Source organism: Streptomyces sp. NPDC059788, from assembly GCF_042732265.1.
Classification (GTDB): domain Bacteria; phylum Actinomycetota; class Actinomycetes; order Streptomycetales; family Streptomycetaceae; genus Streptomyces.
In genome coordinates this window covers 57,441-170,766 of record NZ_JBHWHY010000008.1, presented here as the reverse complement: position 1 = coordinate 170,766, position 113,326 = coordinate 57,441, and the positions used below count along the sequence as shown (strand labels likewise).

At 71.9% G+C, this 113,326-nt stretch carries 105 protein-coding genes and 1 tRNA gene (1 of these 106 running past the window's edge); 72 read left to right on the top strand and 34 right to left on the bottom strand.

Annotated elements, in window-relative coordinates; translation table 11 throughout:
• Positions 1 to 890 carry the 3' portion of an agmatine deiminase family protein gene (locus ACFV57_RS09855; RefSeq protein WP_385227966.1) on the top strand. The gene continues 163 nt to the left of window position 1, outside the view, so the window shows 890 of its 1,053 coding nt (coding positions 164-1,053); the start codon falls outside the window, past its left edge; the stop codon is at positions 888 to 890.
• Positions 891 to 1,028: 138 nt separating this feature from the next.
• Here ACFV57_RS09855 and ACFV57_RS09850 read toward each other — a convergent pair whose 3' ends face one another.
• Positions 1,029 to 1,703 carry a Crp/Fnr family transcriptional regulator gene (locus tag ACFV57_RS09850; protein ID WP_003981529.1) on the bottom strand — a complete coding sequence of 225 codons (675 nt, stop codon included), beginning with the start codon at positions 1,701 to 1,703 and terminating at the stop codon, positions 1,029 to 1,031.
• 287 nt (positions 1,704 to 1,990) lie between these two features.
• Between ACFV57_RS09850 and nth the strand changes: the two genes are divergently transcribed.
• The 3 genes from nth (at position 1,991) to ACFV57_RS09835 (ending at position 5,161) form a co-directional block, all read left to right on the top strand.
• Positions 1,991 to 3,019, top strand: a complete 1,029-nt coding sequence (gene nth / locus ACFV57_RS09845) for an endonuclease III (protein WP_385228066.1) — start codon at positions 1,991 to 1,993, stop codon at positions 3,017 to 3,019.
• A 221-nt stretch (positions 3,020 to 3,240) separates the two neighbouring features.
• Positions 3,241 to 3,948, top strand: coding sequence for an NUDIX hydrolase (locus ACFV57_RS09840; protein ID WP_385227962.1), 708 nt, complete (start codon positions 3,241 to 3,243; stop codon positions 3,946 to 3,948).
• A 13-nt stretch (positions 3,949 to 3,961) separates the two neighbouring features.
• Positions 3,962 to 5,161, top strand: coding sequence for a MarP family serine protease (locus ACFV57_RS09835; RefSeq protein ID WP_385228063.1), 1,200 nt, complete (start codon positions 3,962 to 3,964; stop codon positions 5,159 to 5,161).
• 510 nt (positions 5,162 to 5,671) lie between these two features.
• Here the strand turns inward: ACFV57_RS09835 and ACFV57_RS09830 are convergent.
• The 4 genes from ACFV57_RS09830 to acs all read right to left on the bottom strand — a co-directional run bounded on the left by ACFV57_RS09830 (position 5,672) and on the right by acs (position 10,761).
• Positions 5,672 to 6,598: an alpha/beta fold hydrolase gene (locus ACFV57_RS09830; RefSeq protein WP_385227959.1), complete on the bottom strand. Its 927-nt coding sequence runs from the start codon at positions 6,596 to 6,598 to the stop codon at positions 5,672 to 5,674.
• Positions 6,595 to 7,053, bottom strand: coding sequence for a phage holin family protein (locus ACFV57_RS09825; RefSeq protein WP_385227956.1), 459 nt, complete (start codon positions 7,051 to 7,053; stop codon positions 6,595 to 6,597). The genes ACFV57_RS09830 and ACFV57_RS09825 overlap by 4 nt, the downstream gene beginning before the upstream one ends.
• A gap of 44 nt (positions 7,054 to 7,097) precedes the next feature.
• Positions 7,098 to 8,450 (bottom strand): Na+/H+ antiporter NhaA, encoded by a 1,353-nt coding sequence (nhaA, locus tag ACFV57_RS09820; RefSeq protein ID WP_385227953.1) that lies wholly within the window; start codon positions 8,448 to 8,450, stop codon positions 7,098 to 7,100.
• A gap of 346 nt (positions 8,451 to 8,796) precedes the next feature.
• Positions 8,797 to 10,761, bottom strand: a complete 1,965-nt coding sequence (gene acs, locus ACFV57_RS09815; RefSeq protein WP_385227950.1) for an acetate--CoA ligase — start codon at positions 10,759 to 10,761, stop codon at positions 8,797 to 8,799.
• A gap of 303 nt (positions 10,762 to 11,064) precedes the next feature.
• On the opposite strand from acs, the gene ACFV57_RS09810 reads away from it, so the two are divergent.
• A complete protein-coding gene (locus tag ACFV57_RS09810; RefSeq protein ID WP_385227947.1) occupies positions 11,065 to 11,688 on the top strand; it encodes a LysE family translocator in 624 nt (207 codons plus the stop codon).
• 30 nt (positions 11,689 to 11,718) lie between these two features.
• Here ACFV57_RS09810 and ACFV57_RS09805 read toward each other — a convergent pair whose 3' ends face one another.
• The 3 genes from ACFV57_RS09805 to ACFV57_RS09795 form a co-directional block, all read right to left on the bottom strand.
• Positions 11,719 to 12,597, bottom strand: a complete 879-nt coding sequence (locus ACFV57_RS09805) for an SDR family NAD(P)-dependent oxidoreductase (protein ID WP_385227944.1) — start codon at positions 12,595 to 12,597, stop codon at positions 11,719 to 11,721.
• Complete coding sequence (locus tag ACFV57_RS09800; protein WP_385227941.1) at positions 12,594 to 13,064, bottom strand: MarR family winged helix-turn-helix transcriptional regulator; 471 nt, start codon at positions 13,062 to 13,064, stop codon at positions 12,594 to 12,596. The genes ACFV57_RS09805 and ACFV57_RS09800 overlap by 4 nt, the downstream gene beginning before the upstream one ends.
• A gap of 71 nt (positions 13,065 to 13,135) precedes the next feature.
• On the bottom strand, positions 13,136 to 15,442 hold the full coding sequence (locus ACFV57_RS09795) for a bifunctional SulP family inorganic anion transporter/carbonic anhydrase (protein WP_385227938.1): 2,307 nt from the start codon (positions 15,440 to 15,442) through the stop codon (positions 13,136 to 13,138).
• Positions 15,443 to 15,770: 328 nt separating this feature from the next.
• Between ACFV57_RS09795 and ACFV57_RS09790 the strand changes: the two genes are divergently transcribed.
• Positions 15,771 to 17,060 (top strand): hypothetical protein, encoded by a 1,290-nt coding sequence (locus ACFV57_RS09790; protein ID WP_385227935.1) that lies wholly within the window; start codon positions 15,771 to 15,773, stop codon positions 17,058 to 17,060.
• A 124-nt stretch (positions 17,061 to 17,184) separates the two neighbouring features.
• On the opposite strand, the gene ACFV57_RS09785 is transcribed toward ACFV57_RS09790, so the two are convergent.
• Entirely contained in the window at positions 17,185 to 18,171 is a 987-nt protein-coding gene (locus ACFV57_RS09785; RefSeq protein ID WP_385227932.1) for an ATP-binding protein, read from the bottom strand.
• 110 nt (positions 18,172 to 18,281) lie between these two features.
• On the opposite strand from ACFV57_RS09785, the gene ACFV57_RS09780 reads away from it, so the two are divergent.
• Positions 18,282 to 19,103 (top strand): oxidoreductase, encoded by an 822-nt coding sequence (locus ACFV57_RS09780; protein ID WP_385227929.1) that lies wholly within the window; start codon positions 18,282 to 18,284, stop codon positions 19,101 to 19,103.
• A 371-nt stretch (positions 19,104 to 19,474) separates the two neighbouring features.
• On the opposite strand, the gene ACFV57_RS09775 is transcribed toward ACFV57_RS09780, so the two are convergent.
• Positions 19,475 to 20,359, bottom strand: coding sequence for an HAD family hydrolase (locus tag ACFV57_RS09775; protein ID WP_385227926.1), 885 nt, complete (start codon positions 20,357 to 20,359; stop codon positions 19,475 to 19,477).
• Positions 20,360 to 20,807: 448 nt separating this feature from the next.
• On the opposite strand from ACFV57_RS09775, the gene ssd reads away from it, so the two are divergent.
• From ssd to ACFV57_RS09735, 8 genes are all read left to right on the top strand, one after another.
• Positions 20,808 to 21,968 carry a septum site-determining protein Ssd gene (gene ssd, locus ACFV57_RS09770; RefSeq protein WP_385227923.1) on the top strand — a complete coding sequence of 387 codons (1,161 nt, stop codon included), beginning with the start codon at positions 20,808 to 20,810 and terminating at the stop codon, positions 21,966 to 21,968.
• Between the two features lie 167 nt (positions 21,969 to 22,135).
• Positions 22,136 to 23,296, top strand: a complete 1,161-nt coding sequence (locus tag ACFV57_RS09765) for a TadA family conjugal transfer-associated ATPase (RefSeq protein ID WP_385228060.1) — start codon at positions 22,136 to 22,138, stop codon at positions 23,294 to 23,296.
• A complete protein-coding gene (locus ACFV57_RS09760) occupies positions 23,289 to 24,404 on the top strand; it encodes a type II secretion system F family protein (RefSeq protein WP_385227920.1) in 1,116 nt (371 codons plus the stop codon). Before ACFV57_RS09765 ends, ACFV57_RS09760 begins: the two co-directional genes overlap by 8 nt.
• 382 nt (positions 24,405 to 24,786) lie before the next feature.
• Positions 24,787 to 25,350 carry a type II secretion system F family protein gene (locus ACFV57_RS09755; protein WP_385227917.1) on the top strand — a complete coding sequence of 188 codons (564 nt, stop codon included), beginning with the start codon at positions 24,787 to 24,789 and terminating at the stop codon, positions 25,348 to 25,350.
• A gap of 43 nt (positions 25,351 to 25,393) precedes the next feature.
• Positions 25,394 to 25,735: a DUF4244 domain-containing protein gene (locus tag ACFV57_RS09750; protein WP_385227914.1), complete on the top strand. Its 342-nt coding sequence runs from the start codon at positions 25,394 to 25,396 to the stop codon at positions 25,733 to 25,735.
• Complete coding sequence (locus ACFV57_RS09745; protein WP_385227911.1) at positions 25,728 to 26,084, top strand: TadE family type IV pilus minor pilin; 357 nt, start codon at positions 25,728 to 25,730, stop codon at positions 26,082 to 26,084. Before ACFV57_RS09750 ends, ACFV57_RS09745 begins: the two co-directional genes overlap by 8 nt.
• Positions 26,056 to 26,451, top strand: a complete 396-nt coding sequence (locus ACFV57_RS09740) for an Rv3654c family TadE-like protein (protein WP_385227908.1) — start codon at positions 26,056 to 26,058, stop codon at positions 26,449 to 26,451. The genes ACFV57_RS09745 and ACFV57_RS09740 overlap by 29 nt, the downstream gene beginning before the upstream one ends.
• Before the next feature lie 143 nt (positions 26,452 to 26,594).
• Positions 26,595 to 26,900, top strand: a complete 306-nt coding sequence (locus tag ACFV57_RS09735; protein ID WP_385227905.1) for a cupin domain-containing protein — start codon at positions 26,595 to 26,597, stop codon at positions 26,898 to 26,900.
• A 273-nt stretch (positions 26,901 to 27,173) separates the two neighbouring features.
• Here ACFV57_RS09735 and ACFV57_RS09730 read toward each other — a convergent pair whose 3' ends face one another.
• Both ACFV57_RS09730 and ACFV57_RS09725 read right to left on the bottom strand, forming a co-directional pair.
• Positions 27,174 to 27,728, bottom strand: a complete 555-nt coding sequence (locus ACFV57_RS09730; protein WP_385227902.1) for a hypothetical protein — start codon at positions 27,726 to 27,728, stop codon at positions 27,174 to 27,176.
• A 20-nt stretch (positions 27,729 to 27,748) separates the two neighbouring features.
• Positions 27,749 to 30,196, bottom strand: coding sequence for a DEAD/DEAH box helicase (locus ACFV57_RS09725; RefSeq protein ID WP_385227900.1), 2,448 nt, complete (start codon positions 30,194 to 30,196; stop codon positions 27,749 to 27,751).
• A 55-nt stretch (positions 30,197 to 30,251) separates the two neighbouring features.
• Here ACFV57_RS09725 and bldG point away from each other — a divergent pair, with 55 nt between their 5' ends.
• The 7 genes from bldG to ACFV57_RS09690 all read left to right on the top strand — a co-directional run bounded on the left by bldG (position 30,252) and on the right by ACFV57_RS09690 (position 38,534).
• Positions 30,252 to 30,593, top strand: coding sequence for an anti-sigma factor antagonist BldG (gene bldG, locus ACFV57_RS09720; protein ID WP_004571875.1), 342 nt, complete (start codon positions 30,252 to 30,254; stop codon positions 30,591 to 30,593).
• A gap of 108 nt (positions 30,594 to 30,701) precedes the next feature.
• Positions 30,702 to 31,175, top strand: a complete 474-nt coding sequence (locus ACFV57_RS09715; RefSeq protein WP_385227897.1) for an ATP-binding protein — start codon at positions 30,702 to 30,704, stop codon at positions 31,173 to 31,175.
• Between the two features lie 1,094 nt (positions 31,176 to 32,269).
• Positions 32,270 to 34,666 carry a sodium-translocating pyrophosphatase gene (locus tag ACFV57_RS09710; RefSeq protein ID WP_385227894.1) on the top strand — a complete coding sequence of 799 codons (2,397 nt, stop codon included), beginning with the start codon at positions 32,270 to 32,272 and terminating at the stop codon, positions 34,664 to 34,666.
• A 214-nt stretch (positions 34,667 to 34,880) separates the two neighbouring features.
• Positions 34,881 to 35,462: a small secreted protein gene (locus tag ACFV57_RS09705; RefSeq protein ID WP_385227891.1), complete on the top strand. Its 582-nt coding sequence runs from the start codon at positions 34,881 to 34,883 to the stop codon at positions 35,460 to 35,462.
• 451 nt (positions 35,463 to 35,913) lie between these two features.
• Entirely contained in the window at positions 35,914 to 37,458 is a 1,545-nt protein-coding gene (locus ACFV57_RS09700; protein WP_385227888.1) for a methyltransferase, read from the top strand.
• Between the two features lie 164 nt (positions 37,459 to 37,622).
• A complete protein-coding gene (locus tag ACFV57_RS09695) occupies positions 37,623 to 37,814 on the top strand; it encodes a hypothetical protein (RefSeq protein WP_385227885.1) in 192 nt (63 codons plus the stop codon).
• 318 nt (positions 37,815 to 38,132) lie between these two features.
• On the top strand, positions 38,133 to 38,534 hold the full coding sequence (locus ACFV57_RS09690) for a hypothetical protein (RefSeq protein ID WP_385227882.1): 402 nt from the start codon (positions 38,133 to 38,135) through the stop codon (positions 38,532 to 38,534).
• A 205-nt stretch (positions 38,535 to 38,739) separates the two neighbouring features.
• On the opposite strand, the gene ACFV57_RS09685 is transcribed toward ACFV57_RS09690, so the two are convergent.
• Entirely contained in the window at positions 38,740 to 39,165 is a 426-nt protein-coding gene (locus ACFV57_RS09685; RefSeq protein WP_385227879.1) for a DUF2752 domain-containing protein, read from the bottom strand.
• Positions 39,166 to 39,645: 480 nt separating this feature from the next.
• On the opposite strand from ACFV57_RS09685, the gene topA reads away from it, so the two are divergent.
• From topA to ACFV57_RS09655, 6 genes are all read left to right on the top strand, one after another.
• Positions 39,646 to 42,504 (top strand): type I DNA topoisomerase, encoded by a 2,859-nt coding sequence (gene topA, locus ACFV57_RS09680; RefSeq protein ID WP_385227876.1) that lies wholly within the window; start codon positions 39,646 to 39,648, stop codon positions 42,502 to 42,504.
• A gap of 17 nt (positions 42,505 to 42,521) precedes the next feature.
• The gene (locus ACFV57_RS09675) at positions 42,522 to 42,791 is read left to right on the top strand and encodes a hypothetical protein (protein ID WP_385227873.1); all 270 of its coding nucleotides are present in this window, start codon (positions 42,522 to 42,524) and stop codon (positions 42,789 to 42,791) included.
• A 167-nt stretch (positions 42,792 to 42,958) separates the two neighbouring features.
• Positions 42,959 to 46,204 (top strand): dTMP kinase, encoded by a 3,246-nt coding sequence (gene tmk, locus ACFV57_RS09670; protein ID WP_385227871.1) that lies wholly within the window; start codon positions 42,959 to 42,961, stop codon positions 46,202 to 46,204.
• Positions 46,205 to 46,601: 397 nt separating this feature from the next.
• The gene (locus ACFV57_RS09665; RefSeq protein WP_385227868.1) at positions 46,602 to 47,831 is read left to right on the top strand and encodes a DNA polymerase III subunit delta'; all 1,230 of its coding nucleotides are present in this window, start codon (positions 46,602 to 46,604) and stop codon (positions 47,829 to 47,831) included.
• Positions 47,832 to 48,040: 209 nt separating this feature from the next.
• Positions 48,041 to 49,642, top strand: a complete 1,602-nt coding sequence (locus ACFV57_RS09660) for an alpha/beta hydrolase (protein ID WP_385227865.1) — start codon at positions 48,041 to 48,043, stop codon at positions 49,640 to 49,642.
• 59 nt (positions 49,643 to 49,701) lie between these two features.
• A tRNA-Thr gene (locus ACFV57_RS09655) sits at positions 49,702 to 49,775 on the top strand.
• A gap of 73 nt (positions 49,776 to 49,848) precedes the next feature.
• Here the strand turns inward: ACFV57_RS09655 and ACFV57_RS09650 are convergent.
• Both ACFV57_RS09650 and ACFV57_RS09645 read right to left on the bottom strand, forming a co-directional pair.
• Positions 49,849 to 50,829 carry a hypothetical protein gene (locus ACFV57_RS09650; RefSeq protein ID WP_385227862.1) on the bottom strand — a complete coding sequence of 327 codons (981 nt, stop codon included), beginning with the start codon at positions 50,827 to 50,829 and terminating at the stop codon, positions 49,849 to 49,851.
• On the bottom strand, positions 50,826 to 51,197 hold the full coding sequence (locus ACFV57_RS09645) for a hypothetical protein (protein ID WP_385227859.1): 372 nt from the start codon (positions 51,195 to 51,197) through the stop codon (positions 50,826 to 50,828). Before ACFV57_RS09645 ends, ACFV57_RS09650 begins: the two co-directional genes overlap by 4 nt.
• Before the next feature lie 174 nt (positions 51,198 to 51,371).
• On the opposite strand from ACFV57_RS09645, the gene ACFV57_RS09640 reads away from it, so the two are divergent.
• On the top strand, positions 51,372 to 51,932 hold the full coding sequence (locus ACFV57_RS09640; protein WP_385227856.1) for a TetR/AcrR family transcriptional regulator: 561 nt from the start codon (positions 51,372 to 51,374) through the stop codon (positions 51,930 to 51,932).
• Between the two features lie 58 nt (positions 51,933 to 51,990).
• Here ACFV57_RS09640 and ACFV57_RS09635 read toward each other — a convergent pair whose 3' ends face one another.
• Entirely contained in the window at positions 51,991 to 53,481 is a 1,491-nt protein-coding gene (locus tag ACFV57_RS09635) for an amidase (RefSeq protein ID WP_385227854.1), read from the bottom strand.
• Positions 53,478 to 53,753 (bottom strand): hypothetical protein, encoded by a 276-nt coding sequence (locus ACFV57_RS09630; RefSeq protein ID WP_385227851.1) that lies wholly within the window; start codon positions 53,751 to 53,753, stop codon positions 53,478 to 53,480. The genes ACFV57_RS09635 and ACFV57_RS09630 overlap by 4 nt, the downstream gene beginning before the upstream one ends.
• 256 nt (positions 53,754 to 54,009) lie before the next feature.
• Between ACFV57_RS09630 and ACFV57_RS09625 the strand changes: the two genes are divergently transcribed.
• The 8 genes from ACFV57_RS09625 (at position 54,010) to ACFV57_RS09590 (ending at position 62,815) form a co-directional block, all read left to right on the top strand.
• Positions 54,010 to 54,966 (top strand): MBL fold metallo-hydrolase, encoded by a 957-nt coding sequence (locus tag ACFV57_RS09625; RefSeq protein WP_385227848.1) that lies wholly within the window; start codon positions 54,010 to 54,012, stop codon positions 54,964 to 54,966.
• Between the two features lie 150 nt (positions 54,967 to 55,116).
• Entirely contained in the window at positions 55,117 to 56,013 is an 897-nt protein-coding gene (locus ACFV57_RS09620; protein ID WP_385227845.1) for a glycerophosphodiester phosphodiesterase, read from the top strand.
• Between the two features lie 84 nt (positions 56,014 to 56,097).
• Complete coding sequence (locus ACFV57_RS09615; RefSeq protein ID WP_385227842.1) at positions 56,098 to 56,796, top strand: response regulator; 699 nt, start codon at positions 56,098 to 56,100, stop codon at positions 56,794 to 56,796.
• A 258-nt stretch (positions 56,797 to 57,054) separates the two neighbouring features.
• Positions 57,055 to 58,419 (top strand): sensor histidine kinase, encoded by a 1,365-nt coding sequence (locus ACFV57_RS09610; RefSeq protein ID WP_385227839.1) that lies wholly within the window; start codon positions 57,055 to 57,057, stop codon positions 58,417 to 58,419.
• Positions 58,420 to 58,636: 217 nt separating this feature from the next.
• Complete coding sequence (locus ACFV57_RS09605; protein WP_385227838.1) at positions 58,637 to 59,158, top strand: hypothetical protein; 522 nt, start codon at positions 58,637 to 58,639, stop codon at positions 59,156 to 59,158.
• Positions 59,155 to 60,033, top strand: a complete 879-nt coding sequence (locus ACFV57_RS09600; RefSeq protein WP_385227835.1) for an ATP-binding cassette domain-containing protein — start codon at positions 59,155 to 59,157, stop codon at positions 60,031 to 60,033. The genes ACFV57_RS09605 and ACFV57_RS09600 overlap by 4 nt, the downstream gene beginning before the upstream one ends.
• Positions 60,030 to 61,865 carry a hypothetical protein gene (locus ACFV57_RS09595; protein ID WP_385227833.1) on the top strand — a complete coding sequence of 612 codons (1,836 nt, stop codon included), beginning with the start codon at positions 60,030 to 60,032 and terminating at the stop codon, positions 61,863 to 61,865. Before ACFV57_RS09600 ends, ACFV57_RS09595 begins: the two co-directional genes overlap by 4 nt.
• Before the next feature lie 110 nt (positions 61,866 to 61,975).
• On the top strand, positions 61,976 to 62,815 hold the full coding sequence (locus tag ACFV57_RS09590) for an arylamine N-acetyltransferase (protein WP_385227831.1): 840 nt from the start codon (positions 61,976 to 61,978) through the stop codon (positions 62,813 to 62,815).
• 29 nt (positions 62,816 to 62,844) lie between these two features.
• Here ACFV57_RS09590 and ACFV57_RS09585 read toward each other — a convergent pair whose 3' ends face one another.
• The 3 genes from ACFV57_RS09585 to ACFV57_RS09575 are packed head-to-tail and all read right to left on the bottom strand — an operon-like array spanning position 62,845 to position 65,021.
• A complete protein-coding gene (locus ACFV57_RS09585; RefSeq protein ID WP_385227828.1) occupies positions 62,845 to 63,291 on the bottom strand; it encodes a RidA family protein in 447 nt (148 codons plus the stop codon).
• Complete coding sequence (locus ACFV57_RS09580; protein ID WP_385227825.1) at positions 63,288 to 64,283, bottom strand: DeoR/GlpR family DNA-binding transcription regulator; 996 nt, start codon at positions 64,281 to 64,283, stop codon at positions 63,288 to 63,290. The genes ACFV57_RS09585 and ACFV57_RS09580 overlap by 4 nt, the downstream gene beginning before the upstream one ends.
• 51 nt (positions 64,284 to 64,334) lie before the next feature.
• Entirely contained in the window at positions 64,335 to 65,021 is a 687-nt protein-coding gene (locus tag ACFV57_RS09575; protein WP_385227822.1) for a spheroidene monooxygenase, read from the bottom strand.
• A gap of 123 nt (positions 65,022 to 65,144) precedes the next feature.
• On the opposite strand from ACFV57_RS09575, the gene ACFV57_RS09570 reads away from it, so the two are divergent.
• A complete protein-coding gene (locus ACFV57_RS09570; protein WP_385227819.1) occupies positions 65,145 to 65,744 on the top strand; it encodes a TetR/AcrR family transcriptional regulator in 600 nt (199 codons plus the stop codon).
• A gap of 113 nt (positions 65,745 to 65,857) precedes the next feature.
• Here ACFV57_RS09570 and ACFV57_RS09565 read toward each other — a convergent pair whose 3' ends face one another.
• Complete coding sequence (locus ACFV57_RS09565) at positions 65,858 to 66,871, bottom strand: alpha/beta hydrolase fold domain-containing protein (RefSeq protein ID WP_385227816.1); 1,014 nt, start codon at positions 66,869 to 66,871, stop codon at positions 65,858 to 65,860.
• A 162-nt stretch (positions 66,872 to 67,033) separates the two neighbouring features.
• Positions 67,034 to 68,701 (bottom strand): bifunctional 3'-5' exonuclease/DNA polymerase, encoded by a 1,668-nt coding sequence (locus ACFV57_RS09560; protein ID WP_385227813.1) that lies wholly within the window; start codon positions 68,699 to 68,701, stop codon positions 67,034 to 67,036.
• A 305-nt stretch (positions 68,702 to 69,006) separates the two neighbouring features.
• Here ACFV57_RS09560 and ACFV57_RS09555 point away from each other — a divergent pair, with 305 nt between their 5' ends.
• The 3 genes from ACFV57_RS09555 (at position 69,007) to ACFV57_RS09545 (ending at position 71,449) form a co-directional block, all read left to right on the top strand.
• Complete coding sequence (locus tag ACFV57_RS09555; RefSeq protein WP_385227810.1) at positions 69,007 to 69,774, top strand: alpha/beta fold hydrolase; 768 nt, start codon at positions 69,007 to 69,009, stop codon at positions 69,772 to 69,774.
• A 144-nt stretch (positions 69,775 to 69,918) separates the two neighbouring features.
• Entirely contained in the window at positions 69,919 to 70,764 is an 846-nt protein-coding gene (locus ACFV57_RS09550) for a nitrilase-related carbon-nitrogen hydrolase (protein WP_385227807.1), read from the top strand.
• A 94-nt stretch (positions 70,765 to 70,858) separates the two neighbouring features.
• On the top strand, positions 70,859 to 71,449 hold the full coding sequence (locus ACFV57_RS09545) for a Uma2 family endonuclease (RefSeq protein ID WP_385227804.1): 591 nt from the start codon (positions 70,859 to 70,861) through the stop codon (positions 71,447 to 71,449).
• Between the two features lie 56 nt (positions 71,450 to 71,505).
• Here the strand turns inward: ACFV57_RS09545 and rpsN are convergent, their stop codons facing one another.
• Positions 71,506 to 71,811: a 30S ribosomal protein S14 gene (rpsN, locus tag ACFV57_RS09540; RefSeq protein ID WP_385227801.1), complete on the bottom strand. Its 306-nt coding sequence runs from the start codon at positions 71,809 to 71,811 to the stop codon at positions 71,506 to 71,508.
• On the bottom strand, positions 71,811 to 72,047 hold the full coding sequence (rpmB, locus tag ACFV57_RS09535) for a 50S ribosomal protein L28 (protein WP_385227798.1): 237 nt from the start codon (positions 72,045 to 72,047) through the stop codon (positions 71,811 to 71,813). Before rpmB ends, rpsN begins: the two co-directional genes overlap by 1 nt.
• 50 nt (positions 72,048 to 72,097) lie before the next feature.
• Between rpmB and rpmG the strand changes: the two genes are divergently transcribed.
• The 5 genes from rpmG to ACFV57_RS09510 all read left to right on the top strand — a co-directional run bounded on the left by rpmG (position 72,098) and on the right by ACFV57_RS09510 (position 74,674).
• A complete protein-coding gene (gene rpmG, locus ACFV57_RS09530) occupies positions 72,098 to 72,262 on the top strand; it encodes a 50S ribosomal protein L33 (protein ID WP_030019254.1) in 165 nt (54 codons plus the stop codon).
• 8 nt (positions 72,263 to 72,270) lie between these two features.
• Complete coding sequence (locus ACFV57_RS09525) at positions 72,271 to 72,525, top strand: type B 50S ribosomal protein L31 (RefSeq protein WP_385227794.1); 255 nt, start codon at positions 72,271 to 72,273, stop codon at positions 72,523 to 72,525.
• Positions 72,525 to 73,736 (top strand): GTP-binding protein, encoded by a 1,212-nt coding sequence (locus ACFV57_RS09520; RefSeq protein WP_385227791.1) that lies wholly within the window; start codon positions 72,525 to 72,527, stop codon positions 73,734 to 73,736. Before ACFV57_RS09525 ends, ACFV57_RS09520 begins: the two co-directional genes overlap by 1 nt.
• A 102-nt stretch (positions 73,737 to 73,838) precedes the next feature.
• On the top strand, positions 73,839 to 74,075 hold the full coding sequence (rpsR, locus tag ACFV57_RS09515; RefSeq protein ID WP_385227788.1) for a 30S ribosomal protein S18: 237 nt from the start codon (positions 73,839 to 73,841) through the stop codon (positions 74,073 to 74,075).
• Between the two features lie 359 nt (positions 74,076 to 74,434).
• A complete protein-coding gene (locus ACFV57_RS09510; RefSeq protein ID WP_385227785.1) occupies positions 74,435 to 74,674 on the top strand; it encodes a DUF397 domain-containing protein in 240 nt (79 codons plus the stop codon).
• Positions 74,675 to 74,826: 152 nt separating this feature from the next.
• Here ACFV57_RS09510 and ACFV57_RS09505 read toward each other — a convergent pair whose 3' ends face one another.
• Positions 74,827 to 75,327 (bottom strand): ATP-binding protein, encoded by a 501-nt coding sequence (locus ACFV57_RS09505; RefSeq protein ID WP_385227782.1) that lies wholly within the window; start codon positions 75,325 to 75,327, stop codon positions 74,827 to 74,829.
• A 320-nt stretch (positions 75,328 to 75,647) separates the two neighbouring features.
• Here ACFV57_RS09505 and ACFV57_RS09500 point away from each other — a divergent pair, with 320 nt between their 5' ends.
• The 3 genes from ACFV57_RS09500 (at position 75,648) to ACFV57_RS09490 (ending at position 78,847) form a co-directional block, all read left to right on the top strand.
• Complete coding sequence (locus ACFV57_RS09500) at positions 75,648 to 76,511, top strand: helix-turn-helix domain-containing protein (protein WP_385227779.1); 864 nt, start codon at positions 75,648 to 75,650, stop codon at positions 76,509 to 76,511.
• A gap of 90 nt (positions 76,512 to 76,601) precedes the next feature.
• Positions 76,602 to 78,059 (top strand): aldehyde dehydrogenase family protein, encoded by a 1,458-nt coding sequence (locus ACFV57_RS09495; protein ID WP_385227777.1) that lies wholly within the window; start codon positions 76,602 to 76,604, stop codon positions 78,057 to 78,059.
• A gap of 242 nt (positions 78,060 to 78,301) precedes the next feature.
• The gene (locus ACFV57_RS09490; protein ID WP_385227774.1) at positions 78,302 to 78,847 is read left to right on the top strand and encodes a DinB family protein; all 546 of its coding nucleotides are present in this window, start codon (positions 78,302 to 78,304) and stop codon (positions 78,845 to 78,847) included.
• Between the two features lie 21 nt (positions 78,848 to 78,868).
• Here the strand turns inward: ACFV57_RS09490 and ACFV57_RS09485 are convergent, their stop codons facing one another.
• The gene (locus tag ACFV57_RS09485) at positions 78,869 to 79,615 is read right to left on the bottom strand and encodes a bleomycin resistance protein (RefSeq protein WP_385227771.1); all 747 of its coding nucleotides are present in this window, start codon (positions 79,613 to 79,615) and stop codon (positions 78,869 to 78,871) included.
• A gap of 96 nt (positions 79,616 to 79,711) precedes the next feature.
• Here ACFV57_RS09485 and ACFV57_RS09480 point away from each other — a divergent pair, with 96 nt between their 5' ends.
• Positions 79,712 to 80,374 (top strand): PadR family transcriptional regulator, encoded by a 663-nt coding sequence (locus ACFV57_RS09480; protein WP_385227768.1) that lies wholly within the window; start codon positions 79,712 to 79,714, stop codon positions 80,372 to 80,374.
• Between the two features lie 29 nt (positions 80,375 to 80,403).
• On the opposite strand, the gene ACFV57_RS09475 is transcribed toward ACFV57_RS09480, so the two are convergent.
• The 3 genes from ACFV57_RS09475 to wrbA all read right to left on the bottom strand — a co-directional run bounded on the left by ACFV57_RS09475 (position 80,404) and on the right by wrbA (position 83,185).
• Positions 80,404 to 81,030, bottom strand: coding sequence for a Uma2 family endonuclease (locus ACFV57_RS09475; RefSeq protein WP_385227766.1), 627 nt, complete (start codon positions 81,028 to 81,030; stop codon positions 80,404 to 80,406).
• 93 nt (positions 81,031 to 81,123) lie between these two features.
• The gene (locus ACFV57_RS09470; RefSeq protein ID WP_385227763.1) at positions 81,124 to 82,536 is read right to left on the bottom strand and encodes a glutamate decarboxylase; all 1,413 of its coding nucleotides are present in this window, start codon (positions 82,534 to 82,536) and stop codon (positions 81,124 to 81,126) included.
• A gap of 16 nt (positions 82,537 to 82,552) precedes the next feature.
• The gene (gene wrbA / locus ACFV57_RS09465; RefSeq protein WP_385227760.1) at positions 82,553 to 83,185 is read right to left on the bottom strand and encodes an NAD(P)H:quinone oxidoreductase; all 633 of its coding nucleotides are present in this window, start codon (positions 83,183 to 83,185) and stop codon (positions 82,553 to 82,555) included.
• Positions 83,186 to 83,529: 344 nt separating this feature from the next.
• Here wrbA and ACFV57_RS09460 point away from each other — a divergent pair, with 344 nt between their 5' ends.
• On the top strand, positions 83,530 to 84,579 hold the full coding sequence (locus ACFV57_RS09460) for a methyltransferase (RefSeq protein ID WP_385227757.1): 1,050 nt from the start codon (positions 83,530 to 83,532) through the stop codon (positions 84,577 to 84,579).
• A gap of 304 nt (positions 84,580 to 84,883) precedes the next feature.
• On the top strand, positions 84,884 to 85,360 hold the full coding sequence (locus ACFV57_RS09455; RefSeq protein WP_385227755.1) for a hypothetical protein: 477 nt from the start codon (positions 84,884 to 84,886) through the stop codon (positions 85,358 to 85,360).
• A 63-nt stretch (positions 85,361 to 85,423) separates the two neighbouring features.
• Here the strand turns inward: ACFV57_RS09455 and leuE are convergent, their stop codons facing one another.
• A complete protein-coding gene (gene leuE, locus ACFV57_RS09450; RefSeq protein ID WP_385227752.1) occupies positions 85,424 to 86,095 on the bottom strand; it encodes a leucine efflux protein LeuE in 672 nt (223 codons plus the stop codon).
• A 117-nt stretch (positions 86,096 to 86,212) separates the two neighbouring features.
• Here leuE and ACFV57_RS09445 point away from each other — a divergent pair, with 117 nt between their 5' ends.
• Positions 86,213 to 86,971 (top strand): MerR family transcriptional regulator, encoded by a 759-nt coding sequence (locus tag ACFV57_RS09445; protein WP_385227749.1) that lies wholly within the window; start codon positions 86,213 to 86,215, stop codon positions 86,969 to 86,971.
• A 106-nt stretch (positions 86,972 to 87,077) separates the two neighbouring features.
• Here the strand turns inward: ACFV57_RS09445 and ACFV57_RS09440 are convergent, their stop codons facing one another.
• Positions 87,078 to 87,449, bottom strand: a complete 372-nt coding sequence (locus ACFV57_RS09440; RefSeq protein ID WP_385227746.1) for a YbjQ family protein — start codon at positions 87,447 to 87,449, stop codon at positions 87,078 to 87,080.
• A 358-nt stretch (positions 87,450 to 87,807) separates the two neighbouring features.
• On the opposite strand from ACFV57_RS09440, the gene ACFV57_RS09435 reads away from it, so the two are divergent.
• Both ACFV57_RS09435 and ACFV57_RS09430 read left to right on the top strand, forming a co-directional pair.
• Positions 87,808 to 88,527, top strand: a complete 720-nt coding sequence (locus ACFV57_RS09435; RefSeq protein ID WP_385227743.1) for a DedA family protein — start codon at positions 87,808 to 87,810, stop codon at positions 88,525 to 88,527.
• Positions 88,528 to 88,822: 295 nt separating this feature from the next.
• Positions 88,823 to 90,619 (top strand): threonine/serine exporter ThrE family protein, encoded by a 1,797-nt coding sequence (locus tag ACFV57_RS09430; protein ID WP_385227740.1) that lies wholly within the window; start codon positions 88,823 to 88,825, stop codon positions 90,617 to 90,619.
• Positions 90,620 to 90,820: 201 nt separating this feature from the next.
• On the opposite strand, the gene ACFV57_RS09425 is transcribed toward ACFV57_RS09430, so the two are convergent.
• Positions 90,821 to 91,318: an inorganic diphosphatase gene (locus ACFV57_RS09425; protein ID WP_385228058.1), complete on the bottom strand. Its 498-nt coding sequence runs from the start codon at positions 91,316 to 91,318 to the stop codon at positions 90,821 to 90,823.
• Positions 91,319 to 91,518: 200 nt separating this feature from the next.
• On the opposite strand from ACFV57_RS09425, the gene dacB reads away from it, so the two are divergent.
• The 6 genes from dacB (at position 91,519) to folE (ending at position 99,507) form a co-directional block, all read left to right on the top strand.
• Complete coding sequence (gene dacB, locus ACFV57_RS09420; protein WP_385227737.1) at positions 91,519 to 93,048, top strand: D-alanyl-D-alanine carboxypeptidase/D-alanyl-D-alanine-endopeptidase; 1,530 nt, start codon at positions 91,519 to 91,521, stop codon at positions 93,046 to 93,048.
• Positions 93,049 to 93,305: 257 nt separating this feature from the next.
• Positions 93,306 to 94,454 carry a zinc-dependent metalloprotease gene (locus tag ACFV57_RS09415; RefSeq protein WP_385227734.1) on the top strand — a complete coding sequence of 383 codons (1,149 nt, stop codon included), beginning with the start codon at positions 93,306 to 93,308 and terminating at the stop codon, positions 94,452 to 94,454.
• A gap of 207 nt (positions 94,455 to 94,661) precedes the next feature.
• Positions 94,662 to 95,750: a tRNA lysidine(34) synthetase TilS gene (tilS, locus tag ACFV57_RS09410; RefSeq protein ID WP_385227731.1), complete on the top strand. Its 1,089-nt coding sequence runs from the start codon at positions 94,662 to 94,664 to the stop codon at positions 95,748 to 95,750.
• Between the two features lie 87 nt (positions 95,751 to 95,837).
• Positions 95,838 to 96,377, top strand: a complete 540-nt coding sequence (hpt, locus tag ACFV57_RS09405) for a hypoxanthine phosphoribosyltransferase (RefSeq protein WP_385228055.1) — start codon at positions 95,838 to 95,840, stop codon at positions 96,375 to 96,377.
• Positions 96,378 to 96,661: 284 nt separating this feature from the next.
• Complete coding sequence (ftsH, locus tag ACFV57_RS09400) at positions 96,662 to 98,677, top strand: ATP-dependent zinc metalloprotease FtsH (RefSeq protein WP_385227728.1); 2,016 nt, start codon at positions 96,662 to 96,664, stop codon at positions 98,675 to 98,677.
• Positions 98,678 to 98,901: 224 nt separating this feature from the next.
• Entirely contained in the window at positions 98,902 to 99,507 is a 606-nt protein-coding gene (gene folE / locus ACFV57_RS09395; protein WP_385227725.1) for a GTP cyclohydrolase I FolE, read from the top strand.
• A gap of 183 nt (positions 99,508 to 99,690) precedes the next feature.
• On the opposite strand, the gene ACFV57_RS09390 is transcribed toward folE, so the two are convergent.
• Positions 99,691 to 100,806 carry an alpha/beta hydrolase-fold protein gene (locus ACFV57_RS09390; RefSeq protein ID WP_385227722.1) on the bottom strand — a complete coding sequence of 372 codons (1,116 nt, stop codon included), beginning with the start codon at positions 100,804 to 100,806 and terminating at the stop codon, positions 99,691 to 99,693.
• 140 nt (positions 100,807 to 100,946) lie between these two features.
• Here ACFV57_RS09390 and ACFV57_RS09385 point away from each other — a divergent pair, with 140 nt between their 5' ends.
• From ACFV57_RS09385 to ACFV57_RS09360, 6 genes are all read left to right on the top strand, one after another.
• The gene (locus ACFV57_RS09385; protein ID WP_385227718.1) at positions 100,947 to 102,791 is read left to right on the top strand and encodes a phosphatidylglycerol lysyltransferase domain-containing protein; all 1,845 of its coding nucleotides are present in this window, start codon (positions 100,947 to 100,949) and stop codon (positions 102,789 to 102,791) included.
• A gap of 79 nt (positions 102,792 to 102,870) precedes the next feature.
• Positions 102,871 to 103,749 carry a dihydropteroate synthase gene (gene folP, locus ACFV57_RS09380; protein WP_385227715.1) on the top strand — a complete coding sequence of 293 codons (879 nt, stop codon included), beginning with the start codon at positions 102,871 to 102,873 and terminating at the stop codon, positions 103,747 to 103,749.
• An 82-nt stretch (positions 103,750 to 103,831) separates the two neighbouring features.
• A complete protein-coding gene (locus ACFV57_RS09375; RefSeq protein WP_385227712.1) occupies positions 103,832 to 104,323 on the top strand; it encodes a nuclear transport factor 2 family protein in 492 nt (163 codons plus the stop codon).
• A gap of 414 nt (positions 104,324 to 104,737) precedes the next feature.
• Positions 104,738 to 105,097, top strand: coding sequence for a dihydroneopterin aldolase (folB, locus tag ACFV57_RS09370; RefSeq protein WP_030019216.1), 360 nt, complete (start codon positions 104,738 to 104,740; stop codon positions 105,095 to 105,097).
• Positions 105,094 to 105,687, top strand: a complete 594-nt coding sequence (gene folK, locus ACFV57_RS09365) for a 2-amino-4-hydroxy-6-hydroxymethyldihydropteridine diphosphokinase (protein WP_385227709.1) — start codon at positions 105,094 to 105,096, stop codon at positions 105,685 to 105,687. The genes folB and folK overlap by 4 nt, the downstream gene beginning before the upstream one ends.
• A gap of 211 nt (positions 105,688 to 105,898) precedes the next feature.
• A complete protein-coding gene (locus ACFV57_RS09360; RefSeq protein WP_385227706.1) occupies positions 105,899 to 106,381 on the top strand; it encodes a DUF3180 domain-containing protein in 483 nt (160 codons plus the stop codon).
• Between the two features lie 133 nt (positions 106,382 to 106,514).
• Here ACFV57_RS09360 and ACFV57_RS09355 read toward each other — a convergent pair whose 3' ends face one another.
• Positions 106,515 to 107,714, bottom strand: a complete 1,200-nt coding sequence (locus tag ACFV57_RS09355) for an ABC transporter ATP-binding protein (RefSeq protein ID WP_385227703.1) — start codon at positions 107,712 to 107,714, stop codon at positions 106,515 to 106,517.
• Positions 107,715 to 107,908: 194 nt separating this feature from the next.
• Here ACFV57_RS09355 and ACFV57_RS09350 point away from each other — a divergent pair, with 194 nt between their 5' ends.
• From ACFV57_RS09350 to ACFV57_RS09330, 5 genes are all read left to right on the top strand, one after another.
• Entirely contained in the window at positions 107,909 to 108,643 is a 735-nt protein-coding gene (locus tag ACFV57_RS09350; RefSeq protein ID WP_385227700.1) for an ABC transporter permease, read from the top strand.
• Between the two features lie 4 nt (positions 108,644 to 108,647).
• Positions 108,648 to 109,388, top strand: coding sequence for an ABC transporter permease (locus ACFV57_RS09345; RefSeq protein WP_385227697.1), 741 nt, complete (start codon positions 108,648 to 108,650; stop codon positions 109,386 to 109,388).
• Between the two features lie 199 nt (positions 109,389 to 109,587).
• Positions 109,588 to 110,640, top strand: a complete 1,053-nt coding sequence (locus ACFV57_RS09340) for an ABC transporter substrate-binding protein (RefSeq protein WP_385227694.1) — start codon at positions 109,588 to 109,590, stop codon at positions 110,638 to 110,640.
• 118 nt (positions 110,641 to 110,758) lie between these two features.
• Entirely contained in the window at positions 110,759 to 112,348 is a 1,590-nt protein-coding gene (locus tag ACFV57_RS09335; protein ID WP_385227691.1) for a hypothetical protein, read from the top strand.
• 346 nt (positions 112,349 to 112,694) lie between these two features.
• A complete protein-coding gene (locus ACFV57_RS09330) occupies positions 112,695 to 113,288 on the top strand; it encodes a DUF4232 domain-containing protein (RefSeq protein ID WP_385227689.1) in 594 nt (197 codons plus the stop codon).
• Positions 113,289 to 113,326: the final 38 nt, after the last annotated feature.

Below are 113,326 nucleotides of genomic sequence, written 5' to 3'. Positions count from 1 at the left end.
CCGAATACGAGCCGGTCGCGCTGCTCGCGGGGCCGGCGGAGGAGGAGCGGGCCCGCCGCGCGTGCGGTACGGCGGTGCAGATCGTGCCGGTGCCGGTCGACGACCTGTGGATACGGGACACCGGGCCGGTCTTCGTCACGTGCGCCGACGCGCCGGACGGCCCCGCCCGCGCGGGCGTCGACTTCCACTTCAACGGCTGGGGCGGCAAACAGCGCCACCCGAACGACGGCGAGGCCGCCCGCAACCTGCTGCGCCACGAAGGCATCGCCCGTATCGGTGCCGGGATCACGGCCGAGGGCGGTTCCTTCGAGGTGGACGGCGGCGGCACGCTGCTCGTCGCGGAGAGTTCGCTGGTCAACGCCAACCGCAACCCCGGCAGGACGCGGGCGGACATCGAGCGGGAGCTGCGGCGCGTCCTGGGCGTGTCCCGGGTGATCTGGGTCGACGGCGTACGCGGGGAGGACATCACCGACTGCCACATCGACGGCCTCGCGCGCTTCGTGGCACCCGGTGTCGTCGCCCTGAACCGGCCGTGGGACGGGGACGGCCCGGACGTGTGGACGCAGGCGTACGAGCAGGCGCGCGGCGTCCTCGCGGAGGTCACGGACGCCCGCGGCGGGCGGCTGGAGATCGTCGAGATCCCGGAGCCCGACCCGTACGCGATCGGGGACCGGGGGCCGGAGTTCCTCACCTCGTACCTGAACTACTGCGTGGCCAACGGGGTGGTGGTCCTGCCGCGCTTCGGCGACCGCCGGGCCGACGACCGGGCGGCCTCGGTGCTGCGCGAACTGCACCCCGGCCGCGAGATCCGGCAGATCACGATCGACGCGGTCGGTGCGGGCGGGGGCGGCATCCACTGCGCCACGCAGCAGCTGCCGGGAGGGGCGTAGGGCCCTGCCGCCCGGCCGGTAGGGCAAGCCCGGGCGACGGGGCCGGAGCGCCCGTAGGGCCGGTCGGCCGGGTTCACGCGAAAGGGTCCCGCCTCCGGGGGAAGCAGGACCCTTTCGGTGCCGTGACGGCGGGGTACGTCAGCGCGAACGCTTCGCCAGGCGCTCCACGTCCAGCAGGATCACCGCGCGCGCCTCCAGGCGCAGCCAGCCGCGGCCCGCGAAGTCCGCGAGGGCCTTGTTGACCGTCTCGCGCGAGGCGCCGACGAGCTGGGCCAGCTCCTCCTGGGTGAGGTCGTGCACGACGTGGATGCCCTCCTCGGACTGCACGCCGAAGCGGCGCGACAGGTCCAGGAGAGCGCGGGCGACACGGCCCGGCACATCGGAGAAGACCAGGTCGGACATCTGGTCGTTGGTCTTGCGCAGGCGGCGGGCGACGGCGCGCAGCAGCGCCGTGGCGACCTCCGGGCGGGCGTTCAGCCAGGGCTGCAGGTCGCCGTGGCCGAGGCCGAGCAGCTTGACCTCGGTGAGCGCGGTGGCGGTGGCGGTGCGCGGGCCCGGGTCGAAGAGGGAGAGCTCGCCGATCAGCTCGCCGGGGCCGAGGACGGCGAGCATGTTCTCCCGCCCGTCCGGGGAGGTGCGGTGCAGCTTCACCTTGCCCTCGGTGACCACGTACAGGCGGTCGCCCGGGTCCCCTTCGTGGAACAGGGCGTCGCCGCGGGCGAGCGTGACCTCTCCCATCGAGGCGCGCAGCTCGGCCGCCTGCTCGTCATCGAGCGCCGCGAAGAGCGGTGCGCGCCGCAGAACGTCGTCCACGAGATCTCTCCTTGTCGACATGCTCAAAGGGACCTTGGTCCCCATCATGCCGGAATGCAAAACAGTGCGATCAATCACAAGGATGCCGGACCCGTGGCGCAAGCCATACGGCAGGGGGCCGATTGGACCCACGGGCACTGACGATCGGACCGGATGTCGGTGGGTGGCCTTAGTCTGGCCGAGTGTCCAATACGCCGGTGAGAGCACAGGACAAGGGGGCTGAGCGAGTGAGCGCGGGCCGTGATTCCGCTGTGGGCGAACAGGCGCCCGCCGACGCCGCGAAAGCGGTGAAATCCGAGGAAAAGCCGCGGAAGGCGACGGCGCGGAAGAAGTCCGCCACCGCGGCCGCAACCGGGACCTCTGTGGCGAAGACCGCCACGGCGAAGAAGACGGCCACGGCCAAGAAGACCGCGACGGCCAAGAAGGCCCCCGCCAAGAAGACCGCCGCCGCGAAGGCCCCCGCCAAGGCCACGGCGACCAAGAAGACCGCCACCAAGCCCGCCGCGAAGAAGGCCGCCGCCCCGTCGGCGTCCGCCGCGCGTCCCGCCAAGGCCGAATCCCGTACGGCCATGGTGCGCCGCGCCCGCCGGATGAACCGCGAGCTGGCCGAGGTGTATCCGTACGCCCACCCCGAGCTGGACTTCCGCGACTCCTTCGAGCTGCTCGTCGCCACGGTCCTGTCCGCGCAGACCACCGACCTGCGGGTCAACCAGACCACCCCGGCCCTGTTCGCCGCCTATCCCACCCCGGAGGACATGGCCGCCGCCGAGCCCGAGCGGCTGGAGGAGCTGATCCGGCCGACCGGCTTCTTCCGGGCCAAGGCGAAGTCGCTGCTGGGCCTCTCGACGGCGCTGCGGGACCGTTTCGACGGCGAGGTGCCCGGCCGCCTGGAGGACCTGGTCACCCTCCCCGGCGTCGGGCGCAAGACCGCCAACGTCGTCCTGGGCAACGCCTACGGCGTACCGGGCATCACGGTCGACACCCACTTCGGCCGGCTGGTCCGGCGCTTCGGCTGGACCGAGCAGCAGGACCCGGAGAAGGTCGAGGCGGAGATCGCCGAGATCTTCCCCAAGAGCGAGTGGACGATGCTCTCGCACCGCGTCGTTTTTCATGGCCGCCGGATCTGCCACTCCCGCAAGCCCGCCTGCGGCGCCTGCCCCATCGCGCACGACTGCCCTTCGTACGGCGAGGGCGAGCTGGACCCGGAGAAGGCGAAGAAGCTGCTCAAGTACGAGATGGGCGGCCAGCCGGGCCAGCGGCTGCGGCCCCCGGCCGACTACCCGGGACAGCCCGCGCCCCCGCTGGCGGGCCGTTGAGCGCGCCCCGTGCCCGGCCCGCGGGCGCGCCCCGCACCTGTGTCCGGCCCGTCCGGTACCGGCCTTCCGGCGTCCGTTCCGCCACCGCCGCCCCGACTGGGACAAAACCGTCACACCCCGAAGCGGAACCGCACCGGCCGGAATCGGACTCAGCCCGAATAGGACCGGACACCGTCGCATGACCATCGATCGCACCGATTCAAGGGCCTGAGGGGGCGCGTATGACGAGCGCACGGGAGCAGTACGGGAAGACGACCGTGGCGTACGAGGCGGCCGTCCGCACCGACGGCCTGCCGCGGTGGCTGGCGCCGGTCTCCCGCGCCGCCGCCACGATCGAGCCCCACCAGCTCAGCCGGTTCCTGCCGCCCGAGAGCGGCGGCCGGCAGTCCGCCGTACTGATCCTCTTCGGGCACGGCGACCGCGGCCCGGAGCTGCTGCTCATGGAGCGCGCGGGCACCCTGCGCTCGCACGCCGGGCAGCCCTCGTTCCCCGGCGGCGCCCTCGACCCCGAGGACGGCGACCCGGAGGGGGAGGGCCCGGTGCGCGCCGCGCTGCGCGAGGCGTGGGAGGAGACCGGCCTGGACCCGTCCGGTGTCCAGGTGTTCGGCGTGCTGCCGCGGCTGTACATCCCCGTGAGCGGCTTCGTCGTCACGCCCGTCCTGGGCTGGTGGCGCGAGCCGAGCCCGGTGGGCGCGGTGGACGAGGCGGAGACCGCGCGGGTCTTCACGGTTGCCGTGGCGGATCTCACGGACCCCGCCCACCGGGTGACCGCCCGCCACCCCAGCGGCCACGTGGGCCCCGCCTTCCTCGTCGAGGACGCCCTGGTCTGGGGTTTCACCGCCGGGGTGATTGACCGAATCCTGCATTACGCGGGGTGGGAGCTGCCGTGGGACCGTGCCAAGCAGGTCCCGCTCGACCGGCGCGCGTGAGACGGTGGCGGGCGTGAACGTGCTGGACATCGTGTTGCTGCTCGCGGCCGTGTGGTTCGCCGTCGTCGGCTACCGCCAGGGTTTCGTCGTCGGCATCCTGTCCGTGATCGGCTTCCTCGGAGGCGGCCTGGTCGCGGTCTACCTGCTGCCCGTGATCTGGAACGAGATCACCGACGACGCCACACCGGGCACCTTCGCCACGATCGCGGCGGTCGCCATCGTGATCGTGTGCGCCTCGGTGGGGCAGGCGCTGACCACCCATCTGGGCAACAAGCTGCGCCGCTACATCACCTGGTCGCCGGCGCGCGCCCTGGACGCCACCGGCGGCGCGCTGGTCAACGTCCTGGCGATGCTGTTGGTCGCCTGGCTCATCGGCTCCATGCTGGCCCGCACCTCGCTGCCGACGCTCGGCAAGGAGGTCCGCAACTCCAAGGTGCTGCTCGGCGTCTCCCAGGTGATGCCGCAGGAGGCGAGCAACTGGTTCAAGGACTTCTCCTCGGTCCTCGCGCAGAACGGCTTCCCGCAGGTCTTCACGCCGTTCTCGAACGAGCCGATCCACGCGGTGCCGGCCCCCGACCCCGAGCTGGCCAGGAGCCCGGTCGCGGCCCAGGCGCGCAAGAGCATCGTGAAGATAGTCGGTACGGCCCCGAGCTGCGGCAAGGTCCTCGAAGGCAGCGGCTTCGTCTTCGCGCCGCACCGGGTCATGACCAACGCGCACGTGGTCGGCGGCGTCAGGGAACCGACCGTCCAGGTGGGCGGCGAAGGCCGCACGTACGACGCGAACGTCGTCCTGTACGACTGGGAGCGCGACATCGCGGTGCTCGACGTGCCGTCACTGTCCGCGCCCGCGCTGCGCTTCGCACCGGACGACGCGGACAGCGGCAAGGGCGCCATCGTCGCCGGCTTCCCGGAGAACGGCGGCTACGACGTCCGCGCGGCCCGCATCCGCAGCCGTATCCAGCCCTCGGGGCCGGACATCTACCACCGCGGCACGGTCCGCCGTGATGTCTACTCCCTGTACGCCACGGTCCGGCAGGGCAACTCCGGCGGCCCGCTGCTCACGCCGAACGGCGAGGTGTACGGAGTGATCTTCGCCAAGTCCCTGGACGACACCAACACCGGCTACGCGCTGACCGCCGCCGAGATCCGCGAGGACGTCACCAAGGGGCGGACGGCCCAGCGGCCGGTGGACAGCCAGGGGTGCGCGATGTGACGGGTCACCGGGCCGGACGGGGCCGGGCGGGGAGCCGGACGCCCGCGCCCCGGCCCGGGGCTCCGGCGGGGGTCAGGTCCGTGGATGCTTCAGGCGCGCGGTCATCCAGCGCGCCCGGCGGCGCAGGATGCGCGGAATGCCCAGCGGGTGGGCGAGGTCGGGGGACCCACCGGACACAAGGTCCGAGGAACCCCTCTCCTGAGTGCCCACTGCAGCGGCGCTGCTGCGGCGGTTGCGTGCCACGTCACGGTAGTCGTGCGTCCAGCCCATACCCACGACTCTGCCCGTGCCCCGGCTTCCGTAACCGCCCGGCGGGCCGTCAATTGGCCTATGCGGGCGGCAATTGGCTGTTCGTCATACGTGCGTTCGGATCAGTTCGGCGTGTCGCCCCGCCGGGCGCTCCCGCCCCATGGCCACCGACCTGGAACGATGGCTTCCGCCCTGCGTCCGGCGGCCTGGAACGGTGGCTTCCGCCCCGCGATCACCGGCCCCGAACCACCGCCTTCGGCCCTACCGGTCCGGCTCCGGGTCCTTCAGCCAGTTGATCAGCTCGGCGGAGAACGCCACCGGGTCCTCCTCGTGCGGGAAGTGCCCGAGCCCGTCGAAGAGCCGCCAGCGGTACGGGGCCTCCACGTACTCGCCGGAGCCGGCCGCGCTGCGGGTGCGCATCACCGGGTCGAGCGAGCCGTGCAGATGCAGCGTCGGCACTCGTACGGGCCACTTCATGCGCCGGTTGAACTGGATGCCGTCCGGCCGGGCCATCGACCGCACCATCCAGCGGTACGGCTCGATCGCGCAGTGCGCGGTCGAGGGGATGCTCATCGCCCGCCGGTAGACCTCGACGTCCTCGTCCTCGGGCAGCCGCGGCCCGGACCAGTCCCGGATCAGCCGCCCCACCAGGGCGGCGTCGTCCGCCACCAGCCGGCGTTCGGGCAGCCACGGCCGCTGGAAGTTCCAGACGTAGGAGCTCTGCCGGCTCTGCTTGAAGTCGGCGAGCATGGCCGCGCGCCAGCGCCGCGGGTGCGGCATGGAGGACACCGCCAGCCGCCGTACGAGCTTGGGCCGCATCACCGCGGCGGTCCACGCCAGGTAGCCGCCGAGGTCGTGCCCGACGATGGCGGCGTCCGGCTCGCCGAGGGACCGTACGACGCCCGTGATGTCCAGGGCGAGGTTGGCCGGGTCGTAGCCGCGGGGCGTGCGGTCGCTGCCGCCCACGCCCCGCAGGTCCATCGCCACCGCCCGGAACCCCGCGCCGGCGAGCGCCGGGAGCTGATGGCGCCACGTCCACCAGAACTGCGGGAAGCCGTGCAGCAACAGCACCAGCGGCCCGTCACCCATCTCGGTGATGTGGAAACGGGCGCCGTTGGCCGCCACGTCCCGATGGGTCCAGGGCCCGTCGGGACGTACGACCGAGTCGGAACTGTCGGGAGCCGTCATACGGAGGAGCGTGTCACAGACTCCAGGACCGGGTGGTCCTCGGGAACCGCGCGCGGATGCGGCTTGACGTTCTGCAGTACGGCGGCCGTCTCCTTGGCCGAAGTGATGGTCTTCTCCGGCTTCTTGATCTTCTTGATCTTGCTGACCGCCACCAGGACCAGCAGCAGGGCGACGACCAGGAAGGCACCGCCGACGATCAGGAAGGACCAGGCGAGGCCGAGGCCGAGGTTGTGGATGCCGTAGGCGGCCGCGAAGCTCAGTACGGGCAGCGCGAAGAGCGCCAGCGCGCCGGCCACGAGGAACGCGGCACTGCCGATGCCGGCCCGCTTGGCGTCCTGCCGCAGCTCGGCCTTGGCCAGTGCGATTTCGTCGTGCACCAGCGCGGACATCTCGGCGGTGGCCGTGGCCACCAGCTGCCCGAGGCTGCGGTCCGCGCCGTCGTCGGCTGTGCTCATCGACGTCTCCCTCTTGTCTTCTCCCGGATGCAAAGCCTCTCAGATCATGCCGGACCATCGTCCCCGGCGTCGGCGCCGGAGGCCACTTCGGCAAGGCGGCGGTGTTCCGCGGCCTTCGCTTCGAGGATCTTCGCCATCCGCAGGTGGTACTCCGGATTGCCCAGTTCGTACACGTCCGGGATGCCGTCCTGGTCCTCGTCGCGGTCCTCGTCCTCGCAGAGTCCGCGGTACTTGGCGTTACGTATCTTCAGCAGGATTCCGGACAGCACCGCGGCGATCAGCGAGCCCATCAGCACGGCGGCCTTGATCTCGTCGGTCAGCAGCGGGTCGTCGGTGAAGGCCAGTTCGCCGATGAGCAGGGAGACCGTGAAGCCGATGCCGGCGAGCGAGGCGACGGCGAAGAGGTCCGGCCACTTCAGGTCGGGGTTCAGCTCCGCCTTGGTGAAGCGGGCCGCGCACCACGTACCGCCGAAGATGCCGACGGCCTTGCCGACGACCAGGCCGAGCACGACGCCCAGCGTCTCCGGCTTGGTGAAGACGTCGTGCAGCGCGCTGCCGGAGACCGACACCCCCGCCGAGAAGAGGGCGAACAGCGGCACCGCGAGACCGGCCGAGACGGGCCGCACCAAGTGCTCGATGTGCTCACCGGGCGACTGCTCCTCGCCGTCGCGGCGGTGGCAGCGCAGCATCAGGCCCATGGCGACGCCCGCGATCGTGGCGTGCACGCCGCTGTTGTACATCAGGCCCCAGATGACCAGGGCGAGCGGTACGTAGATGTACCAGCCGCGTACGCCCTTGCGCAGCAGCAGGTAGAAGACGACGAGGCCGGCGACGGCGAAGCCGAGTGCCAGGAAGTTGAGCTGCGAGGTGAAGAAGACCGCGATGATCAGGATCGCGAAGAGGTCGTCGACGACGGCGAGGGTGAGCAGGAAGGCGCGCAGCGCGGACGGCAGCGAGGTGCCGATGACGGCGAGGACGGCCAGCGCGAAGGCGATGTCGGTGGCGGTCGGCACCGCCCAGCCGTCGGTCGAGCCGCCGCCGACGGTGTTGACCACGAAGTAGACCAGCGCGGGCATCACCATGCCGCAGAGCGCGGCGATCACCGGGAGCGCGGCCTTCTTGGGCTCGCGCAGGTCGCCCGCGACCAGCTCACGCTTGAGTTCGATGCCGGCGACGAAGAAGAAGACGGCGAGCAGGCCGTCGGCCGCCCAGTGCTGGACGGACAGGTCCAGGCCGATGGAGCCGATGCCGAGGTGGAAGCCCCGTACGGACTCGTAGCTTGCACCCAGGGTGTTGGCCCAGACGAGGGCCACGACTGCGGCGATCAGCAGGAGGACGCCGCCGACGGTCTCGGCGCGCAGGGCATCCGCGATGAAGTTCCGCTCGGGAAGGGACATCCGCCCGAGGAATATGGATCGGCGGTTGTGGGGCGCGCTCACGCGAAGACCTCCGGTGTTTCGGCAGCTGGATACGGCTGTTGCAGTTGCCGACCAGACTTCCCGGCGCACCTTTGGTATTTGTCGCGTTCTTGACGCGATCCCTACTGTACCTGGGCTACGAAGGGAACATTCCGGCGATCTTCACCTTACGGGCATATGGTGCGATCGGCCGCCCGGCGAGGAGTGCGGGGCGCCCGGAACAGGCGAAGGGCACCCGGCCGGTCTGCGGACGGGTGCCCCTCGCGGTGCTGGTCACTCATCGGCACGTGCGTTCGAACGCGCGGTGCCGACCGCGACCGCCCGGTCAGTCCTCGCTGGCCGCGGCGGGCAGCTTGGCCTGGATGAGGTCCATGACGCCGGAGTCCGTCAGCGTCGAGACGTCGCCCAGGTCGCGGTTCTCGGCGACATCGCGCAGCAGCCGGCGCATGATCTTGCCGGAACGGGTCTTCGGCAGCTCGGCCACCGGCAGCACACGCTTGGGCTTGGCGATCGGGCCCAGCTGCTTGCCGACGTGCGCCCGCAGCTCCTCCACCAGGCCCTCGTCCTCCGCCGCGGTGCCGCGCAGGATGACGAAGGCGCAGATCGACTGGGTCGTCTGCGGGTCGGTCGCGCCGACGACCGCGGCCTCGGCGACCTTCGGGTGCGAGACCAGCGCGGACTCGACCTCGGTGGTGGAGATGTTGTGGCCGGACACCAGCATCACGTCGTCCACCCGGCCGAGCAGCCAGATGTCGCCGTCCTCGTCCTTCTTCGCGCCGTCGCCCGCGAAGTACTTGTCCTGGAAGCGGGACCAGTACGTGTCCAGGTAGCGCTGGTCGTCGCCCCAGATCGTCCGCAGCATGGACGGCCACGGCTCGGTCAGGACCAGATAGCCGCCGCCACCGTTCGGCACCTCGTGGGCCTCGTCGTCCACGACGGTGGCCGCGATGCCGGGCAGCGGGCGCTGCGCCGAGCCGGGCTTGGTCTCCGTGACACCGGGCAGCGGGCTGAGCATCATGCCGCCGGTCTCCGTCTGCCACCAGGTGTCGACGATCGGGGCCAGGTCGGCGCCGATGTGCTTGCGGTACCACATCCACGCCTCCGGGTTGATGGGCTCGCCCACCGAACCGAGGACCCGCAGCGAGGACAGGTCGAACTTCGCGGGGATGTCGTCGCCCCACTTCATGCAGGCGCGGATCGCGGTGGGCGCGGTGTAGAGGATCGTCACGCCGTACTTCTGCACGATCTCCCACCAGCGGCCCTGGTGCGGCGTGTCCGGCGTGCCCTCGTAGAGGACCTCGGTCGCGCCGTTGGCCAGCGGGCCGTAGGTGATGTACGAGTGGCCGGTCACCCAGCCGACGTCGGCGGTGCACCAGTAGACGTCGGTCTCCGGCTTGAGGTCGAAGACGGCGTGGTGGGTGTACGCCACCTGGGTGAGGTAGCCGCCGGTGGTGTGCAGGATGCCCTTGGGCTTACCGGTGGTGCCGGAGGTGTAGAGGATGAACAGCGGGTGCTCGGCGTCGAACGCCTGCGGGATGTGGGTCTCGCTCTGCCGCCCGACGACCTCGTGCCACCACACGTCGCGGCCCTCGGTCCAGGCCACGTCCTCCTGGCCCGTACGGCGTACGACCAGGACGCTGCGCACGTTCTCCGTACCGGGCCTGGTCAGCGCCTCGTCGACGGCGGGCTTGAGGGCGGAGGGCTTGCCGCGGCGGTAGCCGCCGTCCGCGGTGATCACCACGCGGGCGTCGGCGTCGTTGATACGGGTCGCCAGCGCGTCGGCGGAGAAGCCGCCGAAGACGACCGAGTGCGGCGCGCCCAGGCGGGCGCAGGCCAGCATGGCGATGACGGCCTCGGGAATCATCGGCAGGTAGATCGCGACCCGGTCGCCGGCCTCGACACCCAGCTCGGTCAGCGCGTTGGCGGCCTGGGAGACCTCGCGCTGCAGCTCGGCGTAGGTGATGGAGCGGGCGTCGCCCGGCTCGCCCTCGAAGTGGATGGCGACGCGGTCGCCGAGTCCGTTCTCCACGTGGCGGTCCACGCAGTTGTACGCGACGTTGAGCTTGCCGTCGGCGAACCACTTGGCGAACGGCGGGTTGGACCAGTCGAGTGTCTCGGTGGGCTCGGTCGCCCAGGTCAGACGCTTGGCCTGGGTGGCCCAGAAGCCCAGCCGGTCCGCCGTGGCCTGTTCGTACGCCGCTGCGGTGACGTTGGCGTTCGCGGCCAGATCGGCGGGCGGCGCGAACCGCCGCTCCTCCTTCAAAAGGTTGGCCAGGCTTTCGTTGCTCACGTCATCTCCCAATCCCAGGGCGTGCGATGTGTCCCGGGCCATAGCTCATCAGCCCACCACCCGCCCTGACAAGGGTTGCCGTCAAAAATTGGTGTAGACCTTTATTGATGTGCAGGTCAAGTGCTATTTACGGGCGGGTTTACGGGGGCTTGGAGGGGGGTGAAGAAGGGGCCTCGGGCTGACGGCGGGGCACGGTCCCGTCAGGGGTCCGAGGCGGGACCCATGGACGCGCCACGGAAAGCGGCACGTCCGGCGAAGGCCGTCCACGCGGCATCGCGCGGTCCTGTTGCCTAGGCTTGTCGTGTGCAGTGGCAGCAGATACTCGGCTTCGCGGCCGCGGTCATCCCCCTCACCTTGATTCCCGGCACCAGCTTCACCCTTGTCACGCAGCGAGTCATCGCCGGCTCGCGCACCGACGGCATACTCGTCACCTTCGGCTCGGCGTTCGGGCTCCTGTGCCACGCGATGTTCGCGGCGGTGGGCCTGTCGGCACTGGTCATGTCGTCGGCGCAGGCGCTGACGGCGGTGAAGCTCCTGGGCGGCGTCTATCTCGTCTGGCTGGGCGTCACCACGTGGCGCTCGGCGCGTCGCGGCGCCGATGCCGAGGTACGGACGCGAGCGCGCCTGCCGTGGGCCAGGCTCGGCGGTTTCGGGCAGGGCCTGTGGTCCAACGTCCTCAATCCGAAGGCGGCCTCGGTCTACCTCACCCTCGTACCGCAGTTCCTCACGTCCGACCGCCCCGTCGCGCTACAGATCGGGGCGCTCGCGGTCGTGCATGTGGCCGTCGTCGTCGTGTGGCTGCTGTTCTGGACGTCTGTGATCGCCGCCGCGCGCACGGCGATCGACACGCCCCGGTTCCGGCGCGGGATGAGCCGTCTGGCGGGGGCCGGGCTGGTTGCCTTCGGGGTCCGGAGCAGTGCGACTTGAGGGGATTTGAACGGGCTTGAGAGGGGAGGCCTACTGCCGCAGCGGCTCGATCCCCAGTAGGCGGGCGGTCTTCTCGTAGACCGTGTGGGCGAGTTCGTCGTCCTGGGCCAGGCGGGAGGGGGTGTCCGGCTCGGACTTGCTGAAGAAGCCGCCGCTGGGCCGCGGTGCGGGGGAGGCCGTGGCCAGCCGGACAGGAGTCTGCACGCCGGCGTCCGGGGAGATGGCGAACGGCTTGAACAGCGGGGCGGTCAGCCGCATCAGCCCGCCGGCGTTGCGGTTGATGGCGGTGCCCTTCACCATCCCGGGATCGGCGTTGTAGGCGCTCATGCCGTCGGGCAGGCGCCGCGCGAGTTCCCGGGTGGCCAGGAGGCTGACGAGTTTGCTGGTCGCGTAGACGTTGATCTGGTGGTAGAAGCGGCTGTTCCACGACCTGCCGGCGACGTCGGGATCGCTGGTGTCGAGTTTGCCGCGCTTCTCCACGTACGTCGACAAGTTGATGATCCTGGCGTTGGGGGCGAGCGCTCCGTCGGCCAGGAGGGCGTGCGTGAGCAGGAACGGCGCGTGGTGGTTGAGGGCGTAGGTCCGCTCGGCGCCGTCCGCGGTCTGCTCGTAGCGAGGGAACGCGGCCCCGGCGTTGTTGATGAGTACGTCTACGGAGACGGCGTCCGAAGCGAGCCTCTCCGCCAGGTCGCGGACCTGCGACCACTGCTCCAGGTCGGCGGCGTATGTCCTGGGGGCATCCCGGCTGTCGGGGGCGAGGCCGCGCAGGCTGTCGGCCGCTGCGGCGGTGCGCGCGGCGTCCCGGCCGACGAGGACGACTCTCTGCCCGGCCTCGACGAGGTGACGTGCCGTCACCAGGCCCAGCCCCGAGCTGCCGCCGGTGATCACGGTGGTTGCCGCGGTACTCATCGCCGGCCCTCGCCGTGGTCGTCCTCGCCGGCGGGGGCCTCGGTCGTCTCGGTCCCGTCGGTCACCTCGCGCAGCAGTGCGTGCAGGCGCAGCCTGCTTGCGCGGTCGAGGCGGGCGAAGGGCGAGTGGCCGGCGCTGTGCCGGATGACGCGGTCGCGCAGCGCGCACCCCTCGTCGGTGAGCTGGATGACCTTCGCCCGGCGGTCGGTGGGGTGCGGCACTCGGCGTACCAGGCCGCGTTTCTCCAGCCGGTCGATCATCGACGTGGCCGTCGACGCGTCGCACTGCAGCCGGTCGGCCAGCCGGCGTGCGGTCATCTCCTGCTCCCGGCTCAGCCGCCACAGCACGTCGGTCTGCGTGTCCGTCAGCCCGACCTCGCGCGCCAGGTCCCGCAACTCGGCGTGCACCTGGGTGCGGATGGCGAACAGGGAGTCGATCAGCTCTTCGTTGAGGCGTGCGTCGTCCATGGCCGCACAGTACTTGGAATGTCCAATTATTGGAAGTTCCAAATATGTGCGCGCTCCGGCCATCGGTCCCGCTACGACGTGACCGCCGCCTCGGGGCGCACCGCGCCGAATCGTCCCGTCGTCCGGTCGAGTACATACGCCTGCGCCTCGGCCACGTGGAAGTACATGCCGTGCAGGGTGAGGGCGCCCTCGGCGACGCGGTGGGCCACGCAGGGGTACGACATCAGGTGGTCGAGCTGCTGGACGACGTTGACGAGGGCGAGCCGTTCCACGTCGTCGGCCACCGGGCGGTCGGCGAGTGCCACCTCGCCCCGGCCCAGACGGCCGATCCGCTGCATACGGGCCAGGCTCGGACGGCCGTGCCGCAGCCAGCGCGCGAGCGGGGTCTGCGCGCCCGGCTCGTGGTCCGAGCCGAGCAGCGCCTGCATCGCGCCGCACCCCGAATGCCCGCAGACGGTCAGCGAGCCGACCTTCAGCACCTCGACCGCGTACTCGATGGCCGCGCCCACCGAGTCGCAGGTGTGGTCGGTGCCGGGCGGCGGCATCAGATTGCCGACGTTGCGGACGGTGAACAGGTCGCCCGGCCCGCTTGCGGTGATCATGCTGGTGACCAGGCGGGAGTCGGCGCACGTCAGAAAGAGCTGGGTGGGCCGCTGGCCTTCGAGGGCCAGCCGCGCCAGCTCGTCCCGTACGAGCGGTGCCGTGTGACGCTGGAACGCGGTCACCCCGCCCAGCAGTTGGCTGCCGCTGGACCGCGGCGCCGCCGCGGCCCCCTGGGGCGGGCGGGTGCAGTGGTGGTTGCGCCACGGGGTCCACGGCCGGCAGTGGTGGGCGCTCGCGGGCTCCGCGATCGGGCGTCCGGCGCGCCCGCCGAGGCTCACCCAGCCGCCGCCCGCACGGTGCGCGTCGGACCAGACCCGCAGGGCCTCGTACGCGGCGTGGTCCATGAACGAGCCGCCCAGCTCGACGACCGTGTCGGCACCGGCGGGCACCTGGGCGAGGGCCCGGGTCAGCCGCGGCACCGCGAGGAAGGTCAACTGGCCGTTGACACGCACCCGGTGGCGGCCGTTCTCGGCGGCGACCGTGACCCGGGTGTGGGTCAGCCGGCGCAGCGACAGGAAGACCGTGACCCCGATGCCGAGGGCCACGCCCTGGAGGACGCCGAAGAGGACCACGCCGCCCAAGGTGGCCGCGTAGACCGGGAACTCGCGGTGCCGCTGCACGTGCCGGATGTGCGCGAAGCTCACCATCCGTACGCCGACGACCATGACCAGCGCGGCGAGTGCGGCCAGCGGGATCAGCTCCAGGGTGCTGGCGAGCAGGCCGGCGCAGAGCACCACCCATGCGCCGTGCAGCACGGTGGCGCGCCGGGTGGCGGCGCCCGCCCGTACGTTCGCCGAGCCGCGCATCGCGCCGCCGGCCACTGGGAGGCCGCCCAGGAGGCCGGACACCACGTTGGCGACGCCCTGGCCCGCCAGCTCGCGGTTCAGGTTCGTACGGGGCGCGGGTGCGGGCGCCAGGTGGTCGGCGGCGAGGCGGTCGACGGCGACCGCCGACAGCAGCGACTCCATGCCGGCGACGAGGGTGACGGTCAGGACGGCCGCGGCGAGCGCCAGAACCGGCCCGTCCGGGAGGGCGGGCAGGGCCGGTGGCGCCCAGTCGGGCAGCGATACGCGGGGCACCGGGACGGCCGCGCTCACGGCCGTGGCGGCGGCCACGGCGGCCAGCGGCGCCGGTACCGTCCGCAGCAGCCGGCCGACCCGGCCGGGCAGCCGCCGCCAGCCGACGAGCACCGCGACCGTGACGGCGCCGATGAGCAGGGCGGCGACGTGCGGGTGCGCCAACTGGCCGGGCAGTGCGGCGACGTTGTCGACCGCCGAGCTGTCGGGGCTGCCGCCGAGCGCCACGTGCAGCTGCCCGACGGCGATCGTGACGCCGATGCCCGCGAGCATGGCGTGCACGATCGCGGGGCTGATCGCGAGCGCGCCCCGGGCCACCCGTACGGCCCCGAGGACCAGTTGGGCGACGCCTGCGAGGACCGTGACGGCGCAGGTGGCCCGCCATCCGTACCGCTGCACCAGCTCCGCCGTGACCACGAGCAGACTCGTCGCCGCTCCGCTGACCTGGAGGGGCGCGCCGCCGAGCAGCCCGGCCACGATGCCGCCGACGGCCGCGGCGACCAGGCCCGCCTGGAGGGGCGCGCCGGTGGCCAGGGCGAGGCCGAGCGAGAGCGGTACGGCGATCAGGAAGACGACGAGCGAGGCGGACAGGTCGCCGCGCCAGGCGGCGGCCTGTCCGCCGCTGCCGTTGGACGGCAGGGGCTGCTGCGGGGGGCCTGGCGATACCGGCGGGCCCGGCGGTTTCTCCAGCTGCGACATTCCCGTCTCCTCCGGGGCGGCGCGGTCGCGCGGGGCGCGATCGTGGGCGGCGGTGTACTGCGGCGGGACGCGAGCCGGCCGACCGGGGTCACGTTTGGTGACTGATCGGTGACTCTCAAGCATCGGTAAACGAAGCGTAATAACGCGTAAAGGTACAGAGGAGCCTTTTCGGGCATTCGGCTCAATCATTCCGTCTTTTGAGTGAATGTGGCGACGAGTCGCTTGTCCTTTTCACCCCACTTCATGGCTTATGCGAGCTTAAAAACGGTTAATCAGTTTTTTCGAATTCTCCGTTCCGCAGTTCGCAGCTCAGGGAGTGAGGTGGCTGATGGCAGCCGCATCGAGGGTCTCGGCCGGATTGGTCACGACGATGGCGCTGGCGGCGGTCGCCGGCTGCGCCGGGGACGACGGGGCCGGACCGAACGGCGCCCAAGGGGGGCAGGCGGCGCCGCAGCGCACCGCCCGGCAGGTCAAGCTCATCGGCGACGGCTCGACCGCGTACACCGGGGCCCAGCCGATGCAGCCGAGGGCCGAGCGCCTCCGGCCGGGCGAGCGGCCGCCGCAGTTCGTGGTGTTCTCCTGGGACGGCGCCGGCGAGGACAGCCAGAAGCTGTTCTCCCACTTCCGGGCGGTCGGCAAGAAGTACGACGCCCGGATGACGTACTTCCTCAGCGGCGTCTATCTGCTCCCGGGCAACAGGAAAGAGGCCTACCATCCGCCCAAGCACACCCCCGGCGCCTCCGACATCGGCTTCAACGACGTCAAGGGCGTACGGGACACCGTGGAGCAGATCCGCGGCGCCTGGATGGACGGCAACGAGATCGGCACGCACTTCAACGGCCACTTCTGCGGTGCCGACGGCGGCGTGGGCACCTGGTCGCCGGAGGAGTGGAAGAGCGAGATCCAGCAGGCCGAGACGTTCGTCAAGACCTGGAAGACGCACACCGGCCTGAAGACCGAGAAGCCGCTGCCGTTCGACTACAGCAAGGAACTCGTCGGCGGCCGCGCCCCCTGCCTCGAAGGGCAGCGCAACCTGATCCCTGCCGCCAAGGCGATGGGCTTCCGCTACGACTCCAGCTCCGTCGGCGGCCGGCAGCTGTGGCCCCGGCAGATCGACGGCGTCTGGGACTTCCCCCTCCAGCAGATCCCGGTCCCCGGCCGGGCCTTCGAGACGCTCTCGATGGACTACAACTTCCTCGCCAACCAGTCCGGTACGACCAAGGGCGACCCGGCGATGCACGCCACCTGGGGCAAGCAGATGCGGGATGGTCTCGTCGCCGCGTTCGACCGTGCGGAGAAGGGCAACCGGGCGCCGCTCTTCGTCGGCAACCACTTCGAGTCCTGGAACGGCGGCACGTACATGCGCGCCGTCGAGGACTCCATCAAGACCATCTGCCCCCGTAAGGGCGTGCGCTGCGTGAGCTTCAAGCAGCTGGCCGACTGGCTCGACGCGCAGGACCCGCAGGTGGTGGAGAAGCTGCGCGGGCTGCCGGTGGGCGGGGCACCGAAGGGCGGCTGGGGGAACTACCTGACCGCGCCCTCCGCGAAGCCCGGCGCACCGGACGGGCCCGCCGGCTCGGCCAGCCCGGCCAAGCCGGTACGGAGGGACGCGGAGTAGCGGGGAGGCGCGCCTGAGGGCCGCACGCCGGGGCTCCGGGGCCGGGTTGCCGGGGCGGCGGCCCTCAGGGCCTCTGGCCGTGCTCCAGCCCGGTGCCGCCGGGCCCTTGCCGCCCGGTCGCGCGTCAGGCGGGCTGCGGGGCCCCCGCGGGCTCGGCGAGGACGAAGGCGGGGTCGACCTGGGCCGCCAGGTCGGCGCCCGTCTTCGCGTTCGCCCAGCTCTCCGCGTTCTTCAGGTGGAAGTGCACCATCTGGCGGGTGTAGCGCTCCCAGTCGCGCTGCTCGTACGTTTCGTCGGCCGCGGCGTGCAGCTCCTTCAGGGCCTGCCGGTTGTCGGCCTCCAGCAGGTCGAAGCGGCGCGGGCGGCCCTTCTCCATGGCCCGTACCCACGCGGAGTCCCCCACCGTCAGCAGCAGGTCCTCGCCCACCTCGTCGGCCAGGAAGGCGACGTCGTCCGGGCCCTGCACCTTGTTGCCGACGACCTTGAGGGCGATGCCGTAGTCGCGCGCGTAGTCCTTGTACTGGCGGTAGACCGCGATGCCCTTACGGGTCGGCTCGGCGACCAGGAAGGTCAGGTCGAAGCGGGTGAACATCCCGGAGGCGAAGGAGTCAGAACCGGCCGTCATGTCGACGACGACGTACTCCTCGCGGCCGTCCACGAGGTGGTTCAGACACAGCTCGACCGCGCCGACCTTGGAGTGGTAGCAGGCCACCCCCAGGTCGGACTCGGCGAACGGGCCGGTCGTCATCAGGCGCACCGTTTCGCCCTCCAGGGGCACGGGCCGGGCGCACGCCGCGTACACCGGATTGTCCTCGACGACCCGCAGCAGCCGGGAGCCGTCGCCGGGCGGCGTCGTCTTGATCATCGTCTCGGCGGAGGCGATACGCGGATTGGTGCCGCGCAGATAGTCCTTGACCAGCGGCAGCCGGGCGCCGAGCGCCGGCAGGGCGGCGGCCTCCGTCTCGTCCATACCGAGAGCGGTGGCCAGGTGCTGGTTGATGTCGGCGTCCACCGCGATCACGGGGACGCGGGCGGCGGCGAGGTGGCGGATGAACAGGGAGGACAGCGTGGTCTTTCCACTACCGCCCTTCCCCACGAACGCGATCTTCATGTTCACGAAGGGTAATCGCGGAGTTGCCTTGGGTGAGAGGTTCGGGTGAAGAAGACCACTCCTTCGAGGGGCAGGGCCTTGCGGTGGGCGGGGTGCGTAGGGTCGTACCCATGAGTACGACAGCCGATCCGCTCGCGACCCTGGCCTCGCTCCCGGGGGTCGCCGACTCCGTGGACTCCGTACGCAAGAGCGTGGACCGGGTCTACGGGCACCGGATCATGCGGCGGCGCAGCAACGAGGTCACCTCCGAGGCGGCGCTGCGCGGGGCGCGTGCCTCCGCCGCGCTGGCCGGTGCCGAATGGGCGCTGGAGGAGGTGCGGCGGCGTTCCGACTTCGGCGTCGAGGGCGAGCCGCGGACGGTCGGCGCGGCACTGCGGCTGACCGCCGAGGCCGGGCAACTGCTCAGTGTGTGGCGGCAGTCGCCGCTGCGGGTGCTGGCGCGGCTGCACCTGGTGGCGGCGGGCGGCGGCGCCCAGCAGGAGTCGGTCGGCAGGCCGCGGCTGGCGGGCGAGCCGGTCGACGAGCCCCTGGTGGAGCTGGCGCTGCCGGACGCCGACGAGGTGGCCGGGCGGCTGGACGGGCTGGCGCGGCTGCTGCTGGCGGGCAGCGAGGCGCCGGCTCCGGTCGTGGCCGCCGTGGTGCACGGCGAGCTGCTGGCGCTGCGGCCCTTCGGGTCGTACAACGGGCTGGTGGCGCGGGCTGCCGAGCGCATCGTGCTGGTCGGCGGCGGGCTGGACCCGAAGTCGGTCTGCCCGGCGGAGGTCGGCCACGCGGAACAGGACCGGGCCGCGTACGTGGCGGCGCTGGAGGGCTATGTGTCCGGCACCCCGGCGGGCATGGCGGCGTGGATCGCGCACTGCGGCCGGTCCGTGGAGCTGGGGGCGCGGGAGAGCACGGCGGTGTGCGAGGCGATGCAGCGCGGAGCGGCGTGAGGGGCTGAGACGGCTTCCCGGGCGCCGTTTCGCGCCTGCGGGCCCGAGCGCGCCTTGCGGACGCCCCGAACAAAGGGTTGCGGCGGTACCCAGTCCTTCCGGTACCGCCGCTGGCACGTCGACCGGGTTACCAAAGCGCGCTCCGTATGTGCCGATCAGGTCGGAGAACTTGGTCCGTTACCTGGTGCGGCTGGCCCGTAATCGACGGGTCGGCGTCGCGTGGGTGCCCGGTTTCCGTGCTTCGGTCCGTGGGGCCTTGCTGCGTAGAAGGTCTTCCTCTCGGATGTCCTCGGTCTCGCGGGCCGTTACGTCCTTTGTACTCCTGGCGCGAGGGAAGCGGAACCCCTCACCACAGTTCTTTACTTTTCGCTTCAAACTCGGGTGATACGGGCAAAAACCGGGCGCCGCCGGCTCGCGTACCAGACCAGGCCCGCGGTCGCGGCGGCCGCGCCCACGGCGGCCAGCGCGCCGAGCACCGGACGCGACGGCATCGCCAGGGACGGCAGCCGCTGCTTGAGCTGGACGGGCCGGGTGAAGGACAGGACCGGCCAGCCCCGGCTCGTGGCCTCGCGCCGCAGCGCGCGGTCCGGATTGACGGCGTACGGGTGGCCGACCGCTTCGAGCATCGGCACGTCGGTCGCCGAGTCGCTGTAGGCGTAGCAGCGCGCCAGGTCGTAGCCCTCGGAGGCGGCGAGGTCCCGTACCGCCTGCGCCTTGGTCGGGCCGTAGGCGTAGTACTCCACCTCGCCGGTGAAGCGGCCGTCCGCGCCGACGACCATACGGGTGGCCACCACGCGGTCGGCGCCGAGCAGCCGGCCGATCGGCTCGACGACCTCGGCGCCCGAGGTGGAGACGATCACGACGTCGCGGCCCGCGGTGTGGTGCTCCTCGATGAGCGAGGCGGCCTCGTCGTAGATGAGCGGGTCGATCAGCTCGTGCAGGGTCTCCGCGATGATCTCCCGGACCTGGGCCACGTCCCAGCCCCGGCAGAGCGCCGACAGGTAGGCGCGCATCCGCTCCATCTGGTCGTGGTCGGCGCCGCCGGCGAGAAAGACGAACTGGGCGTAGGCGGTGCGCAGTACGGCCCGGCGATTGATCAGGCCGCCTTGGTAGAACGACTTGCTGAAGGTCAGCGTGCTCGACTTAGCAATGACTGTCTTGTCCAGGTCGAAGAACGCCGCTGTGCGGGGTGTCGAGTGAGTCGCCGAGTGGGGCACGGAGTGGTTTTCCACGAGGCGAGCATAGGCGCCCACCATTCGGCGTAAGGTGTGGCGCGTGGGTTTGCCTGAGAAGGCTCTCGGGTACACCATGGAAGTCACGGATCGTTCGCGACCGTGCTAACCCGGCCCGACTCCTCCCCCCCCGAGTCGGCCGTGGGGACGACCCCCGCTCTCCCCCCCGGCGGGGGTCGTCGCATGTCCGGACGCGTTTTTGGCCGTCCGAGGCGGATCGGCCGCTTCCCCTTCGCTGCTCGCGCGCGGCTTGCTGACATCCGCCCTACGTCACGCAGGGTAGCCGTAGCGCTGCGCTAAGGGAGCCCCCAAGGTCGCCGGTATAGGTGACTGGGATATTCACAGGCATTGAGTTGTCCACAGTTTTGGACCAAGATCCACGGGATTTTCCGGATCGCTGCACGGTGAAACTCCGCGAGTTCGCGGATGTGTGAGTTGTGTAGCGATAGGGGGACGGAACGTGGCCGGACGTATGGCTTCCGATCAATCGCCGAGGCCCGCCGAAGGGCGCGGCGGACCACTGATCATCACCGAGGACGACGACCTCCTCGACGACCTTCTGAGACTGTGCGCGGCGGCCGGGGCGACGCCCGAAGTGGCCCACGGCGCCGCCCGGGGCCGGGGCCCGGGCTGGGCGTCGGCGCCCCTGGTGATCGTCGGTGCCGACAGCGCGCCCTGGCTGTGCGGCGCGGGCCGCAGGGACGGGGTGGTGCTCGTCGCCCGGGGCGCGGACGACCGGCAGCTGTGGCGGCTGGCCGTCGCCGTCGGGGCGGAACGGGTGCTGGTGCTCCCCGGCGGCGAGAGCTGGCTCGCCGACCGGATCGCGGACGCGGTGGAGGGCGTCGGGCCGGCGGCCGTGACGGTGGGGGTGATCGGTGGCAGCGGCGGCGCCGGCGCGAGCACTCTCGCGTGCGCCCTGGCCGTGACGGCGGCCCGCGACCGCAGACGAACCATTTTGGTCGACGCGGACCCGCTGGGCGGCGGCCTGGACGTACTGCTGGGCGGCGAGAAGGAGGAGGGGCTGCGCTGGCCCGCCTTCGCCGAGTCGCGCGGCCGGGTGGGCGGCGGTGCCCTGGAGGAGTCGCTGCCCCGGCTGCACTCCCTGCGCGTACTGAGCTGGGACCGCGGTGACGCGGTGGCGATCCCGCCGCAGGCGATGCGCGCGGTCATGGCGGCGGCGCGCAGACGGGGCGGCGCCGTGGTGGTGGACCTGCCCCGGCGGCTGGACGAGGCGGTCGTGGAAGCCCTCGCGCAGATCGACGTCGGGCTGCTGGTCGTCCCCGCCGAGCTGAGGGCGGTCGCGGCGGCCCGCCGCGTGGCGGGACTCGTCCGTACGGTCCTGCCGGACGTACGGGTGGTGACGCGCACCGGCCCCGGCGCGGGTACCGGCCGGGCCGCGGAGCTGGCACCCGAAGAGATCGCCCGTTTGCTGGGCCTCCCGCTGGCCGGAGAGCTGGCCTGGGAGCCCGGCCTCCCGGACGCCCTGGCCCGGGGCGCGCCTCCCGGGGCGAACGCCCGAGGCCCGCTGCGGCACTTCGGCGCGGCTTTCTGGGAGCGGGTGCTGCCGCGGGGCGGGGAGGCGGACGGCGGGCTTGTGGGGCGCGGTGAGGGTGCGGGAGGTGGGCTCGGATGAGGGGAGATGTGCGGGCTGGGGGGCGAGGTGGGGTTGGGGTCGGGCCCTGGGGCGGGCCTGGGGCTGGGCTTGGGTCCGGTTCTGGGGCTGGGGCTGAGGTTGGGGGCTCGTTGGGGCAGGGACCGCGTCCGGGTGGCGGGCAGGCTGTGTGGGGCAGCGGTACGGGCATCGGGGACGGGCTGCTGGAGGCGGTGCGCGGGCGGCTGGCGCGTACGGGCGCGGAACCGACGCCCGCCGGGGTGGCGATGGCGCTGCGCGCCGAGGGCCGCCTGCTCGGTGACGCGGAGGTGCTGGGCGTCGTGTCCGCCCTGCGGTCGGAGCTGGTCGGCAGCGGCCCCCTCGAACCGCTCATCGCCGAGCCGGAGGTGACCGACGTCCTGGTCACCGCACCGGACGAGGTGTGGGTGGACCGTGGCGGCGGCCTGGAGCGCACGGCCGTACGGTTCGCCGACGAGGCCGCGGTGCGCCGGCTCGCCCAGCGGCTGGCATCGGTGGCCGGGCGGCGGCTGGACGACGCCCGGCCCTGGGTGGATGCCCGACTGCCGGACGGGACGCGCTTGCACGCCGTACTGCCCCCGGTGGCGGTCGCGGGCACCTGCCTGTCGCTGCGCGTCCTGCGCCCCCGGGCCTTCGCCCTGGCGGAGCTGGTCGCGGCGGGGACGGTGCCACCGGACGGCGACCGCCTGCTGCGGGCCGTGCTGGACGCCCGGCTGTCCTTCCTGATCAGTGGTGGTACGGGTTCCGGGAAGACGACCTTGCTCAGCTCGCTGCTGGGCCTGGTCGGCCCGGCCGAACGGCTCGTACTGGCCGAGGACTCCGCCGAGCTGAGACCGGATCACCCCCATGTCGTTCGGCTGGAGGCCCGGCCCGCGAATCAGGAGGGTGTCGGCCGCGTCACCCTGCGGGATCTGGTGCGGCAGGCGCTGCGGATGCGACCGGACCGGCTGGTGGTCGGGGAGGTGCGCGGCGCCGAGGTCACGGACCTGCTGGCGGCGCTCAACACGGGGCATGAGGGCGGCTGCGGGACCGTCCATGCGAACGCCGCGTGCGACGTTCCGGCGCGGCTGGAGGCTCTCGGTTCGACGGCGGGGCTCGACCGGGCGGCGCTGCACAGCCAGTTGGCGGCCGCGCTGTCGGTGGTGCTGCATCTCGTGCGGGACCGGAGCGGGCGGCGGCGACTGACGCAGGTGGACGTGCTGGAGCGGGATCGGCACGGCTTCGTGGTGACCGTACCGGCCGCGGTGTGGGCGCCGGACGGCTTCCAAGAGGCAGCCGGGTGGCCGCGGTTGATGGGGCTGTGCGAGCGGGGGAGGGCGCGGGATGAGTGACGTCGGCGCGACAGCGGTGGCGACGGTGCCGGTGTGCGCGGCAGTGCTGTGCGCGGGGGCTGCGGTGTGGCTCTCCGGCGGGCGGGGCGGCAACGCGCGCCGGGCGCGGCTGTTGTTCGTGGAGGGCGAGCAGGCGGGGCCGGAGATTCGGGACCGGGGGCGGGAGCCTGCCCGGCCGGACGGTGAAGCCGGAGAGCTGCGCCTTCGGCGGATGCCGCAACAGGCGGCCCATTGGGCCACGTGGGCCGCTTGGACCGTGTACCGGGCTGTGTGCCGGGCCGGCCGAGGCAGCGGCGGCAGCAGAAGGGGCAAAGGGGGTGGGGATGCGCGCTTCCCGCAAGAGCTGTGGTGTCTGCCGGGCGGCATCGCCCTCGGTGTGATGGGTGGATCGGTGGTGCCCGTGGTGGCCGCCGTGGTGGCGCTGTTCCTGGTGCGGCGATGGCTCCGGGCCCGTGAGCGGGTACGGGAGCGGGAGCGCCGGGGCGCGGCCGTGATCGAGCTCTGCGAGGCGGTGGCGGGTGAGCTGCGGGCGGGTCGGCAGCCCGGCCAGGCGCTCGTGGCGGCCGGAGCCCCGGGCTTCGGCGAGGCGGGCGCGGCAGTGGTGGCGGCGGCCCGGTTCGGCGGGGAGGTGCCACCGGCCCTGCGGGCGGCGGCGCGGCTGCCGGGGGCGGAGGGGCTGGCCGGTGTGGCGGCGTGCTGGCAGGCCGCCGTCGACGGCGGAGCCGGTCTGGCCGCCGGGCTGGAACGGATCGCGACCGGCCTTCGAGCCCGGCGAGATCAACGGAACGATCTGCGGGCGGAGTTGGCGGGCCCGCGGGCGACGGCCGTGATGCTCGCGCTGCTTCCGGCCGGAGGGCTCGCGATAGGCAGCGCCCTCGGCGCCGACCCGCTCCGGGTGTTGCTGCACACCCCCGCCGGATGGGCGTGCCTGCTGGTCGGCGGCCTGCTGGAGTGGGGCGGCGTCGCGTGGACGGCTCGCATCATCGCAGCCGCGGAGGGAGAGGTCGCGAAAGGGGGCGCAGTGAAAGGGGACGTAGCGGAAGGGGACGTAGCGGCAGGGGACGTTGCCGAGGGAGACGTCAGGGAGGGAGGCCGTTATGTCCGTTGATGCCGCCCAGGTTGCCGCACGAGAAGTTATCCACACCCTGGGGATTGTTTTCTTGGTTCTGGCCACCGGGCTGTGCGCGATGGCCGCCGTCCGGGAAGCCCGCGGCGTACGGACCGCGCGGCGGCGGGCACGGGCGGTCCTGGCGGACGGGACCGGACACTCGGGGCCTGACGGCGCACGCCAGTGCTCGGCATCGGCGCTGACACCGGCATCGGCACGGACACCGGCAACGACACCGGGACCGGCACTGGCGCCGGGGCCGGTGTCGGCTCCGGGTTCGAAGCGGGAGGAGAGGCGGAAACGGGCGGGGCGACGGGGGCGGGGGCAACGATGGGCCGGGTTGGTCCGGGAACGGTCGGGGGCCGCCGTGGTGGCGGTGTGCGTGGCCATTCTCGTCGGCGGGGTGACCGGGGGCGTACTGGGACTCGCCGTGGCGTACGGCGCCGGTCGGTGGCAGCGCCGCGCGAGAACCCGGGCGGCGCGGCAGGCGGCCGAGCACGAGCTGCGTGCGGCGCTGGCACCGGCCGCGGACCTGCTGGCCGCTTGTCTGGCGGCGGGGGCCGGCCCGCGGGAGTCCGCCGAAGCGGTCGGACGCTCGCTCGGCGGAACGGTCGGCGAACGCCTGCGGCGCGTGGCCGCCGAACTCCGCCTGGGTGGTGACCCGGCGGCGTCATGGACGCGATTCGGCTCGCTCCCGGGCGCTCGGGGGCTGGCCCGCTGCCTGGAGCGGGCGGGCATATCGGGGGTCCCGGCCGTGGAGGGCGTGTCCCGGATCGCGGAGGAGCTGCGTGCGCAGGCGCAGCGCTCGTCGGCGGAACGGGCCCGCCGGGCAGGGGTGTTGGTCACGCTCCCGCTGGCGGCGTGCTTCCTCCCCGCCTTCCTGGCGCTCGGCGTCGTACCGGTCCTGATCGGACTGGCGGAGGGGCTTCTGGCGTCACGCAACTGACTCAAGATCCACACCAACACCTGTGAGGTATGAGGGGGAAGTGATGTTCGTACGACGGTGGTTGAGGCGATGCGGCGCGGTCTGGCGGGCCGGGGCGAAGTGCGGGGCCGGGGCGAAGCACAGGGCCAGGGTGAAGACGGTGGCGATCCGGCAGCGGGCCGGGGCGCTCCGCGGCGGGCCCGCAGCGGACCGGGGTAGGGGTCGGGGCACAGGCCGGGTCGCGGACCGGGCGCCGGGCGACCGGGGCATGACCACGGCGGAGTACGCGCTGGGGACGCTGGCGGCGTGCGCGGCCGCGGCGATGCTCTACAAGGTGATGTCGGGCGACGCGATGGAGGCGGCGGTGCGCTCGCTGATCGGGAAGGCCCTCGGCGTCCATGTCTGACGACGACCGCGACCGGGGGTACGTGACGGCGGAAGCGGCCCTGGTGATTCCGGCGCTGGTCCTGTTCACCGGGCTGCTCTTGTGGGGCCTGATGGCCGCCTGCGCGCAGATCCAGTGCGTGGACGCGGCCCGGGCCGGGGCCCGCGCGGCGGCCCGGTCGGAGCCGTCGGCGGCCGTCGACGCCGTGGCACGCGGCGCCGCGCCCCGCGGCGCGCGGGTGGCGCTGACGAGGGAGGGCGACCTGATGCGCGTACGGGTCGAGGCGCCGTCACCCGGCCTCGGCCCGCTGACGCTGACTCTCCGAGGGGAGGCGACGGCTCTTGCGGAGGAAACGGTGGGGCGGCGATGAGGGCTCGGCCACGGTGTGGGCGGTGTTCGCGGCGATGGCGCTCTGCACGGTGTTCGCGGTGGTGATCGCCATGGCCCAGGTGGTCGTGGCGCGCCACCGGGCGGGAGGCGCGGCTGACTTGGCGGCACTGGCGGCGGCGGACCACGCGCTCCGGGGCGCGACGGCCGCCTGCGGGTCCGCCCGACGGGTGGCGGCCGCCCAGGACGCGCAGTTGGTGCGCTGCGCCGTACGGGGCGACATCGCCGACGTCACGGCTCGTGCCCGTACCGGCCCGTTCGCCTCGGACATCCGCGCCCGCGCGGGCCCGTCGGCGGAGGAGGGCCGGAGCGTCGAGCCGATACCCGAACCGGGCGGCACGGCCCGGTGACCGACACCGACGCACCCGCCCGGGAGGTTTTGCCGAACGGTCGACCAGCCGACGTCCCAGCTCGGATAGCGTCCCGACATCCACTGATCGCGATGTGCGGGTTCCTTCGGGCAAGACCGGAGGGGTCCGCCGGGAGGCGTGCCATGAGTCTGATCGACGTACGGGCAACGGCGGCTGGTCTGCTGGCGGCTTGGAGCTCCCGTTCCCTGGGGCGGGTGGGCGCTGCCTGCGTGAAGGTGCTGCGCATGGACGAGTTGGCGGGGGAGGAGGAGGCCCACGGGGCGGTCGAGGCGCTGTTCGTGCTCGACGGCAGATTGGAACTGGCGGTGGGCGGTGTTGCCGTGTCGGTGCGGCAGGGCGAAATGTACCTGGTCCCGGCTGGTGTGACCCACGCGGTCCGCGCGGGGAGTCACGGCACCTTGATGATCTTCGAGGAGGGAGGGTGGTGAGGAGGAAGGAGGCCGGGCGGAGGCCGAAGGAAGCCGAGCGGAGGCCGAAGAGAGCCGAGCGGAGGCCGAAGAGAGCCGGATGAGGCTGGGCGAGCTGGGCGACGACCTGTGCGAGCAGGGCGAGCTGAGCGGGAGGAGGTGACGCGGCTGCGGGGGAGAGGGGAGCGGCGAACGCGTCTCACGAGTCACTAGCTGACGCAGCGTCAGCACTGGCCGAAGCCTGCCCGTTCACGACGAAACCCCCTCGTAGGCCTACACGACCCCCTCGTAGGCCTACACGCCCTCCTCGTAGGCGTACACGCCCTCCTCGTAGGCGTACACGCCCTCCTCGTAGGCGTACACGCCCTCCTCGTAGGCGTACACGCGCAGCGGATCGAGGTGCAGCTCGTGCGGGCCCATGCAGTCGGCGGCGAGGGTGGCGACGAGTGTCCCGCAGGTGCCGCACGCCATGTTGCTGCCGCCCGTACCCAACGGGCCGCAGCAGCCACGGTGCACGCCGAGGCCGGTGGTCTCGCGGAGGCCGGCTGTGTCGTCGGGGTGGACGATCACCGTGTTCCGGGGGCCGGCGGAGACCATGCCGTCCATGCCGGGAGGCATGAGGAGATCACGGTCGTCCGGCACGCGCCCGCGCCCCGGCCCGGCGGGCTCGAAGGGAGCGCCCCACGGCTCGGGATCGACGGCGTAGTGGCCCGACGGCACGGTGGAGGCGGCCAGCCCGGTCCGCCTGTCGCGGTCCTTGTCGTGCGCCGACACGTCCGGGACGGCGGGCAGCCGCCGCAGGTCCGGCGTGAGCGCGCTGCCGCACTTGGCGCAGAGGAAGACGGTCACAGTGACGATTCTGCACGACCTCAGGAAGCCGGTCGCGGAGCGTGCTTGAGGAGCTCGGTAAGGAGCCGTACGGCGCCTCGCTTGTGCAGCGGGTCGTTGCCGTTGCCGCACTTGGGGGACTGGATGCAGGACGGGCAGCCGGCCTCGCACTCGCAGGAGGCGATGGCCTTGCGGGTGGCGGCGAGCCACGCGGGGGCGGTGTGGAAGGCGCGTTCGGCGAAGCCCGCGCCGCCCGGGTGGCCGTCGTAGACGAAGACGGTGGGAAGGAGGGTGTCGGGATGCAGCGGGAGGGACACGCCGCCGATGTCCCAGCGGTCGCAGGTGGCGAACAGCGGCAGCAGCCCGATCGAGGCGTGCTCGGCGGCGTGCAGGGCACCGCCGAGCTGCTCCGGGTTGACGCGGGCCGCGTCGAGCTGGTCCTCGGTGACCGTCCACCACACGGCCCGGGTCCGCAGCGTACGGGGCGGCAGATCGAGCTTGGTCTCGCCCAGCACCTCGCCCGTGATGAGGCGCCGGCGCAAGTAGGAGACGACCTGGTTGGTCACCTCCACCGAGCCGAAGCACAGCCGCGAGTCGCCCCAGGGGATCTCCGTCTCGGTCTCCAGGATGGCGATGGCGGTCGTGTCGCGCGCGGTCGTCGAATACGGCGGGTTCGCCTCCGCGACGAGGGCCACGCCGTCCTCCAGGTCCAGGTGCTCGACCAGGTAGGTACGGCCCTGGTGGAGGTGTACGGCGCCGTCGTGGACGGTGGTGTGCGCGGCGGCGGCGTCCACCGTGCCCAGCAGGCGGCCGGTGCCCGTCTCCACGACCTGTACGGGCGAGCCGCCCCGCCCGCGGATGTCGGCGAGGTCGGCGGCCCGTTCGCGGCGGGTCCAGTGCCACGCCCTGGCGCGGCGGCGCAGCAGCTTGCGGGCCTCCAGGGACGGCAGGAGCCCCGGGGCCGCCGGACCGAAGAGCGGGAAATCGGCTTCGGTGAGCGGAAGTTCCGCGGCTGCCGCGCACAGGTGCGGGGCGAGGACGTACGGATTGTCCGGGTCCAGGACCGTGGACTCGACAGGCTGGTCGAAGAGCGCCTCGGGGTGGTGGACGAGATAGGTGTCCAGCGGGTCGTCGCGGGCGACGAGCACCGCGAGCGCCCCCTGCCCGGCGCGCCCCGCGCGCCCGGCCTGCTGCCACAGGGAGGCGCGGGTGCCCGGGTAGCCGGCGATCAGGACCGCGTCCAGGCCGGAGACGTCCACGCCCAGCTCCAGGGCCGTGGTGGCGGCCAGCCCGAGCAGGTCGCCGGTGTGCAGGGCACGCTCCAGGGCGCGCCGCTCCTCGGGCAGATAGCCGCCCCGGTACGCGGCCACCCGGTGGACCAGCGACCGGTCGACGGCCCCCAGCCGCTCCTGCGCGATGAGGGCGATCAGTTCGGCGCCGCGCCGGGACCGTACGAAGGCGACGGTGCGTACGTCCTGGAGGGCGAGGTCGGTCAGCAGGTCGGCGGTCTCGGCGGTGGCGGTACGGCGTACGGGGGCGCCCTGCTCGCCGTGCAGCTCCGTCAGCGGTGGCTCCCACAGGGCGAAGACCACCTCACCACGCGGCGAGGCGTCCTCCGTGACTTCGGCCACGGGCAGCCCGGTCAGGCGCTCGGCGGCCCGCGCCGGGTCGGCGGCGGTGGCCGAGGCCAGCAGGAAGACCGGTTCGGAGCCGTACCGGGCGCAGACGCGCCGGAGGCGGCGTATGACCTGCGACACGTGGGAGCCGAAGACGCCGCGGTAGGTGTGGCACTCGTCGATGACGACGTAGCGCAGGGCGCGCAGGAAGGAGGACCAGCGGGGGTGGGCCGGGAGGATGCCCAGGTGCAGCATGTCGGGGTTGGTGAGCACGTAGTTGCCGTACTGGCGCACCCATTCGCGTTCCTCGACCGGCGTGTCGCCGTCGTACACGGCGGGCCGTACCGCGGTACCGAGCGGCGCGGCGAGTTCGCCCACGGCGCGCCGCTGGTCGGCCGCGAGCGCCTTGGTGGGCGCGAGGTACAGGGCCGTGGCGCCGCGCCCGTTCGGGGCCTCCGAGCCGTCCAGCAGCCCGGACAGCACCGGGACCAGGTAGGCGAGGGACTTTCCGGAGGCCGTGCCGGTGGCGATGACGACCGACTCGCCCCGCAGGGCGTGTTCGGCCGTACGGGCCTGATGGGTCCACGGGCGCTCGATCCCGGCGGCGCGGACGGCCTCCGCAACCTCCGGACGGATCCGTGCGGGCCATTCCGCATGGCTGCCGATGCGCGGGGGCAAGTGCTCCGTATGAGTGATGCGCGTAGCGCGGGACGCCCCCTGGGTGAGACGGTCCAGGACCGTGCGCGGGGAGGGGCTGGTGCCCCCGTCCGGGGGCAGCTGATTGGAGGCCATCGGCACCGAGTGTGTCACCGGTGTGACGGACAATGCGCACAAGGCGTCGTGCACGCCTGCTGGTAAGTGATTGAATGCCATCGCGGCTGCCGATCCATGGGGGGCGACCGCTCGATAGCAAGGTGCTGGAGGATCCGTGGACCTGTCCCTGTCGACCCGGACCGTTGGCGACCGTACGGTCGTCGAGGTCGGTGGCGAGATTGATGTATACACCGCGCCCAAGCTGCGGGAGCAGCTGGTCGAGCTTGTGAACGACGGAAGCTACCACCTCGTGGTGGACATGGAGCGTGTCGACTTCCTGGACTCCACGGGGCTCGGCGTGCTGGTTGGCGGGCTCAAGCGGGTGCGTGCCCACGAGGGCTCGCTGCGCCTGGTCTGCAACCAGGAGCGTATTTTGAAGATCTTCCGTATCACCGGACTGACCAAGGTGTTCCCGATTCACACCTCGGTCGACGAAGCCGTCGCAGCCACCGACTGACGGCCTGCCGGTCCCCGCGCCGAGGCGCGGGGGTTGGAAGCAGTGGGGGGAACCGGGCTTGGCGGTCCGGCCCCCTGCGTTGCACGCCCGCATACCGAGGGGGATGGCATGGCCACCGTCGAACTCCGCTTCAGCGCCCTTCCCGAGCACGTCCGCACCGCGCGGCTGGTCGCGGCCGCCGTGGCGAGGCGCGCCGGCGTGGACGAGGCCGTGCTGGACGAGGTTCGGCTCGCCGTCGGCGAGGCGTGCACCCGTGCGGTGGGGCTGCACCGCACCAACAACATCGCGGCGCCGGTACGTGTCGCCCTGGTGGAGGACGAGAAGAAGTTCTCCATCGAGGTGGGCGACGAGGTGCCGGGCAGCCCGGCGGGTGCCGGGGCGGTGCCCGGCGTCCGCGGCATCGACGGTGAACCGCTGCCCGGCGGCCCCGCCTCCGACAACGGCGACGGGTCGGAGAGCGACGACGAGATGGGGCTCGCGGTCATCAGCGGGCTCGTCGACGACGTCGAGGTGACCTCCGGCGAGAGCGGCGGCGTCATCCGCATGAGCTGGCCGACGGCGACGGCGCCGGTGCTTCCGTAGGGGCCGACGTTCTCGAAGGGCTGCCCATGGAGCGGGGCGGCGGCGAGAGCCGACCGTAGTACGCAAGTACGTACGGGCACGGAACGGTGCGGCACGCGCAGCGTGCACCCCATAGCGCGTCACATCCCCGGCCCCGGCAGGCGGCCGGACCCAGTGCGAGGCCCGGTCCCGGTACGAGGCTGATCCCGGTACGAGACCGACCCCGGCACGCGGGCGGACTCGGTACACGGCCGGCCCGGTACGCGGCCGCTCAGGCACGCGGGCAGCCCCGGCACGCGGCCGCCCCCGGCAAGAAACCGCCCCCGCCCCCTCCCTCGCACGCCCACGCCCCTGCGTGCCCCCATTCAGCCGTACGCGGCCCTACTCTTTCGTGCGCCCTGCCCTGGCCGAGGGCACCCCAACCGGCCACTCGGGGGCCGGCCATCCCCACCCCTCTCTTCAGGCCACATCCGCACGCTCGTACCCAGAGGGCTCCCCGGGCCCACCGGCCCCGCCCTGCGCGCCCCCGCGCCTCCCCACCCGGCCGTACCGGGCGTACGGTCCGCCGTCGCCCAGGGGCCGCGTGGCCCCTACCGGAGTGCGTACTTCCATGGCGGTGCGCAGGGCCCAGAGCCGTCCGGCGCCCGCCGGCCCCCGTACCGCCGTCCGCGCCCGTTCGCACCGCCCCCGGCACCCCGCGGGACGTCCGGGCGCATCGGCGCGTCCGTACGGGGCTCCGCGCCGCCCGGCGCCCGCCGGCCCGGCAGCGGCCCGCCCCGGACTGTCCGGCACCGTTCCGCGACCCCCGTGAGCAGCGGCGTTAGGTAGGACCCTGAGATCATCATTCAGTTGTCAGCGAATTATTCGCATTCATTCGTCCAGGCGAATTGCGGCGACCCGTCTTCGGTCGCGCTATTTTCGATCTTCGCCGCTTCTTCGCCTGATCCCTGTCCGATCTCCGTCCGTTCTTCGAACGATCTCGGCCGCCACCGGCGAATTCCCTTTGAGGCGCACTGTTTTGATCTGGTGCCGCTACCTACAATCCGTCCACACCTTTGCTCAGTACGCCTGAGCGTGCTTCCGCGCGCCCATGTGCCAAACGTCAAGGAGGACGAATGGCGGGGCCTTACACCCCTCAGTTGCTGGAACACCCCTCTTACCTGGCCGAGCCATCGCTGACGTCGGGCAACCGCGGCATGGTGCTGGTGATCGCCGTCGTGGCGCTCGCGGCACTGGCCGTCGCGGCGGTGCTGGTGCGGCAAGTGCTCGCCGCCGGTGAGGGCACCGACAGCATGAAGAAGATCGCGGCCGCCGTGCAGGAAGGCGCGAATGCCTATCTCGCCCGGCAGTTGCGCACGCTCGGCGTTTTCGCCGTGGTGGTGTTCTTCCTGCTCATGCTGCTCCCCGCGGACAACTGGACGCAGCGCGCCGGGCGCAGCGTCTTCTTCTTGATCGGCGCCGGTTTCTCGGCCGCCACCGGCTATATCGGGATGTGGCTGGCGGTGCGCAGCAATGTGCGCGTCGCCGCCGCGGCCCGGGAAGCCACACCGGGCGAGGGCGAGGCGAAAAAGGATCTCACCGCCGTCTCGCACCGGGCCATGAAGATCGCTTTCCGTACGGGTGGCGTCGTCGGCATGTTCACCGTGGGGCTCGGCCTGCTGGGCGCGTCCTGTGTGGTGCTCGTCTACGCGGTCGACGCCCCCAAGGTCCTGGAGGGCTTCGGCCTCGGCGCCGCGCTGATCGCGATGTTCATGCGTGTCGGCGGCGGCATCTTCACCAAGGCCGCGGACGTCGGCGCCGACCTCGTCGGCAAGGTCGAGCAGGGCATCCCCGAGGACGACCCGCGCAACGCCGCGACCATCGCGGACAACGTGGGCGACAACGTCGGCGACTGCGCGGGCATGGCCGCCGACCTCTTCGAGTCGTACGCCGTGACGCTGGTCGCCGCCCTCATCCTGGGCATGGCCGCCTTCGGCGACTCGGGCCTGGCCTTCCCGCTGCTGGTCCCGGCCATCGGTGTGGTCACGGCGATGATCGGCATCTTCGTCGTGGCGCCCCGGCGCGCCGACCGCAGCGGCATGACCGCCATCAACCGCGGCTTCTTCATCTCCGCGGCCATCTCGCTGGTGCTGGTGGCGGTCGCCGTCTTCACGTACCTGCCGTCCTCCTACGCGGACCTGTCCGGCGTCACGGACCCCGCGATCCTCGCCCGCAGCGGCGACCCGCGGATGCTGGCGCTGGTCGCGGTCGCCATCGGCATCGTGCTGGCGGCGCTCATCCAGCAGCTCACCGGCTACTTCACCGAGACCAGCCGGCGGCCCGTACGGGACATCGGCAAGACCTCGCTGACCGGCCCGGCGACGGTGGTGCTCTCCGGGATCTCGATCGGCCTGGAGTCCGCGGTGTACTCCGCGGTGCTGATCGGCCTGTCCGTGTACGGCGCGTTCCTGCTGGGGGGCACGTCCATCATGCTGGCGCTGTTCGCGGTGGCGCTGGCCGGCACCGGCCTGCTGACCACCGTCGGCGTCATCGTCGCGATGGACACCTTCGGCCCGGTCTCCGACAACGCGCAGGGCATCGCCGAGATGTCCGGTGACGTCACCGGGGACGGCGCGCAGGTCCTCACCGACCTCGACGCCGTCGGCAACACCACCAAGGCCATCACCAAGGGCATCGCCATCGCCACGGCGGTGCTGGCCGCGGCGGCGCTGTTCGGCTCGTACCGCGACGCGATCGCCACGGCCGTACGGGACGTCGGCGACGCCGCCCGGGGCATGGGCCTGAGCCTGGACATCTCGCAGCCGAACAACCTGGTCGGCCTGGTGCTGGGCGCCTCCGTCGTCTTCCTCTTCTCGGGGCTGGCGATCAACGCGGTGTCCCGGTCGGCCGGCGCGGTCGTCTTCGAGGTGCGACGGCAGTTCCGCGAGAAGCCCGGGATCATGGACTACACCGAGCAGCCCGAGTACGGGCGTGTCGTGGACATCTGCACCAAGGACGCGCTGCGCGAGCTGGCCACGCCCGGCCTGCTGGCGGTGCTCACGCCGATCGCCGTCGGCTTCTCGCTCGGCGTCGGCGCGCTCGGCTCGTTCCTCGCCGGCGCGATCGGCACCGGCACCCTGATGGCGGTCTTCCTCGCGAACTCCGGCGGTGCCTGGGACAACGCGAAGAAGCTGGTCGAGGACGGCCACCACGGCGGCAAGGGCAGCGAGGCGCACGCCGCGACCGTCATCGGCGACACGGTCGGCGACCCGTTCAAGGACACCGCGGGCCCCGCGATCAACCCGCTGCTGAAGGTCATGAACCTGGTGGCGCTGCTGATCGCGCCGGCCGTCGTGAAGTTCAGCTACGGCGCGGACAAGAGCATCGGCGTACGGATCGTGGTCGCGGTGCTGGCCATCGCGGTCATCGTCGGCGCGGTGTACGTCTCCAAGCGCCGCGGCATCGCGGTGGGTGACGAAGACAACAACTCGGGGAAGGTGGCGCAGACCGCCGATCCGGCGGTGGTCTCCTAGCGGGCGGGGCGTTCGGGCCGCTCAACGGGCGGGCGGAGGGCGTGCTTTGGGCGCGCCGTCCGCCCGCCTTGCTGTGCGCACGGCCGCGGCACGGGGCTTCGCAGGCCTTGGTGCAAATGGCTGCAATGCGGGTCGTACGGCCCGACCGGCTCATGGCCGGAGGGCTTCGGACGTGTATGTTCCGGGGCCGAGAGCCATGGAAGGGACCGATCCGGTGAAGAAGACGCTTGTGGCCGCGCTGTCCGGCGGCGCGGCACTGATGCTCGCGCTGACCGGCTGCAGCGACGACGGCAACAAAAAGCTCGACGACTGGGCCAAGAAGTTCTGCGACCCCGCCCAGGCCCAGTTCAAGAAGATCCAGGACGCCAACACGTCCATGCAGACGGCCGACAGCGGCGGCACCGACTCCAAGAAGGTCCAGCAGGCCGACTCCAAGGCCTTCGAACAGATCTCCGGCGCCTACGCGTCGCTGGCCAAGTCGCTGGACCAGGCGGGCGCGCCGCCCGCCGACGGCGGCGAGGATTCCCAGAAGAACGCGGTCAAGGAACTCAACGACCTGTCCAAGGGCTACGCCGACCTCAAGAAGCAGGTCGACGGCCTGGACACCGGCGACAAGGGCAAGTTCGCCGACGGCCTGCGGACGCTGTCCGACGGCATCAACAAGCTCAACAAGAAGAGCGAGCAGGCGTTCAAGAAGCTGGAGTCCGGCGACGTCGGCAAGGCGATGGCCGGGCAGTCCGGCTGCCAGAACCAGAAGGCCACCGAGGGCGGCGGGTCGGCCCAGCCGAAGAAGTAGCGGCGGGCGGGCGACACGCCGTCAGGTGAGGCGTGGGCGGGTCCGGCAGGCAGTCAGGGCAGGGCTTGGGGGCACCGACACGCCGTCAGTCGTGGTGCGGATGGTGCCCGACACGCCGTCAGGCGCATCACGGGTGGTGCCCGACATGCCGTCAGGTGCCGCGCGGGCGGTGCCCGGCTGCCGTCGGCTGCCATGTGGGCGGTGTCCGGCCTGCCGCCGGACGCCGTCCGCGGCGCACGGGGCCTTGCCGTCGGGCCGGGGCCGGTGCAACCCCGCATCCCCGGCCTCCTGACGCCCGGCCTCCCGCGCGCCCGCCCCCGTCCGGCGACCCCGCCACGCGCCCCCACCGGCCCGTCCCCACGGCCCGCCCCCACACCCCGGCGCCGCGCCCGTGCGGGCCGTCGGTGCGGGGGCGTGGCCGTTTGTCAGTGGTTGGCCTGACAATGGGAGCGTGAGTACGCACCTCCCCACCGCAGACCTTCGAGACCCCGATTCCGCCGCCCGCACGGCCCGGCTGCGCGACGCGCTGCGCGCCGCCGCGTTCACCGCCGACGGCCTGCTGGAGCTGCTCGGCGCGCCCGCCTACGCTGCGCTGGCCCGCAGCGAGACCGTCCCGGCGCTCCGCGCGACCCGGGGCGACGGCCCGCTGGCCACCCTGGCGCGGCTGTTCCTGTTGCAGCGCCCGGTGTCGTACGGCCGCGCCGACGCCGCGCTGCCGGTGGCCGACTGCCTCACCGACGGCTGGCTGGTGCGCGACGGCGACGAGGTCCGGGCGAGCGTGGACGTGCGCCCGTACGGCGGCCCCGAGGGCCAGGACTGGTGGATCGTCTCCGACCTGGGGTGCGCGGTCGGCGGCGCGGGCGGCATCCGGGCCGCCGAGGAGGCCGCGGGCGTGGACCGCGCGCAGCTGGTGCTGGGCGTCGGCGGCGCGTCGACGACGCTCGCCGGCATCACGGTCCGCACCCCCGTCGCCAAGGTCCTCGACCTCGGCACCGGCTCCGGCATCCAGGCGCTGCACGCCTCCGCGTACGCGACCGACGTCACGGCCACGGACCTGAACCCGCGCGCCCTGCGGATCGCCGGCCTGACGCTGGCGCTGTCCGGCGCGCCCGCCGCGGACCTGCGCGAGGGCTCGCTGTTCGAGCCGGTGGGCGGGGAGACGTACGACCTGATCGTGTCCAACCCGCCTTTCGTGATCTCGCCGGGCGCCCGGCTGACCTACCGGGACGGCGGCATGGGCGGCGACGACCTGTGCCGCACCCTCGTCCAGCAGGCGGCCGCCCATCTGAACGACGGCGGGTACTGCCAGCTCCTGGCCAACTGGCAGCACGTCGAGGGCGAGGACTGGCGCGACCGGCTGCGCTCCTGGGTGCCGCGCGGCTGCGACGCGTGGATCGTGCAGCGCGAGGTCCAGGACGTCACGCAGTACGCCGAGCTGTGGCTGCGGGACGCCGGCGACCACCGTACGGGCCCCGAGGAGTACGCGGCGCGCTACGAAGCCTGGCTGGAGGAGTTCGAGGCCCGTAAGACCAAGGCCGTCGGCTTCGGGTGGATCACGCTGCGCAAGTCCGGCGCCGAGGACCCGTCGATCACGATCGAGGAGTGGCCCCACCCGGTCGAACAGCCGCTCGGCACCGCGGTCGTCGGCCACTTCGAGCGCCAGGACTATCTGCGCGCGACGGACGACGCGGCGCTGCTGGCCGGGCACTTCCGCCTCGCCGACGAGGTCGTGCAGGAACAGGTCGGGCTGCCCGGCGCGGAGGACCCGGAGCACGTGGTGCTGCGGCAGAACCGCGGAATGCGGCGCGCGACGAAGGTGGACACGGTCGGCGCGGGCTTCGCCGGGGTCTGCGACGGATCGCTGCCCGCCGGGCGCATCCTCGACGCGATCGCGCAACTGGTCGGCGAGGACCCGGTGTTGCTGCGCGACCGCACGCCGGAGGCGATCCGGACGCTGGTCGAGCAGGGCTTCCTGGAGCCGGTCGGCAAGGGCTGAGACGAGCGGGGCGGGGGTGGTGCGAAGGCCGTAGCCGGAGAGCTCCGTAGACGGGTGAACGGCGAGCGGGCGAACGGACGCACAGGCGAGGCCTCCGCAGGCCGTACGGGCGGTGTTCACCCGCGGTTCCCCGTCGAGCCGTCCGGGCGTGCCACCCTGCGCGCATGGAGAGTGGTCCCGAGGCGTTCGCCGGAGTGACCTTCGCGCTGTTCGGCGCCGGTCTGCTGGTGTGGACGGGCGTGTGTGCACGGACCGGGGAGCCGGTCGCCGACGGCGTGAGCCGCTCGACCGGTACGGCGCTGGCGCTGCTCTTCGGCTTGGCCTTCCTGGCGACAGGGTGCTGGCTGCTCCTGTAACGGCTGTAGGGCCCGCGGGGGGCGCCGCAGAGCCTGCGGGTGCGCCGCCTCCGACCGTGGCCTGCCCACGACCGGCCGCGCCCACCCCTCCCGGATTGCCTTTTCAAGGAACGCGCAGCCGCCCCGGAACGTCTTCGCCAAGAGCGCCTCGATGCCCAACCCCCACCTCGTTCGTTGCGCGCTCAACTGCATTTATCCGACGCCGCGTTCACTTCCGTCACACCGGAAAAACCACTCGCCCGTGAAGCAACCGGAACGGCCAGCTGCCCGTGTTCCTGAGTGAAGGCCATCAACCGGCCCAACAGGGAGGAACACGTCATGAACCGTGCATACCGCCTCGCCGCCGCAGGTGTTCTCAGCGCCGCGCTCGTCGCCGGGACCGCGGCGGCCGCCTCCGCCGCTCCCGCGGCCCCGGCCGCCCACGCCGTCGCCGCCAAGGCGCCGCAGAAGGCGACGCTCACCGCCAAGGCGAGCACCGGCACGGTGGGTGTCTGGAAGGAGTTCCGTATCTCCGGCACCTCCACGGGCATCAAGGCCGGCACCAAGGTCACCGTCCAGCAGAAGCAGGGCGCCAAGTGGGTCTCGCTGCCCGCGAGCGTCGGCGTCAACAAGACCGGCGGCTACTCGCTGCGCGTCAAGCTCGGCATCAAGGGCGTCAACCAGCTGCGCGTCGCCGGCGGCGGCGCCGTCTCGCCGGTGATCACGGTCACGGTGCGCTGAAGCGGTCCGTAGAACATCAACGGCACCCGGGCGCCAACGGCACCAGAGCGTCACCGGCGCCCCGGGACTACCGGCACCGGAGCGTCACCGGTGGAAGGACGACACCGGCACGGCGCCACCACCGGTACAGCATCACCACCACATATGGCCCACCGGGCGCGCCGTTTCCCCCGCGGCGCGCCCGGTGGCCGGTTTCAGCCCGTTTTCATCCCGTGAGATTGCGCACGAGCATCCAGAGTGCGGCGATCCCGAGGACGACGGCGTTGCCGCGCGCCCCGAGGCGGGCCCGGAACCGGCGCCCGCGCAGCCCCGCGTACAGCCACCGGCCGATCATGTACGCGGCGGCCGGCACGCCCAGGACCAGCAGTACGGCGTTGTCGTGGAAGGCCGCCACCAGGTCGCCGTGCATCAGGTCGTACGCCATCCGTGTCCCGCCGCAGGCCGGGCACAGCAGCCCGGTCGCCCAGCGGAACGGGCACGGAATCAGCAGATGCCCCGGTTCGTGGGGATTGGTGTGCCACAGATAGACCGCCCCGAGGGCCCCGACACCGACGGCGACCGCGGCGCGCCGGAGCGTGGCGTTCCGTATGGCGGCGGGGGAGGGGGCGCCCATGGGGTGCTCGCCGCTCATGGGGCGCTCACCAGGCGCTCATGGGGGCGCCCGCGGAGGCGGCGGCCGGCCGCGGCGAGGCGCGCGGGCCCGGCGACCTGGCGTAGTTGCCCTGATCCAGGACAAACATGCCCTGCTCGGGCGATTGCCCCCGACCCGCAGGGGCCCGCACCGGCCACTTCGCGCATCGGTCCCGGGTACATATTCGACATCGCCGCAGGAACCCCCGGATGTGCGTGACGAGAACGGACGGTGCGTCCTGAGAGCGGATACGGTCGCCGTCCATCCTGCCAGCGCCGGACCCGGCGGAGGCCCGTGTGCGGTCCGGGCGGCGTGAAGGCATGTAGTCGGGTTACCGTTCGAGTGGCGTTGCGGGGTTTTTCCGTTTGACACGAGGGCGGGATGTACCGTCACACTCCGCAGCGTCAAGCGTCACCGCAGTGTCCCCCAGAGCTCCGGCCCGGGGGTTACCCCCAGCGTCGACCGGAGAGAAGAGCGAAGTTGTCCCCGACCAGCGAGACCGCACAAGGCGGCGGCCGCCGACTCGTCATCGTCGAGTCGCCTGCCAAGGCGAAGACGATCAAGGGCTACCTCGGCCCCGGCTACGTGGTCGAGGCCAGCGTCGGGCACATCCGTGACCTCCCGAACGGTGCGGCGGAGGTCCCGGCGAAGTACAAGGGCGAGCCCTGGGCCCGCCTCGGCGTGAACGTCGACGCCGACTTCCAGCCGATCTACGTCGTCAACAGCGACAAGAAGGACCAGGTCAAGAAGCTCAAGGAGCTGCTGGCCGAGTCCGACGAACTCTTCCTCGCCACCGATGAGGACCGCGAGGGCGAGGCCATCGCCTGGCACCTCCAGGAGATCCTCAAGCCCAAGGTCCCGGTCCACCGGATGGTCTTCCACGAGATCACCAAGGACGCGATCCGCGCCGCCGTCGCCAACCCGCGCGAGCTGAACCAGAAGCTGGTCGACGCCCAGGAGACCCGCCGCATCCTCGACCGCCTCTACGGCTACGAGGTCTCGCCGGTCCTGTGGAAGAAGGTCATGCCGCGCCTGTCGGCCGGCCGTGTGCAGTCGGTGGCCACCCGCCTCGTCGTCGAGCGGGAGCGCGAGCGCATCGCCTTCCGCTCCGCCGAGTACTGGGACCTGACCGGCACGTTCTCCACGGGCCGCGCCGGTGACGTCAGCGACCCGTCCACCCTGGCAGCGCGCCTGTCCTCGGTCGACGGCCGCCGTATCGCCCAGGGCCGCGACTTCGGCGCCAACGGGCAGCTGAAGAACAGCGATGTCCTGCACCTGGACGAGGCCAACGCCCGCGCGCTGGCCGCCGCCCTGGAGAACACCGACTTCGCCGTCCGGTCGGTCGAGTCCAAGCCGTACCGCCGCTCCCCGTACGCCCCGTTCCGTACGACCACGCTGCAGCAGGAGGCCAGCCGCAAGCTGGGCTTCGGCGCGAAGTCCACCATGCAGGTGGCGCAGAAGCTGTACGAGAACGGCTTCATCACCTATATGCGTACGGACTCCACGACGCTCTCGGACACCGCGATCTCCGCGGCCCGCGCCCAGGTGACCCAGCTGTACGGCGCCGCCTACCTGCCGGACAAGCCCCGCTCGTACGCGGGCAAGGTCAAGAACGCGCAGGAGGCGCACGAGGCCATCCGGCCTTCGGGTGATCGTTTCCGCACTCCGGCGGAGACCGGTCTGACCGGTGACCAGTTCCGGCTGTACGAGCTGATCTGGAAGCGCACCGTCGCCTCCCAGATGAAGGACGCCACCGGCAACTCCGTCACCGTCAAGATCGGCGGCCGGGCGGCCGACGGCCGGGACGCCGAGTTCAGCGCCTCCGGCAAGACCATCACCTTCCACGGCTTCCTCAAGGCGTACGTGGAAGGCGCCGACGACCCGAACGCCGAGCTGGACGACCGCGAGCGGCGGCTGCCGCAGGTCGCCGAGGGCGACCCGCTGAGCGCGCGGGAGATCACCGCCGACGGTCACGCCACCAAGCCCCCGGCCCGCTACACCGAAGCGACGCTGGTCAAGGAGCTGGAGGAGCGGGAGATCGGCCGCCCGTCGACCTACGCGTCGATCATCGGCACGATCCTGGACCGCGGCTACGTCTTCAAAAAGGGCACCGCCCTGGTGCCGTCCTTCCTGAGCTTCGCCGTGGTCAACCTCCTGGAGAAGCACTTCGGCCGGCTCGTCGACTACGACTTCACCGCCAAGATGGAGGACGACCTCGACCGCATCGCCCGCGGCGAGGCCCAGTCCGTGCCGTGGCTGCGCCGCTTCTACTTCGGCGAGGGCGAGCAGGCCGGCGCCGCCTCCGAGGCGGGCAACGGCGACGGCGACCATCTCGGCGGCCTGAAGGAGCTGGTCACGGACCTGGGCGCGATCGACGCCCGCGAGGTGTCCTCCTTCCCCGTCGGCAGCGGCATCGTGCTGCGCGTCGGCCGCTACGGCCCGTACGTGGAGCGCGGCGAGAAGGACTCCGAGGGCCACCAGCGCGCCGACGTGCCGGAGGACCTGGCGCCCGACGAGCTGACCGTCGAGTACGCGGAGGAGCTGCTCGCCAAGCCGAGCGGCGACTTCGAGCTGGGCATGGACCCGGACAGCGGCAACCAGATCGTCGCCAAGGACGGCCGCTACGGCCCGTACGTCACCGAGATCCTGCCCGAGGGCACCCCGAAGACCGGCAAGAACGCGGTCAAGCCGCGCACCGCCTCGCTCTTCAAGTCGATGTCCCTGGACACCGTCACCCTCGCCGACGCGCTCAAGCTGATGTCGCTGCCGCGGGTCGTCGGCAAGGACCCCGAGGGCGTCGAGATCACCGCGCAGAACGGCCGCTACGGCCCGTACCTGAAGAAGGGCACGGACTCGCGCTCCCTGGAGACCGAGGACCAGATCTTCAACATCACCCTGGAGCAGGCCCTCGCCATCTACGCGCAGCCCAAGCAGCGCGGCCGGGCCGCCGCCAAGCCGCCGCTGAAGGAGCTGGGCACCGACCCGGTCAGCGAGCGCCCGGTGGTCGTCAAGGACGGCCGCTTCGGCCCGTACGTGACCGACGGCGAGACCAACGCGACGCTGCGGCGGGACGACGACGTCGAGACGATCACGCCGGAGCGCGGCTACGAGCTGCTCGCGGAGAAGCGCGCCAAGGGCCCGGCGAAGAAGAAGACCGCCAAGAAGGCCCCGGCCAAGAAGACGACGGCGAAGAAGACCGCCGCGAAGAAGGCCCCGGCGAAGAAGACGGCCGCCAAGAAGACGACGACGGCCAAGAAGACCACGACGGCCAAGAAGACGACCGCCGCGAAGAAGACCACGGCCGCCGCCGCGAAGAAGACGGCGGAGAGCGCGGAGTAGCCGGTCAGGGGGGCACGATGGCGTACCGCATCACCTACACCGTCGAGGCGAAGGTGACGGCGGACGCCATGGCCGCCGAGCGGCGGGACATGCTCGAACGCGGGCTGGCCAAGCTGGCCCTCGACCCGTACCACAAGGCCACGGCGCATGTCGGTACGCACGAGGACGACCGCAAGGCCCAGGTGGCGCCGGGACTCCTCATCGAGTACGCCGTCGCGCACGGCCTGCTCGTCGTCGTGGTGATCGAGGTCTTCGACGACGTACTGCTGGAGGACTGGCAGGGCTGACGCGGCACGGCCGGCCGGCGCGCTCCTCGTGAGCCGGCCGGGGCGTGTCCTTCGGATCAGCCGGGCGCCGTGGGCCCCGGCCGGTCCGGACGGCATGTCCCGGACCCGTCCGCCCGTGTGTTCGGGTGCACGCTGGACCTGTCATATCCGGCCGATAGGCTGGCGGAATGACGCGTGCCGAGCCCTCTACGGTCGTGACCCCCACATCCGGCGCCCTCGTCGCGGACTCCCGCGAGCGCGCCGTGCGAGCCCTGCTCCGCTTCCCCCCACTGAAGCGGTTGTGGAGCGCACAGTTCGTCGGGGCGATCGGCGATGCCCTGGCCCTGCTGGTGCTCGTACTGCTGACGCTGCAAGCGGCGCTGTACGTACCCTTCGGCGGCCAGGCGGCCTTCGGCGGCGGCTATCGGGGCGCGGCCCTGGCCGTCGCCGCCGTGTTCGCGGCCCGGATGCTGGCCACCCTGCTCTTCGGGGCGGTGCTGCTGGGCCCGCTGTCCGCGCTGACCGCGCCGACGGGCCCGCTGGACCGCCGCTGGACCATGATCGGCGCGGACGGGGTGCGGCTGGCGCTGCTGGTCGTGGCCCCGCTGTGGATCGACTGGACGCCCGGCAGTGCGCTGATCTGGCTGCTGGCGACGGTCTTCGTCGGCGGTGTGGCCGAGCGCTTCTGGACCGTCGCGCGGGAGAGCGCGTCGCCCGGACTGCTGCCCGCGCCCCCGCCGCACGCCGCCGCGCCCGACCGGGGCGACTCCGCCGCCGAGGGCACCGCCGTCCGCCCGCTGCCGGACAACCTGGACGCGCTGCGCCGCCTGTCGCTGCGTACCGCTTTCGTGTCACTTCCGCTGGCCGCCGCCGGCCTGATCGTCGTCGCGCTGCTCAGCAAGCTGCTCGCCAACGGCATCGGCTGGTTCGCCGACCACCAGGCCGCCCTGGCCTCGTACGTGGCCTCCGGCCTCTTCGCCGCCTCCATCTCGATCCTGTACTTCCTCGAACTCCCCGGTACGCAGACGCCGCGCCCCCGCTCCCCCCTGGAGGGCCTGCGCCGCCCCAAGTCCGGCACGGGCGTCGACCGGGGCCGCACCAACGCCGTACCGCTGCTGGTCCTGGCCTGCGCGGCGGTGGCCGGCGCGATCGCCGCGGCCGTCTCCGTCGCGGTCCTGCACGCCGGTGACCTCGGCGGCGGACCGGTCGCCTTCGGGCTGCTGGTCCTGGGTCTGAGCGCCGGCCCGGTCGCGGGCATCCGCGGCGCGCGGAAGGTGCTGCCCGCGCTGTCCCGCCGCCGCCTGCTGGCCCTGGCCGTCGCCGTCACGGGCCTGGCCCTGCTGGCGGCCGGGCTGGTCCCGGACACCACGACCGTCGTACTCCTGATGCTGCTCGCCGGAGTGGCGGCCGGCGTCGCGGCCAACACCGGGCACACGCTGCTCGACCAGGAGACCGAGGAGCCCCGCGCCGCCCGTACGACCGAGCACCTGCACGCGGTCGTACGCCTCGTCGTCGCGCTGGCCGTCATCATCGCGCCGCTGCTCGCCGGCGCCATCGGCCCGCACCACCTCGCGGGCGACAAGAACGTGTTCTCGCACGGCGGCGCGGCCTTCACGCTGATGCTGGTCGGCGCGCTGCTGCTGCCGGTCGCCGCCTGGGTGCTCGGCAAGGTCGACGACCGCCAGGGCATCCCCCTCGGGCGCGACCTGCGCGAGGCCCTGCGCGGCGGCGACACCGACCAGGCACCGGCCCCCACCGGCTTCTTCATCGCCCTGGAGGGCGGCGACGGGGCCGGCAAGTCGACGCAGGTCGAGGCGCTGGCGGAGTGGATCCGCGGCAAGGGCCACGAGGTCGTGGTGACCCGCGAGCCCGGCGCCACCGCCATCGGCAAGCGCCTGCGCTCGATCATCCTGGACGTGTCCACCTCGGGCCTGTCGGACCGCGCCGAGGCACTGATGTTCGCCGCCGACCGCGCCGAGCACGTCAACAGCGTGATCCGCCCCGCCCTGGAGCGCGGCGCCGTCGTCATCACCGACCGCTACATCGACTCGTCCGTCGCCTACCAGGGCGCGGGCCGCAATCTCGCCCCCACCGAGATCGCCCGCATCTCCCGCTGGGCCACCGACGGCCTCGTACCGCACCTGACCGTGCTCCTCGACGTCTCCCCGGAGACCGCCCGCGAGCGCTTCACCGAGGCCCCGGACCGGATGGAGTCCGAGCCCGCCGAGTTCCACCAGCGCGTGCGCTCCGGCTTCCTGACGCTGGCCGCCGCCGACCCGGCGCGCTACCTCGTCGTGGACGCGGGACAGGAGCCGGAGGCCGTCACCACCGTCGCACGGCACCGCCTCGACCAGGTGCTGCCGCTCTCCGAGGCCGAGATCAAGGCCCAGGAGGAGGCCCGCAAGGCGGCCGAGGAGGAAGCCCGGCGCAAGGCCGAGGAAGAAGCGCAGCGCAAGGCCGAGGAGGAGCGCAAGGAGCGCGAACGGCAGGAGCAGATCGCCAAGCTGCGCGCCGAGGAGGAGGAGCGCAAGCGCCGCGAGATCGAGGAGGCCAAGGCCCGCGAGGCCGCCCGCCAGGCGGAGGAGGCGCGGCAGCGCGCCGAAGAAGCCCGTAAGGCGGCCGAGGAGGAGCGCCGCCGGCGGGAGGCCGAGGAGCGCGCGCGGCAGGAGGAGCAGGAGCGGCTGCGCAAGCGCGCCGAGGAAGAGGCACGGCTGCGCGCAGAAGCCGAGGAACGCCGCCTGGAGAAGCAGCGCAAGGCCGAAGAAGCACTGATGCGCGCCGAGCAGGCACGGCTGGCCGCCGCGGCCGAAGCGGAGGCCAAGGCCAAGGCCGAGGCGGAAGCCAGGGCCGAGGCGGAGGCGGAGGCCGCGCGCAAGGCCGAGGAGGAGGCCGCGCGGGCGGCGGAGGCCGCCGAGGCGCCTACTACGGAAACGCCGATGGCGGGCCTGGAGCGGCACGCCCGTAAGGAGCCGTCGACCTCCCCGGACGCGGAGGAGACCACCGTCCTGCCGCAGCACCGGGACGTTCCGGGCGCCTCCGACGAGACCGCGGTCCTGCCGCCCGTACGGCCCGAGGCGGCCCCGGACTGGCAGCAGCACGAGCAGGCGCGGCGCGGGGACGACCCGGCGGACCGCGTACCGGCGTGGGTGTTCCGCAAGGAGGAGGGCACGGGCGCGGGCCGGGACGCCCGGTCCGGCGCGCGTGACGGCCGTACGGACCAGCGCGCCGACTCCGGCGTGGAGCGTACGAGGGAGCTGCCGCAGATCGACCCGGCCACCGGCGAACCGGTCGGGCCCACGCCGCGCCGCCGCTCGGAGTGGGCGGAGGAGACCCCCCTCGACGACCTCCCGACGCTGGCCGACGAACTCCTCGGCCCGCGCGACGAGGACGACGAGGAGCAGCAGGGGCGAAGCCGCCGGGGCCGTCGGGGCTGAGGCGGCGGACCGGTGGGGCCCGTGGGGGACCGCCGGTGAGGTGACCGGGGCGGGCCCCGGCTGCAGCGGAAGGCACGCGGCAGCCGGGGCCCGCCACATTTGCGCCGTACGGGCGCGCCCACAGCTCCATGGGCCCGCCCACAGCCGCGCTACGGGCGCGCCTCGACCCCTGGGCCTCCGTAGTTCCTCCCCTCCTCCCCACCCACCCCACTCCACCCACCGACCCCACCCCTCTCCTCACCCGTCCTCACCCGTCCTCACCCCTCCCCTCCCCACCCCACCCCACCCCACCCCTCCTCCCTCTCCCTCGGCTGTCAGTGGGAGGCCCCACAATGGAACGAGCGCGGGGCGCAGCGAGACGGCACGGGCAGGACGGACAGGAACGGCGGGCAGCGAGATGGCTGTGTGGGACGACGTGGTCGGGCAGGAACGCCTGACGGAGCAGCTTGCCGCTGCCGCACGCGACGCGGACGCGTTGGTCACCGCCGAGGGCGCGGCCGTCGGCGGCGCGGACCCGATAGCGCAGTCCGGCGCGTCCAAGATGACGCACGCCTGGCTGTTCACCGGCCCGCCCGGCTCCGGCCGGTCCACCGCCGCGCGCGCCTTCGCCGCCGCCCTCCAGTGCGTCAGCCCGGACCGCGCGCTTGGCGGGGCCCCCGGCTGCGGCTTCTGCGACGGCTGCCACACGAGCCTGGTGGGCACCCACGCCGACGTCGAGATCGTCCGTACGGACCTGCTCTCGATCGGCGTGAAGGAGACCCGCGACCTGGTCCGCCGCTCCTCCATGTCCCCGTCCGGCGGCCGTTGGCAGGTCATCGTCCTGGAGGACGCCGACCGCCTCACCGAAGGCGCGGGCAACGTGCTCCTCAAGGCCGTAGAGGAGCCCGCGCCCCGTACGGTCTGGCTGCTGTGCGCCCCCTCCATCGAGGACGTCCTGCCCACGATCCGCTCCCGCTGCCGCCACGTGACCCTGCGCACGCCGCCGGTCGCCGCCGTCGCCGACGTCCTCGTCCGCCGGGACGGCATCGACCCGGAGGCCGCCGCGGCGGCCGCCCGCGCCACCCAGGGACACATCGGCCGTGCCCGCCGCCTGGCCACCGACGAGCGGGCCCGCGCCCGCCGCAACGCCGTACTCAAACTGCCCCTGCGCGTCGACGACATCGGCGGCTGCCTCAAGGGCGCCCAGGAGCTGATCGACGCCGCGACGGAGGACGCCAAGCAGGTCGCGGAGGACGTCGACGCCAAGGAGACGGAGGAACTGCGCGCGGCCCTCGGCGCCGCCGCGGGCACCGGCGGCCGTCTGCCACGCGGCACGGCCGGCGCCATGAAGGAGCTCCAGGACAAGCAGAAGCGCCGCTCCACCCGCACCCAGCGCGACAGCCTCGACCTCGCCCTGACCGACCTCACCGGCTTCTACCGCGACGTCCTCGCCGTCCAGCTGAACGCCACCGTCCCCCTCGCCAACGACGAGGTCCGCGACAGCGTCCGGCGCATCGCCTCCTCCTCGTCCCCGGAGCGCACGCTGCGCCGGATCGAAGCGGTCATCGCCTGCCGCCAGGCCCTCGACCGCAACGTGGCCCCTCTCCTGGCGGTGGAGGCGATGACGGCGGCGCTGCGCAAGGGGTGAGGGGGCAAGGGCGGCGCCCAGGACCGTAACCGCAGCGGTACGTCTGGCCGCGCGACCTTCAGCCGTGTTTCTCCCCTCTCCTCCCCCCTCACCCATACGAGCGCTCGCGCCCCCACGGAACGTCCCGACCCGGATACGCTCCGTTCACCGCCGCCAGCGACGACTCGGCGATGCGACCATTCGACGCCTCAGGGACCGAGGGACCGCCCATGGCCACCAGCCGCCTGCTCCGCACCGCCGGTGCCGTCCTGACGGCCACCGCCCTGCTCGTCTCCGGCTGCTCCGCGGGGAGTTCCTCGTCCGGGGCCGCGGCTTCCGGGCAGCCGACGAACGGCCGTACGGGCCCCGGCGGCGCCGGCCGCGACGCGGCGACCGCCACCCTCAAGCCGCTGCCCACCGCCGTACCGGCCACCCTCCGCCCGTACTACAACCAGCAACTGACCTGGCGCGACTGCGGCATCGTCGGCTTCGAGTGCACGACGCTGAAGGCCCCTCTCGACTACGCGAAGCCCGACGCGGCCAACGACCTGAAGCTGGCCGTCTCCCGGAAGAAGGCCACCGGCCCGGGCAGCCGCCTCGGCTCCCTCATGGTCAACCCGGGTGGCCCCGGCGGCTCGGCGATCGACTACCTCCAGCAGTACGCGCCGGAGCCCGAAGCCGTCCGGGCCCGCTACGACATGGTGGCCATGGACCCGCGCGGCGTGGCCCGCAGCGAACCGGTCACCTGCCTGTCCAACGCCCAGATGGACGACTACACCCGCGTCGACCAGACCCCCGACTCGGACGCCGAGGCCGACCGTCTCACCAGCGCCATGCGCAGCTTCGCGCAGGGCTGCCGGACCCGTTCCGGCGCCCGCCTCGGTCACGTCTCGACCGCCGAATCGGCCCGCGACATGGACGTCCTGCGCGCCGTCCTCGGCGACGACAAGCTCACCTACGTAGGCGCCTCCTACGGGACGTTCCTCGGCGCGACGTACGCCGGCCTCTTCCCCTCCCGCGTCGGCCGGCTCGTCCTCGACGGTGCCATGGACCCCTCACTGCCCGCCCGCACGACGAACCGCGACCAGACGGCCGGCTTCAACACCGCCTTCACCGCGTTCGCCGCGGACTGTGCGAAGAAGCGGGGCTGCCCCCTGGGCAACGGCGGCCCCGAAGAAGCCGGCCGCCGCCTCGGCGCCCTCTTCAAGAAGCTCGACGCCCATCCCGCCCCGACCGGCAGCCCCCGCACCCTCACCGAATCCCTCGCCACGAGCGGTGTGACGGCGGCCATGTACGACGAGGGCGCCTGGCCCGTCCTGCGCGAGTACCTCGCCGAGGTCCAGAAGGGCGACGGCCGCGGCCTGCTCGCCCTCTCCGACTCCTACTACGAACGCGACCCGGACGGCACGTACGCCAACCAGATGTTCGCCAACCCCGCCGTGAACTGTCTCGACCTCCCCGGCTCCTTCTCCGGCCCCGACGAGGTCCGCGCCGCCCTGCCCGCCTTCCGCAAGGCCTCCCCGGTCTTCGGCGAGAGCTTCGCCTGGGCCGCCCTGAACTGCGCGTACTGGCCCACCAAGCCCACCGGCGCCCCCCACCGCATCACCGCCGAGGGCGCCGCCCCGATCCTCGTCGTCGGCACCACCCGCGACCCGGCCACCCCGTACCCCTGGGCCCGCTCCCTCGCCTCCCAGCTCTCCTCCGCCACCCTCCTCACCTACGAGGGCGACGGCCACACCGCCTACGGCCGCGGCAGCGACTGCGTCGACACCACCATCAACACCTACCTCCTCGAATCCACACCCCCACCCCACGACAAGCACTGCACCTGACCACCCCGAACCCGGTTCGGACCACCCCCCACCGATGTGTAGACTGGGCACCGCACCACGCCGCCTTAGCTCAGTCGGCCAGAGCGACGCACTCGTAATGCGTAGGTCAAGGGTTCGATTCCCTTAGGCGGCTCCGATGAAGCCCAGGTCACACCTTGTGTGACCTGGGCTTTTTCATGCAGTGGCTTCGGGCTCCCGCGCCGGGGTCAGCCCTCGCTTGCGAGCTCTCGCAGCCTGTCCAGCTCGATCACGCCGGCCTTGCCGCTTTCGTCGAGGCCGGTCAATTCTGCGAGCGCCTGTGAGGGGGACAAGCCCCTGCTGTATGCAGAGTTCAGCCTCTTCAGCCACGCGAGCGCAGCTTTGTACTTCTCATCGCTATCGAGATCCCGAGGTTCGAAGCTCGCGCCGTTCTCCGCATCGGAGGCCCAGAGGTAGCCGAGTACTCCGTTCTTGTCTTGGACGGGGACGTATTGAACCGTGCCGTCCACTGAACGCTTGTAGCCGGTGTGGCCGAATCCGGGTGCGTGTCTGAAGTCGTTGTAACGGCGAGGAATCTCGAAACCGGACCAAACATCGGACGCGGCGCCGTCCTCGTCGAAGTAATTTTCAATTCCTGTTTCGGTTGGCTTGCCGAAGTGCGTGGGATCGTCCGGTTCGGTCTCCGAGTCGAGTGCTTCCGACAGGTCACGGAGAGCGGCAGAAAGCCGCGGCGCGTTTGCCGCGTGGACGGCGGGCTGGCCGCGGCCCTTGAGGTCGTACGGCAGCCATGCATCGGAGTGCGTCACCAGGTCGACACCCACGTAGCCGAGAAGCATCGAAGCCCCTACTCGGAACAGCCGGTCTTCACGGAACTCTTCATTACCGTCGACGAGGGTCCCGGTGCTCTTGGCGTCGGCGTACACGGAACCGATCTTCCCCGGTCGTAGTCCTCCCCTGACCGCTTCGGTCAACCGCTGCGCAGGGTCGGACCATGTGGCATCGAACTCAAGAGTTCCCTGGAACAGGAAGGCGTTCGGCGCCCCTGCTTCATGGACGGTCACGGACACCGCTGGAACATCGATCAGCAGCCGATGGTCCCGCAGGACGGCGCAGGCGGTCAGCAGTTCACGGAGGCACGCCGCGATCTCGTCCTCGGCTTGCCCGTCCCGTCCCCAGGTCCAACGAGCGACAGGCGTACTCGCGATCACAGTGTTCCTTCCGGCGCGAACCTACCGTCGGGCGGGATGATCAGAATCCCGTCCTCGACCCGAACGATGAACTGGATGTGGGTGTTCCCGTACACCTCGGTGAGACGTTGATGAGCCCGTAGGGCCTCGTGGTCCGCCAACGTTCCTTTGGTGTCGATCACGAAGGTTTTGAAATCCGCCCCGGACTCATCCAGCTGTTTGATGTTGTCGAATACTTTCTTGGCCAGTTTCTTCGGGTTCGCGATCTCCTTGAAGTGGTAGCCGTGAAGTCGGCGGCCTTCTCGATGCGGGAACGGGCCGCTTCCAGACCCCTTGGACGTACGCGTTGGTGGCTTCGGCCGTGTCCACGAGCCGAAGGCCACGCCCACGACGATCACCCCCTTGCCGCCCGGTCCCGCCAGGCTGTGGCTGTTGCCGAGAGCAACGCAAATATTTCGCGTTAAGGTGAAGGAGTGAGTGGCACTGTGAGGGATGATTCCGGTTCTGGGGCTGTGGCCAAGGGGGGCGGGAAGGCTGCCCGGCCCGGGGGGCGTAGTGCGCGGGTGCAGGAGTCGGTGCACCGGGCCGTGCGGGAGCTGGTTGCCGAGAGCGGGCGGGACGGGCTGACGGTGCCGCTGGTCGCGGCGCGGGCCGGGGTGACGCCGTCGACCGTGTACCGGCGGTGGGGCGACCTCCAGGAGTTGCTGTCCGATGTGGCGGTGGAGCGGCTGCGGCCCGAGGCGCCGCCGGCGGATCTCGGGTCGCTGCGTGCCGATCTCGGGGCCTGGGCCGAGCAGTTCTTCGACGAGATGGCCTCGCCGCCCGGGCGGGCGTACATCCGGGATGCGCTGGCGGGCGACCCGGACGGCAGCAACGCCGGGCAGTGTTCCGAGTACGCGGCCGAGCAGTTGCGGATCGTGCTGGAGCGGGCGGCCGGGCGGGGGGAAGCGGTGCCGGAACTGGAAGTGGCCATGGATCGGATCGTGGCGCCGATGATGTACCGGATTCTGTTCCGGCCGGGGGCGTTGCCGGGTGTGCTGACGGGAGCCGGGGCCTCGCCCGGTTCGCAGGGCGGGGTGGAGTACGCGCGGGGGTTGGTGGAGGGGTTGTTGGCGGAGGGGTAGGAGGGAGAGGAGAGGGAGGAGTAGGGGCTAGGGGGCGGGGTGGGGTGGGGTGCGTGGGTTATAGAGGGGCCAGTTTTGGGGTGGGGGTGTGGGTGGTCTCGTAGGCGTGGGCGAGTTGCAGGAGGGTCGATTCGCCGAGGGGGCGGCCGATCAGCTGCATGCCTATGGGGAGTCCCTGGTCGTCGAGGCCGACGGGGAGCGAGAGGGCCGGGAAACCGGTGAGGTTGGCGGGGGCGGAGAGGCGTACGTAGGCGTCGGAGACCGGCTCGGTGGAGCCGTCGGGCCAGGTGAAGACCGACTGGCCGCGGTGGGCGGCGGTGGCGGGGACGGTCGGGGCGGCGATCACGTCGATGCCATGGGCCGAACCGGTCGCGGAGGCCGCGTCGGAGCCGTAGTCGGAGCCGTAGTCGTAGTCGGAGTCGGCGTCGGCGTCGGTTCCGTCGTACAAGGACAGCCACGCCCGGTGCATGAGGGTGCGGGTGCGCTGTGCGCGGATGTAGTCGGTCGCGGGGAAGAATTCGCCGGCTTCGAGGAGGATGCGTACGTCTTCGGAGTACAGGTCGGGGGCGGCCCGCAGTGTGTCCTGGTGGTACGCCGTGGCCTCGGGGACCATATGGCCCCATTGGGCGGCGTGGACGTACTCCGTCATGGGGATGTGTACGGGCACGGCGGTGGCGCCGAGTGCGGTGAGCGCGTCGACCGCGGCGCGGACCGCGGCCGCCACCTGGGGCTGCACGCGGTCGAAGTAGTAGTTCGTGGGCACGCCGATGCGCAGGCCGGCCACCGGCTTGCCGAGGGCGCGGGCGTAGTCCTCGCGGGGGTGGGCGAGGGAAGCCGGGTCGCGCGGGTCGTGACCGGCGATCGCCTGGAGGACCAGGGCCGCGTCGCCGACCGTACGGGTGAGCGGGCCGACGTGGTCCAGGGACCAGGACAGGGACGTCACGCCGTGCCGGAGGACCAGGCCGTACGTCGGCTTCAGGCCGACGACGTGGTTGAGTGCGGCGGGTACGCGGATCGAACCGCCGGTGTCCGTACCGAGGGCGAAGGTGGCCGTGCCGGCGGCGACGGCCGCCGCGGAACCGCCGCTGGAGCCGCCGGCCACGTGCTCGGGCGACCAGGCGTTACGGGTCTGCGGCGTGGTCAGGCCGTACGCGAACTCGTGGGTGTGGGTCTTGCCGATCAGCACCGCGCCGGCCGCGCGCAGCCGCTCCGTCACGGTGGCGTCCGCGTCCGGCACGTGGTCGGCCCGTACCCGGGAGCTGGCCGTGGTCGGTACGCCGGTGACGTCGATCAGATCCTTCAGCGCCACGGGGACGCCGTGCAGCGGGCCGCGACGGCGCCCGGCGGCGATCTCCCGTTCGGCCTCGGCGGCGGAACGGAGCGCCGCCTCGCCGGTCACCGTGACGTAGGCACCGGCCTTCTGGTCCACGGCGGCGATCCGGTCGAGGACGGAGCGGGTGAGTTCGACGGGGGTCAGGGAGCGGTCCGCGATGAGGCGGGCGGCTTCGGTGAGGGGGAGGTGGTGGGGCTCGGGGGAGAGGTGGGTCATGAGGACTTCCGGGAGGGGGCGGCGGTGAAGGAGGGGGCGGGCGGGATCTCGCCCAGGGGGACGTGACGCAGCGCGCCGACGACCGCGTCGATGGCGTTCACGGTGGCCGTGACACCGGCCAGGCGGTCGGAGGGGAGCGGCAGCCCGGCTCGTCGCGCCAGGTGGGCGAGGGTTTCGGGGGAGAGGGGGGCCGGCGGAGGGAGCGCGGGGGCGGGGGCGGACCCGGGCTCGGTCGCCGATTCGGTCGTCGGCTCGGTCATGGGCTCGGGCATGGGGCCTCCGTACGGGGTGGGGCGGGGCGGACCGCGGCGGCGGACGCCCTTGCGGAACGCGCTAAAGCGAAAACTTTGCGTTTGGCGAGCGTAGAGGGCTAGGCTCGGCAAACGCAAATAGTTAGCTTTTGGTGGGAGGGGGGCTGCGCTCTCCGGCCGCCGGGCTCCCCTCCGGGGCGTCGGGTTCCCGGTGCCCGCCTCCTCCGTCCGGCCCCGCCTGCCCCGCACCCGTTCCCCCACTCCTACGGAGGTCCTCATGTCCACCCGCTCCGAAGCCTCCTGGAACGTCGGCGACATCGTCGTCCACCGCATCGACGAAGTCGCGCTGCCGCCCGAGACCGGCGCCTGGCTGCTCCCGGAGGCGACGCCGGATCTCGTCTCCGAAGTGCCCTGGCTCACGCCGTCGTTCGCGCGCCCCGACGGCACCCTGCGCGCTGCCGTGCACACCTTCGCGCTGGAGATCGACGGCCTGCGCGTGCTGGTCGACACCGGGATCGGCAACGGCAAGAACCGCGCCAACCCCGCCTGGCACCAGCTCGACACGCCCTACCTCGACCGGCTCGCCGCCGCGGGCTTCCCGCCGGAGCGGATCGACTACGTGATCCTCACGCACCTCCACGCGGACCACGTCGGCTGGAACACCCGCCTCGCCCCCGACGGCAGTTGGCGGCCGACCTTCCCGAACGCCCGCTATCTCACCTCCCGCACCGAGTACGCCTACTGGTCCGGCGTCGAGATGGAGGAGAGCCGCCGTCAGATGTTCCGCGACTCGGTCGAGCCCGTACGGGAGCACGGCCTGCTGGACCTGGTCGACGTCGCCGCGCCCGGCACCGAGATCCTCCCGGGGCTCACCCTCGTCCCGACGCCCGGCCACACTCCCGGCCAGAGCGCGGTCGCCCTGCGCAGCCGGGGCGAGTCGGCCGTCATCACCGGGGACTGCGTGCACCATCCCGTACAGCTGGCACATCCGGAGCTGTGCAGCAGCGTCGACATCGATCCGGAGGAAGCCGTGCGGACGCGCCGGTGGCTGTTCGACGAGGTGGCGCGGAGCGGTGCGCTCGTGCTCGGCAGCCACTTCGCGGGGTCGACCGGCGGGGTGGTGCGCCGGGACGGGGGAGCGGGTTCGGATGGGGCAGGAGATGAGAGCGGTGCTGGTGGTGCGAGTGCTGCGGGTGTGGGGAGGTATCGGCTGGTGGTTGCCGCGGGGGAGTGAGGGACGTGCGCTCACCGCGACGCGCCGGGGCGTACGCTCCCCGGCGTGCGCGCCCCGCATGGCGGCATTCTTGAATGCTTAAGGGCATATCGGGGCAAGGCTGTCGCAGTTGTTGCTGTCTGCGGTTGGCGTGCCCCGGGAGGCCCCTCGATGAACCAGAGAACGTTCCGTGTCGCGGCGGCCACCGGATGCGCGCTGCTGTTCACGGCCCTGGCGCCCGTCTGTACGGGCAGCGCGAATGCCAGTTCGACCGGTGTGCGTCAGGTGACGGCCCCTCTGGCCAACACCGTACGGTTCCCCTGGCTCACCGGCCCGACCGTCGTCGCGCACCGCGGCGCCTCGCAGGTGGCGCCGGAGAACACCCTCGCCGCGGTGGACGCGGCGGACCGCCAGGGCTTCAAGTGGGTAGAGAACGACGTGCAGGTGACCCGGGACGGCAAGCTCGTGGTGATGCACGACGCCACGCTGACGCGGACCACCGACGTCCGGCGCGTGTTCCCCCAGCGCGCCCCTTGGCGGGTACGCGACTTCACGGCCGCCGAGATCGCCCGGCTGGACGCCGGCAGCTGGTTCGGCAAGCGCTTCGCACATGAACGCGTGCCGACGCTCGCGGAGTTCCTGCGGCGCATGGAGGACAACGACCTGCGGCTGCTGCTGGAGATCAAGAACCCGCAGCTGTATCCGGGGATCGAGGCGCGCATCGTCAAGGAACTGGCCGGCGCCGGCTGGATGGACCGGGGACACGTGCGGCGCCGGCTGGTCGTGCAGAGCTTCAGCGCGAGCAGCGTACGGACGGTGCACGGCCTGGTGCCCGACGTGCGTACGGGCCTCCTGGGCAACCCGCCGCTGAACACGCTGCCGTCGTACGCCCGCTACGTCGACCAGATCAACCCCCAGCTGTCCAAGGTGAACGCGCAGTACGTGGCCGCCGTTCACCGGCTGCGCGGCGTGCACGGCCACCGGATGGAGGTCTTCGCCTGGGACGTCCCGCTGAGGAACTACCCGCGGATCGCCTCCGCTTACGGCTTCGACGGGGTCATTGTCTGAGCTGGTCGCGCCGGGGCGGCCGCTGCTGTGAGCACCCGGCGCCCATCGCCCGCCCTCGTCGCCATCATGACAAGATGACCACTCGTGACGATTCGGGTGCTGATCGCGGATGATCAGGAGATGGTCCGCCGGGGGCTGCGGCGGATACTGGAGAGCCAGCCGGACATCGAGGTCGTGGGCGAGGCGGCCGACGGAGTGGCGGCGCTGGAGGCGGCCCGCGCCCTGCGGCCCGATGTGGCGCTCGTCGATATCCGTATGCCGCGCATGGACGGCCTGGAGGTCACCCGCAAGCTCGCGGGCGGCGGGTCCACGGGCGCCGACGCCGAGGCGCTGCCCGAGGCGCTGCCCAAGGTCAGGGTCGTCGTCGTGACCACCTTCGACCTCGACGAGTACGTGTATCCCGCGCTGCGGTACGGCGCCTGCGGGTTCCTGCTGAAACGTTCAGGCCCGACGCTGCTCGTCGAGGCGGTGCGTGCCGCGGTCGCCGGGGACAGTCTGATCAGCCCCTCGATCACGGTCCGGCTGCTCAAGCACGTCACCGGCGCGCGTCCCGCCGCACCGCGCGCCCTGGAAGCGCTGACCGAGCGCGAGACCGAGATCGCGGGGCAGGTCGCCGCGGGCCGCACCAACGCCGACATCGCCCGCGAACTGTTCATCTCGCCGGGCACGGTCAAGACCCACGTCGCCAGCATCCAGCGCAAGCTGGGCGTACGGAACCGGGTCGGCATCGCGGTGCACGCCTGGGAGATGGGGTACGCGGAGCGGGAGCGTCCGCAATGGTGATGGGCGCGAGTGGTAGGGGCGCCAGTGGTGAGGGGCGCCAGTGGTGAGGGGCGCCAGTGGTGATGGGCGTTAGTGGTGATGGGCGTTAGTGGTGATGAGCACCAACGGTGAAGGGCGCCAATGCTGGAGGGCGCCAATGCTGAAGGGCGCAGGGACACGGGCGGCGGTGCGGGGCTGGTCCGAAGGGGTTCGAGGTTGTCAAAGGGGCTGGGAGTGCCAGGAGTGCCAGAGGTGTCAAGGATGCTGAGGGGGCGGAGGGTGGCGTGGAGTGCCACCGGGGCGCTGTTCCTGCTGCTGCCGCTGCCGCTCGTCAGGGGCGGGACGCTGTCCGACGCCTTCGTCGCGGCGCTGCCCGCCGCCGTGGCCGTGTTCGCCGCGCCGATGCGCTGGCCGTGGGGCCGGATCAGCCTCACCACCGCCGTGACCACGGCCGCCGTGCTGTCCCTGGCCGTCGACCTCGCCTACCGGGGCTCGAAGGGCTACGCGGCCCTGTGGGAGCTCGCCGAGGCCCCGGCGCTCCTCGTCCTGGCCGGGCGGCAGATCCGCCGGGCGCCGGCGCGGCAGGCCGCGGTGGGCGGGGTTCTGGCGTCGGCCGCGTTCATCCTGCTGCCGGTGCGGTTCCTGTACAGCGAACCGCCCACGCAGGGCTCGGCCGTCCTCCTGCTCAGCGCGCTGGCGCTGTTCGTCGCGGTGCTCCCGGCCGGCCTCGCCCTGTACCTGCGGGCACAGGAGGACCGCCGTGTGCGCGCCGTGGCGCAGGCGCGCCGCGACCAGCGCCTCGAAGTCGCCGGCGACCTGCACGACTTCGTCGCCCACGAGATCACCGGCATCGTGCTGGAGGTGCAGGCCGCGCGCGTCGCCGCGTACGACCGGGAGCAGACGGCGGAGCTGCTGGTGCGGCTGGAGGACGCGGGGCTGCGCGCCCTGGACTCGATGGACCGTACGGTACGGACCCTGCGCGACCCGGAGGGCCATGCGACCGCCTCCGCAGGGGCGGCCGAACGGGCAGCCGACGTGAACGGTCACACGAGCGGGCAAGCGAACGGGTACCTCGGTGCCACGGACGGGGGCGAGCTGCCGTCGACCCGCGTCCACGGGCTCGCGGATCTGGCCGAGATGGTCGAACGGTTCGCCGCGACCGGGGGCGGACGTATGTGCGTGGAAGGTGAGCAGGGCGGGGGTCCCGGTCCTGACGATCCCGGTCCTGACGATCCCGGTCCTGACGGTCCCGGTCCCGACGATCCCGGCAGTTCGGGCGACGGCGGCGTACGGGTGTCACTCGCCCTGGACGACAGTCTGACGGACACCCTTCCGCGGGCCACCGAGGACGCCGTCCACCGGGTGGTGCTCGAAGCGCTGACCAACATCCGTCGGCACGCGGCCGGTGCGGGCCTGGTGGCGGTGGAGGTCGCACGGGGCCCGGCCGGTGGCGCGCCCACGGTGTCGGCGACCGTGACCGACGACGGTGGCGGGCGTCCGGCCGGGCCGCTGGGCCTGCCCCGGCACGGCGGCGGCACGGGTCTCGCCGCTCTCACCGCGCGCGTCGAGGCACTCGGCGGCACCCTGTCGTACGGGCGGCACGGGGCGGGCTGGCGGGTGCACGCCGAACTTCCGGCAGCCTGAGCTCAACTCCCGCCTCCGTACCCGGTCCCTGCGCCTCCCCAGCCCCTTCGCTCCCTCCGGTGCGCAATATCTGCCGAACGGCAGATGTGCCCCGGCCCGTGGCCGCCGATCCTCGAACAGTGCCCCCAACCAGCACCTCGGAGGATCGATTCCGGTGAATTCAAGTAGCGGCAGCCCAGGTACGAGCACGAGCAGCACGCGTACGACCGTCGCGCGCATGGCGCTGGTCTGCGCCGTCGTTCCCCTCGCGGCCATCGGCATGACCGGCTGCTCCGTGGACGCCAAGTCCGCCGAACCCGCCGTGAAGACGTTCCCCTTCGAGGGGCGGACGCTGAACGTGAAGTCCCACGAGATCCCGGCGGACCTGGTCGCCACCGACCGCAAGGACATCAAGGTCACCCGCTGGTTCGACGCGAAGAGCGGCAAGAAGACGCTGCGGTGGGAGCTCAAGGGGGACACCCTCGACCTGCAGGCCGGATGCCGCGGCCTGGCGATCTGCGACGCGCGCTTCGAGGTCGAGGTGCCGCGCGGCGTGGCCGTACTGCGCGACGGGGCGAAGACGGACCTCCGGGGCCAGGACGGCGAACAGAAGCAGCCCCAGGGCCGGAACGGGCAAGACCGGAACCAGCAGGCCCGGAACCAGCAGGCCCGAACCCGGCAAGACCGGAACCGGGCCGTCACCACAGACCACCTCGACACCACAGACCACCCCCACACCAAGGACCACCCCCGAACATGACCTGTCTCGAACTCCTCGGCGTCAGCAAGGTCTACCGGGGCGGCAAACAGGCCGTGGACGGGCTGACCCTCCGGATGGGGCCGGGGCTGCTGGGGCTGCTCGGGCCCAACGGCGCCGGCAAGTCCTCCCTGATGCGCATCGCCGCCACCCTCACCCGGCCCACCGCCGGACAGCTCCGCTACGAGGGGGAGGACGCGGTACGGCGGCCGGAGCCGCTGCGCGCCGCCCTCGGCTACCTCCCGCAGGACTTCGGCGTCTATCCGAACCTGTCGGCCCGCGAGTTCCTCGCCTACCTCGCCGCGGCCAAGGGCGTACCCGCGGGCCGGGCCCGCACCCGCATCGGTGAGCTGCTGGAACTGCTCAACCTGACCGAGGCGGGCAGACGCCCGCTGGGTACGTATTCGGGCGGCATGCTGCGCCGGGTCGGCATCGCGCAGGCCCTGCTCGCGGACCCGAAGGTGATCATCGTGGACGAGCCGACCGCGGGGCTCGACCCCGAGGAACGGGCCCGCCTGCGCAACTTGCTCGCCGAACTGGCCATGGACCGCGTGGTGCTGCTCTCCACCCACATCGTCTCCGACATCGAATCGGTCGCCGGGGACATCGCCGTCGTCGCGGGCGGCCGGCTGCTGCGGCGCGGCACTCCGGAACAACTGCTCGGTGAGGTCGCGGGGCAGGTGTGGGAGGTGCTGGTCGGCACCCGGGACGTGCCGGTGGTGCAGGCGCGCCACGCCGTCACCAGGATGGTCCGTACACCCGAAGGAGTACGGGTACGGCTGCTGGCGCCGACCCGGCCGTACGAAGGGGCGACGCAGCGGACGCCCGATCTGGAGGACGCCTACCTCGCGGCGGTCGGCGCGGGAGGCTCCCGATGAGCACCGACAGCGGCACGAGCACCGCCATCGGCACCGCCAACGGCATGGGCACGGGAGCCGGCACCGAGCCCGTGGCGCCCGGCCCTCCGGCCTCGCCCGTGCTCCGCCCCCTACGAACCCTGCGCGCCCTCGGCGCCCTCGCGTTGGGCGACTTCCGCGACCGGGTGCGCCGGCCCGCGTACGCCGTGACGCTGCTGGCGGCCGTCGGCCTGGGATACCTCGCCGTACCGCAGCCCGACGCGCACTGGGTCATCCTCCAGATAGGTGACTTCCGGGGTACGTACAACAGCGCGTACGTCGGCGTCGCGACCGCCCTCGCCGCGGCGCTGTGGTTGCCGCTGGCCGGGTTCTACGTCGTACGCAACGCGCTGGCCAGGGACGAACGCTCGGGCGTGGGGCGGCTGCTCGCGGCCACTCCGCTGCGGACCACCGGCTATTTCGCGGCCAAGATGCTGAGCAACGTGCTGGTCCTCGTCTCGATGCTGGGCGTGCTGGCGGTGACGGCGCTGGTGATGCAGCTGGCGCGCGGTGAGTCCTACAGCGTCGATCCGGTGGCCCTGCTCATGCCGTTCGTGCTGGTCGCGGTGCCGCTGATGGCCGTGACCGCGGCGGCGGCGCTGCTGTTCGAGTCGGTTCCGGTGCTGCGTGGCGGCGTGGGGAACATCGTGTGGTTCTTCGTGTGGATGGTGCTGGTCCTGGGCGGCCAGCGGCCGGACGCCCCGCTGGGCGGCTTGGGAGTGCACGGCGCGGTCGCCTCGATGGGGCAGGACCTGGCCGCGCAGCACGGCAGGATCACCGGCGAGTTCAGCCTCGGGTTCACCTATCTGGAGCAGCCGCTGCGCACGTTCGTCTGGCACGGCTTCACGCCGGGGCAGGAATTCGTGCTGAGCCGGGCGGCGGTCGTCCTCGCGTCGGCCGTCCTGGCACTGCTGCCCGCCCTCTGGTTCGGCCGCTTCGATCCGGCGCGCGGGGGAGCGCGCGGCCCGAAGGCAGGCCGTAGGAGGCCGGGGGTGCCCCTGGAGCAGATCCCAGGGACGCCCCCGGCCTCGGGGACACCCCTGGCTTCGGTAGTACCGCTGGTTTCGGGGACGCCCGCGGCTTCGGGTACGCCCTCGGCTTCGGGAACCCCCCTGGCTTCAGGGACACCCCTGGCTTCAGGGACACCCCAGATTCCAACGGCGCCCCATGCCCTGGGGACACAGACACGGGCACCCTCATCAGTCACCCACCGCCTCCTCCTGGGCGAACTGCGCATCCTCCTCCAGGGCGTCGCCTGGTGGTGGTGGACCGGCGCCGTCGTGATCTCCCTGGCGGGCCTGTGCGTGCCCACCTCCGGTGCGGCCCGGGTGGTCCTCCCGCTGGCCTGGGTCTGGCCCGTACTGATCTGGTCCCGGCTCGGCACCCAGCGCCACGAACACGGCGTCCAGGCACTGCTGGGCAGCTACCCGGCAGCCCGCCGCCGCGCGCTGGCCGAATGGTCCGCGGGCTTCGCCCTCACGGCGGTCACCGGGCTCGTACCGCTGCTGCGGCTGGCGGCGGCAGCGGACTGGCACGGCGTGGCCGCCTGGGCAGGCGGAGCGCTGTTCATCCCGTCGCTCGCCTTGGCGCTGGGTTCGCTCTCCCGTACCCACCGGCTCTTCCAGGCCCTGTACCTGCCCCTCTGGTACAGCGTCTTCAACGGCCTGACGATGCTCGACTACATGGGCGCGACCCGGCCCGAAGGACAGCCGGCCGCCCTCTCCCCCCTGGTCGTCGGCGCGCTCGCGGTCCTACTGCTGGCCGGTGTGCTGACAGCGGCAGGCCCTCTGCGCCGGGCTCCGGCCGTCTCGTAAGGTCGCAGGGGCGGCGCGTTGCCGTCGTGGGGCGCGGCAGCTCTGCCGGCCGTACGAGACCGGCCGTACGAGGCGGCCGCCCCAGGGCGCAGAAGGAGCAGGGACCGACAATGAGCGAAACCGTCTGGGGCGGGGACCAGCTGGATCTCGACGCGTACCTCGAACGCATCGGATACGAGGGTGAGCGCGCGCCGACGGCGGACACCCTGCGGCAACTGCACGCCCTGCACGCGGCGGCCTTCGGCTTCGAGAACCTGGAGATCGTCCTGGGACGGCCGGTCCTTCTGGACCTGAAGTCCCTCCAGGAGAAGATGGTCGGCCGCCGCCGCGGCGGCTACTGCTACGAGCAGAACCTGCTGTACGCCGCCGCGCTGGACCGGCTCGGCTTCCAGGTCTCGGGTCTGGGCGCCCGCATCCGCATGGGCGAGACCAAGATCCGGCCGGTCACGCACGCCCTGCTCCAGGTGCGGCTGGACGGCGAGGACTGGATCACCGACGTCGGCTTCGGCGGCGAAGCGCTGCTGGAGCCGCTTCCGCTGCGGGAGGGCGTCGAGGCCCGGCAGGGCGGCTGGACGTTCGGCCTGGTGCGGGAGGGGGCGGACGGCGTCTGGGTGCTGCGCTCACTGCACGAGGACGGCTGGTTCGACCTGTACGCCTTCGGCCCGGAGGCGCGTTACCCGGCCGACTACGGCGTCTTCAACTACTACATCTCCACCCATCCGCGCTCCCCGTTCACCGGCCGGATGGTGATCCAGCGGCCCGGCCCGGACCTGCGGCGCACCCTGATCGGTACGGAACTGACGCTGACCCGCCCCGACTGGTCCCGCGTGGTCCGCCAGATCCCGGCCGAGGAACTGCCGGCCGTACTGGAGACGGACTTCGGGCTCGTACTGGACGCGCAGGACGCGGCCGAACTGGTGGCGCTGCACCGGGAGCAGCCGGTGGCGTAGGAGTGGGGAGGCGTACGGCCCGCGTACGGCTACCGGACGACCGCGAACCCCTCGATCTCCACGAGCGCCGCCTCGTCCCACAGGCGCGTCGCGCCGATGACCGCCATCGCCGGGTAGTCGGCGCCGACCAGCCGTTTCCACACCTGGCCGATGGCCGCCGCGTTGCTGCGGTAGTCGGCCACGTCCACGGCGAAGACGGTCAGCTTCGCCAGATCGCCGGGGCGCGCCCCGGCGGCCTGCGCCGCCGTCAGGAGGTTGGCCAGCGCGCGTTCGAACTGCTCGACGACGCCGTTGCCGACGATCCGGCCCGCCCCGTCCAGCGCGGTCTGCCCGGCCAGGAACACGAGGGTCCCGGGCGCGGCCCGTACGGCATGGCTGAAACCGGTCGGCGGCGACAACTCCGGCGGATTCACCCGCTCCAAGCCGCCCGGGGCCGCTGCGCCCTGACTCCGCTCCTGTCCCCGTCCTTCACTCACGGCCGGTGTGCCCCCTCCGTAGCCAACTCGTACCGTACTCCCAGGGATTGCAGCGCGTCCCGCTCCTCCTGGGGAAGCTGTTCGTCGGAGATGACGAGATCGAAATCGGCCAGCGGCGCCAGCTCGTACAGTGCCTGACGGCCGAACTTGGAGTGGTCCACCAGCAGCACCTTGTGCCGCGCCGCGGCCATCAACGCCCGCTTGACCAGGACGTTTTCCTGCGCCTGGTGGTAGCAGTGGCCGTTGTCGACGGCGGAGGTGGACAGGAACGCCACATCGGCGCGGAAGCTGCGGGCGATGTCGGCCGTGGACATGCCGAGGAAGGCGTTGAAGGCGGCGTGGTACTCGCCGCCCAGCGCGATCACCCGGATGTCGGGCTCCTCCGCCAGTTCGTTGATGACCTGGAGGGAGTTGGTGATGACCGTGTACGCGCCGCGCGAGGCGAGCGAGCGGGCCAGCGGCAGCGCCGTACTGGAATCGTCGATGATCACGGCCTGGCCGGGCTCGGCGATGGCCAGCGCCGCCGCGCAGATCGCCTCCTTCGCCGCCACCTGCTCGTTGCCGCGCCAGCGCGCGTTGGACTCGAACAGGGCGTTGGGCGCGGCGGTCGCCCCGCCGCGCACCTTGCGCAGCCAGCCCTGGTGCTCCAGGGAGTCCAGGTCGCGGTGGACCGTCATCTGGCTGACGCCGAGTTCCTGCACCAGGTCCTCGATGCTCACCTGGCCCTCGGCGAGCACCCGGTCGGCGATCCGCTTGCGCCGGTCCTTGGGGCCCAGCTTGCCTTCGGGCGCGGCGGCCCTGCCCTCGGGCGTGGCGGCCTTCGCGGGGCCCTCGGCCTTGGCGGCCCCTTCGCCCTTGGCGGACCCCGCGCGCTTCGCGGACTCCCCGGCCTTCGCGGACCGGCCCGCTTCCGTGGCCGCTTCCGTGGCCGGGGTCGAGGCCGGTGCCGAGGCCGGTGCCGAGGCGTCTGGAGTCCCTCCGGTGTCGGCCAACGCTGATCCCTTTCCGTACGTTCTCGGCTGTCCGCCGAGTCTATGGCGTGGTCACGCCGAGGTCGCCGCCCCGGACGCGGTGCGACCGCCGGGCGCCCCGGCCACCGCGTACGGCCGAAAGCGCGCGAACGCCGCCTCGTGGTGGAACGGCCGGGCCCGGTGCGCCGCGATCGTGTCCCGGTGCTCGGGCCGCCCGGCACCATAGGCGTACGCCGTCATCTCGCGCAGGCTGCGCCACATGGAGAACGTGCCGACGAAGCGCGGCGGCCGGGCCAGGGCGAACGACGCCGTCATGGCCGGGTCGGCGGCGGCGCGCGCGGACGCCCGGGAGTTGGCCCGCAGGAACGGGCCGAGGCGGCGGAACCGCGTCTCGCCCAGCGTGAGGACCGCCACCTGCTCGTCGTCGTCCGCCGGGCGGGCGTCGGGCGCCACGTCGACGGTCATGCCGGACCAGGAGCCCCGTACTCCGAGCGGTTCGAGGCGGACGTGCCACCCCGAGGCGAAGTGCCGGGCCAGCGGATGGCTTGCGAGGAAACGATCCAGCGCGGCGTCGTCCTCCCAGGAGGCGATCAGCGCGGCACGCCGGGGATGCAGCCGCGGCAGCCCGGCCCCGATGTCACCGGTGAGCGCGGTCTGCGCGTGCCGCAATCCGGGCAGGGCGCCGGGGCTCGGGCGGGATCGCAGGACGTCGCGGGCGGTACGGAGGCCGACGTCGGCGAGATGTACGGAAACGATCATTTCGAACCACCCCGTTCCGGGGCACCGGGTATCCGGCCCGATCCCCCTCGGCGGATATTACTCACGCGTATACTTTGTGGTACACCACTTAGTATCCATCGAAGTCACCGCGAAGGCGAGCCCATGAGCCACATCGAGCGGACCCGCGCCGCCCGCGCCGAGACCCGTACACACATCGAGGACACGGCCGCCCGCCTCTTCGCCGAGCGCGGCTACGCCGGCACCACCATCGGCGACATCGCCGCCGAAGCGGGCCTGAGCAAGCCGATGCTCTATCGCCACTTCGACTCCAAGAAGGAACTCCACCTCGCCCTCCTGGAACGGCACCGCGACGAACTGGCCGCCGCGCCCGTCGAGCGGCTCCTGCACGGCGAGGGCGACCTGCCCACGCGCTTGGAAGCGATGTACGACGCGTGGTTCGGCCACGTCGAGAGCCACCCGTACACCTGGCGCCTGATGTTCCGCGACACCACCGGCGACCCGGAGGTGCAGGAATTCCACCGCGAACTGCAACGCCGTCAACGCGCCACCGATGTGGCGCTGCTGCGCGAGTACGTACCGGGCCTGCCCGAGGCGGAACTGGAACCCCTGGGAGAAGCGATCCGCAGCTCCCTGTACGGGCTGGCGCTGTGGTGGCTGGACCGGCCCGACCGGCCGCGCGAGGTGCTGGTCGCGGCGATGGTACGGATCACGCGGGGACTGGTGGCCACAGCCGCGGGCTGAGGACCGACGGGACAGCGGCACCGGCACCGGCACCGGCATCGGCACCGGCACTGCGGGAGATTGCGTACGTCACGCCGCCGCCCTATGCATGGCGCCGTACACCGCCCCGCACCTCACGCGGCAAACGGCCGATCACGGCCCCCGTTCCCCTCGGGCCCCCTGTTCCCCGCCGGCTCCCCGTCCCCTTCTTCCTCCCCCTCCCCATGAAGCGCGGCCCGCAGCAGGCCGGTCCAGTGGTCCGTCGTCTCGCGCGCGAGACGGGAGTCCGGCGCGAACATCTCGAAGCCGTGCCAGGCCCCCGGCACGTAGTGCAACGCGACCTGCACGTCGGCGTCCATCAGCCTGCGGGCGTAGGCGAGTCCGGTGTCCCGCAGCGGGTCGAGACCGCAGACGACGACGCAGGCCGCGGGCAGACCGCGCAGGTCGGTGGCGCGGGCCGCCGCCGCGTACGGGTACGCGGCGGCTCCCTCGGGCACGTAACGCCGCCACCCCTGCTGGATGAACGCGCCGTCGGGCAGCCGCGGGTCGCTGTCCGCGGGCGTCGGGACCGTGCCGGCCGCGTCGTCCAGGTCGGGGACGAGCAGCGCCTGGTGGACGAGGGCCGGGCCGCCGCGGTCACGGGCCATCAGCGCGACGGCGGCGGCGAGCCCGCCCCCGGCGGACTGCCCGCTGACCGCGAGGCGCGCGGGATCGATGCCGAGTGCCCCGGCCTGACCGGCCGTCCACTCCAGGGCGAGGAAGCAGTCCTCGACCGCCGCCGGGCAGGGGTGCTCGGGCGCGAGGCGGTACTCGACGGAGACCACCGCGGCCCGCACCTCGCGGACCAGCTCGATCGCCGTACGGTCCGCACCGGGCGGCGCCTGCCCGAAGGTGTAACCGCCGCCGTGGAACTGCAGCACCCCGGGCAACGGCCCCGGCGCGTCCACCGGCCGGTAGACCTCCATGGCCAGCCGCGATCCGTCCGGCCGCGGCACCGCGAACCGCTCGCTGGTCACCCCGTCGCGGTCCGCGGGGAAGTGGCGGGCCAGGGTGTGCAGGCCGGTGCGGGTGCCCTCGATGTCGGCGTACGGATCGAGGAGCGGGGCCAACTGCTCCAGTACCGGCGCAAGCTCAGGATGTACATGCACGGCAGCCCCTCACTCCCACTCCGACTCACTCTCCCTTCCCATCCGTCTACCCCGCTCCCGCCTGTTCCGCCCTACCTCACCCCCTCACGCCTCTCGCACCACCTCATCCCTCTCCCACCACTCCCGCCCCTCACTGCTCCCACCCCTCATTGCTCCCACCCCTCACTTCGCATCGGCATAGCACTCCACCACCGCCGTACTGAACGGGAACCGGACCGGCGTAGCGCCGAACGCGATGCGTCCCGCCAGGTCGGCGGCCTCCGCGACGGCCCCGGCCACCGTCTCGGCCTCCTCCTCGGGGGCGTGCACGATCACCTCGTCATGCTGGAAGAAGACCAGCCGCGCGCGCAGCGGCGCCAGCGACCGGCGCAACGCGGCCAGCATCAGCAGCGCCCAGTCGGCGGCGCTGCCCTGCACCACGAAGTTCCGGGTGAACCGGCCACGGGAGCGGGCCCCCGCGGTACTCCCGTACGCCGGCACCTCCTCCTGCGGCAGGCCCGCCTCGTCGGGCGGCGCCACGGAGACGGGCGGGCAGGTGCGCCCCAGCCACGTCCGTACGAGCCGGCCCTCCTCGCCCGCGCGCGCCGCCGCGTCCACGTACTCCACCGCATCCGGATAGCGGCGGCGCAGGTCCGCCATGTGTTTGAGGGCGTCCCCCGACGTCTGCCCGTAAATCGCCCCCAGCAGCGCCAGCTTGGCCTGTGCGCGGTCGCCCCCGAACGCGCGCGCGGCCAGATCGGCGTACAGATCGCGTCCGCTGCCCGCCACCTCCATCAGGCCCCGGTCCCGGGAGACCGCCGCCAGCACCCGTGGTTCCATCTGCTCGGCGTCGGCGACCACCAGCCGCCAGCCCGGGTCGGCCACCACGGCCCGCCGGATCACCTTGGGAATCTGGAGCGCGCCGCCGCCGTTGGTCGTCCAGCGGCCCGAGACCGTGCCCCCGGGCAGGTACTCCGGGCGGAAACGGCCCTCGTGCACCCACTGCTGCAACCACGCCCAGCCGTGCGCCGTGTGCAGCCGGTACAGGCTCTTGTACTCCAGCAGCGGCGCCACCGCCGGGTGCCGGACCTCCTGCAACTCCCACTTCCGGGTCGAGCGCAGCGTGATGCCGGCGCCGGCGAACGCCTTGACGATCTCGCCCGGCAGGTCCGGGCGCACCCGCACGCCCTCCCCGAACGCCCGCGAGACCTCCTCGGCCAGCTCCACCATCCGGCGCGGCTCCAGCCCACCCGGATACCGCTCGCCGAGCAGCTCGTCCAGCAACTGCCGGTGCACGTCCGCCCGCCACGGCAGGCCGTCCCGCCGCATCTCCGCGGCGACGAGCATGCCCGCCGACTCCGCGGCCAGCAGCAGCCGCATCCGGTCGGGGTGCTCGGCCCGCTCCGTACGCTCCACCTGCCGGGCGTACACCTCCAGCAGTGCCGTGAACTCGTCCACCCCCGGCGGCAGCGGCACCGGGCCCGGCTCGAACAGCGACGGCTGGGTCTCCGCGCCCCGCACCGGCGGATCGTCGGGCACCGGCAGCCGGTGCAGCCGCGCCCACGCCGCGGCCAGCGACCGCGGCTGGCCCGACTGCCCCTCCTCGTGCCCGATCAGCAGCGCCTCGGCCGCCTCCACGTCGTAACACCGCTCTACGCGCACCCCAGCCGCGAGCAGCTTCCGGTACGTCTCCGCCGTCGACCGCCACACCCACCGCTCCGCCTCGGGACACGCGCGAACGGCCTCCGCGACGCTCCCCGCCCGAACCGGCGCCCCCACCGGCCGCCCGCCTGAATCGACCCCACATGCCGACACGCCCCCGTCCTGCGTTCCCCCGACCACCCATCGCATTGCCTCACTCTCGCACCCACCACTGACAGTCGCCCTCGCGGAGCTCCGGCACCACCGACGAGAAGCCCCTCGCCCGCACCCCGCGCCCACGGCCCGCGCACGCCCCGACCCGCCCCATCCCGACCCGCCCCATCCGGCTCTGCCCCGCCCGCCACCCCACCCGTCAAGTCTCCTCGTCAACTCCCACGTTGGCCGGTTCCGTCCCCTACCCGGCTCCTTCGGCTAGAGGGAGAATGCGCCCGCCGACCCAGGTCACACCCCCCACACCCGCATCCCCGCCCACGGCAGACAAGGGAGTCGCCCGTATGGCCATCGCGCACCGCGCCATCGGTTCAGGACCGCACCCGGTGATCGTTCTCCACGACTGGTTCGGCACCTCGGCCAACTGGGGCTCCGTCCTGGACTTCCTCGACCGGGACGCCTTCACGTACGCCTTCCTCGACTGCCGCGGCTACGGCGACCGCAAGTACGTCCAGGGCCGCTACGACCTGCCCGAGATCGCCGGCGACGCGCTGGCCCTCGCCGACCAGCTCGGCTGGGACCGGTTCTCCCTGGTGGGCCACTCGATGGGCGGCAAGGCCGCGCAACAGGTGCTGGTCCACGCGCCCCATCGGGTGAACCGGCTCCTCGGCCTCGCGCCGGTGCCGGCGGCCCCGTACCCGATGGACGACGCGACGCACGAGCTGTTCTACGGGGCCTCGACGGACCCGGCCAAGCGCCGCGCCATCATCGACCTGGTCACGGGCCACCGCGCGAGCCGGACGTGGCTGGACCGCATGGTCCGCCACTCCCTCGACATCTGCCGCGAGGAGGCGCACGCGGCCTATCTCGCCAGCTGGCAGCCGCTCGACCTCTCGGAGGCGGTCGCGGATGCCGCCAAGCGGTACCCCGTTCCCGTACGGGTGGTCGTCGGCGCGTACGACCTGGCGCTGACCGCCGACCTCATGCGGGACACCTGGCAGCGGTGGTACCCACAGGCCGAGATCGTCACGATCGAGGGATCGGGGCACTATCCGATGCACGAGACCCCGGTGGCGCTGGCCGCCACGATGGAGGAGTTCCTCGGCGCGTGACCGCCCGGCGCGGCGGCCTCCCGGGCCACCGACGCCGCGAACAGGCCCGCTTCCGCATCCTCTGACAGCATGGCTACGTATCGGCCGTAAAGGTGCAAAACGCACGCGACGGGGCGAGCCGGAGCCGACGGAGCGAGGTGCGGGATGCGGGTGGCGCTGGCGCAGACGGACTGCGCGCTGGGCGAGGTCGACGCGAACCTCGCCGTCGTGCGGGAGGAGGTCGAGAAGTCGGCGGAGCAGGGCGCCGACCTGGTGGTCTTCCCGGAGCTGAGCCTGCACGGGTACCACCTGGGCGCCCTGCCCACGGACTCCTCGATCGAGGCGCAGGACCCCCGGCTGCGCGACCTGAGCGTGCTCGGGCCGGACGTCCTCGTGGGTTTCCACGAACACTCGGTCCTGCGCGCCTACAACACCGCCGCCTACTACGCGGGCGGCGCGCTGCTGCACGCGCACCGCAAGCTCTACCTCCCCAACTACCTGTCCTGGGAGGAGCGCAAGCACGTCAGCCCGGGCCAGTCGCTGCGCGCGTACGACCTGACGAAGTCCCCCAGCGGCGGCCGGGGCGCGACGCTGGTCTGCAACGACGCCTGGCAGCCGGTGCTGCCCTGGCTCGCCGTGCAGGACGGCGCCGAGGTGCTGTTCGTCCCCACCAACAGCGCGGCCAGCCTCGACCCGGAGGCCATGGACACCGGCCTGTACTGGGACACCCTGCTCTCGTACACGGCGCGGATGCTCCAGTGCTGGATCGTCTTCGTCAACCGGGTGGGCAGCGAGCGCGGCGCCGCCTTCTGGGGCGGCTCACGCGTGGTGGACCCGCGCGGCACGGTGGTGGCGCAGGCGCCGAAGTGGGAAGCCGCGCTGGTCACGGTGGACATCGACCCCTCCGAGGCCCGCCGCCAGCGCCGCGCCGTCCCCTTGGTCGCCGAGGCCCGCCTCGGCCTCATCGACCGGGAGGTCCGCCGGTTGATCGACGAGGGGGGTGACAGCTGAACGGGGGCACGCTCGTTCGGGTGAAGGGTCACCCGAACGCTCGCATGGTTGTCGCCTAAGGCGGCAGTGTCGCTCCGCACGAAGGAGGTCCACCGTGGCACTGACCGTTCCGGAACCCGAACCGTGCGCCGCCGATGAGCGTGCACCTGCATCGGTCGAGGCCGCCTTCGAAGCGTTGAGCGCGGCAGCCCCCAAGGGATGGCGCGTGGAGCTGATCGAAGGGGAAATCCACGCGGCACCTCCTCCCGTAGGCAGGCACGAAGAAATCGTGTCGGAACTCTCCGGGCAGGTGCGCGATCACCGTAAGGACCTGGGGCGCTACACGAACATCGGACTCTCCGTACCAGGGGCCTCCTCCACGGGGAAGGTGATTCCCGACTTGGCGATCGCCCCGAAAGGCAGCTTCGACGACGACGTCGACTATCACGATCCGTCATCGGTCCTGCTCGTCGTCGAAGTGCTCTCGTCCTCGACGGCGGGGAACGACCGGATCAAGAAGCTGCGCGGTTACGCCCGTGCCGGCATCCCCTGTTACCTGCTGGTCGACCGGGCCGCCGACCTCGCCATCCGCTGCACGGAACCCTCCGGCGAACGCTATCTGTGCATGAGCGAGATCGACCTGGCCAAGAAGGTCATCCCGCTGCCGGACCCCCTCGGTTTCGCTCTCGACACCAGCCAGTTCTGAGCTTCCCGCACGGCCCGCCCCGGTTCCGCGAACGGGACGGGCCGCCCCCCGGGCCCCTACCAGCTCGACTTACGCACACCCGGCAGGAAGCCCGCGTGCGCCTGTTCGCGCAGGCCGACGCGGGACAGGCCGAAGGCGCGGAAGTAGCCGCGCGGGCGGCCGTCGACGCTGTCCCGGTTGCGTACGCGGGTGGCGCTCGCGTCGCGCGGCTGGCGGGAGAGTTCGCGCCGGGCGGCCAGACGCTCCTCCTCCGGGGTGTGCGGGCTGCGGATGACGGACTTCAGCAGGGCCCGCCGGGCGGCGTAGCGCGCCACCGTCGCGCGCCGCTTCTCGTTCTTCGCGATCTTGCTCTGCTTCGCCATCAGACGCGTCCTCCTCGTGCGCGGATGCGGGCGACGGCCGCTTCGATGCCGATCGTGTCCACGGTCTTGATCCCCTTGGTGCTCAGCGTCAGCCGGACGTGCCGGCCCTCGCCGGCGAGCCAGTAGCGCTTGCGCTGGATGTTGGGGTCGAAACGCCGGGACGTGCGGCGGTGGGAGTGCGAGACGGACTTGCCGAAGCCGGGGGCGCGGCCGGTCAGCTGGCAGTGGGCGGACAAGGTCAGAACCTCCTAATGAAAATGGAAACCATTTCTGTATAGTAGCGCCCATGGCCCGCAACGAACTACGACCCGTGATCAAGCTCCGGTCCACCGCCGGGACCGGCTACACCTACGTCACCCGCAAGAACCGCCGGAACGACCCCGACCGCCTGGTGCTGAAGAAGTACGACCCGGTCGCCGGCCGTCACGTCGACTTCCGAGAGGAGCGCTGAGCAGCGTCATGAAGCCTGGAATCCACCCTCCGTACGGGCCCGTCGTCTTCCGTGACCGGGCCGCCGACTTCGCCTTCCTGACCCGGTCGACCGCCACCAGCGACAAGACGATCGAGTGGGAGGACGGCAACACGTACCCGGTCATCGATGTCGAGATCTCGTCCGCGAGCCATCCCTTCTACACGGGGACGGCGCGCGTGCTGGACACCGCGGGGCGCGTCGAGCGGTTCGAGCGCCGTTACGGGAAGCGCGGGGCCCGCTGATGGGCGGCCCGTCGCGGGAGGGCGCGCCCGGCGGCCCGGACGGCTCCGGCGGCGGTGCCGGGGACCGGCTGGCCGTGGTGATCGTCGGCGGGCTGCACTCGGACGCCCGCCGAGCCGCCGTCGAGCGGCTGCTGCGTGCCGTGCCCGGCAGCGTCGCACTCCACCACGACCTCGCCCCGGCCGCCGAAGGAACGGTTCGCCGGACCGTGCGGGACGCCGGGGGAGTGCTCGACACCGGTGCGGCGCCGCTGGTCAACGACTGCGCCTGCTGCGCGCTGCGCGAGGACCTGGTGCCCGAGCTGGAGCGGCTGGCCGCCGGCCGGACCTGCCGGCTGGCCGTCGTCGAGCTGTGGGACTCCGTGGAGCCCAAGGCCATGGCCGAGGTCATCGCCGACTGCGGCGGCGAGGCGCTCGCGCTGACCGGCGTGATCACCGCCGTCGACCCCGCGCTGCTGCTGCCGTACCTCGGCTGCGGCGACGACCTGGCCGAGGCCGGTCTCGCGGCCGCGGCCTCCGACCAGCGGACCGTCGCGGACACCTGGGCCCGGCAGCTGGAGTACCCGCCGGTGCTCGCCATCGCGCCCGGCGAGGAGGGCGGTGACGCGGCCGACCTGGCGCTGCTAGCCCAACTGCACCCCACCGCCCGGCAGGTGGACATCGCGTCCCCGGGGGAGCTGGCCGCGGCGGCGCTCGCCGGGTTCGACGTGGAGGCGGCAGCGGCGCGGCAGCACCCGGCGTGCGCGCTGCTCCCGCAGGAGGCGGACGCGGACGGTGTCGGCACGCTCGTCTGGCACCGCTCCCGGCCGTTCCACCCCGCGCGGCTGTACGCGGCGCTGGAGGACCTGACCTGTGCGGCGGCCCGTAGCCGCGGCCGGTTCTGGCTCGCCGACCGGCCGGACACGCTGCTGTCGTGGGACGCGGCGGGCGGCGCCCTGTGCGTCGAGAACGCCGGGCCGTGGCTGGCCGCGCTGCCGGACGCCGCCTGGGAGCTGGTGCCGCCGGTGCGCCGGGCCGCTGCCGCCCTGGACTGGCACCCCGAGCACGGTGACCGGGCGCAGCATCTGGTCTTCACCTCGCCGGGGCTGGACCGCGACGGCCTGGTGTCGCTGCTGGAGTCCTGCCTGCTCACGGACGAGGAGTACGCGGGCGGGCCGCGGGCGTGGAAACGGCTGGCGCCCGCCTTCGACGAACTGCTCGACCCCGTCTCGTAGCGGGCCTGTCCGCCGCCGTACCGATATCGCCGCCACCCGGCGCTTCGCCATTCGCCGGTCCGCCCGGCCGTCGCCGGGCCCGTTCACCGTCAGGAGCTTTCCTTGCCCCGCCGTCACGACCCCCGTAAGAAGTCCGTACCGCGACCCAACCCACTGGACGCAGCGCGCGTCACTTACATCGACTACAAGGACACCGACCTTTTGCGGAAGTTCATCTCCGACCGTGGCAAGATCCGCAGCCGCCGGGTCACGCGGGTGAGCGCGCGGCAGCAGCGGCAGCTGGCCCGTGCGATCAAGAACGCCCGGGAGATGGCGTTGTTGCCGTACTCCTCCAAGTGAAACGGGGGGCGGCCTGTTGCGGGGGGAGTGATCGGGGGCATGGGAGCGGGGGGAAGCGTTCCGGCTGGTGAGGCGGATGCTGCGGGTGGTTTTTCCGTGAGGTGGGAGTGGTGTGAGGTGCCTGGTGATGTGGGTGCGAGGGGCAGTGATCGACGAGCTGTGACCGGGCTGCCACGGCCCGTCGTGCACGTGCATCCGGCCATGCATCGGCATATGAACGCGGCTATGATCCCCATCAGTTGCAGTTGACACCGGTTGCCGCTGTCCGCACTGCTGCTGACAGAGCATCACCGACCGCCGACCGCTCAGCGCGCCGCACTTCCCTCGCCGCTGACCACCGCATCCACCGGGAGACACCTGTGCCCGACGCATACAACGGCATGGCCGCAACGGATCTCCACGGTGTGACCTGGCAGAAGAGCAGACACAGCAATTCGCAGGGCTCCTGCGTGGAGTTCGCGCGGCTGCCGGGCGGGGAGATCGCCGTACGCAACTCCCGCTTCCCGGACGGCCCGGCGCTCGTCTACACCCCGGCCGAGGTCGAGGCCATGATCCTGGGTGTCAAGGACGGGGAGTTCGACCACCTGATGCGGGACTGACGAGGCCCATGAGGCTGACGGGGCCCGGCGCGACGGCTACGGCACGCCCGTGCCCGCGCGCCTGCCCGGACGGTCCCGGCCGTCCGGGCAGGCCGGCGGATGCTCCAGGGCCCCCGGGCCCCGTGCCCCCGAGGCCCCGGAGCGTCCGCCGCTCAGGGCAGCCGGAACTGCGCCCACACGATCTTTCCGTGCGGCGCGCCGGTCAGCGGGTGCCAGCCCCAGCCGTCGCTGAAGGAGTCGACCAGGAACAGGCCGCGGCCGGACTCGGCCCCGGCGTCCGCCGGTTCGGACTCCGGGGACGCGTCGCTGGAGTCGCGTACCGCGCACACCAGCCGGGACGACCAGCGCATCAGGTGCAGCCGGACGGGCGGCTCGCCCGGCTCGTGGGGACGTTCGTACCCGACGGCCGCGCCGACCGGCTCGGCGTGCCGCAGGGCGTTGGTGACCAGTTCGGAGACGACCAGGGCGACGCTGTCGAAGATCTCCTCCAGCTCCCACCGGCACAGCGTCTCCCGGGTGAACTGCCGTGCGCCGCGCACCGATTCGTACCGGGGCGCGAGCGAATACGAGACGGAACCGGAGATGGCCAGGGGGTCGACGGGAGGAAAGCCCTGCCATAACGGCTGGAGCATGGACAAAACCTTGGTCCCCATGCGAGGCACTCCTGGCATTCGCGGACGTCATGATCCAGGCCGGGCAGCCGAATCCGACGGTCTGGCGGATCTTTCACGAGCGTGCATGTGTGCGCTGTCCATGGTTCCCAATGCGTACGCCAGATGCAAGGGCAGATGCACGTGCACGCGCCCTGTTTGGGGGCGGCCGTGCCACTTCACGCGTATTTCTTCCTACGTGTTCTTGTGGAGCGGGCCCACGGACCTCACACATCAGTAACCGGATGAGCACTCAACGAAGCACGGACGTGGCAGACTGCGGGCCACTGTTGGACGGGGTGGGCCATGGGAGGGTCACAGAGGTGTCCGCAAGTGAATCGAGCGGGTCCGTGGTGCGGCGCATCCTGCTGGGAGCACAGCTCCGCAGGCTGCGCGAGTCGCGCGGGATAACCCGCGAGGCGGCCGGATACTCCATCCGCGCCTCCGAGTCGAAGATCAGCCGGATGGAACTGGGCCGCGTGAGCTTCAAGGCACGGGACGTGGAGGACCTGCTCACGCTGTACGGCGTGAACGATCCACAGGAGCGGGAAGCGCTGCTGGTGCTGGCCCGCGAGGCCAATGTGGCGGGCTGGTGGCACAGTTACGGCGACGTACTGCCCGGCTGGTTTCAGACATATGTGGGGCTGGAGGGAGCCGCATCCCTCATCCGCGCCTACGAGGTCCAGTTCGTGCACGGTCTTCTGCAGACGCAGGAGTACGCGCACGCCGTCGTCCGCCGCGGTATGCCTGGGGCGAGTGCGGCGGAAATAGACCGCCGGGTCGCGTTGCGGCTGGAGCGGCAGAAGTTGCTGCTGGCAGAGCGCCCGCCGGAGTTCCACTGTGTGCTCGACGAGGCGGCGCTGCGCCGCCCGTACGGCGACCGGGAGGTGATGCGCGGACAGCTGCGGCACCTGATCGAGCTCTCCGAGCGGCCGAATGTGCGGTTGCAGGTGGTGCCGTTCAGCTTCGGCGGGCACGCCGGGGAGAGTGGTGCCTTCACCACGCTCGGATTCCCGGAGCCGGGTCTGCCCGACGTCGTGTACCTGGAACAGCTGACCAGCGCCCTCTATCTCGACAAGCGTGACGAGGTCGCGCAGTACGCCCGGGTCATGGACCGCCTCCAGGAGGACAGTCCGAATCCGGCCGAGACCAGAGACTTGATACGTGGTCTACTCCAACTGACTTAACCCGTAGGTAGCATGAGTTCCAATCAGGAGTCAGCACCCCCCGGCTAGGGCGCTCCGACCGGCGCCCTGTCCTCCAGATTGGGATTTCGCATGTCCTTCTTCGACGACTTGGCGTACCAGTACATCGACGGCGAATGGCGGGCCGGAAGCGGCTCGTGGGACATCGTCGATTTCAATCCCTACGACGGGGAGAAGCTGGCGTCCATAACCGTGGCCACGGTCGAGGAGATCGACCAGGCCTACCGCGCCGCCGAACGCGCGCAGGGGGAGTGGGGGGCCACCAACCCGTACACCCGCCGGCTCGTCTTCGAACGTGCGCTGCGCGTCATCGACGAACGGGAGCAGGAGCTCGGGGCCGCGATCACCGCCGAGGTCGGCGGCACCCACGCCAAGGTGGCCTTCGAGCTCCACCTCGTACGGGAATTCCTGCGCGAGGCGATCCAGCTGTCGCTGCGCGCGGAGGGCCGCATCCTGCCGTCCCCGGTGGACGGCAAGGAGAACCGGCTCTACCGGCTCCCGGTCGGTGTCGTGGGCGTCATCAGCCCCTTCAATTTCCCGTTCCTGCTGTCGGTCAAGTCGGTGGCGCCCGCGCTCGCGCTCGGCAACGCCGTGGTGCTCAAGCCGCACCAGAACACCCCGATCTGCGGCGGCGGCCTGGTCGCCAAGGTCTTCGAGGAGGCCGGGCTGCCGGCCGGGCTGCTGAACGTCGTGGTGACCGACATCGCGGAGATCGGTGACGCGCTCATCGAACACCCGGTGCCGAAGGTCATCTCCTTCACCGGCTCGGAGAAGGTCGGCCGCCATGTGGCGACCGTCGCCGCGTCCCACTTCAAGCGCACGATCCTGGAGCTGGGCGGCAACAGCGCGCTGGTCGTCCTGGACGACGCCGACCTCGACTACGCGGTGGACGCGGCGGTCTTCAGCCGCTTCGTGCACCAGGGTCAGGTCTGTATGGCCGCCAACCGGGTGCTGGTCGACCGCGCGGTGGAGCGGGAATTCACCGAGAAGTTCGTCGCCAAGGTCAAGTCCCTGAAGGTCGGCGACCCGAGCGACCCGGCCACCCACATCGGCCCGCTGATCAACGAGGGGCAGGCGGAGGCCGTCGCCGCGGCGGTGGACCGCGCCGTCTCCGAGGGCGGCACCGCGCTCGTGCAGGGCCCGGTCCGCGGCACCCTGGTCGCGCCGACCGTGCTGGCCGGCCTGCCGGAGGACTCCGCCGCGCTCACGCAGGAGATCTTCGGGCCGGTCGTGACGCTGGTCCCGTTCGACGGCGACGAGGAGGCCGTACGGATCACCAACGCCACGCCGTACGGGCTCAGCGGCGCCGTGCACACCGCCGACATCGAGCGGGGTGTGCGGTTCGCCAAGCGCATCGAGACCGGCATGATCCACATCAATGACGGCACGGTGCACGACGAGCCGATCGTGCCCTTCGGCGGCGAGAAGGCCTCCGGGCTCGGGCGGCTGAACGGCGACGCGATGGTGGAGTCCTTCACCACCACGAAGTGGATCTCCATCCAGCACGGCCGGTCGCGGTTCCCGTTCTGAACGGCTGCCGCGGGGTCTCGGTCTGAACGGCTGCCGCCGGTGCCCGATCTGCACGACCGCCGCCGGTGCCCGGCCGGTCCGCGCGCCGGCGGGCGCACCCCGGCGGCTCCGTGGCTGAAAAAAATCGCGCGTCGGTCCGGACTTTTTTCAGGTTGAGGACAGCAGTTGTCCTCAACGGTTCGTACTGTTCTTCGTGTCGGGCCGCGGCAACAGCGCCGCGGCCCTCGCGAAAGGCGGACCTCATGCCCACTCACGTTCCGGCCGAAGCCCACGGCGACGAGCGCGGCGCGCTCCTGGCCTTCCTGGAGGCGCAGCGCGGCGGCCTGCGCCGGTCCGTGCTCGGCCTCACCGACGAGCAGGCCGCGCAGAAGCCGTCCGCCAGCAAGCTGTCCCTGTCCGGCCTGATCAAGCACGTCGCGGAGGTCGAGCAGGGCTGGGTGGAGACCGCCCGCCAGGTGCCGCACTCGATCGAGCGCGGCATGGACAACTGGCACCTGGGCTTCCAGCTGGAGGGCGAGGAGACCGTCGCGTCCGTCCTCGCCTTCTGGGACGAGGCGGCCCGTAAGACCGAGGAGTTCATCCGGTCGCTGCCGGACCTGAACGCGACCTTCCCGCTGCCCGAGGCGCCCTGGTTCCCGCCGAAGGCCGAGCAGTCGATGCGCTGGCTCCTGCTGCACCTGATCGAGGAGGTCGCCCGGCACGCCGGCCACGCGGACGTCATCCGTGAATCCCTGGACGGCAAGGACGCCTTCACCCTGGTCGACGAGGAGCGGGCGGCGCAGGGCTGAGCCGGGCCCCGCGCGCGGCCCTCAGTCCTCCCCGGCACGCAGGTCCGCCGCCCGCCGCAGATCGTCGCGCGCGGACTGCCGGTCGGCGTCGCCGAGTTCGACCGCGTCCGCGCGGTCGAGCCATGGCGTGGCCGCGTGCAAGCCGTCCAACTGCGCAGCCATCTCGGCGCGCAGTACGAGAAGGCGAACGAGCTGGAGCGGGGTCGGGCCGGCGCCGTCCCCCGTACCGGCCGTACTGTCCGCACCGGTCGTGCCGCCGCCCAGAGCCCGGTCGATGATGCGGGCGGCCGCGGCGTGGTCGCCCTTGGACTCGCCGAGCAGCGTCGCCTGGTGCAGGGCGCGCGCGTACCGCTCCTTGGGGACGGCCGTGTACTCGAAGCTGTCGGCGATCGGCATGCCGATCCGTATGCAGTTGCCGCCGGGGTCGGTCAGCAGGAACTGCCGTACGCCGTACGACATGTCCTTGAGCGCTCCGATCCGCGGCAGCCCGCGGGTCGGCACCCTGCCGAGCGCGGTTTTCAGGCCCGCCCGGAAGGACGCGTGGAGCCCGTCCACGTCGTCGGTCAGGACGTAGCAGGTGCTGTACGAGGTGGTCGGGTCATGCGCCTTCAGCCCGAAGAAGTGCAGCTCGATGCCGCGCAGGCGGACGGCGCAGTACGGGTTCGGGCTCTTCTGGTACGCGGTCGTCTCGAATCCGAGAGCCTGGTAGAAGTCGAGGACGTCGTCGATGGACGGGCACGGGAGGATCGGAATCACGGTCTCGGCCATGCCGGCGAGCGTAGAGTCTCCGGAGCAGGTATTCAAACTTGAATAGGGGGCGGTCTAGGCTGGCCGCAGCGCGAGCGTGAAGGATGCGAGGAAACGATGTCGGCGATCCGGCTGCTGGTTCTGGGGGCCGTGCGTCAGCACGGTCGGGCGCACGGTTACCAGGTGCGCAACGACCTCGAATACTGGGGCGCCCACGAATGGTCCAACGCCAAACCGGGGTCGATCTACCACGCGCTCAAGCAGATGGCGAAGCAGGGGCTGATGCTCGCCCACGACATCGCGCCCAGCCCGGCCGGCGGTCCGCCGCGTACGGAGTACGAGCTGACCGAAGCGGGCACGGAGGAGTACTTCAAGCTGCTGCGCGAGTCCCTGTCCCAGTACGACCGCAAGATCGACGAGCTGAGCGCGGCGGTCGGCTTCCTCGTCGACCTGCCCCGCGAGGAGGCCGTGGCCCTGCTGAAGGAGCGGGTACGGGGCCTGGAGGAGTGGCGGCTGTCGGTCACCGAGTACTACACGCCGGAGGACGGCCCCGAGCAACTCGGCCACATCGGCGAAATCATGAACATGTGGGTGAACTCGGCGGACAGCGGCGCCGAGTGGACCCGGGGCCTGATCGAACGGATCGAGGGCGGGGCGTATGTCTTCGCGGGCGAGGGGGAGCCGTTCGTGGGGGTGCTGGGGGAGGGAGAGGTGAACCCGTACGCGACGGGGGAGCCGGACCCGGAGTACGACGCCGAGGGGCCGCCGCCGGCCGGGTGAACGAACTCGCGCACCCGCCTGGCCGCCGGCTACCCGTCGATGAGGGAGTGCAGGTCGATGTCGACGGGGAAGGGGACGTTGGTCGTCATCTTGCCGGTGTGCGTGGGCTGTTCCGGGCTTGGAACGTATCTGCCTGCCTCGTGGTGCAGCCAGAACTCGTGCACCACGGGGAGGTCGTCCTCGTCGCGCTCTACGCGCCAGTAATAGTCGATGCCGGCGCCGGCGTACAGGGCAGGCTTGCTGAAGCGGTCTTCGAGGCGGGAGCCTGTGGAGACCACCTCCACAGCCAGTACGGCCTTGTCCGCGGGAATCTGGACCACTGTGCGGATGTCGAGCCCCGTCTCGTCGAAGACCACCACGTCAGGCTTGGGTGCATTGTGATCGTCGATCACGATGCACTGTTCGGAGTCGACCGCGTAGGGCCTGCGCCTGGCGCTCTCCAATTGGTAGTACAGCCGGTTCCGCACGCGGTTGTGCCACCACACGGCCATTCCTCGAACCACGATGTTCCCATCCACAAGATCCCAGTCGAATGGCAGCACCAACTCCTTCACCTGGTCGTACGTCCAGCCGTTCGCCGGCCGGTACATCCAGTTTTCCGGGGTTGCCCGCTCGCCCCGCCCGTACTCGGCTTCTGCGGCCATTGCTGCTCCCATGTACCGGATCGTGTACGCGCGCGTCGCCGTGCGTCCCGCGAACGACCGTAGCGCCACTCGTGCGGGTGACGAAGTGTGGCGCGCCCCTCCGTTTCAGTGATGGAACGCCGTGTCCTTGCCCGCCCGGCCTCCCAAAGGCCCGCCCTGCGCCCGCAGATCAGGCAGCAACCGTTCCAGATCCGCGAGGAACAGATCGCTCAAGTCGTGGGAGAACCCGTTACGGCAGACGATGCGCAGGACGGACAGGTCGTCGCGGTCGGGCGGGAAGGTGTACGCGGGGATGAGCCAGCCGCGTTCGCGCATGCGGCGGGAGACGTCGAAGACGTCGAAGTCCGTCACGCCGTCGGCCGTGGTGAAGGCGAAGACGGGCAGTTCGTCGCCGCGGGTCAGCAGGCGGAAGTCGCCCAGCGCGCCGATGCGGTCGGCGAGCGAGCGGGCCACGTCGCGGGTGGCCTGCTGTACGGCGCGGTAGCCCTCCCTGCCCAGCCGCAGGAACGTGTAGTACTGGGCGGCGACCTGGGCCCCGGGCCGGGAGAAGTTGAGGGCGAAGGTCGGCATGTCGCCGCCCAGATAGTCGACGTGGAAGACCAGTTCCTCCGGGAGGGCCTGCCGGTCGCGCCACAGGGCCCAGCCCACGCCGGGGTAGACGAGCCCGTACTTGTGGCCCGAGGTGTTGACGGAGGCCACGCGCGGCAGCCGGAAGTCCCACACCAGCAGCCGGTCCAGAAATGGCGCGATCATGCCGCCGGAGGCCGCGTCCACATGGACGGGGATGTCCAGCCCGGTGCGCTCCTGGAGGTCGTCCAGGGCCGCACAGATCTCCGCCACCGGCTCGTACGAACCGTCGAAGGTCGAGCCGAGGACGGTGACGACGCCGATGGTGTTCTCGTCGCAGAGCGCGGCGGCGGACTCCCCGTCCAGGTGGAAGCGCTCGCCCCGCATGGGCACCTGCCGCGCCTCGACCTCCCAGAACGCGCAGAACTTCTCCCAGCAGACCTGCACGTTCGCGCCCATGACCAGGTTGGGCCGGGCCGCCGCCGGATAGCGCTCGGCGTTCGCCCGGGACCAGCGGCGCTTGAGGGCCATCCCGGCGAGCATGCACGCTTCGCTGGAGCCGGTCGTCGAGCAGCCGACGGCGGCGGCCGGGTCGGGGGCGTGCCACAGGTCGGCGAGTATGGCCACGCACCGCTGCTCCAGTTCGGCGGTGCGCGGGTACTCGTCCTTGTCGATCATGTTCTTGTCGCGGCACTCCGCCATCAGGACGTCGGCCTGCGGCTCCATCCAGGTGGTGACGAAGGTCGCCAGATTCAGCCGGGAGTTGCCGTCCAGCATCAGTTCGTCGCGGACGAGCTGGTAGGCCGCGCGCGGGGCGACCGGGCCGTCCGGCAGGGTGTGCCGGGGCGGGGCCGCGGTCATGCCCGCGACGGGGTCGGCCTCGCCGTAGAAGGGGTTGACCGACAGGCCCCGCTTGTCGTCCTCGCTGGGTGCGCCCTCGTGGAGTGGCATGGTGGCCGCGTACCCCTCAGCCGGTCGCGGCAAGCCCCGCCTTCAGGGCCCGGGTGAACTTCACGACACGCCGCGCCTGGACGCCGGCGGCGGTGCGTCCTTCGTCGTCGAGCGGTGTCTCGGGGCCTCCGACGTGCGAGGTGCCGTACGGGTTGCCGTCGGCGAACTTGGCGGGGTCGGTGTAGCCGGGGGCCACGAGGATGCCGCCGAAGTGGTGGATCGTGTTGTAGAGCGCCAGCAGGGTGGACTCCTGGCCGCCGTGTTTGGTGGCCGAGGCGGTGAAGCCGCTGTAGACCTTGTCGGCGAGTTTGCCCTGCTGCCACAGTCCGCCGAGCGTGTCGATGAACTGCTTGAGCTGCGAGGCGACGTTGCCGTACCGGGTGGGGGAGCCGAAGATCACGGCGTCCGCCCAGAGCATGTCCTCGGGGGAGGCCTCGGCGATGTCGGCGGTCGCGCGCAGGTTCTCGGCCCAGGCGGGGTTCGAGTCGACGGCGGCCTGCGGCGCCAGCTCGGCGGCCTTGCGCAGCCGTACGTCGGCGCCGGCCTTCTCGGCGGCGTTCGCGACGGCCTTGGCGAGTGCGGTGACCGTGCCGGTCGAGGAGTAGTAGACGACGGCGAGGCGGACGGCCGGGTCGCTGGACTGGGGCATGGTGCTACCTCCTACGGGGCGACGATACGGGCATAGGGGATATTCGGCGCGCCATGGTCGCGTCCGGCCGCGTCTGGGGGCGTTCGGCCGTGTCCGGTCATGGTCGGCTGCGGCCGGACCGGAGGGCGCGGGGCGCTCCCTCCACCGTGACGTCCAGTGGGTGAAGCGTCAACAACCCTGGCCCGTAGGTGTGTTACCTGCGTATTGCGCCAGGCCGCGGGGCAACTTAGGCTTGCCTAACTTGCGCGGGACGGGGGGAACGTGTCCGCCGGCCCCGCCATGCCGTCACCCGGGCCGTCGACCCGGTACGGGAACGGTGCCCGAGGCGACCCGAAGGAGCGGACGTGGCAGCGAACGAGGAACGGGCGACACCGGCACACGAAGTCCGCGGAACCCTCTCGCGGCTGCTGTTCGGGCAACTGGCCACGTACGCCGTGGGCGCCGCCGTCCGGCTCGGCATACCGGACCGCATCGGCGCCGGCACCCGTACGGCGGACGACGTGGCGGCGGCCTGCGGCACCCACCCCCAGGCGACGCTGCGCCTGCTGCGCGCCCTGGCCGCCCTGGACCTGCTCACCGAAAGCGAACCGGGCGTCTTCGAGGCCACCGCCACCGGCTCGCTGCTGCGCAGCGACACCCCGGACTCCATGGCCGCCCTGGCCCGTATCTTCACCGAGCCGGTCATGACCCGCGCCCGCGAGCGCATGGAGGACAGCGTCCGCAGCGGCGAACCCTCCTTCGACTCGATCTTCGGTACGGACTTCTTCGGCCACCTGGCGGGCGAACCGGAACTGTCCGAGGTGTTCAACACCGCGATGAGCCAGGGCACCCGGCTCGCCGCCCGCGACGTACCGTCCCACTACGACTTCGGCCGCTTCACCACCATCGTCGACGTGGGCGGCGGCGACGGCACCCTGCTCGCCGCCATCCTGCGGGCCCATCCCGGGCCCCGCGGCGTCATCTACGACTCCGCCGAGGGCCACGCCCAGGCCCCCGCGAAACTGGCCGCCGAGGGCGTCGCCGACCGCGTCACGCTGGAAACCGGCGACTTCTTCGCCTCCGCGCCGGCCGGCGGCGACCTGTACCTGCTCAAGAGCGTCATCCACGACTGGAACGACGACCAGTGCGCCGACATCCTGGGCCACATCCGACAGGTGCTGCCCGCCGACGGCCGCCTCCTGATCATCGAACCGGTCCTCACCGACACGGTGCGGCCCGGTGCGACGGCCCTGCCCTACATGAGCGACCTCAACATGCTGGTCAACGTCGGCGGCCGGGAGCGCACCCGCGCCGACTTCGAGCACCTGTGCACCACGGCGGGCTTCAAAATCACCAGTCTCACCCCGCTGCCGGCCCCGGCCCTGTTCGTCCTCATCGAGGCCGCCGCGGTCTGAGCCGGTACGGAGCCGGCCGGGCCCACCCCGACCGACCCCGCCACGCGCCGCCCGGCAACCTGCCCGGCCGGGCGGCGCTGGGGTGTCCGCAGCCGGGTACGGGGCGAGGCCCCGGGCCGGGTACAGGTCACCATGTCGGGCTCGGCACACGATGTCGCGTCGCCGGACGGGATCGTGCATCTCGAATCGCCCCCTGCCCGGGGAGACTTCGACGGCCACGGCTACGCGGTCCCCCGGCTCGGTCCCGTAGCGAATGGCATTGGTGACGAGTTCACTGTTGACATGAACCGAAGGGGGACATGCCGTGCGGTTGGGGATCACTGGGCACCGTGGTCTGTCCGAGTCCGTCGAGGGCGCCGTGCGCGGCATGCTGCCGGCGCACCTGCGACCGTACGAACCCTCGGAGCTGTGCGGCGTATCCTGCCTCGCCGACGGCCCCGACACGTGGTTCGTGGAGATCGTGCTCGGTCTGGGGGGCCGTGTCGAGGTCGTCGTACCCGCCGAGAGGTATCGCGACGGGCTTCCGGAGGCGCACCGCGCCGCCTACGACGCCCTGCTCGGTCGGGCGGTGGACGTGCACAGGGCCGGATTCCGGGATTCCGGCGCCGAGGCGCATATGGCGGGCAGCGAGATTCTTGTGGGTCTGGTCGACCGGCTGCTGGCGGTGTGGGACGGGAAAGAGGCCCGGGGGTACGGCGGGACGGCCGATGTGGTTGCTCACGCCCGGCGTATGGGGGTGCCGGTCGACGTCATCTGGCCGGAGGGTGCTGTGCGGGACTAGTGGGACGGGCCCGGTTGTACGGGGCCGAGCGCGGGTGCGATCGGCCCCGTGGGGCCCGAGTGGTCATCCCGTGCTCGCCAGGGACAGCTTTGCGGCGAAGCCGAGGAACGCCGCCCCCGCGCCCGCCGACAGGCCGGCCGTCAGGCGTTTGCGGCGGCGGAAGGTGGCGGCCAGGTAGGTGCCGCTGAAGATGAGGATCGAGAGGTACGTGAGGCTGAAGAGCTGGGCCCAGGCGCCGAGGGTGAGGAAGGAGAGGACGGGGTGGGCGTAGTGCGGGTCGACGAACTGTACGAAGAAGGAGATGAAGAAGAGGATCGCCTTCGGGTTGAGGAGGCTGATGACCAGGGCGCGCCGGTACGGGCGTTCGCGCACTTCCCCGGTGGCGCCGTCGCCGGCCGTGGCCTTCTTGCGCAGGGTCTTCGCGGTTTCCCGGTTGCGCCACAGTGACCACGCGCCGCGCAGCATTCCCACCGCCAGCCACGTCAGATAGCCCGCGCCCGCGAATTTGACGACGGCGAACAGGATCGGGCTGGCCTGGAGGAGCGATGCGACGCCGCCCGCCGAGAGGGTCATCAGCACGGTGTCGCCGCACAGCACGCCGGCCGCAGCGCGGTAGGCGACGCGCGGGCCGCGGCGGGCCGCCACGGAGACGACGTACAGCGAGTTCGGGCCCGGCAGCAGGATGATGAGCGCGAGACCCGCCAGGTAGGTCGGAAGATCGGTTATCCCCAGCATGGGGGCAGGATGCCACTCGTGCCCCATCCGTCCCAGGGGTTTCCGGTATGCGGACTTGCACCTCACGTGGCGTGAGGACTCATCGTGGAGCGCGTACCGAGAAGGAGGGCGGGGGCAGTGAGCTACTCCGTAGGGCAGGTTGCCGGGTTCGCCGGGGTGACGGTGCGCACTTTGCACCACTATGACGAGATCGGGCTGCTGGTGCCGGGCGAGCGCAACCACGCCGGGCACCGGCGCTACGGCGACGCCGATCTCGACCGGCTCCAGCAGATCATGTTCTACCGGGAGCTCGGTTTCCCGCTCGACGAGGTCGCGGCCCTCCTGGACGACCCGGACGCGGACCCGCAGGAACACCTGCGGCGCCAGCACCAGCTGCTCAGCGCCCGGATCGGCAAGCTCCAGGCCATGGCCGCCGCCGTCGAACACGCGATGGAGGCACGGAAGATGGGCGTCAATCTCACACCGGAGGAGAAGTTCGAGGTGTTCGGGGACTTCGACCCGGACGACTACGCCGAGGAGGTGCGCGAGCGCTGGGGGAGCACCGACGCGTACAAGGAGTCGCAGCGCCGGACGGCTTCGTACACCAAGGAGGACTGGAAGCGGGTGACGGAGGAGTTCGACGCCGTCCACCGGAAGATGGCCGAGGTGATGGAGAGCGGGCGGCCGGCGGAGTCGGCCGAGGCGATGGACGTGGCCGAGGAGCACCGCCGGACCATCTCGTCCGGTTACTACGACTGCTCGTACGAGATGCACACCTGCCTCGGCGAGATGTACGTCGCGGACGAGCGCTTCACCGCCACCTACGAGGCCATCCGGCCCGGCCTGGCCGTCTACATGCGGGACGCGATGCTCGCCAACGCCGTCCGCAACAGCTGAGTCCGTACGGGGCAGGGGTGCGCGCCCCCTGGCCCGTACGGGAGCTGTACCGGTGACGGCCGCTCTCCAGGCGTTTTTGGACGTTCTCAGCCGCCTTCCGGCGCCGTCAGGTGCTCTTCGGGGCGATGACGACGGCGGTGCCGTACGCGCAGACCTCCGTGCCCACGTCCGCCGCCTCCGTCACGTCGAAGCGGAACATCAGCACCGCGTTCGCGCCGCGTGCCCGCGCCTGCTCCACCAGCCGTTCCATCGCCTGGTTACGGGTCTCCACGAGCGTCTTGGTCAGGCCCTTCAGCTCGCCGCCGATCATCGACTTCAGCCCGGCCCCGATCTGACTTCCCAGGTGGCGCGAGCGCACCGTCAGGCCGAAGACCTCGCCGACGACCCGCTGCACCTCGTATCCGGGCACGTCGTTGGTCGTCACCACCAGCACGTCGGCCTGCGCGGCCTGGCCGCCGCCGAACTCCTCGATGCCCATCGTGTGTCCTGTCCCTCCGTGCGGTGAGCCGCCTGGAGGCGGGCTCCTCGCCGGGAGCGTCTCACGGGGGTGGTGCGGGGGTGGGGGATCTGGTGGGTGGTGTCCGGCCATCGCGGCCGGTGTCCGGCCAGGTGGGTGGGGGAGAGGAGGGGTGTGAGGGGGGAAAGGTGAGGGAGGGGCGGTGTGGGCGTTCCGTACGGCGGGGGCTTTCGCGGGTGTGCGGAGGGGGTTCGGTGGCCTGGGCGGGCGGCTGGAACCAAGCCCCGTCATCCGGCGTTGATAGCTTTGGGCCGCACACTGCGCCTGCATCCCGTCGCACCGCACGATCCGGCGCCCTCGACCCAGGAGCCTTCACCCCGTGAATACTCTCGCGCTCGGCCCCCAGTGGCTGGACCCGGACTACCTGATCGGCACGTTCGGGCTGATCGGCGTGCTGATCATCGTCTTCGCGGAGTCCGGCCTGCTGATCGGCTTCTTCCTGCCGGGCGACTCGCTCCTGTTCACCACCGGTCTGCTGGTGACGGCCGACAAGCTGGACAAGCCGCTGTGGCTGGTGTGCCTGCTGATCGTGCTCGCGGCGGTCCTCGGCGACCAGGCCGGATACCTCTTCGGCCGCAAGGTCGGGCCCGCGCTCTTCAAACGCCCGGACTCCAAGCTCTTCAAGCAGGAGAACGTGGAGAAGGCGCACGAGTTCTTCGAGAAGCACGGGCCGAAGTCGCTGATCCTGGCCCGCTTCGTGCCGATCGTACGGACCTTCACGCCCATCATCGCGGGCGTGAGCAAGATGAACTACCGCTCGTTCATCACCTTCAACCTCATCGGCGGCGCCCTGTGGGGCGCCGGCGTCACCCTGCTCGGCGCCGCCCTCGGCAACATCGAGTTCGTCCACAAGCACATCGAGCTGATCCTCGTCGCGATCGTGCTGATCTCGGTCGTCCCGATCGCCATCGAGTACCTGCGCGCCCGCGGCAAGAACAAGAAGGCCGCCGCTCAGCAGGCGTACGACCCGACGGGTGCCGTCCAGCCGCCCCGCCAGCCGGGCAACGACGGCCGCCGCGGCCGGCACGCCAAGCGCTGAGCCGTCCGCCGAGCCGTCCGGCGGTGACCTCGGCGGTGTTCCCGGCGGTCGCCGTTCGATGGCCGCCGGACGGTTACGCCTGTCCGGTGATTGCCGTACGTGGCCGCCGTACGGCATCGTCATACGGTGGGCCGACGGCGAGCGCCGCGCCGGAAGTCACGGGTTTCTCTCCCTGCGCAGGGGAAACCCGCAGCCCATATGAACCTCAGTAAGGGCCCCGCCACGCGCGTCGCAGCCGACCATCAGGCATCGTGTCCTTGACGGTCGGCAGGAGGCGTACGAGGAGCGAAGAGACGTGGCGTCGGACGCACAGCGGGGCCAGCGCGGAACCAACGGCACGAACGGGAAGAACGGCGTGAACAGCGTCAAAGGCGCGCACGGCACCAGCAATGGCACAAACGGCGGAACAACCGATCAGTCCGAGGACCGCAAGCAGCAGTCGGACGAGGTGCGCAGCGCCTTCACTCCGCCGCTCGGCGTCCCGTATTCGCAGGTCCCCGAGGAAGAGCACCCCACCTCCGAGTTCGCTCTCCCCGAAGGCCTGAAGGCCGAGGCGCCGACCGAGCCGGAAGGCTCCGCCTTCTCCCCGCCCGCCGGCACCACCGCCAACAGCACCACCGGCCAGCAGCAGCTGCCCGACCGCACCCCGGCGGGCTGGCCCGCCTTCACACCGCCGCACGGCATCCCCGTCATCAGCCTGACCAAGCAGACGCCCTGGCAGGACCGGATGCGCACGATGCTCCGGATGCCGGTCGGCGAGCGGCCGGTCCCGGAGCGGGTGGAGCGCGCCGAGGAGAGCGGGCCCGCGGTGCCGCGCGTCCTCGACCTGACGCTGCGCATCGGCGAGATCCTGCTGGCCGGCGGCGAGGGCGCGGAGGACGTGGAAGCCGCGATGTTCGGCGTCGCGCACGCGTACGGGCTGGAGCGGGTCGAACCCACCGTCACCTTCACGCTGCTGTCGATCTCCTACCAGCCGTCGCTGGTCGACGACCCCGTGACCGCCAGCCGTACGGTGCGGCGGCGCGGTGTGGACTACACCCGGCTCTCCGCGGTCTTCCGCCTCGTCGACGACATCACCTCCGAGGGCATCACCCTGGAGGAGGCGTACCGCGGCCTGGCCGAGATCCGCCGTAACCGGCACCCCTTCCCGAGCTGGTCGCTCACCGTCGCCTCCGGGCTGCTGTCCGGCGCGGCGAGCATGCTGGTCGGCGGCGGGGTGGTCGTCTTCATCGCGGCGATGATCGGCTCGATGCTCGGCGACCGGCTGGCCTGGCTGGCGTCCAGCCGCGGGCTGCCGGAGTTCTACCAGTTCGTGGTCGCGGCGATGCCGCCGGCCGCCATAGGGGTCGCCCTCAGCTTCTCGCACGTCGCCGTGCAGGCGTCCGCGGTGATCACCGGTGGACTGTTCGCGCTGATCCCGGGGCGGGCGCTGGTGGCCGCCGTGCAGGACGGTCTGACGGGGTACTACATCACCGCGTCGGCCCGGCTGCTGGAGGTCGGCTACCTCATCGTCGGCATCGTCATCGGTGTGCTCGCCGCGCTCTACATCGGGCTCCAGCTCAATCCGAAGTATCTGTACCCGGCCGCCGGGTTCGCGTCGTTCAACGATCCGCCGATCCAGATCGCGGCGGCCATGATGCTGGCGCTGGCCTTCTGCGTACTGCTCCAGCAGGAGCGGCACACCGTGCTGCTCGCCACCCTCAACGGGGGTGTCGCCTGGGTCGTGTACGGCGCGCTCGCCAACGTCAGCGGCATGAACGCGGTGCCCGCCACGGCCATCGCGGCCGGCCTCGTCGGGCTCTTCGGCCAGCTCCTGAGCCGGTACCGGTACGCGTCCGCGCTGCCGTACGTGACGGCCGCGATCGGGCCGCTGCTGCCCGGTAGCGCCACGTACTTCGGCCTCCTGAACTTCGCCCAGGGCGACATCGGGCCCGGCGTCTCGTCCCTCATCAAGGCGGCCTCGCTGGCGCTGGCCATCGCGGTCGGCGTGAACCTCGGAGGCGAGGTGGCCCGGCTCTTCATGAAGGCCCCCGGCGTCACCCAGGAAGAGCCCGGGGAGCGCCGGGCGGCGAAGCGGACGCGAGGCTTCTAGCCCGCGGGCGGGGGCGCGGGCGGGGCGTACGCGGGCAGTGGGCGGGCCGGTGTCCGCGGGCCCGCGGACACCGGGTGCTCGGACGCCGGACAGTCCGGGCCGCGGGGCCGCGCGGCGCCCGGCGGCGGCGCAAATGCCGAAGGCGGCACCCGATCATCGAAATCGGATGCCGCCTCGCACACACATCTACGAGCCGCGGGCTCAGTGGTGGGCGCCGCCCTGGGCCTCCAGGCGCTTGAAGGACGCCTCGATCTCGGCCTCGGCCTCGGCGCGGCCGACCCAGTCGGCGCCCTCGACGGACTTGCCGGGCTCCAGGTCCTTGTAGACCTCGAAGAAGTGCTGGATCTCCAGGCGGTCGAACTCCGACACGTGGTGGATGTCGCGCAGGTGCTCCACACGCGGGTCGGATGCCGGGACGCACAGCAGCTTGTCGTCGCCGCCGGCCTCGTCGGTCATGCGGAACATGCCGATGGCGCGGCACTTGATGAGGCATCCGGGGAACGTCGGCTCGTCCAGAATGACCAGCGCGTCCAGCGGGTCACCGTCCTCGCCGAGGGTGTTCTCGACGAAGCCGTAGTCGGCCGGGTAGCTGGTCGAGGTGAAGAGTCGACGGTCCAGACGGAGCCGTCCGGTCTCGTGGTCCACCTCGTACTTGTTCCGCGAACCCTTCGGGATCTCGATGGTGACGTCGAACTCCACGGGTGGCTCCTCCATGATCAACACATACGTCTGGTGATTAAGTGTCCCCCACGCAGGAGTGTGGTGGCGAAAGGGGCTGGTCCTAGGTGCCGGAGACCAGGTCGTGGCAGGTCAGGTGGCAGGCCGCGCAGCGGTTGGCGCAACGTTCCGCCCGGACGGCGGCGGGCTCGGCGCGGTCGGCGGGGTCCGCCGCCGTGTCCATGACCCGTTCGGCGGGCGGCTCGGCGCGTACGGCCTACCGCTCCGCGACGGATTCCGCCCGTACCGCCTGGTGGTCCGCCTCCAAGCAGCAGCGGCAGACCGTACGGCTGACGGCCAGCTCCACCGTCCTGGGCCTGCTGGTGGCGGCCGGAGCGGTGGTGGCGGCCGGTCCGTGGGACTCCGGTCAGCGTACGGCCGAGCGCGCCCGCGCCGCGGCGCCCGGCGGAACGCGTGGTGAGCATCACGTTCCGGGCGGTACCGGCCAGGTGCCCAGCGCGCCTCCCGTCCTGGCCGCGCTCGGCGGGCCCGCGCGCGGCAAGGGGGACGGCGGCGCACCGCCCGTACCCAGCGCCGAGGGCATGAAGAGCGCCCTCACACCCCTCATGAAGGACCCGGCGCTCGGCTCGCTGCGCACCGCCTCCGTCGTGGACGCCGCGACGGGCCGCGAACTCTTCGGCGCCGAACCGGCACGTGCCGCCACCCCGGCCTCGACGGTCAAGCTGGCCATCGCCACCGCCGCGCTCTCCGCGCTGGGCCCCGAGCACCGCATCGACACCGCCGTCGTCGAGGGCACCGGCGGCGGCATCGTCCTGGTCGGCGGCGGCGACCCGACCCTCACCGCCCGCGCCCCGGAGCAGGATGCCCAGGACCAGCCCGCGAGCCTTCGCGCGCTGGCCGACGACACGGCCAGGGCGCTCAAGGAGCGCGGCGCGGGCAAGATCCGGCTCGGGTACGACACCTCGGCCTATACGGGACCGGTCCTCCACCCCATAAGCCCCAATGAGAACATCGCCCCCGTCAGCCCCCTCATGGCCGACGAAGGACGCCTGGACGAGACCCGGTACGGTCCCGCGGACCGCGACGGCGACCCGGCCGCCGCGGCGGCCCGTACCTTCGCGAGGCTGCTCACCGACCGCGGCGTCACGGTCGACGGGAAGCCCGCCAAGACCACCGCCCCCGCCAAGGCCCGCCGCCTCGCCACCGCCCGCTCGCTGCCGCTCGCCGCGCTCGTCGAGCGGATGCTGACCCACAGCGACAACGACATCGCGGAGGCACTGGCCCGCCAGACGGCTCTGGCCACCGGGGAACCGGCCGGCTTCGAGGGCGCGGGCAGGGCCGTGCACAAGACGCTGGCGAAGCTGAACCTCCCGCTGGCCGGTGCCGTCTTCGAGGACGGCAGCGGGCTGGACCGCGACGACAAGGTCTCGGCGGGCCTGCTCTCCCGCCTCCTCGTCCTGGCCACGTCCGGCGGCCACCCCGAGCTGCGGCCGATCACCACCGGCCTGCCGGTCGCCGGGTTCACCGGGACCCTCAGCGGCCGTTACGCGGACGAGAAGGCGGCGGCAGGCACCGTACGAGCCAAAACCGGCACCCTCACCGGCGTGAACACCCTCGCCGGCACGGTCGTCGACACCGACGGCCGCCTCCTGGTCTTCGCCTTCATGACCAACAACACCACCGACCCCCAGGCCGCCCAACAGGCTCTGGACCGCTTGGCCTCAGCGGTGGCCGGTTGCGGTTGTCGCTGACAACAAGGCACCACTCGGCCACCGACATCAGCCCCCCCGCCTCCCCTTCCCCCATCCCACGGAAGGGGGCGGGCCGGAGCGGCCTGCCGCGCAGGCCCGCCCCCGAACCTGACAGCCCCGCGCAGCGGCCACCGCCCGCCGCAGGCGCGAACGACGCCGCAGCCAAACGCGAATCGGCACCGAATCACCGGCCCGGCCCGCCGCAGGCGAACCGCGCCGCGCTACCCCCGAGCCAAGCGCCCACGTACCGTGAACCCATGACGAGCATCGGTGGTGTGGAGATGGTCGACTGGAACCTCGCGGTCGCGACCGCGACCCGGTTCGTACGGCCGGGGCCAGAGGTGAGCCGGGACGAGGCGCGGGCGATCGTCGCAGAGTTGCGACGGCACGCGAAGTCCTCCGAGGAGCACGTGCGCGCGTTCACCCGCATGGTGCAGCCGGTGGAGGGGGAGCCGGGGGCCGGGCAGACCCATGAGCAGGCGCACGACACCCCGGTCCTGGTCGTGGACCGGGCGGGCTGGATCAAGGCCAACGTGGCCGGGTTCCGGGCGGTGCTGAAGCCGTTGCTGCACAAGATGGAGGAGCGCCGGTCGTCCGTCCCGGGCGGCGCGGTGCTCGGGGCCGTCGGCGGCAAGGTGACCGGCGTGGAACTGGGAATGCTGCTGTCGTTCCTGGCCTCGCGGGTGCTCGGTCAGTACGAGACGTTCGCGCCCGCCTCCCGTGACCTGCCGGCCGCGGCGCAGGGCGGGCGGCTGCTGCTGGTCGCGCCGAACATCGTCCACGTCGAGCGGGAGCTGGAGGTGGACCCGCACGACTTCCGTATGTGGGTCTGCCTGCACGAGGAGACGCACCGGACGCAGTTCACGGCCGTGCCCTGGCTGCGCGACCACATCGAGGGTGAGATCCAGTCCTTCCTCGGTGAGACGGAGATCGACCCGGGCACGCTGCTGGAGCGGCTGCGGGAGGCCGCCCAGTCGCTGACCGGCGGCCGGCCGGAGGGCGAGGAGGGTGAGGACGGGGGACGCAGCTTCGTCGACCTGGTGCAGACCCCGGCCCAGCGGGAGATCCTGGCGCGGCTGACCGCCGTCATGTCGCTTCTGGAGGGGCACGCCGACTACGTGATGGACGGCGTCGGTCCGGACGTGGTGCCGTCGGTCGCGGAGATCCGGGAGAAGTTCCAGAAGCGGCGGGCCAGTGGCGCGGGCCGGCTCGACCAGGCGCTGCGCAAGCTGCTGGGGCTGGACGCGAAGCTGCGTCAGTACCGGGACGGCGAGCGGTTCGTCCGGGCGGTGGTCGACGAGGTCGGCATGGACGGCTTCAACCGTGTGTGGACGTCTCCGAACACGCTGCCGACCAAACAGGAGATCGCCAAACCGGCGGACTGGGTCGCGCGAGTGCACCGCTAGGGGGGAGGGGCCCGGCGGGGCACAGGTGTGAGCCGGGCGCACCGCACGGCAGGTGAACGCTCCCCTCAATCACTCTTCTGAGGGACCGTGACCGCAGGATAGGCGTGCAATGCTCGGGGAACTGCTCACCTCTGTCACCATCTAGGCACTCTGTGTGACGAAAATGCCGTCGAGGCCCGAGGCCCCAGCTGACGATTGGAAACGGACATGGGTCCCCATCCAGCGGTCGCCGCGATACGCGTGGCGGTCCGCCGCGTACTTCACGACGTACTGAACCACCACTCCTCGCACCACCCGGCCCCCGCGCGCCCCGCGCAGCAGCCGGTCGCGGCGGGTCCCGTGCGCCCCGCCGGGGCGCCGCTGACGTCCGCCGGGGCGGACGGGCCCCCGCTGGTGCTCGTCGCGTGCTCCGGCGGCGCCGACTCCATGGCACTCGCGTCCGCACTGGCCTTCGAGGCACCCCGACTGGGTGTCCGGGCCGGCGGCATCACCGTGGACCACGGCCTGCAGGACGGCTCCGACGTGCGCGCCGCCGAGGTCGTCCTGCGGATGCGCTCCCTCGGTCTGGACCCGGTCGACGCGGTCGCGGTCGAGGTGGGCCGCGCCGGCGGGCCCGAGGCCGCCGCCCGCGACGCCCGCTACGCCGCGCTGGACGCCGCCGCCGAGCGGCACGGCGCCGCCGCCGTCCTCCTCGGCCACACCCGCGACGACCAGGCAGAGACGGTCCTGCTCGGCCTCGCCCGCGGGTCCGGCACCCGCTCGCTGTCCGGTATGGCGGCGAAGACCGGCCGCGGCGGCCGCTACCGCCGCCCGTTCCTGGAGGTCGACCGCCAGACCGCCCGTAAGGCGTGTCTGATCCAGTCGCTGCCCGTGTGGGAGGACCCGCACAACGCCGACCCCCTCTACACGCGCTCCCGGCTGCGCCACGAGGGCCTGCCCGCGCTGGAGAAGGCGCTCGGCAAGGGCGTCGTGGAGGCCCTGGCCCGTACGGCGCAGCTCTCCCGGGACGACGCCGACGCGCTGGACTCCTGGGCCGCCGACGCGGAGCGCACGGTCCTCGACGAGCGCGGCACCCTCGACGCCACCGCGCTGTACGCGCTGCCCGCCGCCGTCCGCCGCCGGGTGCTGCGCCGGGCCGCCATCGCGGCGGGCGCTCCGGGCGGTTCGCTGTTCGCCCGCCACATCGAGGAAATGGACCGGCTGATCACCGGCTGGCGGGGTCAGGGGACCGTCAACCTCCCCGGGCGCGTGGGTGTGCGACGGCAGGGTGGCAGACTGGTGATCCGGCAGGGCTGAGCCGCAGGACACCGAAGGGCACCGCCCCGCTTCACGAGTCTCACGACACCGAACCGAGCGAGAGTGGCACGGGTGGACGACAAGGACATGGGTTCCGACCTTCAGTCGGTGCTCATCAGCAAGGAAGAGATCGACGCGAAGCTGGCTGAGCTGGCGGCGAAGATCGACGCGGAGTACGCGGGCAAGGACCTGCTCATCGTCGGCGTCCTCAAGGGCGCGGTGATGGTCATGGCGGACCTGGCGCGCGCGCTGTCCACCCCCCTCACGATGGACTGGATGGCCGTGTCGTCGTACGGCGCGGGCACCCAGTCCTCCGGAGTGGTGCGCATCCTCAAGGACCTCGACACGGACATCAAGGGCAAGCACGTCCTGATCGTCGAGGACATCATCGACTCCGGTCTGACGCTGTCCTGGCTGCTGTCGAACCTCGGCTCCCGTGAGCCCGCCAGCCTTGAGGTCTGCACGCTGCTGCGCAAGCCGGACGCGGCGAAGGTCGCCATCGATGTGAAGTGGATCGGCTTCGACATCCCCAACGAGTTCGTCGTGGGCTACGGCCTGGACTTCGCGGAGAAATACCGCAACCTGCCGTTCGTGGGCACGCTCGCGCCGCACGTCTACGGCGGCTGAGCGGGCGTTCGCCCGTCCGGCCGCCCGTGGCGCGGCCGGGGCCCGGACCGGCCGGTGCCCGGCGGCGGGAACCCCTGGGGGTCTCCCGCCGTTGGAGCAGGGAGGACGGCATCCGAAGCTGCATTGTTAACCGTGCGCGGCGTCGTCGGGTGACAATGCTGGGGTACCGTCCGAAGGTCAGTCTTTTTTCGGGCCAGTAATACACCGTACGCACGACCAGCCCTCCACAGGGCTGTTGTGCCTCACTGTGGCAGGAGGGACGGGGCCTAGACGGCTCCGTATGGATGGACGTGAAGCGATACTTCCGTGGGCCGGTCATGTGGATCGTGCTGGCCGTCCTCGCCGTGGTCGTGTTGATGCAGGTCGTCGGCTCGTCCGGCGGCTACAAGACGGTGGACACCGGTCAGGTCGTCAAGGCGATCACTGACAACAAGGTGAAATCCGCCGAGCTGACGACCGGCGACGAGAACAAGATCAAGGTCGAGCTGTCCGGCGACAACAAGGTCGACGGCTCCAACAAGCTCCAGGCGAGCTACATCGGCGACCAGGGCGTCGACCTGGCGAAGAACCTGCAGGCCAAGTACCAGACCGGCGAGATCAAGGACGGCTACACCGTCTCCCCGTCGAAGCAGAACCCGTTCGTCGGCGTGCTGCTCTCGCTGCTGCCGTTCGTGCTGATCGTCGTGGTCTTCCTGTTCCTGATGAATCAGATGCAGGGCGGCGGCTCCCGGGTCATGAACTTCGGGAAGTCCAAGGCCAAGCTGATCACCAAGGACACGCCGAAGACGACGTTCTCGGACGTCGCGGGTTCGGACGAGGCCGTCGAGGAGCTCCACGAGATCAAGGAGTTCCTCCAGGAGCCGGCGAAGTTCCAGGCCGTGGGCGCCAAGATCCCCAAGGGTGTGCTGCTGTACGGCCCGCCCGGTACGGGCAAGACGCTGCTGGCGCGCGCCGTCGCGGGCGAGGCGGGCGTCCCGTTCTACTCGATCTCCGGTTCCGACTTCGTCGAGATGTTCGTCGGTGTCGGTGCCTCCCGGGTCCGTGACCTGTTCGAGCAGGCCAAGGCGAACGCCCCGGCGATCGTCTTCGTCGACGAGATCGACGCCGTCGGCCGGCACCGCGGCGCGGGCCTCGGCGGCGGTCACGACGAGCGCGAGCAGACGCTGAACCAGCTCCTCGTCGAGATGGACGGCTTCGACGTCAAGGGCGGCGTCATCCTGATCGCCGCCACGAACCGCCCGGACATCCTGGACCCGGCGCTGCTGCGCCCCGGCCGTTTCGACCGGCAGATCGCCGTCGACCGCCCGGACATGCAGGGCCGTCTGGAGATCCTCAAGGTCCACCAGAAGGGCAAGCCGGTCGCGCCGGACGTCGACCTGTCGGCCGTCGCCAAGCGCACCCCCGGCTTCACCGGCGCGGACCTGTCGAACGTGCTGAACGAGGCCGCCCTGCTGACGGCCCGCAGCGACGCCAAGCTGATCGACAACAAGTTCCTGGACGAGGCGATCGACCGCGTGGTGGCCGGACCGCAGAAGCGGACCCGCATCATGTCCGAGAAGGAGAAGAAGATCACCGCGTATCACGAGGGCGGACACGCCCTGGTCGCGGCGGCTTCCCCGAACTCGGACCCGGTCCACAAGATCACGATCTTGTCCCGCGGCCGGGCCCTGGGCTACACGATGGTCCTGCCCGACGAGGACAAGTACTCGACCACGCGCAACGAGATGCTCGACCAGCTGGCGTACATGCTCGGTGGTCGCGCGGCCGAGGAACTGGTCTTCCACGACCCGACCACCGGCGCGGCGAACGACATCGAGAAGGCGACCGCGACCGCCCGTGCCATGGTCACGCAGTACGGCATGACCGAGCGGCTCGGCGCGATCAAGTTCGGCTCCGACAACTCCGAGCCGTTCCTCGGCCGTGAGATGGGTCACCAGCGCGACTACTCCGAAGAGGTCGCGGCGCTGGTCGACGAAGAGGTCAAGAAGCTCATCGAGACCGCGCACAACGAGGCGTGGGAGATCCTGGTCGAGAACCGCGATGTGCTCGACAACCTGGTTCTGCAGCTCCTGGAGAAGGAGACGCTGAACAAGGAAGAGGTCGCCGAGGTCTTCAAGCACATCGTCAAGCGCCCGGCCCGCCCGGCGTGGACCGGCTCCTCGCGGCGTACGCCCTCGACGCGCCCGCCGGTGCTGTCCCCGAAGGAGCTGGCGCCGGCCAACGGCTCGGCTCCCTCGACCTCGCCGGCCGTCTCGACGGAGAAGGCCGAGGCCCCCGAGGACCAGACCCCGGAGAGCTGACCGCTCAGCGGCACAGGCACGTGGTGACCGGGTCCGCCCGGCAGAGACCGGGCCCGTACGGAAGATTCCGTACGGGCCCGGTTTTTTCGTCGCCCGGAGGTCGTTATGCCGGATTTGGTACGGCGTCCACACCGGCCCCGGAATGAATGCGGCGCCTCACGGGTTCTAGCCTTGACGTGTGGTACTCCGCGGGTGGAGCGGGCGCAACAGGAACGAGGCACGAGATGACCGATCCGGTGACGCTGGACGGCGACGGCAAGATCGGCGAGTTCGACGAGAAGCGCGCCGAGAACGCCGTACGCGAGCTGCTGATCGCCGTCGGCGAGGACCCGGACCGGGAGGGCCTCCTGGAGACGCCGGCCCGCGTCGCGCGCGCGTACAAGGAGATCCTGGCCGGACTCCGGCAGGAGCCCGAGGACGTCCTGACGACGACCTTCGACCTGGGCCACGACGAGATGGTGCTGGTCAAGGACATCGAGATCGTCTCGCTGTGCGAACACCACCTGCTGCCCTTCCACGGCGTCGCGCACGTCGGCTACATCCCGGCCGACAGCGGCAAGATCACCGGCCTGTCCAAGCTGGCCCGCCTCGTCGAGGTCTTCGCCCGCCGCCCGCAGGTCCAGGAGCGCCTCACCACACAGGTCGCGGACTCCCTGATGCGCATCCTGGAGGCCCGCGGCGCCATCGTGGTGATCGAGGCCGAGCACATGTGCATGTCGGTGCGCGGCATACGCAAGCCGGGCGCCAAGACGACCACCTCGGCCGTACGCGGCCAGCTGCGGGACTCCACGACCCGCTCCGAGGCGATGAGCCTGATCCTGGCGCGCTGACGCCCTGCGGCGGCCCTGACGCTCCACGGCGGCCCTTGCGGGCCCCGGGCGACGGCCTTGACCGCTTGGGCTGCCCGCGACGGCCTTGAGCCGCCCCGGAACGCCGTACGACGCGGGCGGGGCCCGGTGGATGTCCACCGGGCCCCGCCCGCGTCGTGCCTCGCCCCCTGGGGCGGTGTTCCGCTACGCCTTGAGGTGGCCGCCCATCCACTCCAAGGCGGCGGGTATCTCGCGGCGCCAGGTGTTGAAGTTGTGGCCGCCGCTGTCGAGGATGATCGACGCGATCCGGCCCGGCGACTTGGTCTGCTGGATGAACTTCAGCGTGTCCTTGTAGTTCTCCTCGCCCTGCTTGCTGGAGGTCACGAGGAGGTTCACCGGCGCTGCCGGAAGGTTTTTCTGCCGCCACATCAGGTCGTTCTCGCGCTCCAGCTGCTTGTCGCCGCCGAAGAGCGCGCCGGTCGAGGCGTCGAGCGGGGCCTTGTACGCGCCGGAGAGGGCCACACCGGTGGAGAACGCCTTCGGGTGGCGCATCGGCATCTTCAGGGCGCAGTAGCCGCCCGTGGAGTCCCCTATGACGCCCCAGTTCCTGGCCTCGGTGCCCACCCGGTAGTGGCTGGCTATGTCGTGCCGCACGTCATGGGTGAAGAAGGTCTCGGTCTGCGGACCGTTCGGGATGTCCACGCACTCCGTGTCCCGCGGCGGCGCGACGGTCGGGCGCATCATCACCAGTATCGTCGGCTGCGTCTTGTTCTTGCGGACCAGGTCGTGCTGGGTCTGCGGGAAGTGCAGCTTCTTGTAGAGGGCCTGCGCGGTGCCCGGGTAGCCGGTCAGCACCACGGAGGCGGGGAAGCGCTTCTTCGCGTACCTGGCCTGGAAGTACTGCGGCGGAAGGTAGACGAACGCCGGGCTGTTGATCTTGGATTTCTCGCCCTTGAGCAGCACCTTGTCTATCCGGCCGCCGACGTGCGGCTTGGAGCCGCCGGGCACGCCGACGTGCTCGCTGCCGAGCATCTTCAGCTTGGTGCCGTTCGGGCCGGTCTCGTAATTGGTCACCACGCCCGGCTCCTGCTCCTTGCCGAACAGGTCCGCCCACGAGGCGTAGAAGCCGAACGAGTTGTTGGCGAAGAGACCGATCGAGGCGAAGATCGACAGCTGGGTCGCCAGCAGCAGGCCGATGCGGCCGAGGACCGTGCGCCAGTTCTGCCGGGACAGGCGCGGCCACAGCCAGATGGTGAGAACAAAGAGTGCTACTGCGAAAAGGACGGCCAAGAGCAGCACTTTTTTGCTGGTGAGACCCATGTGGTGCTTTCTTCCGGGCGGCCGGTCATCCGTGCCGCAGGTGGAACCCCGGGCCCTGAAACGCCGTCATACAGGGCGCAAAAGTCCAGATGCTGCGACTAACACTCGCACGTTCTCTCGACCGGGGCGACGGGAAAGTAATGTCTGACAGGCTAGATGGCGAAAAGTCCGGGACGGTTGCGTGGCGTCCGCCACGCTGGCTGCGCGGCCCCCGCCCGGAAAAAGTGCCGCCACTGGTAGGGACGGCCGGCGCGGTCGTCGGACTGCTGAACCTGGCAGCCGGGCTGTTTCCCCGCTTCCGGCACAGCAGGCTCCATGCCCTGGCGGAGGTTCTGCCGGGCACGGTGAGCGCGCTGGCGGCGGCCTCCTCCATCGTCGTGGGCATCCTGCTCCTGATGCTCGCCCACGGGCTCAAACGGCGTAAGCGCCGGGCCTGGGTGGCGGCCGTCTCGCTGCTACCGGTGGGTATCGCCGCCCAGCTCGTCTACCGGCACTCCGTCCTCGGAGCGGCCCTCTCGCTGGCCCTGCTCGCCTTCCTGGTCCGGCACCGGCGCGCCTTCGAGGCGCTGCCGGACCCGCGCAGCCGGGTGAAGGCCCTGCTGAACTTCGTCGCCCTCGGCGGCATCAGCTTCGGCCTCGGCCTGGTCATCGTGAACTCCCACCCACACAAGATCATCGGCGATCCGTCGGTGTGGGAGCGCTTCAAGCACGTCATGTGGGGTCTGTTCGGCTTCGAGGGCCCGGTCCGGTACGTCAACGGCGTCGACTACACCGTCGGCTACTCGCTCGGCGCGCTCGGCCTGCTGACCGTCGCCACCACCGCCTACCTGGCCTTCCGCCCCGAGCACCCGGCCGCCCGGCTCACCGAGCAGGACGAGGAACAGCTGCGGGAGCTGCTCGCCAAGCACGGCGGCCGCGACTCCCTCGGCTACTTCGCGCTCCGCCGCGACAAGGGCGTGGTCTTCTCGCCGACCGGCAAGGCCGCCGTCTGCTACCGGGTGATATCCGGCGTGATGCTCGCCAGCGGCGACCCGATCGGCGACGTGGAGGCCTGGCCGGGCGCCATCGAGCGCTTCATGGAGGAGGCCCGTGCCCACTCCTGGACCCCGGCCGTCACGGGCTGCAGCGAGACCGGCGGCCAGGTCTGGACCCGCGAGACCGGGATGGACGCGCTGGAGCTGGGCGACGAGGCGATCGTGGACGTGGCGGACTTCACCCTCACCGGCCGCTCGATGCGCAACGTACGCCAGATGGTCAAGCGCATCGAGCGCAACGGCTACGAGACCCGCGTACGGCGCGTGCGCGACCTGGAGCCCGAGGAACTGGCGCGCGTCCAGAAGGCCGCCGACGCCTGGCGCGACACCGACACCGAGCGCGGCTTCTCCATGGCGCTGGGCCGCATCGACGCCGAGCGGGACGGCGACGCGGTCATCGCCACCGCCCACCAGGCGCCCGCCGAGGGCGAGGAGCCGGGCGCGTTCGGCGACCTGAAGGCCATGCAGCACTACGTGCCGTGGGGCAAGGACGGCATCTCGCTGGAGCTGATGCGCCGCGACCGCTCCGCCGACCCCGGCATGAACGAGCTGCTGATCGTCGCCTCCCTCCAGGCCGCCCCGGACCTGAAGATCAAGCAGGTCTCGCTGAACTTCGCGGTCTTCCGCTCCTCCCTGGAGCGCGGCGAGAAGCTGGGCGCCGGGCCGGTCATCCGGGTCTGGCGGGGCATGCTGATCTTCCTGTCCCGCTGGTACCAGATCGAGTCGCTGTACAAGTTCAACGACAAGTTCCGCCCGCGCTGGGAGCCCCGCTTCGTGGTCTTCCGCAACAGCCGGGACATCCCGCGCATCGGTCTGGCCGCGCTCCAGGCGGAGGGGTACCTGGAGCTGAGCCTGCCCCGTGGGCTGCGCCGCAGGAAGAGCGCCGAGCCGCGGCCGTGCGCGCACACGGCCACCCCGATCAGCGCGGACGCGGTCGAGCCTGCGGCGTAGCACCGCCCGGTTCCGGGGATGCCGGCCGCCCCTGACGGGGGTGGGCGGCATCCCGACCGCCGACGCCTAGGCTGGAGCCATGAGTACCTTGCGCGGCCGGGTGGCCGGACTTCCGGACTGGGGCCGCTGCGCGGTGATGGGCGTGGTGAACGTGACGCCCGACTCGTTCTCCGACGGCGGGCAGTGGTTCGACACCGAGCTGGCCGTCAAGCACGGCCTGGACCTGGTGGCGCAGGGCGCCGACATGGTGGACGTGGGCGGCGAGTCGACGCGGCCCGGCGCGGCCCGGGTGGACGAGGCGGAGGAACTGCGCCGCGTCGTCCCCGTCGTACGGGAACTGTGCGCCGCCGGGGCAACGGTGTCCGTGGACACCATGCGCGCCTCGGTCGCCGAACAGGCCGTGGCGGCCGGCGCGCGGCTGGTCAACGACGTGAGCGCGGGCGCCGCCGACCCGGCGATGGTGCCGGTGGTCGCGGCGGCCGGGGTGCCGTTCGTGGTCATGCACTGGCGCGGCCGGTCCATCGACATGAACAACCGGGCCGTATACGGGGACGTCGTCACCGAGGTGTTCGGCGAGCTGCGTCAGAGCCTGGACCGGGCGGTGGCCGGCGGCATCGACCCGGAGCGCGTCGTCGTCGACCCCGGGCTGGGTTTCGCCAAGGAGGCCGGGCACGATCTCGCGCTGGTCGCGCACCTGGCGCGGCTGCGGGAGCTGGGCCGTCCGCTGCTGGTGGCCGCTTCGCGCAAACGTTTCCTGGGCAGGGTGCTGGCAGGGGACGCGCAGGCCGCCCCGCCACCGGCCCGCGAGCGGGACGCGGCGACGGCCGCGGTCTCGGCGATCGTCGCGCGGGAGGGAGCCTGGGCGGTGCGGGTGCACGAGGTGCGCGCGAGCGCGGACGCGGTACGGGTCGCCCGTGCCGTCGAGGGCGCCGCGCAGGAGACGGGGGGACGGGCGTGACGAGCAGGACGAGCGGGACGAGTGTGCCGAGGGCGATGAGTGTGACGGGCGCCGCGGGTGCGGCGGACGCGACGGGAGCGGTGTGAGTCCACGTACGGACATCGAGCTGGTCGAGCAGGCGAACACCGACCTGTACGAGGCCATGGAGCGCGGAGACCACGCGGCCATGTCCGAGATGTGGATGGACGGCCAGGTCAGCGTGGTGCACCCGGGCTGGCCGGTGCTGCGCGGACGCGGCGAGGTGCTGCGCTCGTACGCCCTGATCATGGCGAACACCGAATACATCCAGTTCTTCCTGACGGACGTGGAGATCGACGTCGTCGGTGACACCGCGCTGGTCACCTGTACCGAGAACATCCTCAGCGGCGGACCCGCCGAGGAGGACGGCTCGGTCGGGCCGCTGATCGGCCAGCTGGTCGTCGCGACCAACGTCTTCCGGCGCACGGAGGAGGGCTGGCGGGTCTGGTCGCACCACGGCTCGCCCGTACTGGCGGACCGGGACGACGAGGACGAGGACGGGGAGGACGGCGACGGGGACGGGCCCGGCGCGGGGGGCGTGGGCGGCGGGGTGTGAACGTGAAACCCGCGTGAAGTCTTCGCGAGGTTTCGCGGTCGCTGTGTGGTCGGGCCGTGGTCGAGCTGTGACCGCGAAGAGGCCGGCGGCGCGCGGGGACGGTCGCGATCGCGTCAGCGGAAGGCGTCAGCGAGGTCGACTTCGGCGCACCCGTTCGAGCCAAGTGCTGTACGGGTAGGGGTGGGACCGGTGGGCCACGGGTAGTGGCCGCGCGGACGGCCGCTCGACGGCCCCGGCAGGCTGCCTAGCAGTCGTGCGGGGCCTTGTCCATGGCCCCCGTGGGAAAGCACTGTCGGTGCTCGCAGGTAGATTCGATGATGGGGCGGCGTGCCGGACGAGTCTCTGGCCCCGCCCGGAATTCCGACGATCAGTGGTACCAGAGGTGCCAATGGGACCAGTGGGAGTGTGATTCGCGTGGATCGTGTCGCGCTGCGGGGGCTGAAGGCCCGAGGGCACCACGGGGTCTTCCCCCGGGAACGCGAAGAGGGCCAGACCTTCATCGTGGACCTGGTGCTGGGCCTGGACACCCGCCCGGCGGCGGCGACCGACGACCTCGCGAAGACCGTGCATTACGGCGTCGTGGCGGAGGAGGTCGTGGCCGTCGTCGAGGGCGAGCCCGTCGACCTCATCGAGACGCTCGCGGAGCGCATCGCCGGACAGTGCCTCAAGCACGAGGGGGTGCAGGAGGTGGAGGTGGTCGTCCACAAACCGGACGCCCCGATCACCGTCCCCTTTGACGACGTGACCATCACCATCACCCGGAGCCGAGTATGACCAGCAGTGACCCGACCGTACAGCCGGTGCCCACGTCCGTGGTGGAGCGGGTGGACGCCGCGGACGTGACGCTCTCCAACCCCAAACGCGCCGTGATCTCCCTCGGCAGCAACCTCGGCAACCGCCTGGAGACCATCCAGGGCGCCGTCGACGCGTTGGAGGACACCCCGGGCGTCCGCGTCAAGGCCGTCTCGCCCGTGTACGAGACCGAGCCGTGGGGCGTCGACCCGGGCTCGCAGCCGACGTACTTCAACGCGGTGGTGCTCATCAAGACGACCCTGCCGCCCGCCTCGCTGCTGGAGCGCGGCCACGCGATCGAGGAGGCCTTCGAGCGCGTCCGCGACGAGCGCTGGGGCCCGCGCACGATCGACGTCGACATCCTCGCGTACCAGGACGTCGTCTCCGAGGACCCGCTGCTGACGCTGCCCCACCCGCGGGCCCACGAGCGCGCCTTCGTGCTGGTGCCGTGGCACGACATCGACCCGGAGGCGGAGGTTCCGGGCCGCGGCGCGGTGGCCGAGCTGCTCTCCGCCGTCGGCCGCGAGGGCGTCATGCCGCGCGTCGACCTGGAACTCCGGCTGCCGGAGTAGTCGTTGAGCCGGTGCGGGGCGCGTGCGACCTCGCGCGCCGCCGGACGGCGGCGTACCCGACCGGTCACGACGCACCGATAGGGCTTGCGGCTTTACGGCTGCACAGCGGCTACACGGCTACACGACGGCTTACGACTATTTCGCAGACCATGTACAAGACCGCATTCCGCACCACACGTACGAGGACGAGGGCACAAGGGGCGAACGCTCGGTGAAGCAGCTACACATCAAGGTGCTGGTCGGGCTGTTCCTGGCAGCCGGGGTGCTGGCGTGGGCCGGCGCCCGGCTGTGGGACTCCCTAGGCACGCTCCCCGGCGTGCCGCTGGCGGCCCCCATCGTGCTGGCCCTGATCGCCGCTGTACTGGCCGCCACCGCCCTGTCCCTGCGCTCCCGCCTGAACGCCCAGCGCGAACGCCGTCCGGGCGCCAAGGGCGTCGACCCGCTGGTCGCCGCCCGCGCCGTCGTCTTCGGCCAGGCGAGCGCCCTGGTGGCCTCCCTGGTGGCCGGCCTGTACGGCGGCGTCGGCGTCTTCCTCCTGACCACCGGCCTGGACGTCGCCCCCCGCCGCGACCAGGCCCTCTACGCGGGCTTCTCGGTCCTGGCCGGCGCGGCGGTGGTGGCCGCCGCCATCTACCTGGAACGGGTGTGCAAACTCCCGGAGGATGATGATGAGGCGGGGGCCAGTCCGGCTTAGGACCATGACCAGCCCGTCCGGCGTTTGAGGACGAGCGGCCGCCAGGCCGCGATATCCCCGGCCCGAGCGGACCCGCACCCGGGTGGCGGCCGAACCGCCACCCGCCACCCCCGCGCTCCGCGCGGCTCCGCGGCTACGCCCCGGGAACGCTCTCCACCACGACCTCGCCGCGCGCCAAGCGCCCGGCATCGGCCGCCGTGGACCGCCGCAACGCGGCATGCAGCCCCGCCGGCGTCAGCACCCCGAGGAATCGTTCTTCCTCCAGCACCGCGATCCACCCCGCATCGTGCTGGAGCATCGTGCTGAACGCCTGCTTCAGCGGCGCCCCGAGCGGCAGCCAGGCCTCCATGCGCCGCGCATGGTCCCGTACCTCGCCCCCGGCCCTACCGCCTTCGTCGGCGCCTCCTGCGGCCCCGGCGCTCCCGGCACCCAGCCCCGCCGCCGAAACCCACCCGTGCAGCCCCCCGTCCGCATCGAGCACGACGGCCCACGCCGCCTCCTCCTCGGCGAGCCGCGCCGCCGCCCGCGCCGCGTCGTCGTCGAGCCGGACCACCGGCGGCTGTTCCAGGTCGCCGGTCTCGATCGGGGTCACCGAGAGCCTCTTGAGCCCCCGGTCGGCGCCGACGAACTCCGCGACATACGGGGTGGCCGGCGCGCCCAGCACCGTCGCCGGGGTGTCGAACTGCTCGACGCGCCCCGTCCCGTAGACCGCGATGCGGTCCCCGAGCCGCACCGCTTCCTCGATGTCGTGGGTGACGAACAGCACCGTCTTGTGCAGCGCGGACTGCAGCCGCAGGAACTCCGTCTGGAGGTGCTCGCGCACGACCGGGTCGACCGCGCCGAACGGCTCGTCCATCAGCAGGACCGGCGGGTCGGCGGCGAGCGCGCGTGCGACGCCGACGCGTTGCCGCTGCCCCCCGGAGAGCTGGTCGGGGTAGCGGTCCCCGTACTGCGCGGGGTCCAGGCCGACCAGGTCGAGGAGTTCGGCGGCGCGGTCCCTGGCCTTCTTGCGCGGCCAGCCGAGCAGGTGCGGGACGGTCGCGGTGTTGTCCAGCACGGTCTTGTGGGGGAAGAGGCCGACCTGCTGGATGACGTATCCGATGCGGCGGCGCAGTTCGACGGGGTCGATGGTCGATATGTCCGCGCCGTCGAGGTATATGTGACCGCTGGTCGGTTCGATGAGCCGGTTGACCATCTTCATCGTCGTGGTCTTGCCGCAGCCCGACGGCCCGACGAGCGTGACCAGCTCGCCCTCCGCGACCTCGAACGAGAGGTCGTCGACGGCGGTGGTGCCGTCGGCGTAGCTCTTGGTGACGTGCTCGAAACGGATCATGGTGGTTCCCCAGTGTGGACGGCCGTCGGCCGGGTAGGCGCGCTGTGCTCCTCGGCTCATACCCGCGGAATCCGTCCCGTCGCGTGTGTCTTGTTACGACTGGATGGCGGGCCGGTTGGATTGTCAGTGGTGGGGGATAGGGTCGCAGACAGTCACCGAAAATGTGAGCGACAGGGCGGGGGAGGTGACCGCGGGTGAGTTCGCAGAGCTGCCTGGAGGCGAACGACTGGATCTGCGGTGAGTATGTCCGGACGCGCAGCCAGGAGTTGCTGGACGCGACCGTCCAGCACGTGGGGATCACGCTGGTGTCCGTCGTCATCGGGCTGCTGGTCGCCTTCCCGCTGGCGCTGATAGCCCGCCGCTGGCGGGCCGCCGCGGGACCGGTCCTCGGACTGACGACGATTTTGTACACGGTGCCGTCGCTGGCGATGTTCGCCCTGCTGACACCGGTCTTCGGCGTCTCGGCGGCCGTGGTGATCACGGGCCTCGTGCTGTATTCGCTGACGATCCTGGTGCGCAACATCCTCGCCGGGCTGGAGTCGGTGCCGCAGGAGGTGCGCGAGGCGGCGCGCGGCATGGGGTACGGCCCCGTGAAGCTGCTGTTCGGCGTCGAACTGCCGCTGGCGCTGCCCGCGTTGACGGCCGGGCTGCGCATCGCCACGGTCTCGACGGTGGCCATGACGACGATCGGCGCCGTGGTGGGCTACGGCGGCCTCGGCAACCTCATATCCAGCGGCATGGAGGGCTTCTTCAAGGCGGAGGTGCTGACGGCCTCGGTGCTGTGCGTGCTGCTGGCGGTGGTCGCCGACATCCTGCTGATAGGCCTCCAGCGGCTGCTGACGCCGTGGACCCGGGCGCAGGCGCGGGCGCGCTCCCGGGCGCGGCGCGAGCGGCGGGCCGCGGGCCGGGCGAAGAAGGCGGTGGCCTGAGGCGATGGACGCGATAACGGGCGCTTGGGACTGGCTGGCGGCCTCGGCCAACTGGGCCGGGGAGAAAGGGGTGTGGCACCGGCTCGGCGAGCATGTCTACCTCAGCGCGATGTGCCTGGCGATCTCCTGCCTGATAGCCCTGCCGGTCGCGCTGTACCTGGGCCACATAGGCAAGGGCGGGGCACTGGCGGTCAACATCTCCAACGTGGGCCGCGCGGTGCCGACGTTCGCCGTACTGGTCCTGCTGACGCTCAGCCCGCTGGGTACGGCGGGGGACTGGCCGACGATCATCGCGCTGGTGCTGTTCGCGGTGCCGCCGCTGCTGACCAACGCGTATGTGGGGATGCGGGAGGCCGACCGGGACGTGGTCGAGGCGGCGCGCGGGATGGGCATGTCCGGGCCGCAGCTGCTGCTGCGGGTCGAACTGCCGCTCGCGTACCCGTTGATCATGACGGGGCTGCGGTCGGCCGGTGTCCAGGTCGTGGCCACGGCGACGCTGGCCGCGCTCGCGGGCGGGGGCGGCCTCGGCCGCATCATCACCGCCGGCTTCGGCAACTACAACACGGCGCAGGTGGTGGCGGGCGCGGTGCTGGTCGCCGTACTGGCGCTGGTGGTCGAAGGGCTGCTGGTGCTGACGGACCGGGCCTTCGACCCGATGCGACGGGGGCGCGGGCGCAGCCGTCGCCGTGGACGAACGTCCCGTACGGCGGACGGCGACACGACTCCTGCCGGGAGCCCGGCCTGACGGCGAACGGGCCCGGTGGCCGGCTCCGGGCCCCGGATGCTGTTGGTGGTCGGGGCCGCCTCGCCACCTCGCCGCTTACTGCCTCGCCACCGGGCCCCGGGCCACACCGCTGCGGCCGTGCCCGCCTGCCGCACCGCACCGCTGGGGCCGTGCTCGGACTTTTTCTCTCCACTTGTCTTTACATGGATGGTGAACCGGTATGAACCAGGACCCGAACAGCCACAGTCACAGTCACGGCCCCGGCCGTCACCTCGGTCTCGGCCGCGGCTCCGCCGGCCCCGGCCGCAGCCGCAGGGCGTTCCGTACGGCGCGTGCCGCGCTCGTGGGCGGCGCGGTGCTCGCGCTGGCCGGTGGGCTGACCGCCTGTGGGGGCAAGAGCCTGGAGGAGAAGGGCGGCGCGCAGAGCGGTGGGGGGAAGGGGGACATCGTCATCGGCTCGGCCGGTTTCACCGAGTCGAAGGTGCTCGCGGAGATCTATTCCAAGATCCTTAACGATGCGGGATACCACGCGACGGTCAAGACACTCGCCAATCGCGAGCTCTACGAACCGGCGCTGGAGAAGGGCCAGATCGACGTCGTACCGGAATATGCCTCGACTCTCGCCGAATTCCTCAACGCCAAGAAGAACGGCCCCGCCGCGAAGCCCGTCGCCTCCAGCGACATCGGCAAGACGGTCGAGGCGTTGAAGGCCCTCGCCACGCCCCGCGGACTGAAGGTGCTGCCGGCCGGGGAGGCGACGGACCAGAACGCGTTCGCGGTGACCAAGGAATTCGCCGACCGCCACCACCTCAAGACGCTCTCGGACCTCGGCCGGTCCAAGGAGAAGGTCAAGCTGGCGGCGGGCGAGGAGTGCGAGACGCGGCCGTTCTGCAAGCCGGGCCTGGAGAAGACCTATGGCATATCCGTGACGGGTATCGACCCGAAGGGCGTCGGCACCACACAGGCCAAGCAGGCGGTCAAGGACGGCACGGACCAGATGGTGCTGACCACGACGACGGACGCGACGCTCGACAACTTCGGCCTGGTGCTGCTGAAGGACGACAAGAAGCTGCAGAATGCCGACAATGTGCTGCCCGTGGTGAATGCCAAGAGTGCCGGCGACAAGGAGATCGAGGCGGCGCTGGGCAAGCTCACGGACAAGCTGACGACCGCCGATCTCATCGACCTGAACCGCAAGGTCGACGCGGAACGGCAGAAGCCCGCGGATGTCGCGAGCGCATATCTGCAGTCGAAGGGACTGGCAAAGAAGTAACCACCGGGAAACGAAGCGGCGGGCGGGGCCCCATAGGTCCCGCACGCACGGTAAGTTTCAGGCCATGCCACGAGGACGCCACCGCCATTCGCCACCCCTGCACCGGCTTCTTCCCCCAGTGACGGTCGCCGGTGCGTCCATCGCCTGCGCCTCGGGCGCCTGGTTCGTCGGTGATGACCTGGTGCAGCGCGTGCTCGCCACGGGCGCGGCCGCTGCCGCGGTCACCGGTTCCGTACTGCTGCGCACCTGGGACCGTACGGCGGGCAGGAGCGTCGCCGAGCTGAACAGCGCCCGGGTGCGGGACGAGTGGAAGACCGATGAACGCATAGCCGAGCTCGAAACGGATCTTGAGGAGTCCCGCGAGATACGCGGCAAGCTGGACACCAAGCTGCGGTCCAAGCGGGCCGAGCTGGCCCGGCTGCGCAGCGAGCACGCGGAGCTGCTGCGCCGCTACGCCACCGCCGAGACCGAGCGCGCCAGCGCCCTGGAGGGCCGCCGGCTGCTCGCGATCGAGGCCGGTGCGCCCGCCCGGGAGCTGACGTCCGGGACCGCGGCCGACCTGGACGGGAACGTGCCGGGCGTGCTCACCGCGGGGATGTACCACCGGGCGGCGGAGGCGCTGCGCCGGCTGCCGCGCAACGCGGCCCGCCAGGCCGAGCGTGCACAGGCCCGGGACGGTGAGGACGGCCAGGGGAATCCCGTGGCGGCCACGGAGAGCCCGGCCGCGCAAGGCCGCCCCCGTACGGCCGCCGCCCCGCAGTCCGCGTCCCAGGAGCCCGCGGCCGGGAAGGCTGCCCCCTCGCGCTCCGCCGCCTCGAATTCCGCTGTTCCGGAGCCTCCCGCTTCGGAGCCTCCCGCTTCGGGAATTCCGGATTCGGAGTCCCCGGTTCCGACGCCCCCGGGTTCGGCCGCCGCTGTCCCGGAGAGCGGCGTTGCCGAGTCCGCCGATGCCGAGTCTGCCGACGCCGCCCAGTCCGTCGGTGGGTCGGGCTCCGTCGGGCAGTCGGGTTCCGTTGCGCAGTCGGACTCTGCCCGTACGGCTCCCACTGGGCGCGAAGCCGGGCAGGCGAGCGGGCAGGAGGCGGCCGGGGAGGAAGCCGGGCAGCGGACTGCGGGGGCGGCGTCCGGACTGCGTCCGGTGCCGCCGGCTGCCGCGTCCGTCGTCGCGCCCGTACGGGCCCAGCGTCTGCCCGCCTCCCGTGTGCAGGGCGGCTTCGACTTCTTCGGTACGGCCACGGGCACCGGCGCCGTACCGAGTGCGGCGCCGCAGGGCGGGCCGGGCACCGGAGTGCCGTCGACCGTGACGCGGCGGCCGAAGCCGGCCCGGCAGCTGGAGGAGGAAGACCTGGCCGACGTGGTCGGCGACGAGGCGGTCGCCGAACAGTCCGCGCTCGGCCGGGCCCGTACGACCGACGGGACGAAGCCCGGCGGGACGAAGCTCGGCGCGACGAAGCCCGACGGTGCCGAGCCCGGAGAGAGCAAGTCCGGCGAAGGCAAGTCCGGCGAGGGCAAGTCCCGCGAGCCGAAGGCCGCTGCGGCCGACGCCAAGACCGCCGAGGCCGGAGCTGCGGAGGCCGCGGCTGCCGAGGCCGAGGGCGCCGAGGCCGCGGACGTGGAGGGCGGCAGCGGTGAGGTCATCGACCTGACCGCGCACGACGAGACCGAGCAGATCGACATGGCGGAGCTGCGCAGCGCCGTTTCGTCCTGACTCGCGACGCTTTCCGGGACGGTGCGCCCGGCAGTGGGACCCGGACCCTGCCCATCGGCAGGTGAACGTCCCACCGCCGGGCGCACCGCCGTATCGCAACCACTCCCGCCTGGCGGACGGCGTGCGGGTGGCCGCGGTGCAGGGGAGAGGACGGAGGCCGGAGTCTGGGCCGGTGCGGAGGGAGGCGGACGGAGGCCGGAGTCCGGGGCGGCGCGGGGCGGGTGCGTTCGGATCGGCGCCGTTTTCGTACGGGTACGCTGGCGGCCGACTTGATCAGAGCGTGCCGTGCCCGACCCGTACCCGTACGTGGGCGGCCGGGCGCCGGGGCGGACAGCGGGGTGGGGCAGTGACCGGAACAGTCACCGGGAGAGCCGGCGGACCGGCGCCGCGGACGGCGCTGGCGGCCGCGCTCGGCTTCGTGGCGCTCGCCGCCGTCGGCTGTTCGGCGGGGCCCGAGCCGAAGGCGCAGGAGGCGAAGCCCACGCCCAAGCCGTCCGCGACCGCGCCGGCCTGCCCCGAGGACGGCGTCGTCATCAAGGGCCTGCCGGTGAACGCCGCGATGGGCACCCGCGCGATGGGCATCACCCTGACCAACTGCGGCACCCGCCCGTACAAGGTGAACGGCTACGCGGGCGTCCGGGTCCTCGACGAGAGCCGCAAGCCCCTGGACGTGAAGATCAGCCACGGCTCGGACATCGTGGACGACATCGGCCCCGAGCCGCTGACGCTCAAGCCGGGCGAGCAGGCCAGGGCCGTACTGATGTGGCGCAACCGCGTGACGGACGTGACGGGCTCCGCCGTGAACGGCGCGTTCCTGTCCCTCACACCCGCCGAGGGCGGCGGTCGCCCGCAGGTGGTCCGTGAGCTGATCGACCTCGGCAGCACCGGCAAGCTGGGCGTCACCGCGTGGCACCGGGAGGGCCCGAAGCCGCGGACGTAGGGCCTTTCCGGCCACCCCGCCGCTTCGCCCTGCCGCTT

Bases quoted from the DNA above. Each gene is read 5' to 3' on its own strand.
- ACFV57_RS09840 (WP_385227962.1), top strand. From the start codon at position 3,241: ATGACGAGCGCACGGGAGCAGTACGGGAAGACGACCGTGGCGTACGAG.
- ACFV57_RS09830 (WP_385227959.1), bottom strand. From the start codon at position 6,598: ATGACGGCTCCCGACAGTTCCGACTCGGTCGTACGTCCCGACGGGCCC.
- ACFV57_RS09825 (WP_385227956.1), bottom strand. From the start codon at position 7,053: ATGAGCACAGCCGACGACGGCGCGGACCGCAGCCTCGGGCAGCTGGTG.
- nhaA (WP_385227953.1), bottom strand. From the start codon at position 8,450: ATGTCCCTTCCCGAGCGGAACTTCATCGCGGATGCCCTGCGCGCCGAG.
- ACFV57_RS09805 (WP_385227944.1), bottom strand. From the start codon at position 12,597: ATGAGTACCGCGGCAACCACCGTGATCACCGGCGGCAGCTCGGGGCTG.
- ACFV57_RS09800 (WP_385227941.1), bottom strand. From the start codon at position 13,064: ATGGACGACGCACGCCTCAACGAAGAGCTGATCGACTCCCTGTTCGCC.
- ACFV57_RS09795 (WP_385227938.1), bottom strand. From the start codon at position 15,442: ATGTCGCAGCTGGAGAAACCGCCGGGCCCGCCGGTATCGCCAGGCCCC.
- ACFV57_RS09790 (WP_385227935.1), top strand. From the start codon at position 15,771: ATGGCAGCCGCATCGAGGGTCTCGGCCGGATTGGTCACGACGATGGCG.
- ACFV57_RS09785 (WP_385227932.1), bottom strand. From the start codon at position 18,171: ATGAAGATCGCGTTCGTGGGGAAGGGCGGTAGTGGAAAGACCACGCTG.
- ACFV57_RS09780 (WP_385227929.1), top strand. From the start codon at position 18,282: ATGAGTACGACAGCCGATCCGCTCGCGACCCTGGCCTCGCTCCCGGGG.
- ACFV57_RS09775 (WP_385227926.1), bottom strand. From the start codon at position 20,359: ATGGTGGGCGCCTATGCTCGCCTCGTGGAAAACCACTCCGTGCCCCAC.
- ssd (WP_385227923.1), top strand. From the start codon at position 20,808: ATGGCTTCCGATCAATCGCCGAGGCCCGCCGAAGGGCGCGGCGGACCA.
- ACFV57_RS09760 (WP_385227920.1), top strand. From the start codon at position 23,289: ATGAGTGACGTCGGCGCGACAGCGGTGGCGACGGTGCCGGTGTGCGCG.
- ACFV57_RS09750 (WP_385227914.1), top strand. From the start codon at position 25,394: ATGTTCGTACGACGGTGGTTGAGGCGATGCGGCGCGGTCTGGCGGGCC.
- ACFV57_RS09745 (WP_385227911.1), top strand. From the start codon at position 25,728: ATGTCTGACGACGACCGCGACCGGGGGTACGTGACGGCGGAAGCGGCC.
- ACFV57_RS09735 (WP_385227905.1), top strand. From the start codon at position 26,595: ATGAGTCTGATCGACGTACGGGCAACGGCGGCTGGTCTGCTGGCGGCT.
- ACFV57_RS09725 (WP_385227900.1), bottom strand. From the start codon at position 30,196: ATGGCATTCAATCACTTACCAGCAGGCGTGCACGACGCCTTGTGCGCA.
- ACFV57_RS09715 (WP_385227897.1), top strand. From the start codon at position 30,702: ATGGCCACCGTCGAACTCCGCTTCAGCGCCCTTCCCGAGCACGTCCGC.
- ACFV57_RS09710 (WP_385227894.1), top strand. From the start codon at position 32,270: ATGGCGGGGCCTTACACCCCTCAGTTGCTGGAACACCCCTCTTACCTG.
- ACFV57_RS09695 (WP_385227885.1), top strand. From the start codon at position 37,623: ATGGAGAGTGGTCCCGAGGCGTTCGCCGGAGTGACCTTCGCGCTGTTC.
- ACFV57_RS09690 (WP_385227882.1), top strand. From the start codon at position 38,133: ATGAACCGTGCATACCGCCTCGCCGCCGCAGGTGTTCTCAGCGCCGCG.
- ACFV57_RS09685 (WP_385227879.1), bottom strand. From the start codon at position 39,165: ATGAGCGGCGAGCACCCCATGGGCGCCCCCTCCCCCGCCGCCATACGG.
- ACFV57_RS09675 (WP_385227873.1), top strand. From the start codon at position 42,522: ATGGCGTACCGCATCACCTACACCGTCGAGGCGAAGGTGACGGCGGAC.
- tmk (WP_385227871.1), top strand. From the start codon at position 42,959: ATGACGCGTGCCGAGCCCTCTACGGTCGTGACCCCCACATCCGGCGCC.
- ACFV57_RS09665 (WP_385227868.1), top strand. From the start codon at position 46,602: ATGGCTGTGTGGGACGACGTGGTCGGGCAGGAACGCCTGACGGAGCAG.
- ACFV57_RS09660 (WP_385227865.1), top strand. From the start codon at position 48,041: ATGGCCACCAGCCGCCTGCTCCGCACCGCCGGTGCCGTCCTGACGGCC.
- ACFV57_RS09635 (WP_385227854.1), bottom strand. From the start codon at position 53,481: ATGACCCACCTCTCCCCCGAGCCCCACCACCTCCCCCTCACCGAAGCC.
- ACFV57_RS09630 (WP_385227851.1), bottom strand. From the start codon at position 53,753: ATGCCCGAGCCCATGACCGAGCCGACGACCGAATCGGCGACCGAGCCC.
- ACFV57_RS09625 (WP_385227848.1), top strand. From the start codon at position 54,010: ATGTCCACCCGCTCCGAAGCCTCCTGGAACGTCGGCGACATCGTCGTC.
- ACFV57_RS09620 (WP_385227845.1), top strand. From the start codon at position 55,117: ATGAACCAGAGAACGTTCCGTGTCGCGGCGGCCACCGGATGCGCGCTG.
- ACFV57_RS09605 (WP_385227838.1), top strand. From the start codon at position 58,637: ATGGCGCTGGTCTGCGCCGTCGTTCCCCTCGCGGCCATCGGCATGACC.
- ACFV57_RS09600 (WP_385227835.1), top strand. From the start codon at position 59,155: ATGACCTGTCTCGAACTCCTCGGCGTCAGCAAGGTCTACCGGGGCGGC.
- ACFV57_RS09595 (WP_385227833.1), top strand. From the start codon at position 60,030: ATGAGCACCGACAGCGGCACGAGCACCGCCATCGGCACCGCCAACGGC.
- ACFV57_RS09590 (WP_385227831.1), top strand. From the start codon at position 61,976: ATGAGCGAAACCGTCTGGGGCGGGGACCAGCTGGATCTCGACGCGTAC.
- ACFV57_RS09575 (WP_385227822.1), bottom strand. From the start codon at position 65,021: ATGATCGTTTCCGTACATCTCGCCGACGTCGGCCTCCGTACCGCCCGC.
- ACFV57_RS09570 (WP_385227819.1), top strand. From the start codon at position 65,145: ATGAGCCACATCGAGCGGACCCGCGCCGCCCGCGCCGAGACCCGTACA.
- ACFV57_RS09560 (WP_385227813.1), bottom strand. From the start codon at position 68,701: ATGCGATGGGTGGTCGGGGGAACGCAGGACGGGGGCGTGTCGGCATGT.
- ACFV57_RS09555 (WP_385227810.1), top strand. From the start codon at position 69,007: ATGGCCATCGCGCACCGCGCCATCGGTTCAGGACCGCACCCGGTGATC.
- ACFV57_RS09550 (WP_385227807.1), top strand. From the start codon at position 69,919: ATGCGGGTGGCGCTGGCGCAGACGGACTGCGCGCTGGGCGAGGTCGAC.
- rpsN (WP_385227801.1), bottom strand. From the start codon at position 71,811: ATGGCGAAGCAGAGCAAGATCGCGAAGAACGAGAAGCGGCGCGCGACG.
- rpmG (WP_030019254.1), top strand. From the start codon at position 72,098: ATGGCCCGCAACGAACTACGACCCGTGATCAAGCTCCGGTCCACCGCC.
- ACFV57_RS09525 (WP_385227794.1), top strand. From the start codon at position 72,271: ATGAAGCCTGGAATCCACCCTCCGTACGGGCCCGTCGTCTTCCGTGAC.
- ACFV57_RS09520 (WP_385227791.1), top strand. From the start codon at position 72,525: ATGGGCGGCCCGTCGCGGGAGGGCGCGCCCGGCGGCCCGGACGGCTCC.
- ACFV57_RS09505 (WP_385227782.1), bottom strand. From the start codon at position 75,327: ATGGGGACCAAGGTTTTGTCCATGCTCCAGCCGTTATGGCAGGGCTTT.
- ACFV57_RS09495 (WP_385227777.1), top strand. From the start codon at position 76,602: ATGTCCTTCTTCGACGACTTGGCGTACCAGTACATCGACGGCGAATGG.
- ACFV57_RS09490 (WP_385227774.1), top strand. From the start codon at position 78,302: ATGCCCACTCACGTTCCGGCCGAAGCCCACGGCGACGAGCGCGGCGCG.
- ACFV57_RS09485 (WP_385227771.1), bottom strand. From the start codon at position 79,615: ATGGCCGAGACCGTGATTCCGATCCTCCCGTGCCCGTCCATCGACGAC.
- ACFV57_RS09480 (WP_385227768.1), top strand. From the start codon at position 79,712: ATGTCGGCGATCCGGCTGCTGGTTCTGGGGGCCGTGCGTCAGCACGGT.
- ACFV57_RS09475 (WP_385227766.1), bottom strand. From the start codon at position 81,030: ATGGGAGCAGCAATGGCCGCAGAAGCCGAGTACGGGCGGGGCGAGCGG.
- ACFV57_RS09470 (WP_385227763.1), bottom strand. From the start codon at position 82,536: ATGCCACTCCACGAGGGCGCACCCAGCGAGGACGACAAGCGGGGCCTG.
- wrbA (WP_385227760.1), bottom strand. From the start codon at position 83,185: ATGCCCCAGTCCAGCGACCCGGCCGTCCGCCTCGCCGTCGTCTACTAC.
- leuE (WP_385227752.1), bottom strand. From the start codon at position 86,095: ATGCTGGGGATAACCGATCTTCCGACCTACCTGGCGGGTCTCGCGCTC.
- ACFV57_RS09440 (WP_385227746.1), bottom strand. From the start codon at position 87,449: ATGGGCATCGAGGAGTTCGGCGGCGGCCAGGCCGCGCAGGCCGACGTG.
- dacB (WP_385227737.1), top strand. From the start codon at position 91,519: ATGACCCGTTCGGCGGGCGGCTCGGCGCGTACGGCCTACCGCTCCGCG.
- ACFV57_RS09415 (WP_385227734.1), top strand. From the start codon at position 93,306: ATGACGAGCATCGGTGGTGTGGAGATGGTCGACTGGAACCTCGCGGTC.
- tilS (WP_385227731.1), top strand. From the start codon at position 94,662: ATGGGTCCCCATCCAGCGGTCGCCGCGATACGCGTGGCGGTCCGCCGC.
- hpt (WP_385228055.1), top strand. From the start codon at position 95,838: ATGGGTTCCGACCTTCAGTCGGTGCTCATCAGCAAGGAAGAGATCGAC.
- ftsH (WP_385227728.1), top strand. From the start codon at position 96,662: ATGGACGTGAAGCGATACTTCCGTGGGCCGGTCATGTGGATCGTGCTG.
- folE (WP_385227725.1), top strand. From the start codon at position 98,902: ATGACCGATCCGGTGACGCTGGACGGCGACGGCAAGATCGGCGAGTTC.
- ACFV57_RS09390 (WP_385227722.1), bottom strand. From the start codon at position 100,806: ATGGGTCTCACCAGCAAAAAAGTGCTGCTCTTGGCCGTCCTTTTCGCA.
- ACFV57_RS09385 (WP_385227718.1), top strand. From the start codon at position 100,947: ATGTCTGACAGGCTAGATGGCGAAAAGTCCGGGACGGTTGCGTGGCGT.
- folP (WP_385227715.1), top strand. From the start codon at position 102,871: ATGAGTACCTTGCGCGGCCGGGTGGCCGGACTTCCGGACTGGGGCCGC.
- folK (WP_385227709.1), top strand. From the start codon at position 105,094: ATGACCAGCAGTGACCCGACCGTACAGCCGGTGCCCACGTCCGTGGTG.
- ACFV57_RS09355 (WP_385227703.1), bottom strand. From the start codon at position 107,714: ATGATCCGTTTCGAGCACGTCACCAAGAGCTACGCCGACGGCACCACC.
- ACFV57_RS09345 (WP_385227697.1), top strand. From the start codon at position 108,648: ATGGACGCGATAACGGGCGCTTGGGACTGGCTGGCGGCCTCGGCCAAC.
- ACFV57_RS09340 (WP_385227694.1), top strand. From the start codon at position 109,588: ATGAACCAGGACCCGAACAGCCACAGTCACAGTCACGGCCCCGGCCGT.